The organism is Caballeronia sp. INML2, from assembly GCF_023631365.1.
GTDB lineage: Bacteria > Pseudomonadota > Gammaproteobacteria > Burkholderiales > Burkholderiaceae > Caballeronia > Caballeronia turbans.
Genome location: NZ_JALQDH010000065.1, coordinates 55,968 through 140,445 on the forward strand (window position 1 = coordinate 55,968; position 84,478 = coordinate 140,445).

68 protein-coding genes and 4 pseudogenes (1 of these 72 running past the window's edge) are annotated in these 84,478 nt (G+C 63.9%); 26 read left to right on the forward strand and 46 right to left on the reverse strand.

Translation table 11 applies throughout. The annotated features are described in order from the left end of the window. Nucleotides 1-577, reverse strand: partial view of a CGNR zinc finger domain-containing protein gene (locus NCT32_RS23025; protein ID WP_061117204.1) — the 5' portion only. 68 nt of this gene lie to the left of the window's left edge; only the first 577 of its 645 coding nucleotides appear in the window; its start codon is at nt 575-577; its stop codon lies off the left edge, out of view. A gap of 141 nt (nt 578-718) precedes the next feature. On the opposite strand from NCT32_RS23025, the gene NCT32_RS23030 reads away from it, so the two are divergent. From NCT32_RS23030 to NCT32_RS23045, 4 genes are all read left to right on the forward strand, one after another. Further along, a complete protein-coding gene (locus NCT32_RS23030; RefSeq protein WP_061117205.1) occupies nt 719-1,573 on the forward strand; it encodes an alpha/beta fold hydrolase in 855 nt (284 codons plus the stop codon). Between the two features lie 43 nt (nt 1,574-1,616). Further along, nucleotides 1,617-2,588 carry a zinc-binding alcohol dehydrogenase family protein gene (locus tag NCT32_RS23035; RefSeq protein WP_061117206.1) on the forward strand — a complete coding sequence of 324 codons (972 nt, stop codon included), beginning with the start codon at nt 1,617-1,619 and terminating at the stop codon, nt 2,586-2,588. Beyond that, nucleotides 2,585-2,743 (forward strand): SDR family oxidoreductase, encoded by a 159-nt coding sequence (locus NCT32_RS23040; protein ID WP_250477700.1) that lies wholly within the window; start codon nt 2,585-2,587, stop codon nt 2,741-2,743. Before NCT32_RS23035 ends, NCT32_RS23040 begins: the two co-directional genes overlap by 4 nt. A gap of 112 nt (nt 2,744-2,855) precedes the next feature. After that, complete coding sequence (locus tag NCT32_RS23045) at nt 2,856-3,314, forward strand: MEKHLA domain-containing protein (protein ID WP_061117207.1); 459 nt, start codon at nt 2,856-2,858, stop codon at nt 3,312-3,314. Nucleotides 3,315-3,333: 19 nt separating this feature from the next. Here the strand turns inward: NCT32_RS23045 and NCT32_RS23050 are convergent, their stop codons facing one another. Continuing rightward, nucleotides 3,334-4,194 carry an NmrA family NAD(P)-binding protein gene (locus NCT32_RS23050; RefSeq protein ID WP_061117208.1) on the reverse strand — a complete coding sequence of 287 codons (861 nt, stop codon included), beginning with the start codon at nt 4,192-4,194 and terminating at the stop codon, nt 3,334-3,336. A 477-nt stretch (nt 4,195-4,671) separates the two neighbouring features. On the opposite strand from NCT32_RS23050, the pseudogene NCT32_RS37645 reads away from it, so the two are divergent. Continuing rightward, nucleotides 4,672-4,752, forward strand: a pseudogene (locus tag NCT32_RS37645) (hypothetical protein); the annotation flags it as partial. Nucleotides 4,753-4,981: 229 nt separating this feature from the next. Here the strand turns inward: NCT32_RS37645 and NCT32_RS23060 are convergent. Together NCT32_RS23060 and NCT32_RS23065 are read right to left on the reverse strand one after the other, a co-directional pair. Then, nucleotides 4,982-5,338 (reverse strand): annotated as a pseudogene (locus NCT32_RS23060) (sigma-70 family RNA polymerase sigma factor); the annotation flags it as partial. Between the two features lie 51 nt (nt 5,339-5,389). Continuing rightward, nucleotides 5,390-6,121 (reverse strand): GntR family transcriptional regulator, encoded by a 732-nt coding sequence (locus NCT32_RS23065; protein ID WP_061117210.1) that lies wholly within the window; start codon nt 6,119-6,121, stop codon nt 5,390-5,392. Nucleotides 6,122-6,255: 134 nt separating this feature from the next. Here NCT32_RS23065 and NCT32_RS23070 point away from each other — a divergent pair, with 134 nt between their 5' ends. From NCT32_RS23070 to NCT32_RS23085, 4 genes are all read left to right on the forward strand, one after another. Beyond that, nucleotides 6,256-7,626, forward strand: coding sequence for an adenylosuccinate lyase family protein (locus NCT32_RS23070; protein ID WP_250490562.1), 1,371 nt, complete (start codon nt 6,256-6,258; stop codon nt 7,624-7,626). Nucleotides 7,627-7,653: 27 nt separating this feature from the next. Continuing rightward, entirely contained in the window at nt 7,654-9,066 is a 1,413-nt protein-coding gene (locus tag NCT32_RS23075) for a cation:dicarboxylate symporter family transporter (protein ID WP_250477702.1), read from the forward strand. 113 nt (nt 9,067-9,179) lie between these two features. Further along, nucleotides 9,180-11,921, forward strand: coding sequence for an MGH1-like glycoside hydrolase domain-containing protein (locus tag NCT32_RS23080; protein ID WP_061117212.1), 2,742 nt, complete (start codon nt 9,180-9,182; stop codon nt 11,919-11,921). Nucleotides 11,922-12,037: 116 nt separating this feature from the next. Then, nucleotides 12,038-12,484 (forward strand): universal stress protein, encoded by a 447-nt coding sequence (locus NCT32_RS23085; protein ID WP_061117213.1) that lies wholly within the window; start codon nt 12,038-12,040, stop codon nt 12,482-12,484. Between the two features lie 15 nt (nt 12,485-12,499). Here NCT32_RS23085 and NCT32_RS23090 read toward each other — a convergent pair whose 3' ends face one another. The 3 genes from NCT32_RS23090 to NCT32_RS23100 form a co-directional block, all read right to left on the reverse strand. Then, on the reverse strand, nt 12,500-13,957 hold the full coding sequence (locus tag NCT32_RS23090) for an NAD-dependent succinate-semialdehyde dehydrogenase (protein ID WP_061117284.1): 1,458 nt from the start codon (nt 13,955-13,957) through the stop codon (nt 12,500-12,502). A 139-nt stretch (nt 13,958-14,096) separates the two neighbouring features. Then, complete coding sequence (locus NCT32_RS23095) at nt 14,097-15,758, reverse strand: cation acetate symporter (RefSeq protein ID WP_061117214.1); 1,662 nt, start codon at nt 15,756-15,758, stop codon at nt 14,097-14,099. Beyond that, a complete protein-coding gene (locus tag NCT32_RS23100; protein WP_061117215.1) occupies nt 15,755-16,060 on the reverse strand; it encodes a DUF485 domain-containing protein in 306 nt (101 codons plus the stop codon). Before NCT32_RS23100 ends, NCT32_RS23095 begins: the two co-directional genes overlap by 4 nt. Nucleotides 16,061-16,806: 746 nt before the next feature. Between NCT32_RS23100 and NCT32_RS23105 the strand changes: the two genes are divergently transcribed. From NCT32_RS23105 to NCT32_RS23130, 6 genes are read left to right on the forward strand one after another with little or no spacing between them, the layout of a single operon-like run. Next, entirely contained in the window at nt 16,807-18,087 is a 1,281-nt protein-coding gene (locus tag NCT32_RS23105) for an efflux RND transporter periplasmic adaptor subunit (protein WP_061117216.1), read from the forward strand. Nucleotides 18,088-18,131: 44 nt separating this feature from the next. Then, a complete protein-coding gene (locus NCT32_RS23110; protein ID WP_061117217.1) occupies nt 18,132-21,347 on the forward strand; it encodes an efflux RND transporter permease subunit in 3,216 nt (1,071 codons plus the stop codon). A gap of 1 nt (nt 21,348) precedes the next feature. Beyond that, nucleotides 21,349-22,824, forward strand: a complete 1,476-nt coding sequence (locus NCT32_RS23115) for an efflux transporter outer membrane subunit (RefSeq protein WP_061117218.1) — start codon at nt 21,349-21,351, stop codon at nt 22,822-22,824. Further along, nucleotides 22,821-24,116 (forward strand): paraquat-inducible protein A, encoded by a 1,296-nt coding sequence (locus tag NCT32_RS23120; protein WP_061117219.1) that lies wholly within the window; start codon nt 22,821-22,823, stop codon nt 24,114-24,116. The genes NCT32_RS23115 and NCT32_RS23120 overlap by 4 nt, the downstream gene beginning before the upstream one ends. Then, the gene (locus NCT32_RS23125; protein WP_061117220.1) at nt 24,113-25,714 is read left to right on the forward strand and encodes an intermembrane transport protein PqiB; all 1,602 of its coding nucleotides are present in this window, start codon (nt 24,113-24,115) and stop codon (nt 25,712-25,714) included. Before NCT32_RS23120 ends, NCT32_RS23125 begins: the two co-directional genes overlap by 4 nt. Beyond that, nucleotides 25,714-26,295, forward strand: a complete 582-nt coding sequence (locus NCT32_RS23130; protein WP_061117221.1) for a membrane integrity-associated transporter subunit PqiC — start codon at nt 25,714-25,716, stop codon at nt 26,293-26,295. The genes NCT32_RS23125 and NCT32_RS23130 overlap by 1 nt, the downstream gene beginning before the upstream one ends. 9 nt (nt 26,296-26,304) lie before the next feature. Here the strand turns inward: NCT32_RS23130 and NCT32_RS23135 are convergent, their stop codons facing one another. The 9 genes from NCT32_RS23135 to NCT32_RS23175 all read right to left on the reverse strand — a co-directional run bounded on the left by NCT32_RS23135 (nt 26,305) and on the right by NCT32_RS23175 (nt 35,931). After that, nucleotides 26,305-27,321, reverse strand: a complete 1,017-nt coding sequence (locus tag NCT32_RS23135; protein WP_061117222.1) for a hypothetical protein — start codon at nt 27,319-27,321, stop codon at nt 26,305-26,307. Then, nucleotides 27,318-28,100 (reverse strand): enoyl-ACP reductase FabI, encoded by a 783-nt coding sequence (gene fabI, locus NCT32_RS23140; protein ID WP_061117223.1) that lies wholly within the window; start codon nt 28,098-28,100, stop codon nt 27,318-27,320. Before fabI ends, NCT32_RS23135 begins: the two co-directional genes overlap by 4 nt. Further along, the gene (locus NCT32_RS23145; RefSeq protein WP_250477703.1) at nt 28,097-29,287 is read right to left on the reverse strand and encodes an acetate/propionate family kinase; all 1,191 of its coding nucleotides are present in this window, start codon (nt 29,285-29,287) and stop codon (nt 28,097-28,099) included. Before NCT32_RS23145 ends, fabI begins: the two co-directional genes overlap by 4 nt. 3 nt (nt 29,288-29,290) lie before the next feature. After that, on the reverse strand, nt 29,291-30,229 hold the full coding sequence (locus NCT32_RS23150) for a phosphate acetyltransferase (RefSeq protein ID WP_061117225.1): 939 nt from the start codon (nt 30,227-30,229) through the stop codon (nt 29,291-29,293). Between the two features lie 38 nt (nt 30,230-30,267). After that, the gene (locus NCT32_RS23155; protein ID WP_250477704.1) at nt 30,268-32,592 is read right to left on the reverse strand and encodes a DUF3141 domain-containing protein; all 2,325 of its coding nucleotides are present in this window, start codon (nt 32,590-32,592) and stop codon (nt 30,268-30,270) included. A gap of 147 nt (nt 32,593-32,739) precedes the next feature. Further along, nucleotides 32,740-34,434, reverse strand: coding sequence for a SulP family inorganic anion transporter (locus tag NCT32_RS23160; protein ID WP_061117227.1), 1,695 nt, complete (start codon nt 34,432-34,434; stop codon nt 32,740-32,742). Between the two features lie 27 nt (nt 34,435-34,461). Further along, a complete protein-coding gene (ppk2, locus tag NCT32_RS23165) occupies nt 34,462-35,295 on the reverse strand; it encodes a polyphosphate kinase 2 (RefSeq protein WP_061117228.1) in 834 nt (277 codons plus the stop codon). A 101-nt stretch (nt 35,296-35,396) separates the two neighbouring features. Beyond that, nucleotides 35,397-35,654, reverse strand: a complete 258-nt coding sequence (locus tag NCT32_RS23170) for an RNA-binding protein (RefSeq protein WP_061117229.1) — start codon at nt 35,652-35,654, stop codon at nt 35,397-35,399. 64 nt (nt 35,655-35,718) lie between these two features. Continuing rightward, complete coding sequence (locus NCT32_RS23175; RefSeq protein ID WP_250477705.1) at nt 35,719-35,931, reverse strand: DUF2964 family protein; 213 nt, start codon at nt 35,929-35,931, stop codon at nt 35,719-35,721. Between the two features lie 278 nt (nt 35,932-36,209). Between NCT32_RS23175 and NCT32_RS23180 the strand changes: the two genes are divergently transcribed. Further along, nucleotides 36,210-37,136 (forward strand): hypothetical protein, encoded by a 927-nt coding sequence (locus NCT32_RS23180; RefSeq protein ID WP_409219303.1) that lies wholly within the window; start codon nt 36,210-36,212, stop codon nt 37,134-37,136. A 72-nt stretch (nt 37,137-37,208) separates the two neighbouring features. Here NCT32_RS23180 and NCT32_RS23185 read toward each other — a convergent pair whose 3' ends face one another. The 11 genes from NCT32_RS23185 to NCT32_RS23230 form a co-directional block, all read right to left on the reverse strand. After that, nucleotides 37,209-37,721 (reverse strand): hypothetical protein, encoded by a 513-nt coding sequence (locus tag NCT32_RS23185; RefSeq protein ID WP_061117230.1) that lies wholly within the window; start codon nt 37,719-37,721, stop codon nt 37,209-37,211. 35 nt (nt 37,722-37,756) lie between these two features. Further along, a complete protein-coding gene (locus NCT32_RS23190; RefSeq protein ID WP_061117231.1) occupies nt 37,757-38,344 on the reverse strand; it encodes a hypothetical protein in 588 nt (195 codons plus the stop codon). A 37-nt stretch (nt 38,345-38,381) separates the two neighbouring features. Next, nucleotides 38,382-38,807: a glycine zipper family protein gene (locus NCT32_RS23195; protein WP_409219304.1), complete on the reverse strand. Its 426-nt coding sequence runs from the start codon at nt 38,805-38,807 to the stop codon at nt 38,382-38,384. Next, nucleotides 38,710-39,138 carry a DUF2950 family protein gene (locus NCT32_RS37650; RefSeq protein WP_409219302.1) on the reverse strand — a complete coding sequence of 143 codons (429 nt, stop codon included), beginning with the start codon at nt 39,136-39,138 and terminating at the stop codon, nt 38,710-38,712. Before NCT32_RS37650 ends, NCT32_RS23195 begins: the two co-directional genes overlap by 98 nt. A gap of 48 nt (nt 39,139-39,186) precedes the next feature. Continuing rightward, entirely contained in the window at nt 39,187-39,423 is a 237-nt protein-coding gene (locus NCT32_RS23200; protein ID WP_143756298.1) for a hypothetical protein, read from the reverse strand. Between the two features lie 165 nt (nt 39,424-39,588). Beyond that, nucleotides 39,589-40,260, reverse strand: a complete 672-nt coding sequence (locus tag NCT32_RS23205) for a VIT1/CCC1 transporter family protein (RefSeq protein WP_061117233.1) — start codon at nt 40,258-40,260, stop codon at nt 39,589-39,591. A gap of 12 nt (nt 40,261-40,272) precedes the next feature. Further along, nucleotides 40,273-41,268 (reverse strand): 2-hydroxyacid dehydrogenase, encoded by a 996-nt coding sequence (locus tag NCT32_RS23210; RefSeq protein WP_061117287.1) that lies wholly within the window; start codon nt 41,266-41,268, stop codon nt 40,273-40,275. A 41-nt stretch (nt 41,269-41,309) separates the two neighbouring features. Further along, nucleotides 41,310-42,899 carry an aspartate:alanine exchanger family transporter gene (locus NCT32_RS23215; protein WP_061117234.1) on the reverse strand — a complete coding sequence of 530 codons (1,590 nt, stop codon included), beginning with the start codon at nt 42,897-42,899 and terminating at the stop codon, nt 41,310-41,312. A gap of 117 nt (nt 42,900-43,016) precedes the next feature. Beyond that, on the reverse strand, nt 43,017-45,110 hold the full coding sequence (gene glgX, locus NCT32_RS23220; protein ID WP_061117235.1) for a glycogen debranching protein GlgX: 2,094 nt from the start codon (nt 45,108-45,110) through the stop codon (nt 43,017-43,019). Next, on the reverse strand, nt 45,097-47,595 hold the full coding sequence (locus tag NCT32_RS23225; RefSeq protein WP_061117236.1) for a glycogen/starch/alpha-glucan phosphorylase: 2,499 nt from the start codon (nt 47,593-47,595) through the stop codon (nt 45,097-45,099). Before NCT32_RS23225 ends, glgX begins: the two co-directional genes overlap by 14 nt. A 141-nt stretch (nt 47,596-47,736) precedes the next feature. Continuing rightward, the gene (locus tag NCT32_RS23230; RefSeq protein WP_061117237.1) at nt 47,737-50,409 is read right to left on the reverse strand and encodes a LuxR C-terminal-related transcriptional regulator; all 2,673 of its coding nucleotides are present in this window, start codon (nt 50,407-50,409) and stop codon (nt 47,737-47,739) included. Nucleotides 50,410-50,547: 138 nt separating this feature from the next. On the opposite strand from NCT32_RS23230, the gene NCT32_RS23235 reads away from it, so the two are divergent. The 4 genes and pseudogenes from NCT32_RS23235 to NCT32_RS23250 all read left to right on the forward strand — a co-directional run bounded on the left by NCT32_RS23235 (nt 50,548) and on the right by NCT32_RS23250 (nt 53,392). Then, nucleotides 50,548-51,309: a universal stress protein gene (locus NCT32_RS23235; protein ID WP_061117238.1), complete on the forward strand. Its 762-nt coding sequence runs from the start codon at nt 50,548-50,550 to the stop codon at nt 51,307-51,309. Between the two features lie 30 nt (nt 51,310-51,339). Next, nucleotides 51,340-51,928: pseudogene (locus NCT32_RS23240) on the forward strand (zinc-binding dehydrogenase). Nucleotides 51,929-51,937: 9 nt separating this feature from the next. Then, complete coding sequence (locus tag NCT32_RS23245) at nt 51,938-52,786, forward strand: TauD/TfdA family dioxygenase (RefSeq protein ID WP_061117239.1); 849 nt, start codon at nt 51,938-51,940, stop codon at nt 52,784-52,786. Between the two features lie 42 nt (nt 52,787-52,828). Next, a complete protein-coding gene (locus NCT32_RS23250) occupies nt 52,829-53,392 on the forward strand; it encodes an alpha/beta hydrolase (RefSeq protein WP_061117240.1) in 564 nt (187 codons plus the stop codon). Here the strand turns inward: NCT32_RS23250 and NCT32_RS23255 are convergent. Next, the gene (locus tag NCT32_RS23255; protein WP_061117241.1) at nt 53,373-54,617 is read right to left on the reverse strand and encodes a Zn-dependent hydrolase; all 1,245 of its coding nucleotides are present in this window, start codon (nt 54,615-54,617) and stop codon (nt 53,373-53,375) included. The two genes, NCT32_RS23250 and NCT32_RS23255, sit on opposite strands and share 20 nt — an antisense overlap. Before the next feature lie 50 nt (nt 54,618-54,667). Beyond that, nucleotides 54,668-55,615, reverse strand: coding sequence for a GlxA family transcriptional regulator (locus NCT32_RS23260; protein ID WP_061117242.1), 948 nt, complete (start codon nt 55,613-55,615; stop codon nt 54,668-54,670). Between the two features lie 115 nt (nt 55,616-55,730). Here NCT32_RS23260 and NCT32_RS23265 point away from each other — a divergent pair, with 115 nt between their 5' ends. Then, a complete protein-coding gene (locus tag NCT32_RS23265; RefSeq protein ID WP_061117243.1) occupies nt 55,731-56,522 on the forward strand; it encodes an SDR family oxidoreductase in 792 nt (263 codons plus the stop codon). On the opposite strand, the gene NCT32_RS23270 is transcribed toward NCT32_RS23265, so the two are convergent. From NCT32_RS23270 to garD, 14 genes are all read right to left on the reverse strand, one after another. Further along, the gene (locus NCT32_RS23270; RefSeq protein ID WP_143756299.1) at nt 56,510-56,725 is read right to left on the reverse strand and encodes a hypothetical protein; all 216 of its coding nucleotides are present in this window, start codon (nt 56,723-56,725) and stop codon (nt 56,510-56,512) included. The genes NCT32_RS23265 and NCT32_RS23270 overlap by 13 nt on opposite strands. A gap of 45 nt (nt 56,726-56,770) precedes the next feature. Then, nucleotides 56,771-60,073, reverse strand: coding sequence for a hybrid sensor histidine kinase/response regulator (locus NCT32_RS23275; RefSeq protein ID WP_061117245.1), 3,303 nt, complete (start codon nt 60,071-60,073; stop codon nt 56,771-56,773). Beyond that, nucleotides 60,073-60,738, reverse strand: a complete 666-nt coding sequence (locus NCT32_RS23280; RefSeq protein WP_061117246.1) for a response regulator transcription factor — start codon at nt 60,736-60,738, stop codon at nt 60,073-60,075. Before NCT32_RS23280 ends, NCT32_RS23275 begins: the two co-directional genes overlap by 1 nt. Before the next feature lie 221 nt (nt 60,739-60,959). Continuing rightward, a complete protein-coding gene (locus tag NCT32_RS23285) occupies nt 60,960-61,385 on the reverse strand; it encodes a hypothetical protein (protein ID WP_143756300.1) in 426 nt (141 codons plus the stop codon). A gap of 430 nt (nt 61,386-61,815) precedes the next feature. After that, nucleotides 61,816-62,136: a hypothetical protein gene (locus tag NCT32_RS23290; RefSeq protein WP_061117248.1), complete on the reverse strand. Its 321-nt coding sequence runs from the start codon at nt 62,134-62,136 to the stop codon at nt 61,816-61,818. Beyond that, the gene (locus NCT32_RS23295; RefSeq protein WP_061117249.1) at nt 62,133-63,899 is read right to left on the reverse strand and encodes a methyltransferase domain-containing protein; all 1,767 of its coding nucleotides are present in this window, start codon (nt 63,897-63,899) and stop codon (nt 62,133-62,135) included. The genes NCT32_RS23290 and NCT32_RS23295 overlap by 4 nt, the downstream gene beginning before the upstream one ends. Before the next feature lie 7 nt (nt 63,900-63,906). Next, the gene (locus tag NCT32_RS23300) at nt 63,907-65,703 is read right to left on the reverse strand and encodes a peptide transporter (protein WP_311768194.1); all 1,797 of its coding nucleotides are present in this window, start codon (nt 65,701-65,703) and stop codon (nt 63,907-63,909) included. A 139-nt stretch (nt 65,704-65,842) separates the two neighbouring features. After that, entirely contained in the window at nt 65,843-67,564 is a 1,722-nt protein-coding gene (locus tag NCT32_RS23305) for a ShlB/FhaC/HecB family hemolysin secretion/activation protein (protein WP_250490563.1), read from the reverse strand. A gap of 254 nt (nt 67,565-67,818) precedes the next feature. Then, entirely contained in the window at nt 67,819-69,693 is a 1,875-nt protein-coding gene (locus tag NCT32_RS23310; protein ID WP_250490564.1) for a peptide transporter, read from the reverse strand. A gap of 287 nt (nt 69,694-69,980) precedes the next feature. Continuing rightward, on the reverse strand, nt 69,981-71,246 hold the full coding sequence (locus NCT32_RS23315) for a hypothetical protein (protein ID WP_250490565.1): 1,266 nt from the start codon (nt 71,244-71,246) through the stop codon (nt 69,981-69,983). Next, a complete protein-coding gene (locus tag NCT32_RS23320) occupies nt 71,243-72,307 on the reverse strand; it encodes a filamentous hemagglutinin N-terminal domain-containing protein (protein ID WP_086961682.1) in 1,065 nt (354 codons plus the stop codon). The genes NCT32_RS23315 and NCT32_RS23320 overlap by 4 nt, the downstream gene beginning before the upstream one ends. 249 nt (nt 72,308-72,556) lie before the next feature. Next, on the reverse strand, nt 72,557-73,240 hold the full coding sequence (locus NCT32_RS23325) for a response regulator transcription factor (protein WP_061121917.1): 684 nt from the start codon (nt 73,238-73,240) through the stop codon (nt 72,557-72,559). A gap of 109 nt (nt 73,241-73,349) precedes the next feature. Next, nucleotides 73,350-74,027, reverse strand: a complete 678-nt coding sequence (locus NCT32_RS23330) for a response regulator transcription factor (protein ID WP_061121916.1) — start codon at nt 74,025-74,027, stop codon at nt 73,350-73,352. A 436-nt stretch (nt 74,028-74,463) separates the two neighbouring features. Next, a complete protein-coding gene (garD, locus tag NCT32_RS23335; RefSeq protein WP_061121915.1) occupies nt 74,464-76,056 on the reverse strand; it encodes a galactarate dehydratase in 1,593 nt (530 codons plus the stop codon). 205 nt (nt 76,057-76,261) lie between these two features. On the opposite strand from garD, the gene kdgD reads away from it, so the two are divergent. Both kdgD and NCT32_RS23345 read left to right on the forward strand, forming a co-directional pair. Next, the gene (kdgD, locus tag NCT32_RS23340) at nt 76,262-77,179 is read left to right on the forward strand and encodes a 5-dehydro-4-deoxyglucarate dehydratase (protein WP_061121914.1); all 918 of its coding nucleotides are present in this window, start codon (nt 76,262-76,264) and stop codon (nt 77,177-77,179) included. A 102-nt stretch (nt 77,180-77,281) separates the two neighbouring features. Next, nucleotides 77,282-78,634, forward strand: coding sequence for an MFS transporter (locus NCT32_RS23345; protein WP_061121913.1), 1,353 nt, complete (start codon nt 77,282-77,284; stop codon nt 78,632-78,634). Nucleotides 78,635-78,679: 45 nt separating this feature from the next. Here NCT32_RS23345 and NCT32_RS23350 read toward each other — a convergent pair whose 3' ends face one another. The 3 genes from NCT32_RS23350 to NCT32_RS23360 all read right to left on the reverse strand — a co-directional run bounded on the left by NCT32_RS23350 (nt 78,680) and on the right by NCT32_RS23360 (nt 81,424). Then, a complete protein-coding gene (locus NCT32_RS23350; RefSeq protein ID WP_061121921.1) occupies nt 78,680-79,012 on the reverse strand; it encodes a DUF2322 family protein in 333 nt (110 codons plus the stop codon). A gap of 81 nt (nt 79,013-79,093) precedes the next feature. Beyond that, nucleotides 79,094-79,540 (reverse strand): SRPBCC family protein, encoded by a 447-nt coding sequence (locus tag NCT32_RS23355; RefSeq protein ID WP_061121912.1) that lies wholly within the window; start codon nt 79,538-79,540, stop codon nt 79,094-79,096. Between the two features lie 258 nt (nt 79,541-79,798). Further along, nucleotides 79,799-81,424 carry an NAD-dependent malic enzyme gene (locus NCT32_RS23360; RefSeq protein WP_061121920.1) on the reverse strand — a complete coding sequence of 542 codons (1,626 nt, stop codon included), beginning with the start codon at nt 81,422-81,424 and terminating at the stop codon, nt 79,799-79,801. A gap of 590 nt (nt 81,425-82,014) precedes the next feature. Between NCT32_RS23360 and NCT32_RS23365 the strand changes: the two genes are divergently transcribed. From NCT32_RS23365 to NCT32_RS23375, 3 genes and pseudogenes are all read left to right on the forward strand, one after another. Beyond that, the gene (locus NCT32_RS23365) at nt 82,015-82,860 is read left to right on the forward strand and encodes a glycine betaine ABC transporter substrate-binding protein (protein WP_061121919.1); all 846 of its coding nucleotides are present in this window, start codon (nt 82,015-82,017) and stop codon (nt 82,858-82,860) included. A gap of 134 nt (nt 82,861-82,994) precedes the next feature. Beyond that, nucleotides 82,995-84,344: an MFS transporter gene (locus NCT32_RS23370; RefSeq protein WP_250490566.1), complete on the forward strand. Its 1,350-nt coding sequence runs from the start codon at nt 82,995-82,997 to the stop codon at nt 84,342-84,344. Between the two features lie 36 nt (nt 84,345-84,380). Continuing rightward, nucleotides 84,381-84,478 (forward strand): annotated as a pseudogene (locus NCT32_RS23375) (peptidase M19); the annotation flags it as partial.

Genomic DNA, 84,478 nt, shown 5'->3' on the forward strand with positions numbered 1-84,478 from the left:
GATTCCCGCAGATGGCCATGCTGCACCAGCGCCGCGCATGCCCGCGCGTGTGATCCGCGAAAAGCAGCGTGCATTTCGGGCCTTCGCACGCCTTCACGTAAGTAAAGTCCTCTTCGCAGACGAGTTTCGCAAGCGCTTCGACCACCGGCATCAACAGCGATTCGGCGTTCGGCCAACGTCGCTGCATGCTGAACGCGAGACCGCTTGCAGCATTCGCATCGGCGACGATCACCGCATGTTGCTCGTCGCGCTGCAACACGCTGTTTAGCGGCTCGAGTTCGGCCAGATCCTTCGCCGATAACGGCCGCCCTTTCCTCTTTCGCACGAACGCACGAAACCATTCGCGCAGTCCGCGCGCCTTTGCTGCGACCTCGTCCAGCTCGGCAGGCGCGATTTGCGAACGCATTTGCGCCAGCACGTCGGCGGGCACCAGTTCCGCCTGTTCAAGCCATGACAGCAAGCCTTCGCCATCGCCGATCCAGTCGACGGGCTCATCGACCGGCGTCGCGATCGAGTTGAGGAAATGGAGGCCGGGCGCGTCGGCCACAAAAATCGCCGGGATGGGGCGGTAGTCCATTTTGCAATTCAGACGTGTTTCTAGGATGCCCCCATCGTAACCACTAAAAATACTCTTGACAAGTTACGGCGTTCATCCGTAACCTTCTTCACAGGCTTTTAACGGTTACACAACTTTTCCTGACCCTGCGGAGAAACGCTCATGTCCACCATTGCGCATCGTCATATCGACGTCGACGGTTTCAACGTGTTCTATCGCGAAGCCGGTCCGGCAGACGGCCCCAAACTGCTCTTGCTGCATGGCTTTCCCAGTTCGAGCCACATGTTTCGCGATCTCATTCCGCTGCTCTCCGAGCGCTTTCATATCGTTGCGCCCGATCTTCCGGGTTTCGGCCTGTCCGATATGCCGAGCCGCGACGCGTTCTCGTACACGTTCGATAACATCGCGAACGTGATCGATCGCTTTACCGAAGTGATCGGCTTCGATCGCTATGCGGTATATGTCTTCGATTACGGCGCGCCGACCGGCTTTCGTCTTGCGCTCAGGCATCCAGAGCGCATCACGGGGATCGTTTCGCAAAATGGCAACGCCTATGAAGAAGGATTGAGCGACGGCTGGAATCCGATTCGCGCGTACTGGCAAGCGCCCACGCAAGCGAACCGCGATGCGCTGCGCGCGCTGCTCACGAAGGAGACGACGAAGTGGCAATACACGCACGGCGTGCCCGACCTCTCCACGATTTCACCGGATGGCTACGCGCTCGACGACTACTACATGAGCCGCCCTGGCGCGCATGAAGTACAACTCGATCTCTTCGGCGACTACCGCAACAACGTCGCGCTATACCCCGCGTTTCAGGCCTATTTCCGCGAGCATCAGCCGAAGTTGCTGGCGGTGTGGGGCAAGAACGATCCGTTTTTCCTGCCGCCGGGCGCGGAAGCATTCAGGCGCGATATCCCGCATGCGGACGTGCGCTTCTTCGATACAGGCCACTTCGCACTCGAAACGCACGCGGCGCAGATCGCGGCAGCCATCACCGAATTCCTCGCTCACTAAAACGCGGACCTTCACCGCGCTCATCCGTTACAGGAGAAAGATCATGCGTGCAATCGTGCTCGACAAGTTCGGCGGAATCGACAGCCTCGTGTATGCCGAGATTCCGGATCCGGAACCGCTGGACGGACATGTCGTCATCGAGATCAAGGCATTCGGCATCAATCACGCCGAGATGCACATGCGGCGCGGCGAATGGGCCGAAGCTGCGAGAGTGAGCGGCATCGAATGCGTGGGCATCGTGAAGTCGTGTCCGGGCGGCGAGTTTCCCGTCGGCGCGAAAGTGGCCGCGTTGATGGGCGGCCTCGGGCGCACGATCAACGGAAGTTATGCGCAATTCACGCGCGCCCCGGTTTCGAACGTGGCGCTGATCGAATCCGATCTGCCTTGGGCCGAACTGGCCGCCATTCCCGAAACCTATGCGACGGCGTGGACGTGTCTCTTTCGCAATCTCGAGATCGAGGCAGGGCAAACCGTGCTTATCCGCGGCGCCACATCATCGTTCGGGCAGGCCGCAGTGAATCTCGCGGTGAATGCGGGCGCGAAGGTCATCGCGACGACGCGCAATCGCGATCGCATCGCGAAGCTCGAAGCGTTGGGCGTGTCGCGTGTCGAACTCGAAGGGCCTGCGTTGAGCAAGCGCATTACGGAAGCGAAAGAAATCGATGCGGTGCTCGATCTCGTCGGCAACAGCACGATCCTCGACTCGCTCGCGATGCTGCGTCGCGGCGGACGCGCGTGTCTCGCGGGCTGGCTCGGCGGCCTTGCGCCGATTGCGGATTTCAATCCGCTGCTGCAGATGTCGAGCGGTGTGCATCTGACTTTCTTCGGCAGCTTCGTGTTCGGCACGCCCGGCTTTCCGCTGTCCGATGTACCGCTGCAAGCCATCGCCGCAGACGTTGCCGCGGGACGTTTCAACGCGAAGCCGTCACGCGTCTTTTCGTTCGACGAGATTCACGAAGCGCATCGCGTGATGGAAGCGAATGAAGCCAACGGCAAGATGGTCGTCGTTCATTGAAAACAATCGCGCGTTTTCCAGTCGAAACGGGTATCGCGCATTACGGCACGCCGGAAGAGATCGCGGAGTTGATGGCGTTCCTCGTGTCGCACGCCGCAAAATGGATGACGGGCAGCACGCTGAGAATGGACGGCGGCGAAGTCAAGTCGATATGAGCGGCGATCGGCCAACCCAGAGTCCATGAACCCCGTGCGAACCTCGAACGTGCGCAAACGCGAGCGAACGAGTAAGGTGCTATTTTTCCGCTCATTCGAGGCACTCCGCACGATGCAGCCAACCGATCCCGACTTCGTCACGCTCCTTTGCGAAAGCTATGCGCGCCTCTTGCGCAAGCCGCTCGTTCCCGATAAAGACCTGACGCCCGCCGAAGCCGCGCGCTGGCTTTACGAGGACGCACCGTTCGGCATCCTCGCGCACGACACCCGGCCCGATCCGGTCTTCGTCTACGGCAACTTGCGCGCGCAACGCCTGTTCGGCTATACCTGGAACGAGTTGACTGCGTTGCCGTCGCGCCTGTCGGCCGAGGCGCCCGAGCGCAGCGAACGTCAGGCGTTTCTGGAACAGGTAACGCGCGATGGCTATGTCGACGGCTATCGCGGCGTTCGCGTCACGAAATCCGGCAAACGCTTCTGGATCGAACGCGCGACCGTGTGGCAATTGTTCGATCGGGACGGCGTGTATCGCGGACAAGCGGCGCTGATTCCGCATGTCAGCGACATCGGCTGAAGCATGACACGCGTTTCAATCAACGCGCGACAAGCTTGCGAATCACGTCGACGAGTTGCGTCTTGCCCTTGACGATCGCTTCCCGGTGACCTTCGAAGTCGATCCAGCCTTGATTGAAACCGTCGAGCATTTGAATGCGCGGCATCGGGTACTTCATGCCCTGGCCCACGAACAGTGCTTCCCACGTTTCGCGCGGGACCGCCTGTGCGCGCACCGGCTTGCCGAGCACTTGCGCGAATGCGGCGGCAATGTCATCCGGACTCGTGCGCCGCGGCCCTTCCAGTTCGACGATCCGCACGCCCGCCCATTGCTCCTGCATGAGCTTCGCCGCGAGTTCGCCGATATCGTCGGTGGCGATCATCGGAATCGCGCGATCGAGCGGTTGCAGAAATGAATGCACGATGCCTTCGTTACGCGCCGAGTCGATATCCCACCCGCAATTCTCCATGAACCAGCCCGGACGCAAAAACGTGACGGGTATCGGCTGCTTGCTGAGCGCCTCTTCGAGCAGCGTGCGCTGCGTCAGCAGATTGGTCTGCGTGGCCTGCGCGCCAATCGTCGACAGACATACGATCTTGCGCGGCTTCGCACGCGCCACAGCCGCGACGATCGTATCGATGACTTCCCGTGCTTCCGGAAAGCCAGGCGCGGGATCGAATTCCGGCGGCGGGAGAATGAACGCGGCTTCGGCGCCTTCGAAGGCTTGCGCGAGCGCATCGGCGTCGGTCATGGTGGCGAGGGCAAGCTCGCAACCGCGCGCCGACCAGACCGCGCCCTTCTTCTCATCGCGTACGACAGCGCGAACGGGCTTGCCCGCTTCCAGCAGCGCGTGTGCGAGCGCCCCGCCGACTTGTCCTGTGATTCCGGTGATGACGTACATGGTCCGATTCCTTTGTGCAATTCATATGGATAAGATGGATTGCATGTTAGCGGGCGGACTTCCCGCGAAAAATGACTTGCAGGTTATCGGATCGATGCCTCGGCGTTATGGATCGTGCCGCGGTCCGCTCGCGGGCAAGCGTGAACAGGTTGATCCTCTGCCCGGCACATGAAACGGGTATTGCCACTCAGCGAAACATTTCCTTAAAGTCTGCCTATCCACCAGGATCCGCTGGCCGGCTCCAGCAACGGAGACGACACCATGAAAACGGAAAGCGCCGCCGATATCGTCGCGCCCACCTCCGTCGCGGCGCTCGCCACCACGCTCGATTACGATGCCGCGCCGAACGAAGGCGACGCGCTTGCGCCCTTGTGGCACTGGATTTTCTTCAGGCCGATCGTGAGGCAATCGCTCATCGCCGAGGACGGGCATCCAAGGAAAGGCAGCTTCCTGCCGGAACTCGGCCTGCCGCGCCGCATGTGGGCCGGCGGGCGTTTGCGCTTTCCCGCGCCGGTGATCGTCGGTGAACGCATCACGCGCGAATCGAGCATCTTCGATGTCAGCGAAAAGCAAGGCCGCACGGGCAAGCTCGGTTTCGTGACGGTCGGCCATCGCATTTGCTGTGGCGATGTCACCGCGATCGAAGAAGAGCACGACATCGTGTATCGCGAGCCGGCCGCGCCCGGCGCGCCTGCACCGGCCCCGACCGCCGCGCCCCGCGACGCGCGATGGCAGCGCGACATCGTGCCCGACGAAGCGCTGCTGCTGCGCTATTCGGCGCTGACCTTCAACGCGCATCGCATTCACTACGACAAGCCGATAGTACGCTCGCGACGATTCGATCGCACTGCGCGCCGCCGAAGTCGAACACGTCGCGTTCGGCGAGATCGAATGCCTGCGCCAGCGCTTCACGCAACATGCTGCGCGCGCGAAAATGCCGGCTGCGCACCGTCGCCTCGGGAATGTTCAGCCACTGCGCGGTCTCCTCGACGCTCATCTCCTCGATCGAACGCAACACGAACACGATGCGAAATAGCTCCGGCAATTCGTCGAGCTTGCGTTCGAGCAGCGCCCGAACTTGGGAACGCGCGAGTGCGTCATCGGGCGCGGGGTCATCGTGCGTAGTCGTCGCTTCGACCTGTTCCGCTTGGATGTCACGTCGGAAACCCGCGTTCCCGGCTTCCGGACGATGCGTTCAGCCTTGCGAGCGCTTGAGCCGCATCGACACGGAAAAGCGCTCCGCCGGGTGCACCGTCACCGACACTTCGAACGTCGCGCCGCTCGCATCGAGATAGCGGCGCACGATTTCGAGGGCAGCCGTTCCCGCCTCCACGCGCAGGCGCCGCGCCATTTCCGCCGGCACGTTGATGGCGCGCACGTCCTGCTGAATCTCGTCGATGCAGCGCCCATAGCGCGCTTCGATCAGCGAGCTGATGAGCGTGTCCGGATTCTGCTTCGCGGCTTCGGCCACATCCTCGTATGCCGGATCGATATACACGTCCGTCCATCCGAGGGGCGAGCTGTCCTTGTCGCCGTCGATACGCAAGCTCGACACCCGCAGCCACGGCGTGCCCTGCGCGCAGCGCAAAGTCTTTGCGAGCCGTGCCGATGCCTCGATGTGCTGCGTCGATTGCACGAGACGCAAGTGCTCCGAGCCGAACTGCACCAGATCGTCGACGGACGCGAGTGACGGGCGGAAGTCATTGCGCGGCTGCATCGACTCGACACGCGTGCCCGCATTCTTGCGCCGCGACACGAGGCCCAGTTGCTGCAGCTCGTGCAACGCGGCGCGCACCGTATGCCGGCTCGTCTGATAGTGGTCGCGAAGTTCCAGCTCGGTCGGCAGATAGGAGCCCACGGGAAAGCGGCCCGACGTGATTCCTTCGGTCAGCTCGCGCGCGATATCGGCGAAATGCGGTCTGTTCATGCTGTGATGGCGATGTTTTCGGGTGGTCAGGGTAAATCATAGCTTGATCGATATGTTCGAACATATTAATCTGCAATATGTCCGGACATATTACATGTCCTGCCCCGTTTATTTCGTTTGAACATGAGGTCACGATGACAATTTCCGTTTCTCCCCTCGCCAGCACCGTGTTCGATTCCGTGCTGTTTCGCGACGCCTTCGGCACCGCGAAGATGCGTGCGCTGTTCTCGGATCACGCGCTGGTGCAGCGTTATATCGACGTCGAAGTGGCGCTCGCAAAGGCCGAGGCGCGCACGGGCGTGATCCCGGCGGAGGCCGCCGAAGTGATTGCGCGCGAATCGACGATCGAGCGCATCGACTTCGATCACATGCGCGAGGAGACGGACATCGTCGGCTATCCGATCCTGCCGCTCGTGCATCAGATGGTCGCCATGTGCGGCGACGCCGGACGTTATGTTCATTGGGGCGCGACGACGCAGGACATCATGGATACCGCTGTCGCGCTGCAAGTGCGCGATGCGCTCGAATCCATCGAGGGCGACATTCGCGAATTGCGCGCGATTCTCGCGGACCTCGCGAAGAAGTATCGCGATACGCCGATGGCCGGCCGCACGCATTTGCAGCAGGCGCTGCCCGTCACGTTCGGCTACAAGGTCGCGATCTGGCTCGCAATGTTCGATCGACATCAGGAACGCGTCGCGCAGATGCGTCAGCGCGTGGCCGTCGTCCAATTCGCGGGCGCGGCGGGCACGCTGGCATCGCTCCCAGACAACGGCTTCGCGGTGCAGAAGGCGCTCGCCGATGAGCTGAAGCTCGGCGTGCCCGCGACGACCTGGCATGTCGCGCGCGATGGATTCGCCGAGGCCGTCAACCTGCTCGCGCTCGTCACCGGATCGCTCGGCAAGATCGCGATGGACATCATGATCATGGCGTCGACGGAATTCGGGGAAGTGTACGAGCCCTTCGTCAAGGGACGCGGCGCGAGCAGCACCATGCCGCAAAAGCGTAATCCGATTTCGAGCGAACTCATGCTTGCCGCGGCGAAAGCGGTGCGACAACACGCAGGGCTCATGGTCGACGCGATGATCCAGGACTTCGAGCGCGCCACCGGGCCGTGGCATGCGGAATGGATCGCGATTCCCGAGAGCTTCATTCTCACGTCGGGCGCGTTGCATCAGGCGAAGTTCGCGCTAGGCGGCCTGATCGTCGATGAAGCGCGCATGAAGCATAACCTCGGCATCAGCCGCGGCCTGATCGTGGCGGAAGCGGTGATGATGGGCATGGCGCCTTACACGGGACGCCAGCAGGCGCACGACATCGTGTACGACGCATGCCGCACGGTGAACGAACGAGGCGGCACGCTCGCGGAAGCGCTCGCTGCATTGCCCGAGGTGACGAAGCACTTCGACCGCGCCGCGATCGATCGCATGACCGATCCCGCGAACTATCTCGGTCTCGCGCCGCAAATGGTGGATCGGGCCATTGCGCTGTCGAGAGACATCTGATTACCGAAGGTCATGGAGGAGCATGCGATGCAAAACGAACACGCCTCACACGACGACACGACCGTCGCACCGCCGAAGAAGCTGCCGTGGTATCGCAAGCTCGGCATGCAAGTGCTTTTATCGCTCGTGATCGGCATTGCGGTCGGTCTCGTCTTTCCGAAGTTCGGCGCGCAACTGAAGGTGCTCGGCGATATCTTTCTCGCGCTCATCAAGGCCGGCGTCGCGCCGCTCGTGTTTCTCACGATCGTGCACGGCATCGCTTCGGCGGGCGATGTGAAGAGCGCGGGGCGCGTCGGCTGGAGATCGATCGTCTACTTCGAAGTCGTGTCGACTATCGCGCTCGCGGTCGGCCTGCTCGCGGGCAATCTGCTGCAAACGGGCAAGGCGATGACATCCGTCACGGTCGGCGCCGTGCCTGTGACAGCCGCCAAGGCCGCGCCACAAGGCTTCACCGAGTTCGTGATGCATGTCGTGCCGGACAACTTCATCGGCGCGTTCGCGAAAGGCGAGCTGCTGCAAGTGGTCGTGCTCGCCGTGATGGTCGGTATCGGCATTCTCGCCATTCCCGAGCGCCGCCGCATGCGCATCAACGAAGGGCTGGATCTCGTTTCCGAAGTGCTGTTCTCATTCATCAACCTCGTGATGAAGCTCGCGCCGCTCGGCACGTTCGGCGCCGTCGCGTACTCGGTGGGCAGCAACGGCACGGCCGTGCTGGTCGCGCTCGCACAACTCGTTCTGAGCTTCTATGCGGTGGTGGTGCTGTTCATCGTCGTGGTCATGGGCATCATCGCCAGGCTCGCGGGCTTTAGCCTCTGGCGCTTCCTGCGCTATATCAAGGACGAGATCTTCATCGTGCTCGGCACGGCTTCTTCGGAAAGCGCATTGCCGCGTCTTCTGATCAAGCTCGAACGGCTCGGCTGCGCGAAGCAGACCGTCGGGCTCGTGCTGCCGACTGGCTATGCGTTCAATCTCGACGGCACGTCGATCTTCATGTCGATGGGTGTGATGTTCATCGCGCATGCATATGGCGTGCCGATCACGCTCGAGCATCAGATCGGCATTCTGTTGCTGATGCTGCTGACGTCTAAGGGCGCGGCCACGGTCTCGGGCGGATCGTTCGTGGTGTTCGCCGCGACCGTCACGTCGACGGGCATCCTTCCCGTCGAAGGTCTCGCGCTGATCTTCGGCGTATACCGCTTCATGTCGATGGCGATCGCGACATGCAACACCATCGGCAACAGCCTTGCGACGGTCGTGATCGCGAAATGGTCACGCACGTTCGATGCCGCCATCAGCGAACGGCATCTCTATCCCGAGCGTTATCCGGAGATCGCGGAAGCGGACCAGCGGCTCGCGGACGGCAACCTTCTTCCGGAAGACATGAACGACGCGAATCCCCATCCGGACGGAATCTCGCTGAGAAGCGCGGGAACGCGATAAACCCGGCACGTCGTAATTTTCGCAGCGCGGCAATGCCGCGCTTTTTTCACTTCGCTTATCATCGGAGAACCGCGCATCGAACCCATTGGATGGCTATCCGGACCGGAGATCGCATGCCACCGCTACGCGCAATCCATCTCTTGCAAACCAAAGAAGGCGCTCGCCTGCATGGCGCCGAACTCGGCCAGTGGCGACGCTGGGGACCGTATCTGAGCGAGCGTCAATGGGGCACCGTTCGCGAGGATTACAGCGAATACGGAACCGCCTGGGATTACTTTCCGCACGATCATGCGCGCAGCCGGATGTATCGCTGGGGCGAGGACGGCATCGCCGGATTCGGCAACGACCCGCTTGACTGGTGTGCGTCGCTCGCATTGTGGAACGGGCGTGACCCGATCATCAAGGAACGGCTCTTCGGCCTCACGAACGAGCAAGGCAATCATGGCGAGGATGTGAAGGAGCTGTACTTTTATCTCGACGGCACGCCGACGCATTCGTACATGAAGATGCTGTACAAGTATCCGCACGACGCCTATCCGTATCAGCAGCTCATCGACGAGAACAGGCGGCGCGGCCCGGCGCTTCCCGAATACGAAGTGCTCGATACCGGTGTGTTCGATGGCGATCGTTACTTCGATGTCTGCGTCGAGTATGCGAAGCACACGCCCGATGACATCGTGATGCGCGTAACCATCGAGAATCGCGCGAACGAGGCCGCGACGCTGCATGTGCTGCCGCAGTTCTGGGCGCGCAACCGATGGTCGTGGTCGAGCAAGTGGGGCAAGCCTTCGCTGACGTTCGAGCAGCACGCGCGGGAAGGGGCGCGCGTCGTCGCGCACAATCCTTCGTATGGCGCGATGCTGGTTACGGCCTCGGCAGAAGCGCCCATCGAATGGCTCTTTTGCGAAAACGAAACGAACGTTCGTCGCATCTTCGGCATCGAAGGCGCGGGATCATTCAAGGACGGCTTCAACGACTATATCGTCGAAGGCGACGAGCACGCGATCCGGCGCGACCGCGGCACGCGCAGCGCCGCGCATGCGTGTCTGCAACTCGGTCCGCATGAGCGCTCGGCGATGTATCTGCGCTGGCGCCCGGCATCGGTTTCGAACGATCCGCCGCTCGACCTGGCGCAGCTTTTCGCGCGCCGCGAAGCGGAAGCCGACGAGTTCTACGCGACGCTGCAACACGACATCGACGATGCCGACGCGCGTCTCGTGCAGCGCCAGGCGCTCGCCGGCATGTTATGGACGAAGCAGTATTACCAGTTCGACGTCACGCGCTGGCATGACGGCGATCCGGGCCAGCCCACGCCGCCCAGAGAACGTCGGCATGGCCGCAATGCGGACTGGCGGCACATGTGCAACGGCGACGTCGTATCCATGCCCGACAAATGGGAGTACCCATGGTACGCGTCGTGGGATCTCGCGTTTCATGCGGTCGCGTTCGCGACGATCGATCCGGACTTCGCGAAGAAGCAATTAGCGCTGCTCGTGAAAGAGCGCTACATGCATCCGAACGGGCAATTGCCCGCGTACGAATGGGCCTTCGGCGATGCGAATCCGCCCGTTCACGCATGGGCGACATGGCGCGTGTTCGAGCTCGATCGCGAGATGACCGGCATCGGCGATCACGCGTTTCTCGAAGTGATGTTTCACAAGCTGCTGCTCAACTTCGCGTGGTGGGTCAACCGCAAGGACGCCGACGACCGCAACATTTTTCAGGGCGGTTTTCTCGGGCTCGACAACATCGGCATCTTCGACCGCTCGCAGCCGCTGCCGACGGGCGGACGCATCGATCAGGCAGACGGCACCGCATGGATGGCCTCGTATGCGCTCGACCTCATGCAGATCGGCCTCGAGCTCGCGATGACCAACGAGTCGTATGTCGAGATCGCGGTGAAATTCTTCGAGCACTTCCTGTATATCGCGGAAGCAGTGAGTTGCGGCGAAGTCTGCAACACGGGCCTGTGGGACGGCAGCGACGAATTCTTCTATGACGTGCTGCATCTGCCAAATGGCACGCGCGTGCCGATGCGCATTCGATCCATCGTCGGGCTGATACCGCTTTTCGCGGTGCATGTGCTCGAAGAGCGCGTGTACGGCGATCTGCCGGGACTGCGCGAAAGGCTTGCGTGGTTTCTCGATCATCGGCCGAATCTCGCGAAACTCGTGTCGCGCTGGACCGAGCCCGGCAAGGGCAACACCACCCTGCTTTCGTTATTGCGCGGACATCGCATGAAAGCGCTTTTGCGGCGCACGCTCGATCCAGGCGAATTTCTTTCCGACTATGGCGTGCGCGCATTGTCGCGCGTGCATTGCGACAAGCCTTATGTCTTCGATCACGATGGCGTGAACGTCTGCATCCGGTACGTGCCCGCGGAGTCGGATTCGCGCGTGTTCGGCGGCAATTCGAACTGGCGCGGACCGATCTGGATGCCGGTCAACTATCTACTGATCGAATCGCTCTACGAGTTTCATCGCTACTATGGGGATGAATTTCGCGTCGAGCATCCGACGGGATCGGGCAAGATGCATTCGCTGAATGAAATCGCCGACGATCTGTCGCGGCGCGTCAGCACGCTCTTCCTGAAAGATGCCGATGGCAAGCGGCCCGTGATGGCTGCATATCCGATGCTGCAAGCCGATCCGCGCTCGCAGGATCTCATTCTCTTTCACGAGTACTTTCACGGCGACAGCGGACGCGGCGTCGGCGCTTCGCATCAGACGGGTTGGAGCGGGCTCGTCGCGCTGCTGCTGCAACCGCGTCTGATGAAGCTGTCGCACGTGGGGCCCGAAGCGCCCGTCATGACCGTGCGCCTGCATGAAGAGGCTGCGGCGGCGATGGGCCGCTAGCATTCATCGCGTGCGCTGAAGGGAGCCTGGGCGGATGTGATTTTCGTGCAGGCTGCCCGGGCGCTCGCCTATACTGGAATTTCCCTCATGTCCCCAGAGAACCGGAGGACGTCATCATGTTCAACCATCTGCTGGTTCCCACGGACGGTTCCGCGCTATCGGAAGCGGCGGTGCGCATGGCGGTTGCGCTCGCCAAAGAGAACAACGCGCGCATTACCGGTCTTTATATGGTGCGGCCGCTTCATACGACCGTGTACAGCGCCGAGATGGCCGGAGCGAATCAGGATGAGCTTCAGGTCGCCGATCAGGCGCGCGCCCGGCTCTACCTCGATAATCTCAGGAGCATCGCGGTGCAGGCGGGCGTGGAGTGCGACACGGAAACGCCTACGGGAACGCACCCGTATGAGGCGATCCTCGATACGGCGAAGACGCGGCACTGCGATCTCATCGTCATGGCCTCACACGGTCACGGCGGCATTCGCGGGCTATTGCTCGGAAGCGAAACGCAAAAGGTGCTGACGCATAGTCATTTGCCGATTCTGGTGGTGAGGCCGCCGGAGTGATGGCGGGTCGAAGCCCTACCGCTCCAGATTTCCGAAACAGACGTACTTCGCCTCCAGATACTCCTCGACGCCCGAGGACGCCCCCTCGCGTCCCATCCCGGACTCCTTGATGCCGCCGAACGGCGCGACTTCGTTGAAGACGAGGCTGTCGTTTACGCCGACGACACCGCATTCGAGCGCTTCCATCACGCGAAACGCGCGGCTGATATCCGCCGTGTAGAAGTAAGCCGCGAGCCCGGTGCGCGTGTCGTTCGCGAACGTGATGACGTCGTCCTCGTCCCTGAACGGGAGCACGCTCGCGATCGGCCCGAGGACTTCGTCGCCGCACACGCTCATCGACGGATCGACGCCCGTCAGCACCGTCGGCCTGAAGAAATTCGATCCGGGCGCGACACGCGAACCGCCCGCCGCGACCGTCGCGCCGAGCCTGACCGCTTCATCGACGAGACTTTCGATGCGCGTCACCGCCGCGTCGTCGATGAGCGGGCCGATCTGCGCGCCTTCGTCCAGCCCGTCGCTCACCTTGAGCAACGCGACCTTCGACACGAGCTTCGCGACGAAGGTCTCGCACACGTCTTCATGCACGAAGAAGCGATTCGCGCACATCGCCGCCTGGCCCGAGTGACGGAAACGCGCATCGAGCGCGCCTTTAACGGCAAGGTCTATGTCCGCATCGTCGAACACGATGAAAGGACAGTTCGCGCCCAGTTCGAGCGACATCTTCTTCACGGTGGACGCGCACAGGCTCATCAGCCGCTTGCCTTCGTCGATGGAACCGGTGAACGACACTTTGCGCACATCCGGGCTCGCGAGCAGCGTGCTTCTGATCGGCTCGCCCTCGCCCGTGAGCACGGACAGCACGCCGCGCGGCAAGCCTGCGTTCTCGCCGAGCGCGCACAGCGCGAGCGCCGAGTACGGCGTCTGCGGATCCGGATGATGAATGACCGTGCAGCCCGCCGCGAGCGCGGCGCCGACGCGTCGCGCGACCATCGACGAGGGAAACGTCCATGACGTGATCGCGCCACATACGCCGACCGGCTGATGCAGCACGCGGATGCGCTGATTGCGGCGCGGCGCGGGAATGTTGTCGCCGTAGATGCGGCGCGCTTCCTCGGCGAACCAGTCCAGATAATTCGCGGCCTGCGTGATTTCGGAGCGCGCTTCGTGCAGCGGCTTGCCTTGCTCGCTGCACAGAATGATGGCGAGATCGTCGCGATGATGCTCGACGAGGCGTGCCCACTCCCTCAGCACCGACGCGCGCTCGCGGCTGCTCCAGTTGCGCCAGTCCTGCAACGCCGCACTTGCGCACTCGATGGCATCGGTCACTTGCTCCGCCGTGACTTGCGGCACGGAGCCGATGATCTCGCCCGTGGAAGGATTCGTGACAGGCACGCGCGGCAGCGAAGTGTTGTCGACCCAGGCGCCGCCGATATAAGCCGACTGCTCGAAAAGACTGGGGCACTGCAATTGCATGGCTCGCTCCAATGCGTAAGGCGCTTCCTGCACGGTTCCATCGAGCTTAACGCATTTTTTACTCGCCATTCGCGACGCGCGCGGCATCTCCGGTATACGAATGCGGCGGCGCATCGGACAACGCGCCGCCGCTGGGCGATCAGTGGCTCGCGCCCTCGACCGCGCCGATGCCCGTTTCGGAACGCACCGTCTGCGCTTCGAAGCCGGCCTTGTCGATGCGCGCACGCGCGGATTGGTCGGTCACCGAGAAGAGCCAGATGCCGATGAAGCCGATCGCCATCGAGAACAGCGCGGGCGATGCATACGGGAACGGCGCGCTCGCGTAGTGGAATACATCGACCCACACGGCTTTGGAGAGCACGGTCATCACGACCGCCGAGAGCAGGCCGAGGAAGCCGCCCACGGCCGCGCCGCGTGTCGTGCAGCCGCGCCACAGCACCGACATGAAGAGCACCGGGAAGTTGGCCGACGCCGCCACCGCGAACGCGAGCGACACCATGAACGCGATGTTCTGCTTCTCGAACACGATGCCGAGCACCACTGCGACGATGCCGAGCACGATCGTCGTCATGCGCGACACACGCAGTTCGCTCGCGCTCGACGCCTTGCCCTTCTTGAACACGGTCGCATAGAGATCATGCGAAACCGCCGATGCGCCCGCAAGCGTGAGACCCGCGACGACCGCGAGAATCGTTGCGAACGCAACCGCCGAGATGAAGCCGAGGAACACGTTGCCACCGACCGCGCTCGCCAGATGCACCGCCGCCATGTTCGTGCCGCCGAGCAGCTTGCCGCCCGCATCCTTGAAGATCGGGTTGGTGCTCACCAGCACGATCGCGCCGAAGCCGATGATGAACGTGAGGATGTAAAAGTAGCCGATCCACGTGGTCGCCCAGAACACGGACTTGCGCGCTTCCTTTGCGTTGGGCACGGTGAAGAAGCGCATCAGGATGTGCGGCAGGCCGGCCGTGCCGAACATCAGCGCAATGCCGAAGGAGATCGCCGAGATCGGGTCCTTGATGAAGTTGCCCGGCCCCATGATCGACGCCTTCTTCTCGTGCACATCGACGGCCTTCGCAAAGAGCGCTTCCGGACTGAAGTGGAATTGCCACAGCACCATGAACGCCATGAACGAAGCCCCCGCGAGCAGCAGGCATGCCTTGATGATCTGCACCCACGTCGTCGCGGTCATGCCGCCGAAGAGCACGTACACCATCATCAGCGCGCCGACGATCACCACCGCGATCCAGTATTCGAGGCCGAACAGCAACTTGATGAGTTGCCCCGCGCCGACCATCTGCGCAATCAGATAGAACGCCACGACGACGAGCGTGCCCGACGCCGCGAACGCGCGAATCGGCGTCTGCTTGAAGCGGTATGCGGCGACATCGGCGAAGGTGAAGCGGCCGAGATTGCGCAGACGCTCCGCCATCAGGAACGTGATGATCGGCCAGCCGACGAGAAAGCCGATCGAATAGATGAGGCCGTCATAGCCATTGCTGTAGACCGCCGCCGAGATGCCGAGAAACGACGCCGCCGACATGAAATCGCCCGCGATCGCGAGCCCGTTCTGAAAGCCGGTGATGCCGCCGCCCGCGGTGTAGAACTCGGCCGCCGAGCGTGTCTTTTTCGCGGCCCATTTGGTGATGAAGAGCGTCGCGATCACGAACGCGATGAACATGGAGATCGCGGTCCAGTTGGTCGCCTGCTTCACCGCCTGACCGAGGTCGCCGCCCGCGGCGAAGGCGCCGGCGGAGGCCGCGAAGAGCGCGCCTGCTGCGAAGATACGTTGCGGCTTCATGCGGCCTCCCGCTTGATCTGGTCCGTGAGTTCGTCATATGTGCTGTTGGCGTGGTGCACGTAGAGGCCCGTGATCACGACCGTGAAGACGATCACGAACAGGCCGATCGGCATGCCCCAGGTCATCACGCCCGCGCCCATCTTCGCGGCGAGCAGATCCTTGTTGAACGCGATGAGCAACACGTAGCCGTAGTAGACGACCAGCACGAGCGCCGTCAGCGTCCATCCGAGCTTCGAGCGTTTTCGCACCAGTTCGCGGTAAGCGGCGCTCGACTTGATTTTTTCTACGACCTTGAGATCCATTTCCGTCTCCTGCATGAAAGTCTCTTCTCTGCGTGCGACAACGCCCGCGTTCGGCGCGGCGCGCGAACGATCAGCGATGCGTATGAGTAAGGAAATCCCCGGGGCGGGGACGTCAACCGATGCTCTCGCGCATACATTTCAGGCGAGTTCTGTTTTCGATGCGCTGGAGACTAAGGTAAAAGCGCGCGCTTACCCGTTTCTTACGCGAGGCACTTTCTTTTGACGGGGTTTACGCGAAGCATGGCGCCTGCTGCCGTAACGCGCAACAGACGATCGAGCGTTCGCTCCCACAGCGTCAGCGCACAATCGGTGCCGACGTTTCACATTGCGCCATACCCTTTCCGAAAGCGTGCGAGACAATCCTCGCCCTGCCAGTTGTTCAGTAATTGCTGCACATTCCGATCCACAGCGTTCAGTGGAAATGGCATTAAACGCTATGGCGTTTTCATCCGTATTCAGCTATTAGTAGACTCGTCACGCACGTCACGCTACGCCGTGGCGAATCATGAGCATCTCTGGCTATAACTCGACCGTCAAAACCGGAGGCAGCTACGACACATCACAAGCATCAGGCTCGCGCTCGCTGACGTCGCCCAAGAGTCCTGTCCCGCGCGATTTCATCGCATGGCGAACGCATGCCTTCCGGGCACGCATTCGCTGAAACGCACACCGCGAGCATGTCGTGGCGAGGCGCCTGCCGGCGCGCTCGCTCATCAACGATCGGCCATCCCAAGAGGGAGGCGCCTATGGCGTTCGTGTCGGAACAGATGCTGGACTGCTGCTCGTTCGCTCAACCCTCGCGCCGGGTGCGCGCGCTGCGTCTCGTCGCGGCCGCCGCGCTCGCATCGCTCTCGCTCGTGGCGTGCAGGAAGCCGCCGCCCGAAGCGCCGAAGCCCGCCGTCGATGTCACCGTCGTGACCGTCGCCGCGCAAACGACGCCCGTCGATTTCGAATTCACCGCGCAGACGCAGAGCTCGCGTGAAGTCGAAATACGCGCGCGCGTCGACGGCTTCCTGGAAAAGCGCGTGTACACCGAAGGCGCGCTCGTTCAGGCGGGCCAGGTGATGTTCATCATGGACAAGCGCCCCTTCGAAGCCGCGCTGCAGACCGCCAAGGGCTCGCTCGCGCAGCAGCAGGCGCGGCTGCTCGTCACGCAGCAGAATCTCTCGCGCGTGAAGCCGCTCGCCGCGATGAACGCGTTGAGCAAGAAGGATCTGGATGACGCCGTCGGCAACGAGAAGAGCGCCGAGGCCGCCGTCATCGCCGCGAAAGGCGAAGTGCAGACCGCTGAGCTCAACCTGAGCTACACGACGATCCGCTCGCCGCTCAAGGGCCTCTCCAGCTTCGCGCGCGTGCAGGAAGGCAGCTACGTGACGCCGACGCAATCGGGCCTGCTCACCTACGTCTATCAGCTCGACCCGATGTGGGTGAATTTCAGCATCTCGGAGAACGAGTTGCTGACTTATCGCGAGCAGATCAAGAAAGGCCAGTTGCGCTTTCCGTCCGACAACAAGTTCGATGTCACCGTCATCCAGGCCGACGGCTCGGTCTATCCGCAGACCGGCCGCATCGACTTCACGAATCCGGCCTTCAGCACGGAGACGGGCACGTTTCTCGTGCGCGCGGTATTCGCGAATCCGCAAGGCACGCTGCGGCCCGGCCAGTTCGTGAAGGCGCGTGTCACGGGCGCGCTGCGGCCCAACGCCATTCTCGTGCCGCAACGCGCCGTGCTGCAGGGCGCGAAGAGCCACTTCGTGTGGGTGCTCGACGAGCAGTCGAAGCCGCATCAGCGTGTCATCGAAGTCGGCGAATGGCATGGCGACGACTGGTTCATCACGAGCGGCCTGAAGGCGGGCGAGCGCGTGATCGTCGATGGCGCGATCCGGGTCGGAGCGGATTCGCAGGTTCGCGTCGTCGCGGCACCCCCGGCACCCGCAGCGCCCGCCGCGGGCGGCGCGGCGGCGTCGGGCGCTCAGGAGGCGTCGCTCGGGCAGACGAAGAACGCAAGCGGCGGGACGGAAAAGTGATTTGATCTGACCACTATCGAAAGCACGTCGCGCGGAAGAGGCCAATGAACATTTCACATTTCTGCATTGACCGTCCCATTTTCGCGTCGGTCATTTCGATCGTCATCACGCTGGGCGGCGCGCTGACCATGCTCGCGCTGCCCACGGCGCAGTATCCCGACATCACGCCGCCGCAGATCACGATCTCCGCGACCTATCCGGGCGCGAGCGCGGACGTGGTCGCCAACAACGTCGCCGCGCCGATCGAGCAGCAGGTCAACGGCGCGGACAACATGATCTACATGAGCTCGTCGAGTTCGTCGACGGGCAACCTGACCATCAACGCGTACTTCCAGATCGGCACGAACCCGGAGCTCGCGCAGGTCGACGTGCAGAACCGCGTGAACCTCGCTTTGCCGCAACTGCCGCAGTCAGTGACGGCGCAGGGCGTGCAGGTGCAGAAGAAGTCGCAGGCGTTCATGATGGTCATCGCGATCTATTCGCCCGACGAACGCTACGACGCGACGTATATCGCCAACTACGCGAACGTGTATGTCCTCGACGCGCTCAAGCGGATTCCCGGCGCGAATCAGTCGAGCATCTTCGGCACGCCCGATTACGCGATGCGCATCTGGCTCAAGCCCGACCGCATGGCGCAACTCGGCATCACCGCCGCCGACGTCCAGCGCGCCGTCGCCAACCAGAACCAGCAGTTCGCCGTGGGCCGCCTCGGGCAATCGCCGACGGGCGCGCCTGTCGAGCAGTCCTTCGCGGTGACGACGACCGGGCGGCTCACCGAGCCCGCCGAGTTCGAGAACATCATCATTCGCGCGCAATCGGGCGGCGCCGCGATCGTGCGTCTGAAGGACGTGGGCCGCGCCGAGCTCGGGCAGAAAGACTATTCGATCCGCAGCCGCTTCCAGGGCAAATCGGCGACGGTGCTGGCCGTCTATCAGCAGCCGGGCGCGAACGCGCTCGACGTGTCGAAGCAGGTGCGCGCGTCGCTCGCCGAGATGAAGAAGACGTTCCCGCAGGGCATCGACTACGAAATCGCGATGGACACGACGGAGTTCACGCGCGCCTCCATCTCCGACGTGGTGCATACGTTCTTCGAAGCGGTCGTGCTGGTCGTCATCGTCGTGTTCGTGTTCCTGCAAAGCCTGCGTGCCACATTGATTCCGGTGCTCGCGGTGCCGGTGTCGATCGTCGGCACGTTCATGGGCATGGAGGCCCTCGGCTTTTCCATCAACATGCTGACGCTGTTCGGCATGGTGCTTGCAATCGGCATCGTCGTGGACGATGCGATCGTCGTGATCGAGAACGTCGAGCGCAACATGACGGTGCACAAGCTCGATCCGAAGACCGCCGCCAAGAAGGCGATGGACGAAGTGGCCGGGCCGGTCGTGGCCATCGTGCTCGTGCTCTGCGCGGTGTTCGTGCCGGTGGCGTTCCTGAGCGGCATCACGGGGCAGATGTACAAGCAGTTCGCCATCACGATCGCGATCTCGGTGGTGATCTCGGGTCTCGTCGCGCTGACCTTGTCGCCCGCGCTCGCCTCGTTGCTGCTCAAGCCCGGGCATCACGAGAAAAAAGGCTTTTTCCGCTGGTTCGATGCCCAGTTCATGCGCATGACGCACGGCTACACGAGCGTCGTGCGGCTCGTCATCAAGCGCTTCGCGATCGCGCTGCTGCTCTTCGCCGGCATGATCGCGCTCGCCGTCGTCATGATGCGCGACATACCGACCGCGTTCCTGCCGCCCGAGGATCAGGGTTATCTGCTCGGCGCGGTGATCATGCCCGATGCCGCATCGCTCGACCGCACCGGCGCGGTATCGGACCGCGTCACCGAATACTTCATGAAGCAGCCGGCGGTCGGCAGCATCACGACCGTCGATGGCTTCAGCATTCTCGATAGCCAGAACAAGAACAACTCGTCGACGTTCTTCGTCGGCTTCAAGAGTTTCGAGGAGCGCTACAAGTCGGACAATATCCGCACGCAGAATGCGCGCGCGGTGCTCGTCGACGCGTACAGGCATCTGTCGCAGATCAAGGAGGGCATCGTCGTGCCGTTGAATCCGCCGTCGATTCCGGGCCTGGGCACGACGGGCGGCACCGAGATGTGGATTCAGAGCAAGGGCGACGCGACCATCGGGCAGTTCGCGGCCCTCGTCGACGATTTCGTCGCCAAGGCCAAGGCGCGCCCGGAGCTGACGGGAGTCACCTCGACCTTCAACGCGTCGTCGCAACAGATGCTCGCCAATGTCGATCGCGACAAGGCCGAAACGCTCGGCGTGCCCGTCGAGGATGTCTACAGCGCCATGCAGACGATGTTCGGCTCGCTCTACGTGTCGCAGTTCAACCGGTCGAGCCGGCTCTGGCAGGTCATTCTGCAAGCGGAGCCGCAATACCGCCTGAAGCCGGACGACCTCACGCAGATCTTCGTGAAGAGCAAGAGCGGCGAGATGGTGCCGCTCAAGTCCATGGTCACGACGCGCTATGTGACGGGGCCCGATCTCATCACGCGTTTCAACAACTTTCCGGCGGTGAAGATCACGGCGAACGCCGCGCCCGGTTACGCGTCCGGACAGGTCATGCAGGCGCTGGAAGATATCGCGCGGGACCTGCCGTCGGACTACGGCATCGGGTGGAGCGGCGAGGCGTACGAGGCGAAGCAGTCGGGCAGTTCGTCGGCGCTCGTCTTCGTGTTCGGCCTGATCATGGTCTTCCTGATTCTCGCCGCGCAGTACGAGAAGTGGAGTCTGCCGTTCGGCGTGCTGATGGCGGTGCCGTTCGCGATCTTCGGCGCGCTGCTCGCCATTCTTCTGCGCGGCCTCAACAACGACGTGTACTTCCAGATCGGCCTGACGATGCTCGTCGCGCTCGCCGCGAAGAACGCGATTCTCATCTTCGAGTTCGCCGTGCTGAACCGCGAAGCGGGCGCGTCCGTGTACGACGCGGCGATGACCGCCGCCGAAGAGCGCCTGCGCCCGATCGTGATGACCTCGCTCGCGTTCATTCTCGGCTGCGTGCCGCTCGCCATCGCGACGGGCGCGTCCGCGAACAGCCGGCATTCCATCGGCACGGGCGTGATCGGCGGGATGCTCGGCGCGACGGTCATCGCGGTGTTCTTCATTCCGATGTTCTTCTGGGGACTGGAAACGATGTCCTCGCGCTCCAAGAAAAAGAAAGGCGACGAAGCGCCCGCCGCCGATGCGAAGCCGCATAACGCACCGGGAAGCGGCTCGAATGCTTCGCCGTCCGCTCCGAACAAGGGAGACTGACATGCGGCGCACTCTCGTCAGCCTCGCCGCGGCACTATCGCTCAGCGGCTGCCTGCTCGGCCCGAACTACTCGCGCCAGCCGGTCGATACCCCGGCGACGTACCGCTTCGCCACGGCCGAAGTCGCCGACACCGCGAACACCGAATGGTGGAAGCAGTTCCAGGACCCGGTGCTCGATGAGCTGATCTCGACGGCCCTCGCGAACAACAAGGACGTGAAGATTGCGGCGGCGCGCGTCGAACAGTTCATGGGCCAGTTCGTCACGACGCGCGCCGCGCTGTTCCCGCAGGTCTCGGCAGGCGCGGCGGCCGCGCGGCAGCGCACGTCGGCGGCGGGGCCGCAGCCGCTCAACGGCTTCGGGCCGGTCTACAACAGCTTCGAGGTATCGGTGTCGGCGGCGTGGGAACTCGATATTTTCGGCCGCAACCGGCGGCTCACCGAGGCGGCGCGCGCGAATCTGCTGTCGAGCGAGGAAGGCCGGCGCGCGACAATTCTGTCGCTGGTGGCTTCGGTGGCGTCGGCGTATCTGAATCTGCGCAGCTTCGACAAGCAGCTCGAAATCGCCAAGGCGACGACGCAAAGCCGGGCCGAATCGGTGCATGTGTTCACGTTGCGCTTCGAAGGCGGCGAAGTCTCGCAGATGGAGCTCGCGCAGAGCCAGTCCGAATACGAAGCATCGCTGGCGACGATTCCGCAGCTCGAAACGCAGATCGCTCAGCAGGAAGACGCGCTCTCGGTGCTGCTGGGCGCGAATCCCGGGCCGATCATGCGCGGCCGCGCGCTCGGCGAACTCTCGACGCCCGTCATCCCGGCGGGCCTGCCCTCCGATCTGCTGGAGCGGCGCCCCGACCTGCTTCAGGCGGAACAGGATCTGGCCGCGGCCAACGCGCTCATCGGCGCGGCGCGCGCGCTCTACTTCCCGCAGATTTCGCTGACGGGGTTGCTCGGCACCGCGAGCGGCCAGTTCTCGTCGCTCTTCACGGGGCCGGCGCGCGTGTGGTCGTTCGCGGGTCAGATCACGCAGCCGATCTTCACGGCGGGCAATATCTCGGGCCAGGTGCAGTCCGCCGAAGCGCAGCAACAGGCGGCGCTGCTCACGTATCAGAAGTCGATCCAGGTCGCGTTCCAGGAAGTCGACGATGCGCTCATCGCGTCGCAGAAGCTGCACGAGCAACTCGAAGTGCAGGGCCGGCAGGTCGTCGCGCTCTCCACTTACTCGCGGCTCGCGCGGGCGCGCTACGAAGGCGGCTACACGAGTTATATCGAAGTGCTCGACGCCGAGCGCAGCCTCTTCAACGCCCAGCTTTCGCAGACCCAGACGCAGGCCGCCGCGCTCGTGTCGTTCGTCACGCTCTACAAGGTGATGGGCGGCGGCTGGGTCGTCGCGGCCGACAAGATGACGACGCAGCAACAATCGGCGACGCCATCCGGCGATTCCGCCAAACCGGGCCAGCCCGCTTCGCAGACGGTGCAATGAACACGGTCACATCCGAAGATCGCGACCAACACGACGCGCGCCCGCTGATCGCGTGCCACGAATGCGATCTGATCCAGCGCGAAGGCAGCGTGCCGCCCGGCGGCGCCCTGCGCTGCTGCCGCTGCCGCGCCGTGCTCTATCGCCGTCGCGGACGCGGCTTCGACCGCGCGCTCGCCTTTGCGCTCGCCGCCTCCGTGCTGTGGCTGATCTCGAATGCGTTTCCGATCGTCGGCCTCGCGGTGAACGGCGATCTCGTCGAAACGACGCTGATCGGCGCGGTGCGCGTGCTCTATCGCGACGGCATGTGGCCGCTCGCCGGCCTCATCTTCGTCACGACGATCCTGATGCCCGCGCTGCAGGCGCTCGGCACGGTGTGGCTCGTGCTGCCGCTGTATCTGAACCGCAGACCCTGGCACGCCGACGCCGTGTTCCGTCTGCTGCGCGTCGCGCGCAACTGGGGCATGACCGAAGTGCTGATGCTCGGTCTCCTGGTCGCGGTCGTGAAGCTCGCGCATATCGCGTCGGTGGTCACCGGGCCGGCGCTGTGGTCGCTCGCCGCGCTGATGCTGCTGCTCGTCGCGGCGACGTCCGCGTTCGACGAGCGCGCGATGTGGATGCGCATCGAAGGCGCACCGCCCGGCATGCCCGCCGACACGCCGCTTCACGGGCGCACGGCGGCGGCGAGCGGCATCTGCGTCTGTCACGAATGCGGGCTCTCCACGCGCGGCACGCTGCGTCATGACCATCTGTGCTGCCCGCGCTGCGGCGCCCATCTGCATCTGCGCAAGCCCGCGAGCCTGTCGCGCACGTGGGCGTATCTCATCTCCGCGGCGGTTCTCTACGTGCCCGCGAACCTGCTGCCGGTCATGAACACGAGCTCGCTCTTCGGCGCGCAGAAGGACACGATCATGAGCGGCGTCGTGTACCTGTGGCATTCGGGATCGTGGCCGCTCGCGATCATCGTGTTCATTGCGAGCATCGCCGTGCCGATGCTCAAGATTCTCGCGATCGGCTATCTCGCCGCCACCGCGAATCTGCGCATGACGCAGCGCAACGTGCAGCGCGCGCGCATCTACCGCATCGTCGAGCTGGTGGGCCGCTGGTCGATGCTCGATATCTACGTGATCGCCGTGCTCGTCGCGCTCGTGCAGTTCAGCGCGATGGCGACGATCGAGGCCGGTCCGGCGGCGATCGCGTTCGGCGCGGTCGTCGTGCTGACGATGTTCGCGGCGATGTCGTTCGATCCGCGCCTCATTTGGGACAGCGCGCCGCCACGGGAAGAAAGGCGATGAACACACCCGGCGATATCCCCGATGCGGAAGTTGCGCCGAAGAAGCGCTGGCGCATTCCGTGGGTCTGGGTCGTTCCGGCGGTCGCGGTGGTGATCGGCATCTGGCTCGCCGCGAAAACCGTGCTCGAACAGGGACCGACCGTCACGATCAGCTTCAAGACGGGCGAAGGCATCGAAGCCGGCAAGACGAAGATCAAGTTCAAGGACGTGGACATCGGCCTCGTGAAGTCGGTCGCGCTGTCGAAGGATTACAAGCGCGTGGTCGCCACGGCCGAGCTGACGCGCGACGCGACCAACATGCTCGTCGAGGACACGCGCTTCTGGGTCGTGCGGCCGCGCGTGGCGGGCGGCTCGGTGTCGGGCATCAGCACGTTGCTCTCGGGCGCCTATATCGGCATGGATATCGGGCGCGCGAAGCAGGACCGGCGCGATTACACCGGCCTCGAAACGCCGCCGGTCTTCGCGAGCGACGTGCCCGGCCGGCAGTTCGTGCTGAAGGCGACGGATCTCGGCTCGGTCGATGTCGGCACGCCGATCTATTTCCGCCGCCTGCAGGTCGGCCAGGTGACGTCCTTCGAGCTCGACAAGGACGGCAGCGGCGTCACGCTGCACATATTCGTCAACGCGCCCTACGACCGCTACGTCAACGCGGATTCGCGCTTCTGGCAGGCGGGCGGCATCGACCTCACGCTCGGCACCGACGGGCTCAAGGTCAACACGCAATCGCTCGTCTCGATCCTCGTGGGCGGGCTCGCGTTCGAGACGCCCGCCGTGTCGCTCAGCTGGGCCGAGGCGCCGCCCAACACGACCTTCAATCTGTATCCGACACGGGCCGAGGCGCTGCGCGTGCAGGAGCGCATCGTCGATAACTATGTGTTCGACTTCTCGGGCTCGGTGCGCGGGCTCGCCGTGGGCGCGCCGGTGGAATTCCGCGGCATCCAGGTCGGCGAGGTGGCGGCCATCAACACGCGCTTCGACCCGGTCACGAAGCGCATCAGCATTCCGGTCGAGATCAGGCTGTATCCGGAGCGCTTCACGTCGCGATTCGCCACGGGGCCGACGGGCGGCAGGGTGGCGACAGACCGGCGCGCGCTCGCGGACGTGCTCGTCTCGCGCGGCCTGCGCGGGCAGTTGCGCACGGGCAGCCTGCTCACCGGCCAGTTGTACGTCTCGCTCGATTTCTTCCCGGGCGCGAAGAAGGCGAGCATCGACTGGAACCGCAGTCCGCCCGAATTGCCGACGACGCCGAGCGGCCTCGAATCGATGCAGGATTCCATCAACCGCATCATGACGCGCATCGACAAGCTGCCGATCGAGGAACTGACCGCGAGCGCGCGGCAGACGCTCAACAGCACGACCGCGCTGATGCAGGGCCTCAACACGCAAGTCGTGCCGCAAGCCGCGACCACGCTCGCCGCCGCCCGCGCCGCGCTCGATGCGGCGCATTCCACGCTCATGCCGGATTCGGGCCTGCAGCAGGACACGGCCGAAGCGGTCCGGGAACTGACGCGCACGGCGGCCTCGTTCCGCAGTCTCGCGGACTATCTGCAGCAGCATCCGGAAGCGTTGCTGCGCGGCAAGCCGGAGGACAAGAAGTGATGCGGTCCACTCTGCTCTCTCTCTTACTCGCCGTTCTGCTCGCCGGGTGCGGTTCGCCACCCGCGAGCTTCTACCGGCTGAGCACCGATCCCTCGCTCGCCGCGACGGCCGCGCGCACGAACTCGCGGCCGGTGATCGTCGGGCCGGTGACGGTGCCCGATCTCGTCGACCGGCCGCAGATCGTCACGCGCAACACGAACAACGAAGTCGCGCTCAACGAATACGCGCGCTGGGGCGAGCCGCTCAACAGCAGCATCGCGAGCGCCATCGCAGGCGATCTCACGTTGCTGCTCGGGTCCGATCGCGTCGCGCCCGCCTCGCGCTCGCTCGCGGACCCGCAAGCATGGCGCGTGCGCGTCGATATCCAGCAGTTCGAATCCGTTCCCGGCGATACCGTCGCGATCGACGCGCACTGGTCCGTGCGCCGCTTCGGCGACGAAAACGGGCTGTCCGGCCGCTCGCTCGTGCGCGAGCCCGTCGCCGGCGCAGACTGGAATGCGCTCGTGGCCGCGCACAGCCGCGCGCTCGGGAGCGTGAGCCGCGACATCGCCAACGCGATCGCGCGCAGCGCCTCGCCCTGAGCGACGCGGTTACAGGACCCAGTGTTCCGCGCCATCGAGCGCGGTGCCGGCGGGCGGCATGTCGCGCCGCGCGATCCGCACGAACTCGACCGCGCGCGTCTGCTGCGGCTGCATCGGCATGCGCGCGAGCTGGATGGTGACTTCCGCGCCGCATTCGTCGCTGCCCTCTTCCACGAGCAGGTTCATCTGATTGATGCACAGCGTGCGCGGCGTGACGCTGATGAGCGCCGCGGGCTCCGCGAGCAGATCGACGAGCGTGCGAAGCTGCACGTCGACGGCTTGCGCCCGCGAGCCGAGCGCGGCGAGCGCCGCTTCGTTCTCCGCGACGTCGCGTTGCAGGCGCGCCATGTCGCCCGATGTCCCGACAGACGAGACGAGACCGCCCATGCCCGTGCCGCGCCGGCCGAGCATCTGCATTCGCGCGCTGAGCAGTGCGCGCTCTTCGTTGAGCGCCTCGCGCCTCGCTTCCTGCGCGGTGAAACGCGCCATCGCCTCGAGCGTCAGTTGCTCGACCATGCGCAGCACGATGTCGCGCCTGAGCGCGTCGTCGGTTTCCGCGCAGATGCGCATGCGCTTGTCCTCGAAGCCGATCGTCGTGCGCGCGACGTCCGCGCGCATCACGCCGCCTTCGAGCGCGGAGCCGAGCACGCGCCGCTCGATCATCCGGCTGCTCAGCACGGCATGGACGTGGTCCGCGGTGAAATGCTCGTCGAACCAGCCGCGCACTTCGTTCGATTGCCCGATGACGCTCACGATATCCTCGGGCGTCGCGAACATCGCGCGCAAATGCGGATCGCCCGCCCAAGCGCCGGGTGTCGCATCGCGCGGCGGCGGCAGCGCGCAGACGAGCTCGCGCGCGAACCCGAGCGTCTTGCCGATGACGGGCGCAAGCCGCGCTTCGAAGCGACTCGCGAGCCTCACCTGCGGCGCAATCGCGACGATGCGCTCGAGCGCCTGCCGCACGTCCTCGCGCGACGCCTGAGGCTCACTCGCCCTGCGATTGAAGAGCCGGTCGAAGAGTTTCATCCCATGATGTGCACGCCGCCGTCCACATAGAGCGTTTCGCCCGACAGCCGCCGCGCATAAGGCGTCGCGAGGAACGCGCATGTGAAGCCGACGTCCATGATGTCGACCAGTTCGCCGAGCGGCGCGCGTTCTTCGGCTTCGGTCAGCAACAGGTCGAAGTCCTTGAGCCCCGACGCCGCGCGCGTCTTGAGCGGGCCCGGAGAGATCGCATGCACGCGAATGCCCTGCGGACCGAGCTCGTAAGCGAGATAGCGCGCGCACGCTTCGAGCGCGGCCTTCACCGGGCCCATCACGTTGTAGTTGGGGACGACCTTGTTTGCGCCGTGATAGCTCATCGTGAACATCGCGCCGCCGTTTTTCATGAGCGGGGCCGCGAGCCGCGCCATGCGCACGAACGAATGGCAGGAGATGTCCATCGCCTTCGCGAAGCCTTGCGCCGAACAGTTCAACAGGCCGCCTTGCAGATCGCCCTTCGGCGCCCACGCGATCGAATGCACGAGGATATCGAGCCTCGCCCACTCGCTCGCGATGCGCGCGAACACCGCGTCGGTCTCCTCCTCGCTCGATGCGTCGAGCGGCATGAAGATCGGCGCTTCGAGATCTTTCGCGATCGGCTCGACATACGGGCGCGCCTTTTCGTCCGCATAGGTGATGGCGAGATCGGCGCCCAGTTCGCGGAACGCCTTCGCGCAGCCATACGCGATCGAATGCTCGTTGGCGATGCCGGTGACGAGCGCCTTCGCGCCCTTCAACACGGGATGTGGCACGTTCAGCGTCATGCGCGCGCTCCTTCGATCAACGCGAGCGCATGACGCGCGATCATCAGTTCCTCGTTGGTCGGAATCGCCCAGGCGCTCACCTTGCTCGACGCGGTGCTGATGCGCGGGCCGCCGCTCTCGTTGGCTTTGGCATCGAGCTCGATGCCCCACCATGCCGCCTGCTCGCACACGCGCTGACGTATCTCTTTCGAATGCTCGCCGATGCCCGCCGTGAACACGACGGCATCGAGCCCTTGCAGCGCGGCGCTCATCGAGCCGAGCTCGCGGCCGATGCGATACACGTAAAGGTCGATGGCGAAGCGCGCGCGTTCGTCGCTGCTCGCGAGGAGCGCGCGCATGTCCCCCGAGATGCCCGATACCCCGAGCAGGCCCGAGCGGCGATACAACAGGTCTTCGATCTCGCGCGCGTTCATGCCGAGCTCGTCGAGGAGATAAAGGATCACGCCGGGATCGAGATTGCCGCAGCGTGTGCCCATCATGAGGCCATCGACGGCGGTGAAGCCCATCGTGCTCGCGACGCTCCTGCCCGCGTGTATCGCGCACAGGCTCGCGCCGTTGCCCAGATGCGCGACGACCGTGCGCCCGCGCGCCGCATCGGGCGCGATATCGGGCAGCGTACTCGCGATGTATTCGTACGAGAGGCCATGAAAGCCATAACGCCGCACGCCGTTCTTCGTGATCGATTCGGGCAGCGCGAACGCCTGCGCGAGCGGCGCCTGATCCGCATGAAAGGCCGTGTCGAAGCAGGCGACTTGCGGCAGGCCCGGATTGCGCTCGGCGATGATGCGGATCGGCTTGAGATTGTGCGGCTGATGCAGCGGCGCGAGCGGCGTGAGCTTGTCGAGCTCGTCGAGCACGTGCGCGTTCGTCAGCACGGGCTTCGTGAAATGCGCGCCGCCATGCACGACGCGATGCCCCACGCCGATCAGACGATGCCCCACGCCATGACCGCGCAGAAAAGCGCCCAGATATGCGATCGCATCGGCATGTTCGAGCCTTGCGCCCTCACCCCACGCATTTTCGCCGGTCTTCTCGCCTTGCGCATCGAACGCGACGAAATGCGGCGAGCTGAAGAGACCTTCCACTTGTCCGCGCGTGACGAGTTCGAGCGCTTTGCCTTCGACATCGAACGCGCTGAACTTGATGCTCGACGAACCCGCGTTGAGAACCATGATGACGTCGGCCATGGCTTACCCCGCCACTTGCGCTGCTTCGCGGCGCTTCGACGCCACGAGCGACGCGATCGCGCACGACGCAAGCCGCGATTGCAGCGAATCGGCACGGCTCGTCAGGATGATCGGCACGCGCGCGCCGAGCACGATGCCCGCCGCATCCGCGCCCGCGAGAAACGACAGGCTCTTCGCGAGCATGTTGCCCGCTTCGAGATCCGGCACGATCAGCACGTTCGCGCGCCCCGCGACGGGCGAATCGATCTTCTTCGTCCTCGCGGCTTCGGGATCGATCGCGTTGTCGAGCGCGAGCGGGCCATCGACGAGCGCACCGGTGATCTGATGGCGATCGACCATCTTGCAGAGCGCTGCTGCCTCCAGCGTCGACGGCACTTTCGGGTTCACCGTTTCCATCGCGGAGAGGATCGCGACCCTGACCTCGTCCATCGGCAGCGCGTGGCAGAGATCGATTGCGTTCTGCACGATATCGACCTTGTCGGCGAGCGTCGGCGCGATGTTGATCGCGGCGTCGCTGATGATGAGCACGTTCTCGTGGCCCGGCACATCCATGATGAAGCAGTGCGACAGGCGCCGTTGCGTGCGCAAGCCGCGCTCGCGTTTCACGACGGCGGCCATGAGCTCGTCGGTGTGCAGGCTGCCTTTCATGAGCGCCTCGGCTTTCGCTTCGCGCACGAGTTCCACCGCCTTTTCCGCGGACGCATGACTGTGCGGCGCATCGACGACAGGAAAGCCCGCGATGTTCAGCCCGCATTCCTCCGCGACCTCGCGAATGCGCTCGCGCGGCCCGACGAGAATCGGCGCGATCAGGCCCATCTCATGCGCCTTGACCGCGCTTTCGAGCGATGTCCGGTCGCACGGATGCGCGACCGCCACCGCGAGCGGCGGCAGTGCCCTGCAAATCTCGATGAGCCGTTCATACTTCTCGTGCGTATGATTCATACCGCCTCCCGTTGAACGTGAGATGCGCCGCCGATGCCTCAGTGCGCGGGCGCTGAACGTCTTGCCGCGCGCGCGGCCTTGACGGGCAGCGCCGCGCGAATGCGCGCGAGCATGTCGTGCTGCGCGGCCGTCGGCTCGAAGCCTTGCATGCGGCTGTCCGCGTGCAGCTTGTCGAAGAGCGTGATGAGCTTCTTGCGGTCGTCGTTGTCGTCGAGGAGATCGGGCAAGGTCGCGAGCGCCTGCTCCGGCTCGTAGCGCACGATGATTTCCTGCTCGCCGCGGATGCGCCGCCATTGGTCGGGCGGCATCTGCGGCAGATATTCCGCGTAGTCGGCCGCGAGCGCCTGCCGCAAGACCATGCGCGTGAGCGGCAGCGGCTCGTCGTGCCGCATCAGCAGGCACGCGACGCGCGCGACGGCCTCCGCATACCCACCGTGCCCGATCGATGCAAGCGCGTCCTGAACGAAAGGCAGATCGCGCGGATCGGCTACAGGCTCCGGCGCCTCCTGCCGTTGCGCCTGATGCGCGGAGAAGAGGTTGCCGTAGACGGAGAAGAACATTGCTTCCGTCGTGGCATCGCGCATCGCACGATAAAAGTCGAGGCTCGCGCTGATCATGTCGGAGCCGCAATGCTCCGCACGCCGCAGCACACTGGTTCCGGTGTCGGGCTTGCGCGCGGCCCTGACCGCATCCGCCGCGGGGCCGAGCCATGCGAGCCACGGGTTGTAATCCGAGAACATCCAGCGTTGCGCGCGCAATGGATGAAACGCGCGCAGCATGCTCGCGGTGGTGTCGTTGGCCATCGCCTGCACGAAGGGCTGCGCGAAAAGTTCATAGGCGCGCTGATTGAAATCCGATACCTGCTTCACCGCTTCGAACGGCCGCTCGTCGACGCGCTCGAAACGATTGAAGCGTTCCTTCACCTCTTCCAGACGGCGCTCGCGAAAGCTCACGTCGTACTCGGTCTTGCCGCCCTCGCCCTTTCGTTCGGCGATCTCCATGCCGTACAGCCCCGGCGGAAACGATTCGATCGCCTCCAGCACCGATGCGATCTGCGTGTACTCCTTCTTCGCGACCTTGCCGCTCACGAAGATGCCGAGGTGGCCGATGTTCTCATGCATCAATCCGACGATCACCTGGCCGCGCGCCTTGATCTCGTCCGTGCTGCCGTAGATGTCCGCGACCCAGTTGAACGCCTGCTGCGGCGGCGTGATGTTGTCGCCCATCGACGCGAAGAGGATGATCGGCGACTTGATCGCCCGCAGATCGAAGGACGCGCCCGACACGCCGCGCACTTCACCCGACCATAACTTGTTGCCGACGAAAAGATTGCGCGTGATCCATTCGATCTCTTCGCGGTTCATCAGGTAATAGCCGCCCCACCAGCGTTCGAAGTCGAGAAAGCGCGGCGGTTCGGTGTCGATGTTGTCGAACAGCTTGTAGTACTTGTCCCAGAAACTGTTCGCGGGATTGAGGTTCTCGAAATTCTCGACGAGATACGCGCCGTCGAACTTGCCGTTGCCGAGGTCCGCCGTCAATGACGCGAGCCAGGTGCCGCCCAGCATGCCGCCGGAATAGCGCATGGGGTTGTCGCCCTCGCCTTCGCTCCATGCGCCGCTCCAGTACGACATCGGCGCGCCGTTGATGACGAGCGGGCCGGTATCGTCGGGCTGCGAGCTCGCAAGCATCATCGCGGCCCAGCCGCCCTGGCAGTTGCCGACGATCGCGGGCTTCGCGCTGTCGGGATGCAGCTCCCGCACGTGCCTGACGAACTGCTGTTCGGCCGCGCATACATCGAGCAGCGTCTGACCGGGTTGCGGGTCGCGGAAGAACGTGACGAAGTACACCGGATGACCCGCGCGCAACGCGACACCCACTTGCGAATCGTCCTTGAAACCGCCGATGCCGGGACCGTGCCCTGCACGCGGATCGATGATGAGATAAGGCCGTTTCAACGGATCGATGCTCACGCCCTCGGGCGGCACGATGCGCAGGAGCGCGTAGTTCACGGGCCGCGCGAAGGTCCGGCCATCGAGCAGCATTTCATGCGCGAAGTGCAGCACCGGTTCGAGACCGCGCTTCGTCTGCTCGATGAAATTGTTGCCGCGCTGACGCAGCGTGTCCCAGAAGAGAATCGAACGCTGCACGAGATCGAGCGCATAGGTGTAGCCGTTCAACTGGCCCGCTGCGTTCGCGCCCGCATCGCTGAAACGATCCGCGTCGCCGTTGCCGAAAAGACGCGTGCCCGCATCGCGCGTGCGCTCGCTGAATTGCTGCTGCGCCAGTTCCGCGCGCTTCTCGAACACGCGCGCGACTTTTTCCGCGATTTCCTGGCTTCGCGCCAGTTGACCTGCATACGGCATGACGTGACCTCCGCGAAGAGAACGTGCAAGGGATGAGGCTCAAAGCAGATGTATCGGCCGGCGAGATGAACGCATGGACCGATGAATTGAATACCATCATTAAAATATATGCGCAATGTGCGACAGGGAAGTGGCAAATAAGGCAACTCAGGTTCGCGCGGCGGTATCGCCGTCGGGCGAAACAATCTGCCGGTACTTCGTCACAACATGTTCGAGGTTGTAGAACATGCGCGATTCGCCGAGCGCTTCGCCGAGCGGCGAGCGCCGCACCGCCGCGAGCACGCCCGGATTCAGGCCCGCGAGCCAGAGCGTGGTGCCGTTCGCGGCGAGGCGGGCTTCCGCTTCGCTCATCATCTTGAGCGCGGTGTATTCGATATCGAAGACGCGGCTCAGGTCCAGCACGACGACCTTCGCGCCGGACTCGCGCACGAGCGGCCGGATCTTTTCGGCGACACGTTGCGCATTGGCGAAAAATATCCGTCCCTCGGGACGCAGCAGCAACAGGCCGGGAAACGATTCGTCATCGGGATGTCTCGACGAATCGCGGCGAAACACGTTCGTGCCCGGTATCCGCCTGAGCGCATAGACCGGCGGATCGGACACCTGATGCGCGAGCGCAAAAAGCGACACGACGATCGCGACGACGATGCCCTCCAGCGTGCCCAGCAGCACGACGCCCGCGCATGCCGTCAGCGCCCAGACGAACTCGGTGCGGCGGATCTTCAGAATTGCGTCGAATTCGGCGGGGCTGAAAAGCCCGATGGAATAGAACACCACGACGGCGGCGAGTGTCGCGTGCGGCATCAGCGCCATCAGCGGCGCGAACAGCAGCATCACGGCGAGCGCGACGAGCGCCGTCATGAGGCTCGCGAGTTGCGTGCGCGCGCCCGCTTGCCGGTTCACGGCCGTCTGGCTCGTTCCGCCGCCCGCAACCATCGCGCCGAACAATGCGCCGCCCGCGTTCGCAAGACCGGTCGCGAGCAGTTCGCGGTTCGCGTCGGGCACCGGCTCGTCGTTGCGCGCGAAGGCGCGGGCCGCCGCAATGCTTTCGGTGAAGCTCATCAATGCGATGCCCAGCGCGTCCGGCCACAGCTTCAAGGCAAGCGACAAATCCGGCTGCGTCCACGAGGGCAATCCCGCCGGCACCGCGCCGACCGTTTCGACGCCGTGCGCGCGCAGATCGAAGGCGGCGACTGCAATGATCGCCGCCGCGACGACCAGCAACGGCGCCGGCGCGCGCGGCGTGAAGCGTTCGAGCAGCACGAGCGCGACGAGCGTGAGCATCGCGAGCGCGAGCGTGCTCGCCGAAAGATGCGGTAACCCCGCGACGAACGCGCCGACATTGTGGAAGAACGACCCTTTCGGATAGTGGATGCCGAACAGTTTCGGCAACTGATCCATGACAATGACGATCGCCACGCCCGCCTTGAAGCCCACGAGCACCGGCTCGGAAATGAAGTTGGCGACGAAGCCGAGGCGCAGGCACGCTGCCGCGACGAGCATCACGCCGACGAGCATCGTCAGCGTGGCATTGGCGATGGCGAGCGCGTGCGTGTCGTCGTTGCCGATCGTCGTACTCAATGCATTCGCGGCGAGAATCGCGAGCGTGGTCGTCGTGCTCACGGAGAGCGCGCGCGACGATCCCGTGAAGGCGTAGACGATCATCGGCACGCATGCCGTGTAAAGGCCGGCCTGAACGGGCAGGCCGGCGATCGTCGCGTAGGCGAGCGCCTTCGGAATCACGACGGCCGCCGCCGTCAGACCCGCGATCGCATCGGCGCGCGCCCACTGTTTCTCATAATGAAACAGCCATTCGGGAGCGATGGGCGCGCGCGGCGGCATGACGAAACCCGTGCGCCGGTGTCGCGCTCAGAAGCGCTCGGGCACGTAGCGCAGCGGCCGGTCGCTCTCGCGATAGCCCTCCGGCTTCTGGCGCTTGGGCAGCTTCACCTTTTCCCTCGGCACGGCCGTGTAGGGAATGTTCGTCAACAGATGGCTGATGAGATTCAGGCGCGCGCGGCGCTTGTCGTCGGAACGTACGACGTACCACGGTGCGAGATCGGTGTCGGTTGCTTCGAACATGTCGTCGCGGGCGCGCGAATAGTCGTACCAGCGGCTGTACGAGCGCAGGTCCATCGGCGAGAGCTTCCAGATCTTGCGCTCGTCGTGGATGCGCTCTTCGAGGCGCCGCGTCTGTTCTTCCTGGCCGACTTCGAGCCAGTATTTGAGCAGGATGATGCCCGAATCGATGATCGCGCGCTCCACGAGCGGCACGCCTTTCAGGAACGTTTTCGCCTGCTCCTCGGTGCAGAAGCCCATCACGCGTTCGACGCCCGCGCGGTTGTACCAGCTCCGGTCGAAAAGCATGATTTCGCCCGCCGCCGGCAGATGCGGCAGATAACGCTGCACGTACATCTGCGTCTTCTCGCGCTCGGTGGGCGCGGGCAGCGCGACCACGCGGAAGATGCGCGGGCTCACGCGCTCGGTGATCGCCTTGATCGTGCCGCCCTTGCCCGCGCCGTCGCGCCCTTCGAATACGACGCAGACCTTCGCCCCCGTGTGGACGGCCCATTCCTGGAGCTTCACGAGCTCGACATGCAGACGCGCAAGCTCCTTCTCATACTGCTTTCGGCTCAGGCGCTCATGCACAGCCGCGCCTTCGCGCACGCCCCTCGATTCGCCGACAGCCTTCTCTTCTTTCATCGCTGTCTCCCCATGTGGTTCGATGCAACCCGTGCGGCCGCCCCGCGGCCGCCGTCGAGACGATGCGCGCGGCACCGGGTCGCGGCCTCGTCATGACGCCATCAGGTTTCGTTGCGCTCGGGCACAACCTGCACCATGAGCGTGCGATTTTTCCAGAACATGTTGTGAATGCGCGGCTGAAACGTGCGCAGCACGTGCGGCTCGACGTTATCGAAGCTCACGACGGCGGCCGGATGCTCTCCGGTGCCGGGCACGCGCTGAATCGAATCGTACGGAGGAAAGCCGTAATTGCAGAGGAACTGCCGGATTTCATCGTCGGTCGTGGACTCGTCTACATTGCCTATCCAGAGATCACCCATTGCGAAATTCTCCGTTGAGTTTCGTGTTGTTTCTGCTTCTATAGCCTAGTACACGAACGGCCGATCAGGTCGATTCATCGCGCTTTCCCGATCTTCGTTGCGCGAGCGGATTCAACGCGACGACAAAGGTCACGATGCCGATGCCGAGCGCCCACATGCCGTAGCGGAATTCCGGCTTCACGTCATACAGCAGACCATGAATCGTGAAGTAGAGGCCGCCGAGCCAGATGAAAACGCCGATCGAGGCAACCACCATGCGCGGCTCGTTCAATCTCATCGTTCTCTCCTGATGTTGCGCGGAATAGATCCAGTTTAGGAAATCCTGGGTCGCCGTGTGAACGCTCTCGTATGCGTCGGGCTTGGCGCGCGCCGCCCGGTAGGCTACATTTCCTGCGTGTGACCGTGGGATCGTTCAAGGGCTCCGCGCATGCGATGTGCATCGGCACATCGGCGGAGCAGCCGTTTGCAACGTACGACCAATCAGCCGTTCAACGTTCGAGCGCTGCGCACATGCGAAAGCCGATCCTTTCTTCGATCCGGTTGCGCATCTTTTCGATGCTCGTCCCGATCGCCCTCGCACCCGTCCTCGCGCACGCGCAGGCCGCGCCGGACCGCGCCGTCGTCGGGGCGAACGTCAAGAGCTACGCGAACGCCGTGCTCGCGATCATGTCGTACACCGCGGTGCCGGATGTCACGACGAGTTCGCTTTCCATCAACAGCGGCACCACCGGCAATCCGGGCTTCGGCCAGACGCAGCTCGGCGGCGGCTTTACCCTGAGCCGCTCGTTTCCGCTTTACCTCGAAGGGACTGTGGCGTACAGCCGGTACGACCCGACCTTCATCGCGACCGAAGGCAATCAGCAACGTCCGGTGCCGGCGAAATGGAACACCGCGAGCACGACCATCGGCATCGGCTGGGATTTCCCGATCACCGACGAGTTGCGCCTGCGGCCGATCCTGAACGGCATGATCGGCCGTGTGGCGAGCGATCTGCGCGTCGCTCAGACCGTGTTCAACCGTGTCGCCAACTCCAACCTCCAGTTCCTCGAAGACGGCGCGCTCAATGCGTACGGTCTCGGCGGCTCGCTGATGCTCGATCTGGAGCACTACCGCGAACACTACGAGATCGATCTCGAACTCCGCGCAACCGATATCTATTTACGCAGCTTCGGCAGTTCGTCGGAAGCCGTTCAGGGATCGGCGACGGCCCAGCAATTCAGCCTGTGGGCGCGCTGGCGTGCCCCCACAGGCCTTGCCGCGCTCGACCGCCCGGTGCGCTATGTGCTCGAAACCGCGTACTCGCATTACTTCGGCGACAGCGCCGGCGTACTCGGCTTCAACGACCTGACATCGCTCGGTGTCGGATTGGAGCTCGACAGCAGCCGGTATCCGGTCGTCATCACGCGCACACGCGCGATGGTGCGCTACGTGTTCGGCCACAACGTGCACGGCGTGTCGTTCGGCTTCGCCGTCAGCTTCTAGATTTGCGCGCATGCCTTCATCGTTCCCGCGTCCTGAGAAAGTGCGCGGGTTCACGCCCATGTCAGGCGCCGTTCACAGCACGTTGCGCTGGCTGGGATCGTATTTCGGGTCCGGCTGCTTCTGCGTTTGCCTGAGCACGCCCTGAGCGTCGAAATAGAAGTGAAAGAGCATATGGTCGATGTTGTTCTCTATATACCGATACGACCACACCTCACGATCCATCCGCTTGAAATAGGCCGTCTCGAACGGACGGCCGAATGCGACCAGCACGTCGTTGCGCGTCCATTTGTTGATCTCGGCCCGATAGAACTCGTTTTCCTGAAGCACTTGCCGCACACTGACCGTGTTACCCGACGCGTCGAGATCGACGGCCGTGGTCGTCGATCCCATAGGCTGCGTGGGCCACATGAGACGCTTGCCGCCATTGGGCAGGTCGTAGGTTTCCTTCGGTGGCCCGAGCTTCGCGATGATCGCCTGCTGATCCATGCCGGGTTGCACGCGCTGCTCGGGCTGCGCGCAACCGGCGAGCGCGAGCGCGACGGCGCACGCGCCATGCGTCATCGCGAATGCGAAGCGTCTTTTCATGGTCTCCCCCGCGTTGCCGTGATGCTCGTTTACGCTTATTTCTTCGTGGCAGGCTCGACGGAGATCGCGAGCGCTTCCGTATAGACCGCTTTCACCTGATCGCCCTTTTTCACGCGCTTCAGGCGGTCCGGGTCCTGCACGCGCAGGTCCACGATTTCGCCGCGCGGCCCGCGCAACGTGACGATCTTCGCATGACGATCGACGCCGATCACATCCGCGATGACCGTCACTTCCCGGCCGAGTGCGCCGCCGGGCTTCGCACCGCGCGGCGCACGCTCGGCCGTGTCGTTCTCCGAGCGTGACGCCTGCGTTTTCTTCTCGATGAGACTCAGCGTCAACGATTCCCGATACCGCGCCGTGACGACATCGCCGAGCGCGAGCTGGTCGAAGTTGCGCGCCTCGTTGGTCACTTCCAGCTCGATCACCTTGCCCGCCTGCGTTTTCAACGTGACGGTGCGCGTCGCCGGATCGATGCCGACGATCGTCGCCGTGACCTTAGCGACGCCCTGCACCGTGGCGCCGTTCGCATCGCGCGTGACGCTCACGTCGTTTTCGGGCTCGGCGGACAATGCGCTTGCGGATATCGCAAGGCACGACAAGACAACGAGACTTACACGTTTCATGATCGTGCTCCCTGTTTATATCCGCGCCGCAACGAAGTTACTGGATCGAGTAGCCGCGTCCCTGCATGCAGGCTGCCCACGCGCGGTAGTACGTGGACATCGCGCCCTGGCTCTGCGCCTGCGTGTTGGCTTCCTGCGCGCGCTTGTTCTGCCGCGCGCGCATTCCGCCCGCCATCGTGCCGGTGGCCGCGCCGATCGCCGCGCCCTTGCCCGCATCGCCCGCAATCGCGCCGATCACCGCGCCACCCGCCGCGCCGCGCGCCGCGCCGCCCACGCGCTCACCGCCGCCCACGGCCGGCCCGCCCTGCGGAGGCGGCGCCGCGGAAGCAGTCGCCGGGTCGATGCCCGTGTTGCTTTTTGCCCAGCTATAGCACGCGCCGTCGTCGCTTTGCTGTTGCTGCGCACTCTGACCTTTGGACGGGTAAGCGATCGGTTTGCTCTGTGCGACGGCATCGAGCGCCATCACGGCGATCACGATGGCGCAGCCCGCACGCAATCTCTTTGCATTCATGGTGACTCCTTCCCTGAGTTCGATAATTCAAGCCATTCAAAATTTCGGCGCTTCCGCGAAATCCGCGCCCCGGTCTTCCTTCGAGGCTTCTGCAAGCGGGCCAGGACCGCCGCGATCCAAATTCCGTGCGCTTGCGCGGACGCACCGCAATCTTTTGATACACGACGCCGTTGCTATTCACAACGAATGTCGTCGCGCCGTGCTGCGAGGGATACGCGGTCATCGCGAAGCCCGCCAGCATGCGCCCGTCGATGATATAGCCGGAGGCGCCGTCCTGGCGCATACTTTTCGCTATTTCGTGAGGATTCGAAAGTAATATCCTTGATAAGCGTCAACCGGGTTTCGATCCTTGAAATGATTCGACGATCCGGCCGATATCGGCGCTCATCTTTTTCATGACTTTCGCGCAATTGGGAAGCGCATTCAAGGCATCCGGCCACGCTTCGTTCACAGGCTGATTCGTCGCGATGGCGCGCGAGTAAAACGCGACAAGAGGCACGCGGCGATATCCGGCTACACGGACCTCTCCAGACTCAGCAATCGGAGGCGTGGGAAAACCTGTGACCAAATCAGCGTCTTCGTATTCTGTGTTGCCGTTTGTCGCTCGATGCCCGCTGACGTTTCATCCCCGCGGAAAAGGGCTCCCTCTGCAAGATATGCGAACCTTTCAGCGATTTCAAGAATGGCAACGTAGGTGTTTATTCGCTCGTTCGGCGAACGCCCCCGGTTTTGGTTATCCGCCTAAGGCGATGATCGCCATCGTCAGGAGCACGCCCAGCGCCATCATCGAAAGCCCCGCTTTCCAGCCCTTCCAGCCCGCATAGCGGCCCAGTGCAAAGCCGCAGAAGAACAACATCACGAGCGTCAGCACGCGCGAGATCAGCAACGCCGTCGGCACATGTTCGAAGATGACAAACGGCGCCGCGACGGGAAACGTCGACAGCACGATGATGATGAAGATGCCCAGCGCCGCGAGAAAGTCGTCGCGTACGAAATGCGCGCGCTCGGGCAGGCTGCCGCTTTCGGCGATGCGCCTGCGAATGGTCTCGAGATCGGCGTCGGTCACGAACGGATCGAGCGCCGTGGACACGCGCTCGCGCAATGCGCGCACGCCCGCCGCCGCGTCGCGCTCGCGTTGTATGGAGAGCGCGAGCGCATGCCTGCGCGCGCGGTCCGTGATCGTGCGCACGAGATACATGACGGCGTCCGCGAGACCCCACGCGAGATTGCAGCCCATGGCCGTGTAGAGCATCTTTCGCCCCGCGTCCTCGCCGCCCGTCGCCGCCGATACCGTGCCCACGAACGTCAGCGCCATGAAGAGGCCGAAGCACAGTTCCGACACGCGATCGACCGTGTCGAGCACGGGCTCGCGCGCGCGTTCCTTCGGCGGATTTCCGGGAGTCATCGGCGCGCGCCGCTATTTGGCCTTCACCTCGTTTTCCAGCGGCTGGTTCTTCTCGAAGGCCGTGATGCTTTGCAGCGTGGTCTCGCAGATCGTCGTCAATGCTTCACGGGTCAGATACGCCTGATGCCCCGTCACGATGACATTCGGAAACGAGACGAGCCGCTGGAAAATGTCGTCGGTGATGATTTCGCTCGACAGATCGCGGAAGAAAAGATCTGCCTCCTGTTCGTAGACATCGATCGCGAGACCGCCTAGCTGCCCGGTCTTCAACGCCTCGATGACGGCCTCCGTATCGATCAGCGCGCCCCGGCTCGTGTTGACGAGCAACGCACCGGGCTTCGCGCGCTTGAGCGACTCTGCATTGATGATGTGATGCGTCTGCGGCGTCAGCGGACAAAACAGCGCGACGATGTCCGCCCGCTCGCCGATCTCTCCGGGCGTCGCATAGTGCAGGCCGAGCGCCTCGAATGCCTTCGACGGATAAGGATCGTAGCCAATCACGTTGCAGCCGAAGCCCTGCATGATCTTCGCGAAGACGCAGCCGATCTTGCCCGTGCCGACCACGGCGACCGTCTTGCCGCACAGATCGAAGCCGATGAGCCCGTCGAGCGAAAAGTTCGAATCGCGCGTGCGGTTGTATGCGCGATGCACCTTGCGATTGATCGCGAGCAGAAGCGCAACCGCGTGCTCCGCCACCGAGTTCGGCGAATAGTTGACGACGCGCACGACCTTGATGCCGAGCTTCGCGGCGGCCGCGAGATCGACATTGTTGAAGCCCGTGCAGCGCAGTGCGACGAGACGCGTGCCGCCCTTGTGCAATGCTTCGAGCACTTCGGCATCGGCCTTGTCATTGACAAAGATGCAGACGGCGCCGTAGCCCGCCGCGAGCTCGACCGTATCCATATTGAGCGACATCTCGTGATACCTGAGCTTGTGCTTCTCGACCTTGTTCGCTTCGTCGAGATACTCGCGCTCGTAGGGCGTCGAGCTGAAGATCGCCACTTCCATGATGTTCTCCTCCGAGATTTTGACGGCATGGTGACGCAAGGCTAACCCGCGGCAAGCGATATGGCGATCTGCACGAAAAGCACTTTGACGATGGTCATCGACGGGAAGATCATCGCGTACATGATGTCGGGCTGATCGGTCGGCGCGACGCGATTGGCGAATGCGAGGATCGCCGGATTGCCGGTCGCGCCGCAGATCACGCCGACCGACGTATCGAAGGGAAGCCTGAAGATCCACAGGCAGCAGACTGCCGTCACACTCACGAGAACCAGCAGCGTGATCACGCCGTAAAGCAGCAGAAGCGGCCCGGCCGTGGCCACGGTCGCGACGAACTTGGGCCCGCAGGAAATGCCCACTTGCGCGAGGAAGATCGTGAGGCCGAGGTTGCGCAGCACGAGATTCGCCGACAACGGCATCACCCAGACGAACGGCCCGTTGCGCCGCGCCTTGCCGAGACACAGCGCGACCAGCAGCAACGCGGCGAGCCCCAGGCTGAACGCGCCGAGGCCGGGAACCGGCAGCGGAATCGCACCGACGAGCAAGCCCAGGGCCGCGCCGATGCCGAGGCAGATGAAGCTCAGATCGGCTGTGCCCTTGATCGAATCGCCGAAGAACGTGCGCATCGTCGCCTGATGCGCGCGATTGACGAGCAGGCCGACGCGGTCGCCCGCTTCGAGGATCAGATCGGGTGTCGAGAGCATGTCGGCGTCGCCGCGGCGCACGTGCGCGATCGCGCAGTTGACGCCATCGGGAAAGCGAATATCGCCGAGCGCCATGCCGACGACCGCCGGATTCGACGCGAACACCCGCATGTAGTCGAGGTCTTCGCGATGACTCGTCATCCGTCCCGGCTGCAACTCGCCGCACAGCGTGGCGGCTTCGTCGAGCAGGCGGCGGTCGGTGGCCGTGGCGAGGAGCACATCGTCGGCGCGCAGCGTGAAATCGGCCGTGGGCAACTGATTGTGATGCGCGCGCCGCACCGCGGCGATCGCCACGCCGGAAGGCAGACGACGAGTAAGCTCCGCCAGCTTCAGACCGACGAAGTTCGCGTTTCTCAGCGCGATCTCCGCCGATTCGATCAACTTCGCCGGCGGCTTCTGAATCTTTACTTTCAGCGCCACGCTGAGCAGATAGATGAACAGGATCGGACCGGCAACGCCGAACGGATACGTGATGCTGTAGGCCACGGCTGCATCGTTGCTTTTCATCGATGCGATCGCGACCTGCAGGCTCGCCGTGCTGGTTCCGCTGCCGGCGAACATGCCGAGCGCATCGGCGAGCTTGATGCCGAAGTGTATGAAGGCGCAGGAAACGAGGCCCGAGACGACCACGCCGATGCACGCCGCCGCGTTCGCCTTCGCGCCCTCGCGGCTTGTCAGCCCGTGAAAGAACTGCGCGCCATACTGAATGCCGATGCCGTAGAGAAACAGCAGCAGCCCGAGCGTGCCGAGCAACGCCGGGGGCGCGGACTTCGGCGCGAATGCACCGATCGCGAGCCCGACGAACAGAACCGCGCCGGAACCGAGCGCCACGCCTTTGATGTTGATCTCGCCGATCAGATAACCCAGCGCAATCGTCAGGAAGAGCGCGAACAGCGACTGATTCTCGAGGAAGGTCCTGACTGCATCCATGCCGCCTCCTGTGGGTAGACAAAGCAACTCAGCAGTACACGAATATTAAAGGCGCTTTGCGCGGCGCAGTCCAGCATCACCGCGTAATCGACGCACGATCAACATGCAACCGATGCATCAATCCGATTCGAGCACGACGACGCTGCGTGCGCCGGCCCGGCACGCGCCGCGTTCGATCGCCGCCGTTTCGACATCCGGAACAATGTCCCTGGGCGATTCGGCCGACGTATCCACGATACGCCGCCAGCTCCGGTTGTCGAGGACGGGCAGCGCGACATCACGCGGCTCGTCGTGCATGTTGAAGACGATGTGCAGCATCGGCTCGCCCGCCGCCTGTCCAGCGAGTGTGAACGCCACGAGGCGCGCGCCCGGGTCATGCCACGCGGGCGCGTCGAGCCGTTCGCCGTGCCATGCGACATCGGGCTGCGTTTGCCCGTTCGCGGGTTGTCCTGTCAGAAAGCGCCGGCGGCGCAGGCTCGCGTGACGCTTGCGCAGCGCGATCATCTCGCGCACGAAGCGCAGCATGGCGCGGGCGTTGTCGGAGAGCTCCCAGTCGATCCACGAGAGCGCGTTGTCCTGACAGAAGGCGTTGTTGTTGCCGCGCTGGCTGCGCAGGATTTCGTCGCCGGCGAGCAGCATCGGCACGCCCTGGCTCAGAAGCAGGATCGCCATGAAGTTGCGCGCCTGTCGAAGCCGCAGGCCGATGATCGCCGGGTCGTCGGTCGCGCCTTCCGCGCCGCAGTTCCACGACAGATTGTCGTTGCTGCCGTCGCGGTTGTCCTCGCCGTTCGCCTCGTTGTGCTTGGCCTCGTAGCTCACGAGGTCGTTCAGCGTGAAGCCGTCGTGACAGGTCACGAAGTTGATGCTGTTCGCAGGCAGCCGGCCATCGCTCTGATAGAGGTCCGCGCTGCCCGCGATGCACGTGCACACCTCGCCGACGATGCCCGGATCGCCACGCACGAAACGCCGGATCACATCGCGGTAGCGCCCGTTCCATTCGGTCCACGCCATGCCGGGAAACGAGCCGACGTGATAGAGGCCGCCCGCATCCCAAGCCTCGGCGATCAGGGGCACGCGCGCCAGCACCGGCGAAGCTTCCATCGCCCACGGTAAAGGCGGCGTGCCCAACAACTCGCCGTTCTCGCCGCGCACGAACACGCTCGCGAGATCGAAGCGGAAACCGTCGACGTCCAGTTCGCGAACCCAGTATTCGAGGCAGCGCAAGATGAAGGCCGATACCAGCGGATGATTGCAGTTGAGCGTGTTGCCGCATCCGGTGTAGTCGCGGTAATGTCGCCCGTCGTTCGCATCTATCTGATAGAAGGTCTCGTTGGCGAAGACCTTGAAATGAATCACCGGTCCGTTCTTGCCCGCCTCCGACGTGTGATTGAACACGACGTCGAGCAACACGCGGATGCCCGCCGCGTGAAGTGCGTCGACGAACGCGCGGAACTCCTGCGGCGCGCACGCGGGCTCCACGCAATAGCGCGGATGCGGGCTGTAAAAGCTGTGCGTGCTGTAGCCCCAGTAGTTGCGCAGGCCACGCGCCGCGGCGGAAGCGGGAATGTCCTGTTCGTCGAAGGCCATCACCGGCAGCAGTTCGACGTGCGTGACGCCGAGCGCCTTCAAATAAGGAATTTTCTCGATGAGACCCGCGAACGTGCCGGGATGACGCACGCCGCTCGACGGATGCCGGGTAAACCCGCCGACGTGCAGCTCGTAGATGATCGCCTCGTCGAGCGTGCGAACCTCGACGTCGTCGTCAGGGCGGCCGAGCGGCTCCGTGACGATGCCCCGAAGGGACGCGTGCCCCGCCGCATGCGCGTCGGCGGCATGCTGACGATCATAGAAGCGGTCGCTCACGCCGCGCGCCTGCGGATCGATCAGTTCCTTGCGGCTCGCGGCCTCGTCGCTCATCTGCGGCACGCCGAGGGGACCGTATGCGCGCCACGTATAACAACTGCGCAACGGAAGATCCTCGACGAACACATGCCAGAAGAGATACGTGCGGTTCGCGTCGCCCGACAGCGCGATGACCTGAAACGGCTCGGCACTTTCTTCCGATGCGTACAGCAGCAGCTCGACGCGCGTAGCGCGCCGGCAGAACGCGCAGAAGTTGACGCCGCCCGGCATGACCGTCGCGCCGATGGGAAAGCGCGAGCCGGGCTGCGTGCGATAGATCCTTTGCGCGTGCGCTTCAGGACTGAGCAAGATCGATCCTCACCGGATGCGTCGTCCAGATGCGCTCGCAATATTCGCGGATCGCGCGGTCCGACGAGAACTTGCCCGAGCGTGCCGAATTCATGATCGACATGCGCGTCCATTGCCGCGCATCGCGCCATGCTTCGCTCACGCGGTCCTGACACGCGACGTAATCGGCGAAATCGGCGAGCACGAGGAAGGGATCGTGTTGCAGCAGGCTATCGACGAGCGGGCGGAACATCTCCTTGTCCCCGCGCGAGAAGCGGCCTTGCGCGATCTCATCGAGCGCATCGCGCAAGTCATCGTTGCCCTGCGCGTAGTCCGCAGGCCGATACCCCGCGCGCTTCAGCTCGTCCACTTGCTGCGCGCTGAGGCCGAAGAGGAAAAAATTCTCCGCGCCCGCTTCCTCGCGAATCTCCACGTTCGCGCCATCCAGCGTGCCGATCGTCAATGCGCCGTTGATCATGAATTTCATGTTGCCCGTGCCGGACGCCTCCTTGCCCGCCGTCGAAATTTGCTCGGACAGGTCCGCGGCGGGATAGATCCAGTGCCCGTTCTTCACGTTGAAGTCGGGATAAAACACCACTTTCATCCGGCCTTTGAGGCTTGCATCGTTGTTCACGACTTCCGCAATGCCGTTGATCAGGCGGATGATGAGCTTCGCCATCGCATAACCCGGCGCGGCCTTTCCGCCGAAGATGAAGCAGCGCGGCGCCGTATCGAGATCGGGATTGCGGCACAGGCGCCGATAGAGACTGATGATGTAGAGCGCGTTCAGATGCTGACGCTTGTATTCGTGGATGCGCTTCACCTGGATGTCGAAGAGCGCGCCCGGATCGACGTCGATGCCGGTCGTATTCCTGATGCGCGCCGCGAGCGCAGTCTTGTTGTCGCGCCGGATCGCGCGCCATGCGTCCTGGAAGGCGGTGTCGTCGGCGTGGGCCGCCAGCGCGTCGAGTCGTGCGAGATCGGTGCGCCAGCCGTCGCCGATCGTCTTATCGAGAAGGCGCGCGAGCCCCGGATTGCTCAGCATCAGAAAGCGGCGCGGCGTGACGCCGTTCGTCACGTTAAGGAAGTGCTCCGGGAACATCTCGGCGAAATCGCGCAGCACGGTCTGCTTCAACAGGTCCGAATGCAGCGCCGCCACGCCGTTGACCGCATGACTGCCGACGGTCGCGAGATTCGCCATGCGCACTTTCCTGTCGCCGGTTTCGTCGATGAGCGACATGCGCTTCACGCGCTCTTCGTCGCCGGGATACTGGCGGCGCACGTCATCGAGGAAGCGGCGATTGATTTCGTAGATGATTTCGAGCGGGCGCGGCAACAGGCTCTGAAAGAGCGGCAGGCCCCATGTTTCGAGCGCCTCGGGCAAGAGCGTGTGATTCGTATAGGCGAAGGTGCGCCGCGTGATGTCCCACGCCGCATCCCATGAAAGCAGACGCTCGTCGATGAGCAGGCGCATCAGCTCCGCCACTGCGACCGAAGGATGCGTATCGTTGAGCTGCGCCGCGAAAAGGTCCGCGAACTGGTCGATCGACGTGCCCTTCGCGTCCATCATGCGCAGCATGTCCTGAAGCGAGCAGGAAACGAAGAAATACTGCTGCGCGAGACGCAGTCGCTTGCCGGCCTCGGGTTCATCGTTCGGATAGAGCACTTTCGAGAGCGTCTCCGAGACGACCTTTTCCTCGACGGCCTCGTAGTATTCGCCCGCGTTGAAGTCCTGAAAATCGAAAGACTCGACCGCCTCGCTTTTCCAAAGGCGCAGGATGTTGCACGTATCGACGCGATAACCCTGCATCGGCATGTCGCATGCGACGCCTTTCACCTGGCGCCGCGCAATCCAGCGCACGCGCAGCCTGCCATCCGCATCCGTTTCGCTTTGCGTGTGTCCGCCGAAAGACACGTATTGGCTGATATCGGGGCGGACGATTTCCCACGGGTTGCCCTTTTGCAGCCACTTGTCGGTGGTTTCCACCTGCCAGCCGTCGCGGATCTCCTGATCGAAGATGCCGAACTCGTACCGTATGCCGTAACCCATAGCCGGGATTTCCAGCGTCGCGAGCGAATCCAGATAGCACGCGGCGAGGCGCCCGAGGCCGCCGTTGCCGAGCCCCGGCTCTTCTTCGATGGCAAGCAGCTCGTCCAGATCGTGACCGAGCGCGTGCATCGCTTCGCGCGCTTCGGCTTCCATGTCGAGATTGAGCAGGTTATTGCCGAGCTGCGGGCCGATCAGGAATTCGGCCGACAGATAGCAGGCGACCTTGACGTCCTTCGCCGCATAGACCTTCGTCGACGCGGCCCAGCGCGCGAGCATGCGATCCCGCACGCTGTACGCGAGCGCCATGTACCAGTCCTGCTGTGTCGCGATGTCGGGATAACGCGCCTGACGGCAGATGAGATTCCTCATGACGTCGTGCTGGAACGCATAGCCGGGCACGTCGCTCGCGGCGGCTTTCGCGTTCGCGACTGCATCGGTTGCGGAAACATCGCTCATGGCCGTCCCCCGTTCGGTTCATCACACTGAGCAAGGATATGTTAGGCGGCGGGGATTACAAGCGGCACGCGCGTTGCATCCACGCGTGCCGACAGCTTCATTGTTTCGATTCGCGCAATCGGTACACCGGGCCGTGGAGCGCTATTGCACGCCTTCGAGCAAGCCGAGCGCCATGGCGCGGCGCACCGCGTGCTTGCGCGAACTCGCGTCGAGCTTGCCGAAGAGATTCTTCAGATGCCACTTGACGGTGCCTTCGCCGACCGCCGCCGCGAGCGCAATTTCCTTGTTGCTCAGGTTGCGCGCGAGGAGTTCGAGAATCTCGCGCTCCTTCGGCGTGAGGATCACGCTCGGCAACGCGCGCGGGCCGCCCTCGCCGGAACGCGGCGGCACGCGCACGACATGCGGCGGCACGACGGGCCGCTCGCCCGGATTCACGTCGCCGGCTTCGCTCAGGCGCCGCGCCCAGTCCGCGAGCGCCGGATGCGCGTCGATCAGCACGCGCCCGAGGTGATACGTGCGCGCGAGGTTCAACGCTTCGAGAAACGGCGCGTGCCCTTCGCCGTTCGCCCGTTCCTGCGCGAACGCGCGCAAGGCCATCAGTTCGATGCGCTGGCGGCCGAGCTTCATCGTCGCGGCGAGCTGTTCCGCGTGCGCGAGCGGTTCGATGGCGGCCTGCCAGTCCTCCCGCGCGAGCGCCGCGCCGCCGTGCGCGGTCGACTGGAGCATGTGCATCGAGCGGCACCAGATCGGCCCGCGCGTCGCGCCGTGTTCATCGACGATCGCATCGATGCGCTCGACGAGCGCGTCGCAGGTCTGTGCGCGGTAACGGCCCGCGTGCGCCCGCACCTGCTCGGCAAGGCTCGTCGCGCAAAGACGCGGCAGGTTGCGCGCGACGCCCATCGCGTAAAGCATTTCGAGCAGATCGAGCGCGCGATGCTCGTCGCCGCGCACGGCCGCGATGCGCGCCGCCGTGCGGTAGGCGAGCATGACCGTTTCGGGCATCGCAGCGTGCTCGAGCACGTCGAGGCGATTGGCGAGCAGCGCGCCGGCCTCGTCGATGCGATCGTCCTCGTAGGCGATCGAAGCGCACGTCGCCGCGAACATGCACGTCAGCGGATGACGCCGCCCGAGATCGTCTTCGGCGCTCGCGAGCGCGGGCAGCAGCACGCTTTCGGCGAGCTTCACCTGTCCTTCCTGCAGCCACGTCAGGCCGACCATGTGATCGCCCCAGCGCACGACATAGCCGAGCCCCTTGCCGGTCTGCGCGCGCGTCACCGCCTGCTGGAGCCTGCGCGCCTGCGCGGGCTCGCCGAGCAGCATCGCGCGGGCGGCGAGGCGGTTCGCGTGCGCCTGCGCGAGCCATGAATCCTTCGGAGGCGGCGTCTGCGCCCACGGCTCGAAGAGCGCCAGGAAGCGGTCGGGATCGTCGGCGTACCATGCGGCCGCGCTCAGGATCAGCGCGCATTCGTAGCGCAGGGCGTCGTCGGCGCCCTGCGACGCCAGCACGCGCTCGACCTGACGCTGCGCCTCCTGATGACGTTCGCCCAGCGCGAGCGCCCAAGCGACGGCAAGGCACAGGCGCGGGCGTTTTTCCAGTTCGTCTTCCGGCAGGCGCTCCAGCCAGTCGAGCACGGTGCCGAGCTGGCCTTGCTTCACGGCATCGTGCAGCGACCGTTCCGCGAGTTCGTATGCGTGCTCGCGCTCGCCCGCCGCGTGCGCGTGACGCGCCGCCTGTTCGAGCATGCCGCGCGCGCCGAGCCAGCGCGCCGCACGCCGATGCAGCGCCGCGCGTTCATCGTCCGGAAGTGCGGTGAGCCGCGCCTGCAGCACGTCGCGCGCGAGCGGATGCATGCGGCACCAGTCGCTTGCTTCCGCCGAGACGAAGACGGGCGTGTCGCGCACGAGGCGCGCGAGACGCTGCGGCGCGTCCGCGGCGCCGGTCAGGCCGGCGCACAAATCGGGATGCAGCACGTCCACCACGCTGATGTCGACGAGAAAGCGCTCGTCGTCGGATGAAAGCTCGCTGAGCAGCGCCGCGACGAGCGGCTCGCGCAGGCCGCGCGGCCCCGCCGCGAGATTGTCGAGCGCCGCGCGCGGGTCCTGGGCGCGCGCCATCGCGGTGAGCGCGAGTTGCAGGCCGAGCGGCCAGCCATCGGTGATTTCGAAAAGGCGCGCGGAAGCATCGGCGTCCACGCGCCCGCCGAAGCGCTGCGTGACGAGCGCGATGGTGTCATCAACGCGAAAACGCAGCGCCTCCGGGCCGATGAGCTCCGCCTGCCCGTACGCGAGCAATTCCGCCGCCGGCTTGTCGAGCCCCTGACGCCCCGCCGCCACGATGCGCAGATTCTGCGGCGCGTTGTGCATCACGTAGTCGAGCATGTGTGCGCCCGAGGCGGGCAGCCGGTCGGCTTCATCGACGATCAGCACGACATCGAGCGATAACTGCGCGAGTTCGGCGAGCCACGCGGTGGCGAGTTCGAACGCGCCGGGCGCGCCCGGACTTTCGGCGATGAACCGCCCGAAGCCCGGACGCGCGCAGCCCGTGCGGATGGCGTGGACGAGCGCGCGCAGAAAACGCTCGGCGTCGTCGCGCTCGTCGGCGAGCAGCCACGCGACGGCCGCGCCGCGCGCCAGAAACTCGCGCCGCCACTGCGCGAGCAACGAGGTCTTGCCGTATCCCGCGCCCGCCTGCACCAGCACGATCTGGCTGCGGGCGCTTTCCGCGTTCAGGCGCGCACGCGCGAGCAGGCCCGACGGCGCGCGCGGCGCCATCGTCTTCAATACGAGTTCCGTGGAGGGGGAGTCGGTGGTCATCGGTCGATTTTTGTAATGCGCCTAGCATGGTTCGGATGGCGCACACGCGTCAAGCCCCCTCCCGCCGCGAGAGGGGCGCGCACGCGATGCGCGCACTACGATGCCCTCATCCGTGAAACTGCAAGCCGAAGGACCACCATGTACCGACATCTGCTCGTGCCCATCGAACGCAGCGACGCGTGCGTCGAGGCGATCGGCCATGCGGCCGAGCTCGCGCGATCGCTCGGCGCGCGCATAACGTTCTTGTGCCCGCAGGCGGGCGCGAGCGACGATGCAGCGCAGCATAGGCAGGCCGCGTCGCTATTGGCCCGCGCCGAAGCCGCGGCGCGCGCACAGGGCGTGCCCGCGTCGGTGCTGACATCGCATGGCAGGGCGGCGTTCGAAGGCATCGGCGGGCAGGCGGCGCGCGAGTACGACCTCGTGTGCATCGCGCACGGCGGGTCCGTGCCGCCCGTGCCGGGCGTCGCCGTGCTCGTGTGCCCGCGCGACGCCCGCCCGATGGTCGAAAAGGCGGTCGGCGCATTGCTCGCCGTGCATCGTGCGCGTTCGGATGCCTACGACGATGCGCTGCGCATGGCGCGCCCCGATGCCCGCACGATCGAGCGTCTTCGCGAAGCACATGGCGAAGAACACGCGCTGACGATGGCGTTGCGCGAGCGGACATCGTCGCTCGATGCCGAACTCGACGAACTCGCGCGCCTCGCCGGGCGCGAAGCGGCCCTGCTCGCGCGCATCGCGGAATCGGTCACGCACGACGGGACCGCCGGCGACGACACATTGCATGCGTGCGCGCGCTTCGCGTGGGAACGCATGGGACGCATCGAAGGCGTCGTGCTGCCGGCCGCGCGCCGTTATTTGCGCGACGAAGACTGGAGCGCGCTTGCCGGCGCCCCGCGCTGAACGTAACGAACGACACCGCAGACGAACAGAATGGCCCGTGCGATCCGCTTTCACGAAACCGGCGGCCCTGAAGTCCTGCGCTGGGAAGCGGTCGGCGTCGGCCAGCCCGCACCGTTCGAGGTGCGTCCGCGTCATGAAGCCGTCGGACTCAACTTCGCGGACACCTGCTTCCGCTCGAGCCTCCATCCGCTGCCGCTGCCCTCGGGCATGGGCGTGGAGGCCGCGCGAACGTCGCGCATCTGAAGGAAGGCGATCGCGTGACCTACACTGGATTCATCGACGCGAAGACGTCGCCGCGCGCGTGCGCGAACTGACCGACGGCAAAGGCGTGAACGCCGTTTTCGACAGCGTCGGCAAGACGGCCTTCGACGCATCGCTCGATTCGCTCGATTCGCTCACGCGGCAAGGTCTGATGATGTGGGTCGGCACGGCATCGGGGCCGGTTGCGCCCTTCGATCCGCAGCTGCTCGTGAAAAAAGGCCCGCTATATCTGACGCGTCCGGCGCTCGCCGATTACATCGCCGATCCGGCCGAGAAGAACGCGCTCGCCGATGCGCAGGACGCGCACCGCGATGTCGAAGCGCGCAAGACCACGGGTTCGTCCGTGTTCGTCGTCTGAGGAGACAACATGCATATCGAGCAGCTCACTTGCGCAATCGGCGCGGAACTGACCGGCGTCAATCTCGCCGATGCCATTCACGACGACGCGCTCTTCGCCGGAATCCGCCGCGCGCTGCTCGCGCATCGCGTGCTCTTTCTGCGCGATCAGGAGATCACGCGCGCCGAGCATGTCGCGTTCGCGCGGCGCTTCGGCGAGCTGGAGGATCATCCGGTCGCGGGCAGCGATCCCGAGCATCCGGGACTCGTGCGCATCTACAAGTCGCCCGATCAGCCGAACGACCGCTACGAGAACGCGTGGCACACGGACGCGACATGGCGCGTCGCGCCGCCTTTCGGCTGCGTGCTGCGCTGCGTGGAATGCCCGCCGGTCGGCGGCGACACGATCTGGGCGAACATGGTGCTCGCATATGAGAATCTGCCCGCGCATGTGAAGGAGCAGATCGCGGATCTGCGCGCGCGGCACAGCATCGAGGCGAGCTTCGGCGCGGCCATGCCGATCGGAAAGCGTCTCGCGCTCAAGGCGCAGTTTCCCGATGCCGAGCATCCCGTCGTGCGCACGCATCCGGAAACCGGCGAGAAGGTGCTGTTCGTGAACGCGTTCACGACGCATTTCACCAACTATCACACGCCCGCGCGCGTGCGCTTCGGGCAGGACGCGAATCCCGGCGCGGGGCAGTTGCTCGCCTATCTGCTGAGCCAGGCCTGCATACCGGAATATCAGGTGCGCTGGCGCTGGTCGAAGAACAGCATCGCGATCTGGGACAACCGCAGCACGCAGCACTACGCGGTGATGGACTATCCGCCATGTCATCGCAAGATGGAACGTGCGGGGATCATCGGCGACGTGCCTTTCTGACACTTCCGGCTGACATTCACTGACCGACAAGGAAATCACCGCATGAACGCATCACCGGACGCGCCGACGATCCTCATGGTTCCCGGCCTGCGCGATCACGTCGAAGACCACTGGCAGACGCATTTCGCCAAGGCCCATCCGAACGTGCGCACCGTGCCGCCGCTGCAACGCGACAAGCTCGATCGCAGCGCGCGCGTCGCCGCGCTGGAGGCCGAGCTGTCGCACATCACCGGGCCGGTCGTGCTCGTCGCGCACAGCGCCGGCGTGATGATCACCGTGCACTGGGCGCGGCAGCACCGGCGCGAGATTCACGGTGCGCTCCTCGTCACGCCGCCCGATTTCGATGCGCCACTGCCCGCAGGCTACCCGACGCCCGATGAGCTTCGCCTGAACGGATGGCTTCCCACTCCGCGCGAGCGCCTGCCGTTTGCGTGTGTCGTCGCGGCAAGCCGGAACGATCCGCTTGCGCGCTTCGAGCGCGTGGCCGGCATGGCAGATGACTGGGGCGCGCGGCTCGTCGATCTCGGCGAGGTCGGCCACATGAATCCGGCGTCGGGATTCGGCGTATGGCGCGAGGCGGAGCGGTTCATCGCGGAGATCGGCTGACGAGGTCGCGCAGCATGTCCGCCGCCGCCCGCGCCGCCACTTCGCAACCCAGCACGATATGCGCCTCGGCCGTATCTTCGATGAAGTCGTGACTGACGCCGCCGATGCTCGGCACGAACAGCATGCACGCCGGCACGTGATGCGCGATGACCTGCGCATCGTGCGACGCGCCGCTCGGCATGCGCTCCCACTGACCCGGCGCGAGCGCTTCGGCCGCGTTCGCGAGATGCGCCTGCAACGCGGCATCCATCGTCACGGGCTCTTCGGGCGGCTCGCTGTCCGTCATGGCGACGCTCGCACGGCCTTCGGCGTTGAAGTCGCAAATCAGTGAGGCGAGCGCGGCTTCCATCGCGCGCAGACGTGCGGCGCTGGCGTCGCGGAATTGCAGGTAAAGGTCCGCCGCGCCCGGCACCACGCTGAACGAGCCCGGATCGAGCTCGATGCGCCCGACCGTCCACACGGTATCGGCATCGGCGAGCTGGCGGAACGCTTCGTCCATGCGCGCGATGAACGCGACGAGCGCCGCGCCCGCGTCGCGGCGAATCGACATCGGCGTGGTGCCGGCGTGATTGCGCTGACCCGTGAAATGCAGCTTCAATTCGCGAATGCCCACGATGGTCGTCACCACGCCGATCGACTTCCCGTGTGCTTCCAGCCGTCCGCCCTGCTCGATGTGCGGCTCCAGATACGCTTTGTGCCGTGTCTTGTCGATGCGCACGCGCGCGGCTTCGGCGAGTCCGGCCTGCTTCAGCGCATCGCCGAGCAGCACGCCTTCGCGATTGCGCGCGCCGCGCACGGCGTCATCGACATTTTCGCCGACGAAGCTGCGGCTGCCGAGAAAGCCCGAGAACGTGCCTTCTTCGTCGATCCACGATGCGACGTCGACCGCGAAATGACGCGTCTGCCCGCATTCGGCGAGCGCGCGTGCGATCTCCAGGCCGTAGACGACGCCGAGCGCGCCGTCGAGCCAGCCGCCCGTCGGCTGCGTGTCGGTGTGCGAGCCGATCAGGAGCGCCGGCCCCGCGTTGCGCGAGCGGCCGAACACGGTGCCGACGCCGTCGATGGACGCGCTCAGGCCCGCGTCGTTCATGCGGCCGGCGAGCCAGCGGCGCGCGGCCATGTCGACCGGCGACAGCGACAGGCGCACGACGCCCGGGCCGGTCGCGCCGAACGTGCGCAGATGCTTGAGGTCGCTCAGCAGGCGGTCGGGGTTTATGTTCGACACAGCTTGTCCTTGACGTTGACGTTGACGTTGAGTACGTGAAAAGCCGAGTATCAGACCGACGCCCGCGCCTCGCGCCGCACTTCCTGCGGCGGCACGCCGAAGCCGCGCATGAACGCCTCGCGCATATGCCGCCGGTCCCGGAAACCCGTTTCCTGCGCAATCGTTTCGAGCGAATGACGGCTCTTTTCGATCATCAGGCGCGCCGCTTCCAGCCGCAAACCCTCGATGGCCTTCGCCGGCGATTGCCCCGTCTCCAGCGTGAACACGCGGCTGAACTGGCGCGGGCTCAGATGCGCCTCGCCCGCGAGCTCCTCGACCGTCAACGGCCGGTTCAGGTTCTTGCGCGCATAGTTCAGCGCGTTCTGGATGCGGTCCGACTTCGGCGCGAGATCCAGCATTTCCGAATGCTGCGACTGGCCGCCCGCGCGCCGCTGATGCATTACGAGCTTGTGCGCGACAGAGCGCGCGATCTCCGCGCCGAGATCCTTTTCCACCATCGCGAGCGCGAGATCGAGGCCGGCCGTCATGCCCGCCGACGTCCAGATCGGCCCATCGACGATGAAGATGCGGTCTTCCTCCACGCGCACATCTGGGAAACGCTGCTGCATCTCCCGCGCGTAGGCCCAGTGCGTAGTCGCGCGGCGGTTTGCGAGCAAGCCCGCTTCGGCCAGCACGAAACCGCCCGTGCAGATGCCCGCGATGCGCCGCGCGCGCTTGCCGGCGCGGCGCAGAAACGTCACGACGTCGGCGGGTGCCGGCGTCATGAGCGGCTCGTTGACGCCCGCCGCGATCCACGTGTCCACTGCGGTACGCGGGGTGATCGGCCGCGTGTTCACCTTCATGCCGAGCGACGAGCGCACTTCGCCGCCCGCCGTCGAATGATTTTCGATGCTGTAGAACGCTTCGCCCGCGGTGATGTTCGCGTACTCGAACACCGATTGCGACGCGAGCGCCATCACCTGAAAGCCTTCGCTCAACAAATAGCCGACGCGATGCATGTCCGTTTATCCGCCTCGATGTCCTGAATCCGTACCTTATACGTCATTTGCGCCACCGTCAAACCGGCCCACAATTCACTCACGCAACCCCACCTTTTCCTGACGGAGTGAAATCATGACGCAACATCTCGGCACGGCGCTCGTCACGGGCGCGTCTTCCGGCATCGGCGCAGTCTATGCGGAACGTCTCGCGCGGCGCGGCTACGACCTCGTTCTCGTCGCCCGCAACCGCGACCGCCTCGCGACGCTCGCCGCGCGGATCACGAACGACACGCGCCGCAGCGTCGAGATTCTCGATGCCGACCTGAACGACCGCAATGCGCTCGCCGCCGTCGAAGCGAAACTGAAGGAAGACGCGAGCATTACGCTGCTCGTGAACAACGCCGGCGTCGGCACGCATACGCCCTTGCTCGACAGCGACGTCGACGCGATGACGCGCATGATCGACCTGAACGTGACCGCGCTCACGCGCCTCACTTACGCGGCGGTGCCCGGCTTCGTCGGGCGCGGCAACGGCGCGGTCATCAATATCGCGTCGATCGTCGGCATCGCGCCGGAAATTCTCAACGGCGTGTACGGCGGCACCAAGGCCTTCGTGCTCGCGTTCAGCCAGTCGTTGCATCGGGAACTGGCGGACAAGGGCGTGCGCATTCAGGCCGTGCTGCCGGGCGCCACGGCCACCGACTTCTGGGAAACGGGCGGCCTGCCGCTCGAAAACCTCGACAAGGCGATCGTCATGTCGGCGGGCGATCTGGTCGATGCGGCGCTCGTCGGCTTCGATCGCGGCGAGCTCGTGACGATTCCGTCGCTGCACGACGGCGCGAAGTGGGACGCGTATGAAGCCGCGCGGCAGGCGATGGCGCCCGAGCTTTCCACGGACACGCCGGCTGCGCGTTACGCGGCGTGAGGCGTGAATCCGCGCGCGGCGCGGGCGTGCACATGACGCGCGGCATCGCCACCGGTCTTTACGCCGGCGAACCGTGTCGCCGACGCGCCGCTCGCGAGATCGAACGGGTTCAATGCGGTGCCGCGCAGTGAAGGCGGCGCCCATGCAGCGGCCACGTTCGCAGGCGAGCGACGCGCGCGCACCGATCCGGGCGGTCGGTCCATGAAACGGGAGGAGGAACGCGCATACGGTATCTGCCCAGTCTCCCGCTACTTCTGATGCACATGCAGCGCGGCATGCAGAGTGGCGCGAAGCTCGATCAGATCGAGGCGAAGCTGCGCAGTGTAGGTATCGACGTCTTCCGCCCAGCTTTCCGATTCCCGCAGCAACGCGCGCAGTTCCTGGCACTCGTCGACCATCATCGACGGACCGAGCACCGTCAGGCCGCCCGCGAGCTTGTGCGCCCAGGCGCGCAGCTTGCGCGCGTCCTCGCGCTTGCAGATGTCGTCGAGCGCGACGATGTCTTCCTCGATCTGCGCGAGGAAGTCGGACACATACGCCGCCGGGATCTGCGGGAAGCGCGAAGGAAGATCATCGTCTTCCTGGCGATCGCTTCCGCCAGGCGCGTCCGTATCCGCCGCTGCATTCGATTCGACCGGGCCGACCGTTTGCAACACGCCCGCCAGCACGGCGAGCGGAACGGGCTTCGTCAGATAGTCGGTGAAGCCGCGCGCGCGCCCTCGTTCGACATCCTGCGCGCTCGGGCTCGCGCTGATCGCGTAGATACGCATGGCCGGATCGAGCGCACGGGCCGCGGCGAGCAGTTCCGCGCCGGACATCTTCGGCATGTCCATGTCGGTCAGCACGATATCCACGCGATGCTTGCGCAGCAGTTCGAGCGCCTCTTCGCCGTCGTGCGCCTCGAGCACGGATGCCCCGAGCGTGAGAAGCTGATCGCGCAGGAGGCCGCGATTCAGACGGTTGTCTTCCGCGATCACGACGACCGGCCCGGTCTTGCGCGCATTCGGCGAAGGCAGCGCCGCGCCGGTAGCCGGGCGTGCGGACGCGCGCTGCCGCCCCTCGATGGCCGCGACCGCATCCCTGAAACCCTTGAGGCTGAAGATGCTGACTTCGAGCACGCCGTCGGCCCAATGCACGGGCACGAGCGGGCCGTTCTGCGTCATGCGGATGACGCGCGCCTCGTCTTTCCACACCGCCTGAATCTCCTGCTCGCTGAACTCGTCGGTGACAATCAGATACTCGCAGCCCTTGGCGAGCGCCGCGTCAGGATGCGTCATGTACGTGACGGACGCGCGATCCGGATCGTAGAGATTCTCGAACCATTCGCGATATTCGCTCGCGCGGCAGAGAATGGCCGCCTTGCCTTCGAGCAGTGCGGCGTCGCCGCTTCCCGGCGATTCGTCGGCGAGAAGCGGCAGCGACACCTGGATGCGCGTGCCGACGCCTTCGGTGCTGTCGAGCGAAATCTTCCCTTTCATCAACTCGCAAAGCCGCACGCAGATCGAGAGACCGAGCCCCGTTCCGCGCGCCTGCGTGAGGCGATGCGCGTCGCCCTGCATGAACGGCTGAAAGAGCTTCTCGCGCTGCGATTCCGGGATGCCGATGCCCGAGTCCGCGACGCTCAGTTCCAGCGCGCCGCTCACCCATCGGGCGCGCACGACGACTTTTCCGGAATACGTGAACTTGAGCGCGTTGCCGAGCAGGTTGTTCAGAATCTGCGAGACGCGAATCGGATCGAAGAAGAGCTTTCCGGGACACGCGCGGTCGATCACGACGAACAGCCGCAAGCCCTGCCGGTTCGCGAGCGGCGCATGCGCGACCATCACGCGCACGACGAGCTCGCGTATCGAGCCCCATTCCTCCGAGAGCCGCATTTCGCCGATATCCATCTTCGAGAAGTCGAGGACATCGTTCACGACATGCAGCAGCGCGCTCGCCGACGCCTGCATCGCCTGCACGCGCGCTTCCTGCTCCGCGGCGAGCGGCCCCAGCGCGACCAGTTCCAGATTCCCGACGAGCGACGACAGCGGCGTGCGGATCTCGTGGCTCATCGCGGCGAAGAAGCTGAGCTTGGCTTTCGCGGCGGCGTCGCTGGTTTCCTTCGCGCTGCGCAACAGGCGCTCGACTTCGTGTTGCTCGGAGATGTCGGCGATCGCGCAGAACAGCACGCTGGTCTTGTTGACGACGGCCGACGCGTACGACACCTTGAGATGCAGCGCGTCGCCGCCCGATTTATGCAGCGTGTACTGGATTTGCTGGATCATCGCCTCGCGCCCCTCTTGCGCCGGCGCGATGCCTGCCGCCACGAAAGCCTCGCTGAGGCCGGCGGGCAGCCGCATCGGGGAGGCATCGGTCAGGTCGAACAGCGAACGCGCCACCTGATTGGCCGCGATGAGGCTGAAATCGTCTTTCAATGCGATGCACAAGCCCACGGGCGTCGCATGGGCCAGCAGATGGTTCAGTATTTCGCCTTCGACCGCGCGGCAGGCCTGCTCGTACGAGCGGGTAAGGAAACGAAAATTCCAGTAGCGGTACATCGCGAGCAACATGGCGGTGAGCGCCCCCGTGACGATGAGCAGGATCGTCAGTTGCACGCGCTTCGCGGCCAGCTCGGTCGCGAGCGGAAGCGCGACGACGATATGTCCGATGCCCAGCGCAAGCATGTCGAGTCTCGCGCCCCAACCTCTGCCGAGCCACTGATACACGCCGGCTTGCGCTTTCGCGAGCCGCCCGTTGACGTAGCGCAGGTACTCCGTATCGTCGCCGGCGAGCACGCGATTCTCGTTATCGAAGATGGCGATCTGTGATTCCAGCAGATCCGACGTCGACTCGCGCAGCACGTGGTCGAGCGTGACCCGTGTGAAGACGAGCGCATAAGGCGTCTCGTCGCGCGCCACCACCATGAACATGATGACAGTCGGCTTTGGGAAGCCGAGCGACGCCGGGGCGACGAACCACATGACGCGCCGCATGCGGGCGGCGTCGAACGGCGCGATGCCGCGCGTGTTCATGTAGATCTTTGCGAAGGTTGCGAGCGCGGCGAGTCTCTCGGGCGGCGCGACCTTGTCGTCGGTATCGGCGAAAAATCCAAAGCCAGACGAGGCGGTGCCGTCGAAGTCCGAGAACTGCAATATCGGCTTCGTGCTTTCCTCGGGGATCATCTGATGCGCTGCCTGGCACGCGGCGGCGAGCGCCTGGTCTTCCCGGCCGGACGGATAGGCCTTGCATCGAGGGTTGTCGGGCGCCTGGAGCACGCCGCTCGTCGGCTCGGTCGCGCCGACATCCAGCATCAGGGCGCCCAGCGTAAGCATGTTGTACCGGCTGAATATGTTGACGTTCGCGCCGCGCATTGCCGCCTGCGCGATTTCCTCTTCGTTCTTCAGCGACGACGTCAACATGAAGAACCCGGTGACGCCCGCTCCGCAGACTGCGGTGAAAATCAGCAGGCCCACCGCGACTGCGAAGATGCGCCGCTCCCGTCTGAGGTTGCTTTCGAGCATCCGCAGCATATGCAGAGGAGAATTCTGCGATGCGGCGAAAAAGCGCTCCATCAGGCCAGTCCCATCCTCGCGGCATACCTGACGAGGTCTACGTGATTCTCCACATGCAGCTTGCGCATGGCGGAACGCTTCTGGGTGGCGACCGTCGGCACCGAACGGTTCAGCGTCCGTGCGATTTCAGTCACGGAAAGCCCCTGCGCGAACAGCCGCACGACTTCCAGCTCGCGCGGCGAAAGCGGCTGCTCGCGCGCGAGGTCCTTCGTCGTCGAGCCTTCGCGCGCGAGACGGAGCTGGATCTTCGGTGAGAAGATCGTCTCTTTCGTGGCGAGCGCGCGCAGGCTGATCCGCGCAAGCTCGCTCGGCGGCTCTTCCTTGCTGACGATAGCCGCGACGCCGAGCTTGCACAACTCATGGAACATGCCGCCGCTTGCCATCATCGTGAGGACGACGAGCGGGACATCGGGATGCGAGCGGCGCAGCATGCTCACGAGCCGCAAGCCGTCGAGTTCGACTTCCTCGTCGCCCTGCATGACGAGATCGGTGATGACGAGATCGGCCGGCTCTTTATCGAGCACGCGGATCAACTCCGCGCCCGAGTTCACCGTAGCCGTGATGACGAAGCCGGGAAGCTTCGAGAACTGGTCGGAGACGGCCATGAGAACGATGGGATGGTCATCCGCCAGCACGACGCGAACCGTGCCCGTGTGCGCACTCATGGACACACCGCTCGCGGCGTCTTCGATAATTGATTCAGAAGTCGAAACAGACGCGCTGCTCGACGCGATCGATGCAACAGACGAACGGAACAGTGCATTGACGCGCCCCCCGACCCGGCTGGAATAGAATGAGTATGTCTTAGGATACCGGGATTCGAATTCAAAGACTAGCGCTGAGCCTCGCATGTGCGCGAGCCCGCCGGACTCCAGAGCCGCATGGTTCATTTCCGGCCTTCACAGTAAACGTTGCAGGTGAAACAGCCAAGGCGCAGGCGCTTGGCACTAGAGCGGCACAGGCTGCAATTCGGCTTTGCGCCTTTCCATGGCTCGCCGCACGCATCGGATGCATCGTCCGCTTGCTGCGTGGTTCGGGCGAAATGATGCAGCGGCATCGACATGACACGGGAACTCGCGCGCTTTCTGGTTTCACTGCCTCCGGCGACGAGCATGCAGGTGATCACGAGCATCGATCCGATAACGATGGCCGCGATCAGCACCAATATCATCCACTCCGACGTTTTCAGGCAGAGCGCGGCGACGATGACGAACGACATGCCGACGAACATCGAAATCAAGAGCGCCGATGCGAATCCCGCTGCTTCACTACACTTCCGGAAGGCGTGGCTGATCGAATCTAAAACGAGCATAAGGGCACCTGGCTAGCAATGCGGCGTGCAAAGGATGACGCGACCGTCTCCCGATCAGCGATGCATTGCGCGTCGAAGCGCAGCCGCCACCGGCATCGCGCACACGAGGCCTTGCGTCAACGCCTTGGTCTGGATCGCATCACTGTAGTCAAACGCGACAGGACCATGTATCGAACAATGTCGATAACGTGCGGCACCGCGAGGCACACACCGTTTCGATCGTCGAAACCGTCCCGCTTTAAAAAAAAAACCGCCTGGATAAGGCGGCAATCTGGGCCGAAGCAAGGTCGGATGTCCTGACGGGGCGGCGCGCGAAAGGTTCGACACGCGACGCGCCTTTCCCGAGCTTTACCGCTTGCCTTCATTTTCAAACGTCGAGGACGCAGCAGCTATAGATGGAATTCGATTCGCGACGAACGCCATCGCGCGCTCAGTTAAACCGCATGCCGAGCCACAAGTGCGTCATCACGCCGAGCGCGAGCCCCATCAGACGGCCGACGAACATGGCGTCGAGGGCGGGCTCGCGATCATGGAAAGAGCGGCGCGGGTTCCTGCGCCCCGCCGTCAGCGCGGGCCGCGCGAATACGATGCACGTTGCCCCCGCTATGCCGATCAACGCGCGCTGCGGGGCCGTACACGCGCTGCACGCACGGTGAACGAAGTCGGCAAGCCAAAGCAGCACGCCCGTTGCAAGCATGAAGTTGCAGACGAAGCTCGCGAAAACGCGGCCGACAGAAACGCGTTCCTTCATGCGGCCTCGCGCGATGCGTTCTCGTCCAGCAGACACCGCAAGTGTCCGCCGATGCGCGCGACGACTTCCGACCAGTCGCAACCGAAGCGGCGGCGGAACAGGCGCATCGTCGGATACCAGGGGCTGTCTTCACGCGTGTAGTGCCAGCGCCAGTCGCCATAGGACGGCAACATCAGCCACACCGGTTTGCCCATCGCGCCCGCGACGTGCGCAACCGACGTATCGACGGTCAGCACGAGATCGAGTGCCGCGATCACGCTCGCCGTTTCCGCCATCGTGTTGAGATGCGCGCCCACGTCGTGGAAGTTCCCGCGCTGCTCCGCGTACTCAGCGGCCTCGTCGGCGCCCGCGCCCTTCTGCAGGCTGAAGAATTCGATGCCGTCTACCTTGAAGAGATCGTTCAGCACGGCAAGCGACGGGAGCGAGCGGCTGGCGTCGTTCTCGTGCGTCGGGTTGCCCTTGAATACGATGCCGACCTTCAGCTTCCCGGGCGCGACCTCGGGCAGCTTCGATGCAACGGCTTCCGGCGCACGCAGATAAGGCACGGTCGGCGGCAGCGCATCGAGTTCGAGCGGCAGTTGCGCGGGAATCGCGTGCGGGAACACCCAGTAATCGATTCCTGACAGGTTCGCCGCGTCCCGCACGTCTACGACATCGCCGGCATCGAGCGACGCTTCGTAAAGCTCGACGAGCGGCGCCTGACACACGACGACCACGCGCTTCGCGCCGCAACGCTCGCGCATGATCTTCGCGAAGCGCAGAAAGAAGATCTCGTCGCCGAGGCCGAACTCGCTCCAGATGGCGATGGACTTGCCGCTCAACGATTCGCCCTTCCACTCCGGCACGTCGCGCGGAGGCTGCGTGGTGGTGCGGCGTTTCCATCCCAGCGGGCCCATCAGCGCTTCTCGGAGAGCGAAGCCTTCGTGCAGCTTGCCTCGCGCGATGAGGTGCAATGCTTCGTAAAGACGCGGCAAATGTTCGCCGGGCAGGCGCTCCACGCACTGCTTCCATATCGCGTCGGCATGCTCGGGCGCATCCCAGCGCAGCAGCGCCAACATCGCCTGATGGTAGATGTCGAAGCGGTACGGATACTGGCGCACCGCTGCCTGCGCCGCGGCGATGGCATCGCGGGCGTTGCGCGCGTGCCCGATCGCGTGCTTCAGCGCTTGCGGCGTGGCCACTGCGCGCTTGCGCAGCACGATTTCGATGACGCATTCGGCATGACTGTCGGCGGTCTGGTCGGCGTCGCGTCTGGCGGCATCGAAGTGGTCGCGCACGAGCGCGATACGTTCGCAATCCGCCACGGGCGACATCGCCTGCACCATGTCGAGCACGTTCACCGATCGCGGCAGCATCTTCTCGGCCTTGTGGATCGTGAAGCTCGCCTTGTGCGCGCTGTTGAAGCGGTTCGGCCAGACGCCCTTGCCGTAGAGATCTTCGTCCGGCACGGTCACGATGACATGGCCGCCCGGCTTCACGAGTTCGAGCCAGCGCGCGAGCGCCTTGTGAGGATTCTGCTGCCCGGCCAGCACGTGACTGGCATGCAGGAAATCGAACGCCGCTTCGTCGGCTCCGCTCATCGACGACAGATCGCCCTTCGTGGCGGACCATGACGTCACGTTGCGCAAACGCGGAAAGACGTGTGCATGCGATGCGAGGGAATCATCGGCGCTGCAGATGTCGATGCCGTCGCCCACGAAATAGTGCTGGATGAATGCCGGTTCGCGCGAACGGCGCAGACTTGCCTTGCTGGTTTCTTTCATGTTTACCTCACTTCGCTTCGGTTACCGCAACGCGTGCCTGGGCACCATGCAGATTTTTCAACAGCGCCTGAATGCGCTCGCCGAGAATCTCGGGACGTCCCTTGAAAATCAGCTTCTCGATGGCTTTTTTGCCTGCGAGCGTCCGCGCGAGATCGCGCCGCTCGCTTTCGTTTTCGATGAGGCGCAGCGCCGCCGCCTTGTAGTCTTGCGTCGTGCCGGCGATGGTCCATTCCGGAAAGCCGAGACGGCGGAACATGCCTTCGTCGATGTGCTCGTGCACTTCGCGCCCCGTCTTGCATACGCCGACGAGCCCCGCCCACACCGTGTCCACGATGCCGTTCGTGTTGCCGAACGGGAACGGGTTCAGGAACATGTCGCAACCCGCGATCACCTTCATGTAGCTCGCGTAGTCCTGATGCTTGTGCACCACGGCCTTGTCGCCCATCAGGCGGTGCACGAGGTTGCGCACCTGCGGGAACGTGAGGCCCGTCGCCTGACCGACGAGAAAGTGAAACTCGACAGGCACCGGCGCTTCATTGGCGATCTCCGCGCACGTTTGCAGGAAGCCGGGATTGAGCTTGATGGTCGTGCCCGCGACAGCGATCTTCACGGGGTCGGCCTTGAGGCGCTTGCGCTTGGGCAGATCGAGTTCGAGCATCGCCGCAGGCGGACGATACGGCATGCCGTCCGAAGGCAGCTTGAGCAGCTTCTCGCTGAAGCACGCTTCGTCGCCTACGTAGTCTTCTTCGACGACCACGTAGTCCATCGCATGACCGTGCGTCGTCGCGGGATGACCGAGCGCCATCATCTGCAGGGGCGCGACGCGCAGGCACGCCAGCGCCATCGTGGTCGGGAACATGCCGACGCTCGGCATGTACATCGCCTGAGCCTGACGCGCTTCGCTCACTTCGCGCACCTGGCGCACGTGCTCCCACAGATTGGCGCCCGCGAGCGGAATGAATTCGTCGAATACTTCGCGGCCTGTTTCGTCGACGCGGCCTTCATAGCCCATGCCGACGAGATGAAACTTGTCGCGCATCGCCACCATCGTCTGCGAGTGCGTGCGATAGATCGAATGATTCTTCGAGAACCATTCGAGCACGACGAGCAGCACGGGCTTGTCGTCCCTGGCGGCCGGTTGCGCAGCGCGTTCGACATCGTGAATGCCGAGGTTCGCGAGCTTGCTGCGAATCAGCGTATTGATGGGCTTCTTGATGTCGTGCTTGCCCGGCAGGTCCGCATAGCTGCAATGCATGTACATGTCGTGCAGCACGCCGAACGGGAGCATGTCGATGCTCTCGATCTGGTCGAGCTTGCCGGGCAGCCAGCGCAGCAGCATTTCGCGCTTCTGATGCGCGGCGGGCGTGCCGAGAAAGCGCGAGGACATGATGGTCGTCGCGAGACTCGCCGTGGCGATCTTGTCGTGATTCCAGAGAACGTCCCAGTCGAGCCGCACTTCGGACTCGGGCGTGTAGAACAACTGGAACTTGCGCATGTCGCCGGCGCGCAGTTGCACGGAGTGCCGCGCTTCTTCGTCGAGACCGAGCGTGCGGAGAATGTGATCGGCGTTGCGGAACGGACTCGCCGCGAAGAGGCCCGCGAGCCAGCGCTGAAACACCTGCGCCTGACGGATGCCGACGTCGGACAGCTGAAAGTCCGGATCGCTCATCAGCGCCGTGATGGCCGACGTGATCCGCGTGAGCAGGTGGTCATCCATGATGATCGCCGCTTCCGAGGACTGCGCCCAGCTATCTACGTTCATGAGAAGGCCGTAGTTCTCGTCGATTCTCGCGAGCAACTTCAACAGCTCACGGCCAGCGGCTTCCTTTTCGCGGCGATAGCGAGGTACTCGAACTTGTTGATGCTGAATTGCATGATTCCGTTCCGGTTGTTACTGCACATGAGGTTCGCCCGCTGGCCTCGCGCCAGAGCGGACCGCGCGATCAGTGGTTCCAGGTGACCGAGAGCCAGTACTGCGTCGGCTTCTTGCCGGGCTCCACCCATGAGGTCTCGGAGAAGCGATACGGTCGCGATACGGACGCGGACACCGTCGCGCCGAAGGGCGTCAGCCAGTCGACGCTCACGCCGTAGCCGGCGAGCACGCGGTTGTTGGTCACGCCGTCCACGCCGGGATACGTGGTCTCCCATCCATCCCACGGCGAGTGATTCACGCGCCCATACGCGAAGTCGCTGAAGACGCCCAGCTGAATCTGATGGCCGGTTGCAACGGGGATGCGTTGATAGAGGCCGACGCTCGCGACGACACCTTCATCGGCGGAACCTTCGTCGGCGCGGTAGGCGCGTACGGCGTCGGGACCGGCAAGGCCGAGTTTCTCGCTCGCGTCCAGATTGCGGCTCGCGAGCTGACCGGTGACGCGGCCCGAAACAAAGGTGTTGCCGCTCTTCGAAAGCGCGAAGGTGCCGAAGTCCGTGGTGGTCAGTTTTGCGTAGTTGCCCGCGCGCTGCGTGATCGGGTCCGAGGGATCGTCGTTGCGTTGATGCCCGAACGTCAGCGCGATCTGCCCCGCCGCGAGATTGGTGCGCAGGGCGCGGGCGCGTTCGCCGTTATCCGCGGTCAGCGAGAGCTGCACCGAATCGAGCTTGCTGTGTGACGTTGCGCCGAAATCCTTGAAGTCCGTCGAGGTCTGACTGTGCAGCAGCGATGCGCCGCCCCACACGTTGGCGTCGAGGCCGCGCGCGAACGGATACTGCACGCCGGCCTGCCCCGTCGTCGCCACGCCCTTGACCGGCGTTCCCGCGTTGATGAAATATTGCTGACGCGTGACGCCGCCGGTCATGCGCAGGCCGTCATCGAAGATCGGCGCGCTACCCGTCAGGGCGCCCGTCCACATTTTCTTGTCCGTGCTGGTGATCGTGAACGCATAGGCGTCGCCGGCGCCGAACAGATTGTTCGCCGATGCCGTCACGCCCATCCGGTACGTCCCCGTCGATTCGACACCCTTGTTGTCGAGGATCAGATCGACCTGGGCGGGCTTGCCGTTCTGCGCGATGTTGAACACGACATCGACTTCGCCGGTGCTCGCGCCCCGCGAGAAACGCGGCGCGCCGTCGATCGCGACGCCGGGAACGTCCTGCAGCAGTTGCGTCGCACGCTCGAGCCGCGATGTGCGCAACAGGCACGCGCCCTCCACGCCGTCACTGCCGCATAGCGCATGCGTGATGAGCCGTTGCAGCCGCGCATCCGCGACGCGCGATTTGTTGTTGACGACGATGTGGCGGATACGCCCCGGAAACACCGTGAATTGCGCCTGGGCGCCCTTCTGTGCTGCGCGCCAGTCGGCATCCGTCATCAGCACCAGAGCGAGCGGAAAGCCGCTCTGACGCAATGACGCGGTGAGCACGTCCGACCAGCGATCGACTTCCTTCAACGTGCCCGGCGCATCGCCGAGCTTCCTGATATCCGCGGCGACCAGTTGCTTCACCAGCAGCGCATCGGCACCTTGCGCCGGCACCACCTTCACGCTCACGCCGCTTTCGCTCGCCGCCGTGTCTGCCTTGACGGGCATCGCCTTCTGAACCACCGCTTCTGCATCGGTGACTTCCGATGCCATCACGCGCTCCGCACCCGCCATGCCAGCCAGCACCACCGATCCGACACACACCAGGCGGCGGGCCGCTTCCGCAATCTCGTTCATCTTCAACATCACACGTATCCTTGCATTGAACCAAAACGCCTGAACGTCGCGTCTGGTTCATCAACCTTTGTCCGCGTATCGTTCTCAGAACAAAGGTTAAGGATTGAGGTGCTTTGATCGAATAGAACAAGTTCTAAAGTACCGTCCAGCAGGGCTGAAACGCTGCATTTCGATGCTGCTTTCACCCGCAGGCACGCTTCGAATGCAAAGAACCCGGCGCGATGGCCGGGTTCCTGATTCCTCGATGCGACTGACGCGTTCGTTTATGCGAGCGCTTCGGCACGCTCGGCTTGTTTGACGTTGCCGCTTCGCAGTTGCGCTTGCCAGAGCGCCTGCATGCGCTCGCCGAGAATCTCCGGCCGGCCCTTGAAAATGAGCTTTTCGATAGCCTGCGGTCCCGCGAGCTTCGCGGCCAGTTCATTGCGCTCGTCGGCGTTCCCGATCAGGCGCAACGCCGCAGCCTTGTACTCTTCGGTGGTCCTGGCGACCATCCATTCGGGAAAGCCCAGGCGGCGGAACATGCCTTCGTCGATGTGTTCGTGCACTTCGCGCCCCGTCTTGCACACACCGACGAGCCCCGCCCACACCGTGTCCACGATGCCGTTCGTGTTACCGAACGGGAACGGATTGAGGAACATGTCGCAGCCGGAGATCACCTTCATGTAGCTGCCGTAGTTCTGGTGCTTGTGAACCGTCGCCTTGTCGCCCATCAGGCGGCGCACGAGATTGCGCACCTGCGGATAAATGAGGCCGTTGGCCTGCCCCATGAGAAAGTGGAAATGCACCGGCACTTTCGACTCCCGCGCGATCTCCGCGCACGTGTTCAGGAAGCCGGGGTTCTGCTTGATGGTCGTGCCGGCCACGGCGATCTTCACGACGCCGTCCGGAGCCTGCTTCGGCGGCAATTCGAGTTCGAGCAGCGCCGCAGGCGCACGATACGGCATGCCGTCCGAGGGCAGCTTCAGCAGTTTTTCGCTGAAGCACGCTTCGTCACCGACGTAATCTTCCTCGACGACGACATAGTCCATTGCATGACCGTGCGTCGTGGCCGGATGACCGAGGGCCATCATCTGCAGCGGTGCGACGCGCAAACATGCCAGCACCATCGTGATCGGGAACATGCCGACGCTCGGCATGTACATCATCTGGGCATTGCGCTCTTCGCTCGTCTGGCGAACATGCTTGGCGACCTCCCAGAGGTTTGCGCCTTGCAGCGGGATGAACTCGTGGAACACTTCCTTGCCCGCATCATCGACACGGCCTTCATAGCCCATGCCGACGAGATGGAACTTGTCGCGCATCGCCACCATCGTCTGCGAATGCGTGCGATAGATCGAGTGATTCTTCGAGAACCATTCGAGCACGACGAGCAGCACGGGTTTTTCGCCCTGTTCGACCGCTTGCGCACGGCGTTCGACATCGTGGATGCCGAGGCTCGCGAGCTTGCGGCGAACCAGCGTATTGATGGGCTTCTTGATGTCGTGCTTGCCCGGCAGGTCGGCATAGCTGCAGTGCATGTACATGTCGTGGAAAACGCCCATCGGCAGCACGTCGACGCTTTCGACTTCGGCAAGACGCTCGGGCAGCCAGCTCAGCAGCATCTCACGCTTGGCGTGTGCGGAAGGCGTCGCGAGAAAGCGCGAGGACATGATCGTCGTGGCCATGCTGGCCGTCATCACCTTGTCGTGCTTCCAGAGCAGGTCCCAGTCGAGGCGAACTTCCGACTCCGGCAGATAAAAAAGCTGGAACTTGCGAAACTCATTGTTGCGCAGTTCGAGGGAATTGCGCGATTCCTCGTTCGCGCTGAGCGAACGGAGGATGTGGTCCGCGTTGCGGAACGAGCTGGCGGCGAACAGCGCGGCGAGCCATCGCTGAAACAGCATCAGTTTGCCGATGCCGTGGTCTGAAATAGTGAATTTCGGATCGGACGCCAGTGCCGTGATCGCGGAAGTGAGGCGCGTGAGCAGGTGGTCGTCCATGATGTCGCGCGCTTCGGCGGATTGCGCCCACGTGTCGACGTCCATGAGAACACCGTAATTCTGGTCGATCTTGTTGAGCAGTTCGAGAAGCATGCGACTCGCCTTCTCGTATTCGCGGCGATAACAGAGGTGTTCAAACTTTGCGATGCTGAATTTCATCTTTCGGTTCCTGGTCGTTTGTTCCGATGCGCCTCTGGCCGCTGTTTCGCTCGTGCCTCGCGACTGCCTGGCGCTGACAAGGAGAAGATTAAGGTTTCGACCGGACCTCACGAATAGAAGAAGTTCTAATTTCGCGGCGCGAATGTCGCGAGCGGGCACAAAAAAGCCCGGCGCAAAGGCCGGGCTCGATACTGCGTAAAACGGGCGATGCATCGTTTCTCATGCAAGGAAACGCTGCCCCGCCCCGATTCACACGACGAGCGTGCTACTGCTCGTCGTGCGCATCATCAGGCGCGTCCGCCCGCTTCGGCCACGGTGGAATGACCATGAACCGCCATGCCCGGCTTGAGCCAGCCATGCGACTTGACGACATACGGCTTGCCGTCCTTCACGCCGCTCTCCGTGTAGAAGTATTCGCGCGTGTTCATGTTCACCGACAGGTCCGCCTTGGTCTGCTTCTTGTCGTCTTCGAACGCGTAGTGCTTCACGCCGTCCGCGCCGTCACGATATTGCATGTGACGCGACAGTAGGCCCGCGCGGGTCAGCAGATCGACATCCGCCGTCTCGGTGGTCAGGTCGATCGAGACTTGCTCGACGGTTGCATCCGTCCAGAAAGCCGCGTCGCCCAGTTCCATCGTCAGCGGTTGCGCTTCGTCCAGATACATGTGCATCGCGCTTTCGTAGATCAGGTACGACAGACCCCCTGCCAGACCGACACCGCCGACAATGGCCGCCGCCGTGCCGCCCGCCGAACTGCCCGAGCCGCCGTGAGCATCGGTGTTGCCACCGTTGTCCGTGCCACCGCCGTTAGCGCCGCCGTTATCCCCACCATTCGTGCCGCCGTTGTTGCCACCGTTCGCGCCACCGTTGGTGCCACTGTCGGTGCCGCCGTTTTGGTTCTGGCCGCCGCTACCCGTATGCCTGATATCGCCGTTGTCGATCACGTTCACCGTACCGTTGCCGTCGGTGTTGTACGTGCCGTTGTCGTCGATCACGCCCTGGCCGTTGGTCGAATTGCCCGAGATGTTCGTCGTGCCGTTGTCCGAGGTGTTGATCGTGCCATCGTTGATCACGCCCGTGCCGTTGGTCGAGTTACCCGAGATATTCGTCGTGCCGTTGTCGGTCGTATTGATCGACGCGTTCGGCTCGATCCACGTGCCGTTGCCACTGGTCGAGTTACCGTCGATGTTGGTCGAACCGTTGCCGCTCGTGTTGATCGAGCCGTTGATGTCCGTGCCGTCACCGTTGGTCGAATTGCCCGAGATATTCGTCGTGCCATTGTCGGTCGTGTTGATCGAACCGTCGTCGATCACGCCCGTGCCGTTGGTCGAGTTACCCGAGATATTCGTCGTGCCGTTGTCGGTCGTGTTGATCGACGCGTTCGGCTCGATCACCGTGCCGTTGCCATTGGTCGAATTACCGTCGATGTTGGTCGAACCGTTACCGCTCGTGTTGATCGAGCCGTTGATGTCCGTGCCGTCACCGTTGGTCGAATTGCCCGAGATGTTCGTCGTGCCATTGTCGGTCGTGTTGATCGAACCGTCGTCGATCACGCCCGTGCCATTGGTCGAGTTACCCGAGATATTCGTCGTGCCGTTGTTCGTCGAGTTCCCGCTGATGTCAACAGCACCGAGCCGTCTTCGGCCTTGATCGTGCCGCTGTTTTCCACCAGCGCGTTGGCCGTCGCATTGGTCAGCGTCAACTGGATGCCTTGGCCGTTGGGCAGCGCCACCGTCGCGCTATCGCCCGCGGCGAGTACCACTTGGCCGCCTTGCGCGGTCGTGATCGAGCCGCTGTTGCGCACCTGATCACCCATCAGCGTGACAAAGCCCTGCGCCTGAATCGTGCCGTCGTTGACGACGCTCGCGTTCGTGCCCGTCGAGCTCAGTTGCAGCGGGCCGCCCGCCATGAACTGATTTGCATCGATCGACTTGGTCGTCGCCAGCAACGAACCCACGTTGACGATCGCGCCCTTGCCGAACAGCACGCCATTCGCGTTCTGGATCAGCACCTGACCGTTGGCGAGCAGCGAGCCCTGAATGTTCGATGCACCGCCGCCCGTCACGCGATTGAGCGCCTGCGACTGCGCGTTCGGCTGATTGAACTGCACCGTGTTGCCGCTGCCGATATTGAACGAGTTCCAGTCGATCACGGTACGCTGCGTACCCTGATTGATGGTCATCGTATTCGAACCCTGCGAGATCGACGCCTGACCGGCCGTGACCTGGCCGCCCGTCGGCAACGCTTGCGCGAAGCTCACGCCGGGCTGCGTCGCCAGAATCGCGACGGCGAACGCGGTCATCGCGGATACGACGCCGAGCGCGCCTTCATCCGAAGCGGCGCCGGAAGCCGCGCCTTCGCCCGGCGTCTTGCCCTGGCTGACCACGTCTTCCGCGACCGCCACCAACATACCAAGTCGCTTGCTGAAGACGCGACGAAACCGATTCTTGTTCATAAGAAAGACAAAGATTAATGAGAGATGAGACGTCCCGCGTTGATGATTCAACGGCGGTCCAATACGCTTCAGATGGATGAGCCACGGAAAGGACTGAGCGATCTGGCAACCCGGATTCGACGCCGCCTTCGAAGTCTGCTGGCAAGCCTCGACTGTCATCGACGCGGCTCAGCTGGCTCACTGCGCAAGCCGGGACGCCTTTACCGAATCCTCGAAACGAATGGTAGAAAGCCGCGCCTTCGGCCCATATAGAAGAAGTTCGAATCTCCGGGGCACACCGGGCGCCGGCAGCGTGGATCCACCGTGCAAGGCGCGGCGCGGGCGATGAAGCGCCGGACGATCCTGAAAATCAGGAAACTTCCTAAAGAAGAAAACGGCCCGCTCACGGCGGGCCGGCAGACACGCGCATCAGAAACAGTGCATTTCGCGCGCGGCGCGCGAGCGGTCCAGCGATAAGCCGCGATCCGCCACGAAGCGATGCAGATCCGCCTCGCGCGAGAACCCGAGCCGTTTGTATGCGTGCAGGCGTCGCGCGCTGACCGTGCTCTTGCCGAGACTGAAGAGCCGCGCCGTCTCCACGACGCTCATGCCGCACAGCATCAGACCGACCAGTTCCATCTGCCATTTCGTCAGGGACGCGAAGCGCTGCAAGTCCACCTGGGCGTTGAATCGAGTGAGGGCGAACATGGCCGCCGGCGAGCGATAGCGCTTTCCCGTCGCCACTTCGCGCACCGCATCCAGCACTACGTGCATATCTTCGCGCTTGCTCACGATGCCGGCGACGTCTCGCTGAACCAGGCTGCCGACGAGAAACGGATCGTCGAACTCGCTGTACACGAGAACCGGCACTCGGGGATAGCGTGCGGAGACTGCAGAGAGAAAGCGCCAGCCGTCGAGCGTGCCGCCGGTTGGCATCGAATAGTCAGTGACGATGACATCGCAACGGACACACTCGAGGCGCGCCATCAACTCAGCAGGGTTACTGAAGGCGCCCGCCACGTGAAAGCCGGCGCTTTCCAGAGCGGCGCGCAGTCCGCGCACGACGATCGGATGATCGTCGACGATCGCGACGCTGATACGTTTTTCGAACATTTCGAAACCTCACGGGAACGGTTCATCTGCCGTCCCTTTGACGGCTCGACCGGCGGGTGAGTCTCCACGAGGATCCATCGGCACCCGCTCCCGCATGGATCCACTCACGTCAGGCGGGCAGGAGCTCGCGTTCGGGCGTCGAACGATCGAGCCACAAGCGGTGGTCGATCGCAAAGCGAAACATCTCGAACTCGCCCGAGAAGCCGAGCCGCCTGCATGCTTCGGTGCGTTGCGTGCTGATCGTATTGATGCGCCGGTGCAGCAGACGGGCCGTCTCGCAGACGCTCAGGCCGCACAGCATCAGTCCCGTCACTTCCATCTGACGGCGGGTAAGCGCCATGAATCGCTTGTATTCCGGCATCGCGCCGAAGCGCTCCAGCGAAGCGTGCGCGATGGGCGACAGATAGCGCTCGCCTTGCGCGAGGCCGCGCGCCGCGGCCAGCACTTCATGCATTTCGTCGCGCTTGCTCACGATGCCCGCGACGCCCCGCTTCACGAGACTGCCCACGAGGAACGGGTCGTCGAACTCCGTATAGACGAGCACACGCAGGTCCGGAAACTCGCTCGAGACGGAGGCCAGAAAGCGCCATCCGTCGAGCGCCCGGTCGGCCGGCATCGAATAATCCGTGACGACGACATCGCACGGCTCGTGGCTCAACGATTGCAGCAATTGCGCCGGACTCGTGTACGCGCCCACTACATCGAAGCCCGAGGCCTCGAAGGTCTTACGAAGGCCGTAAAGTACGAGCGGATGATCGTCGACGATGGCGATTCTTGTCTTTTCCATCTCAAACAACTCCTGACAGGCCGAATGAGGCCTCCTGATCAAATGGCTCTCGCAGGTCTCGACCGTCGGTCCGATTGTTCAGCGAGCGTCGCAGGAACGCCGGGAGCGCGCTGCGATGTCGTCACAGCGATACGATGAGAAGCAGTTGCCCTTCGACGCGCTCCTGCGCATCGATCGTGTAGTGACTTGCATTGAACGATAAAGGCGCGACCACTCCGGTCATATAGAACGATGTTGAAATCTTGGGCGCGATCGCTCACGCGGCCGGACGTCGCGGCAGAGGAGGTAGCAAGGTCGCGCCCTGGAATGGTTGCCGGCGCCTGTCCCGAGAATCCAGGCGGCTCAAAAGAAAACACCCCGAAGGTGGATCGGCGTCCAAACCTTCGGGGTGCGGCTCGTGAAGCAGGAAATGTTGTCCGCGACAAGCGCGGTCGGATCAGGTCACCGGGGCGGGATTGAACAGCACGAGCGCGTTATGAAGTCTGAGCGCCTCGGCCTTCGTCTGCTTCTTGCCGCTCGCGACATCGAGCATCAGCCGGAACAGCTCCCAGCCCACATCGGCGATGGTCGCTTCGCCCGTCGCGATGGTGCCCGCGTTCACGTCCATCAGATCGTGCCAGCGGCGTGCGAGATCCGAGCGCGTTGCGACCTTGAGCACCGGCACTTCGGCCAGGCTGTACGGCGTGCCGCGCCCCGTCGTGAAGACGTGCAGGTTGATGCCCGCCGCGAGTTGCAGCGTGCCGCAAATGAAATCGCTCGCGGGCGTCGATGCGTAAATCAAGCCCTTCTGCTTCACCTTCTCGCCCGGCGACAGCACGCCGGAGATGGCGGAGCTGCCCGACTTGACGATGGACCCCATCGCCTTCTCGACGATGTTCGAGAGGCCGCCCTTCTTGTTGCCCGGCGTCGTGTTCGCACTGCGGTCCGCGCCGCCGCGCTTCAGATAATCGTCGTACCACTGCATCTCACGGATGATCGCCTGCGCCACGTCGCCGTTTGCCGCACGCGCCGTGAGCTGCGCGACGCCATCGCGAACTTCCGTGACTTCCGAGAACATTACGGTCGCGCCCGCGCGCACGAGCAGATCGGTCGCGAAGCCGACCGCCGGATTCGCCGTCAGACCGGAGAACGCATCGCTGCCGCCGCATTGCACGCCGACGACGAGATCCGCCGCCGGACACGTCTCGCGACGGCGATTGTTCAGCCGCTTCAGATGCGTGTCGGCCATGCGCATGATCGAATCGATCATCGACCCGAAGCCGACGTGCGATTCGTCCTGCAGCACGACGGTTCCGCCGTTGTCGTCGTGGAGGTTGTCGCCGATATCCGCGACATCTTCCGTTTGCGCGGATGCAGCCGCGATCGGAATCGTGCCCGGCGGCATCAGGCGCTCGGGCTGCAGCTTCTCGCAACCGAGGCTCACCATCATCACTTCGCCGCCGAAGTTCGGATTCAGCGCGATGTTGCGCACGGTGCGGATCGGCACCATCGCGTCGGGGGCGTCGATCGCCACACCGCAGCCGTAGGTGTGGCCGAGGCTCACGACGTCATCGACATTCGGGTATTGCGGCAGCAATTCGGCCTTGATGCGCGTGACCGCGTGCTGCACCACGTCCGCGACGCATTGCACGGTCGTCGTGATCGCGAGGATATTGCGCGTGCCGACCGAGCCGTCCGCGTTGCGATAGCCCTCGAACGTGAAGCCCTCGAGCGGCGACTCGTCAGGCGCCTTGATCGTCGCGATGGGCAGATCGTGCAGCTCGGGCGACGCCGGCATGCGCGTGACGTGCTCGTTCACCCAGCTTCCCTTCGGCAGCGCTTTGGTCGCATAGCCGATCACCACGTTGTAGCGGATCACCGCGTCGCCTTCCGCGAGATCCTTCAGCGCGACCTTGTGGCCCTGCGGCACGCGCTCGCGCAGCACGAGGCCATCGGAAAACGTGGCGCCTTCGCCGAGACCGCCGTCGTTGACGACGATCGCGACGTTGTCATCCGGATGGACGCGAATATAGAGAGGGGCTTGATTCATTCTGACGAATCCTTGAGCGAACGACACCCGCGCGGCTGCGGTTGGAGTTATGTCATCCTACAACATAGACGATCAAAGCGGGTTAGTATTTACCCGTATCCGTTGATTACATTGGCTTTAACCCGTTGTCTGACGTCGCGGTGTGTTGTACGATGACCTATAAGCTCGGCACCCGCCGGTCGCTGACCAACCAGACACGCACATCATGACGACACCGCAAGAACTGAAGCAAATCGTTTCCGAAGGTCTGCTCTCCTTCCCCGTGACGGATTTCGACCAGCAAGGCAACTTCCGCGCAGATACCTACGCAGAGCGCCTCGAATGGCTGGCTCCCTACGGTGCTTCAGCGCTGTTCGTCGCGGGCGGCACGGGCGAGTTCTTCTCGCTCACGCAACCCGAATATTCGCAGATCGTGAAGACGGCCACCGAAGTGTGCCGCGGCAAGGTGCCGATCCTCGCCGGCGCGGGCGGCCCGACGCGCACGGCCATCGCGTTTGCGCAAGAAGCCGAGAAGCAAGGCGCGCAAGGCGTTCTGCTGATGCCGCACTATCTGACCGAAGCGTCGCAGGAAGGCATCCGCGCGCACGCCGAGGAAGTGTGCAAGGCCGTGCCGAACATGGGCGTGATCATCTACAACCGCGCGAACTCGAAGCTCAATGCCGACATGCTGGAGCAACTGGCGGATAGCTGCCCGAATCTGATCGGCTTCAAGGACGGCGTCGGCGAAATCGAAAACATGGTGACGATCCGCCGCCGTCTCGGCGACCGCTTCTCGTACTTGGGCGGCCTGCCGACGGCCGAAGTCTACGCAGCCGCGTATAAGGCGCTGGGCGTGCCGGTGTACTCGTCGGCGGTATTCAACTTCATCCCGAAGACGGCGATGCAGTTCTATCGCGCGATCGCGGCAGACGATCAGGCAACCGTCGGCAAGCTGATCGACGAATTCTTCCTGCCGTACCTGAAGATCCGCAACCGCAAAGCGGGCTATGCGGTGTCGATCGTCAAGGCGGGCGCGAAGCTCGTCGGCCACGACGCGGGTCCGGTGCGCGCGCCGCTGACCGATCTGACGGAAGACGAGCTGGAGCAGCTCGACGTGCTGATCAAGAAGCTCGGCGCGCAGTAAGCGGTACGGAAGGAGACAGCGAAGCGCGGAAGTAGCTTCGCACATGAGGGCCGCCCGTGCGGCCCTTCGTGCATCAGCACGATCGAATCAAAGGGGAAGTCCATGTCGATGAGCCGCACCGCGAATCCCGCGGACGTCATGAAGCGCACCCGCGTGCGCTATCTCATTCTGTTGCTGGTCTTCGTCATCACGACGTTCAACTATGCGGACCGCGCGACGCTCTCGGTGACCGGCTCGGCGATGCGCGCCGAATTCGGTTTCGATGCGATCCGCATGGGTTACATCTTCTCGGCTTTCAGCTGGGCGTATGTGCTCTCGCAGATGCCCGCGGGCTGGCTGCTCGATCGCTTCGGCGCGCGGCGCGTGTATGCGGCGAGCATCTTCCTGTGGTCGCTCTTCACGTTGCTGCAAAGCGCCATCGGCCTGCTCGGCAGCGCGGCGACCGCCGTGACGGCGCTTTTCGTGCTGCGTTTCGCAATGGGCGCGGCGGAAGCGCCCGCGTTCCCGGCCAATGCGAAGGTCGTCGCGAGCTGGTTCCCGACGACGGAGCGCGGCACGGCATCGGCGATCTTCAACTCCGCGCAGTATTTCGCGGCTGTCATCTTCACGCCGCTGATGGCGTGGCTCACGCACGCGTTCGGCTGGCATCAGGTCTATATCGTGATGGGCATCGCGGGCCTGTTGCTCGCGCTCACGTGGCTCTCGGTGATGAAGAACCCGGCGGACCATCCGCGCGTGAACCGGCAGGAGCTGGAATATATCGAGCAAGGTGGCGGTATCGTCCGCGGTCATCAGCGCGCGGGCGGCGCATCGCGGGAAGCGACGAACAGCGTGGGCTGGCCCGTCGTCAGACAGTTGCTCACGAACCGCATGCTGCTCGGCGTGTATCTCGCGCAGTACTGCATCAACGTGCTCACGTACTTCTTCCTGACGTGGTTCCCGATCTATCTCGTGCAGGCGCGCCACATGACGATCCTGCAGGCGGGCTTCGTCGCCTCGCTGCCGGCCATTTGCGGCTTCACGGGCGGCGTGCTGGGCGGCGTCATCTCCGATGGCCTGATCCGGCGCGGGTGCTCGCTCACGCTGGCACGCAAGGCGCCGATCGTCGGCGGCATGCTGCTGTCGTCGTGCATCATCGGCTGCAATTACGTCGATACGGACTGGGTCGTGGTCGCGTTGATGTCGCTCGCGTTCTTCGGCAAGGGCATCGGTGCCTTGGGCTGGGCGGTGGTCGCGGATACGTCGCCGAAGGAAGCCATCGGGCTTTCGGGCTCGATCTTCAACATGTTCGGCAACGTCGCGGGCATCGTGACGCCGATCGTGATCGGCTATCTCGTCGCGCAGTCGGGCTCGTTCAACGGCGCACTGGCGTTCGTCGGGATCAATGCGCTGATCACGGTGTTCAGTTATCTCGTGATCGTGAAGGACATCAAGCGCGTCGAGTTGCGCGTCTGAGCGGACTGACGGCCCGTTCCGTCGATGGCGGAACGGGCACGACGCTTACTTCGCCTGAATCACGTCGATACGCAGCGCTTCGCCGCCATCGACGACCGCGAGCAGGCGATCGACATTCGGATGCGCGCCCGGACGATTGCGCGCATCGGCGGTATGTTCGGCGAACACGGCAAGACCGTGCTCCGCGGCCTTCGCGTCGAGCGTGCCGAACGCCTGCTTCAGATAGTGGTAGACCGCGAGCGAGCCTTGCTTGCCCGGCTTGTTCTCGATGTTCGCGACCAGATCACCTTTGCCGTCGACGAGATCGATGCGCTCGATGCCATCGATGGCGGGCATCTGGGCCAGGTTGTCCTTGAATACGCTGCTCGGCTGGATCACGGAAAGCACTCCACGTTATGAGTTGATGAGGCGGGGCGCAGTATCTTAGCCGATCAGCGCAAGGCCTGATCGCGCGCTTCTTCAGTCGGGGATCTCGGGCTCCACCAGCCTCGCCAGTTGAACCAGCGACTCCTGCCAGCCGAGGTAGCACATCTCCACGGGAATGACTTCGGGCACGCCCTCCTGCACGATGCTGAGCTCGGTCCCGCACGACACCTGGCGCAACGAGACGGTAACCTGCATTTCGCCCGGCAGGTTCGGGTCGTCGAAGCGGTCCGTGTAGCGGATCTTTTCGAAGGGCACGAGTTCGAGGTACTCGCCGCCGAACGAATGACCGTTGCCCGTGCCGAAGTTGCGGAACGACATCTTGTGGGTGCCGCCCGGGCGCGCATCCATGTGGTGGACCTGACAGGTAAAGCCGTAAGGCGGCAGCCACCTTGCTATTGCATCGGGTTCGAGGAACGCACGGTAGAGGCGTTCGGGCGTCGTGCGCAAGACACGGTGAAGACGGATGGTTCCGGTAGTCATGTTGGGCTCTCTTTCACTCGGGTAACGGGACACATCTCTACGACGATGCATCGCAGCGTGAATCGACACGGCCGAGCATCGGGGAATACCCTGGGCGCTCGTTCGTTCTGCGGAATGATACTTGCTCGCGGATGGCGCTCCCGAGGTGCGCGATCCGCAGACGGTTGACTGCGCGACAAGGCGCATGCGATCGTCGATCCTTCCTGATCGAGAGGTGCTGGCTTGTCGAGCAACTGGAACAGCGCGAGCGAGACCGCGCTAGAGCGGCCGATAAGCCGGCGCGTACGCGGCCGACTTGATATGCGCGACGAGATCGGCCGGCCGTTCGACACGCGCGAGACCATGATCGAAGATGTACTCCGCCACCGACGCCGCGACATGCATCGACGCCTCGAAGATGCGGCTTTGCGGCGGGTAGATCAGACCCTTGTCGAGGCTCTCGTCGCTGACCTGCTCGGCCACGGCCTTCGCCGCGACGATGAACATGTCCTCCGTCACGCGCGTCGCTTCCGTGGCGAACACCGCCATGCCCATCGCGGGAAAGATATAGACGTTGTTGCCTTGCCCCGGCACGAAGCTCTGGCCTTCGATCTGCACCGGTGCGAACGGGCTTCCGCTCGCGAAGATCGCCCGGCCATTGGACCACCGGTACGCTTCTTCCGCAGTGCACTCGGAACGCGACGTCGGATTGGAATACGGGAAGATGATCGGCCGCTCGTTGATTTCGCTCATTGCTTCGATCACCGCCTGACTGAAGAGCTTGGGCACCGTGCTCACGCCGATGATGCCCGTCGGCTTCAGCGCCCGTACCGCATCGACGAAGGTGTCGACCGGCTCGTGATCGATCGCGAAGACCTTCTGAAAGTCGGCCAGGTCGGTGCGTGAGCGCACCATCAGTCCATTGATGTCGAAGAGACTGCTGCGCCTGCGAGCCGAGTCGAGATCGAGGCCCTCCAGCACCATGGCCTCGCTGATCAGTTCGGCAATGCCCGTGGCCGCCGATCCTCCGCCGAGAAACAGGAAGCGCTGGTCGGTCAGCTTCTGCTTCGAGATGCGCAGCGCGCCGTAAATGCCCGCGAGCGCCACGGCGGCAGTGCCCTGAATATCGTCGTTATAGGTGCACACCTTGTCCTTGAAGCGCGCGAGCAGGGGCACCGCGTTGAAGTTGGCGAAATCCTCCCACTGAATGCAGCACTTCGGATAGAGCTCCTGCACCGCGTTCACGAATTCGTCGACGAATGCGTTGTAGTCATCGCCGCGCACGCGTTCGTGCCGCAGACCGAGATAGAGCGGATCGTCCAGCAACGAGGCGTTGTTCGTGCCGACGTCCAGCGTGACGGGCAGGCAAACCGCCGGCGGCACGCCTGCGCAGGCGGTGTACAGCGCGAGCTTGCCGATCGGAATGCCCATGCCGCCCACACCGAGATCGCCCAGTCCGAGAATGCGCTCGCCGTCCGTCACGACGATGAACCGCACATCCTGTTCCGGCCAGTTGCGCAGCAGCTCCTTCACGCGGCCGCGCGCGTCGATCGGGACATAGAGGCCACGCGTGGCCCTGAACACATGATCGAACTTCTGGCACGCTTCGCCGACTGTAGGCGTGTACACGATCGGCATGAAAGCCGCCGGGTCGGACATGAGCAGCGCATAGAAGAGCGTCTCGTTGCGTGCCTGAAGGTCGGACAGGAACAGATATCGTTGCAGGTCATTGTCGAGTTGCGACAGTTGCGCATGCGTGCGCGCGATCTGAATCTCCAGCGAAGTCACACCGGGCGGCAGCAATCCTTCCAGGCGATATTTTCTGCGCGCCTCCTGCGAGAAAGCGGAACCCTGATTGAGCCGGGGATTGTGCAGAATATCGTAGCCATAGGCCTGCGTGGACATGATCGTTCCTTCTTGACGTGAGCTGGAAATTTCATGAAGACGTCGCGCGAGATGCATCGCTAAGGATAGTCGCTCGGGCCGATACCGCAACACGATCCAGGATCAGGCGGCGTATACATGATCCGTCGGAGGAAACGGCGTGACCCGGAGCCGTCGATGATGTTTCCGTCCGCACGGATGGCCGAAGCGTTCGATCCGGCCGTGAGCGGCATCATCGGCGTGCTGTTTCTGCTTTTCCCGGCATGATCTGCCGACTCCGCCACGACGCTTTCATTTCGGTTGCGCATCGAGATATCTCATAGCAAGGGTGTCGACCCGCTTTTCTACACGTAAACCCTTTCTGAAACGTCCCGTGCAAAGCGCGCGCTGCATGCATGAGCGAATTGATGCGCTCAGGAAGTCAAAGAACATTGACGGCGCGTCAATGCGCCCGAATACTGCCGACTGCAGGGCGTCGCCCGCAGCGATGCAGATTCGCCTGGCAGACGATTGTGCTCATAGATCAGGAGACTTCAACGTACCCGGTCTTCATTAAACCAACCCGATACAAGGAACGTCGAATGAAGAATGCCTTGTCCGTACGCTTCGTCATGAAGACTGCCGCTGCAGTCTCCGCAATCACGTTCGCGATGTGCGCGAATGCCGCCGATCCGCTCAAGATCACGCTGACCAACTGGGCCGATACGCAGGCGGTCGTCTACACCGCGAAGTACGTTCTCGAAACGAAGCTGCAACAGCCCGTTACGCTGGTGAACGCGGATATCGGCATCCAGTTCCAGGGGCTCGCGAGAGGAGACGTGGATCTGATGCTCGGCGCCTGGCTGCCGGTCACGCACGCCGCCTACTACGCCCGCTACAAGAACGACATGGAAGATCTGGGCGCCATCTATTCCGGCGCGAAGATCGGTTGGGCGGTTCCCGACTATGTGCCCGAAAGCGAGGTGGCCTCCATTGCCGATCTCAACAAGCCCGATGTCAAAGCGAAGCTGAATAGCACGATTCAGGGCATCGAGCCGGGTGCTGGCGAGATGGTCGCCTCGGAGAAAGCGCTCAAGGAATACAACCTCGCCGGATATAACCTGGTCAGGGCGAGCGAGGCCGGCATGCTGACGGCGGTATCGCGTGCCTATCCGTCGAAGAACTGGATCGTCGCGACAGTCTGGAGCCCGCACTGGCTATGGCAGAAGTACAAGATGCGATATCTGAAGGATCCAAAAGCCGTGCTGGGCGGCGACGAGCAGATTCACGGTTTCGGCTCGAAGCAATTCGCGCAGAAGTTTCCTCGGGCCAACGTCTTCGTCCGGCACTTCAAGCTGACCCTGGCGGACGTCGAGGCGATCGAACTCGAAGGTAATGCCACGAACGACTGGAACGTGGCGGCGAAGAAGTTCGTCGATGCTCATCCGGAGAAAGTTCAGGCATGGCTTCAGCAATAGGCGTCCGGGCGCGCCGACGGTGGCGCGGCTGACCGATTACCTAGGTAATCGACACGTATGGACCTAAGTAATTTGTGCGCTTACGCTCCTTTACAACTCGGACAGAAACCGACATGTGAAAGGGGTAAAGCGCCATGCCGAATCAAGCAACCCAAGAGGTGGACACGAGGACGCTCAGACGCGTCATCGCCGCGGCGTCCATAGGCAACTTCGTCGAATGGTTCGATTTCGCCGCATACGGATTCCTCGCAACCATTCTCACCCGCGAGTTCTTTCCGAGCGGCGACCCGACGGTCGGGCTTTTGAAGACGTTCGCGGTGTTCGCGGTTGCTTTTGCGTTTCGACCGCTCGGTGGCCTCTTCTTCGGCGTCGTCGGGGATCGGATCGGTCGCAAGCGAACCCTCGCTTTCACCATCCTGTTGATGGCGGGCGCCACGACGTTGATCGGGCTGTTGCCGACGTATGCGACCATCGGCTATTGGGCGCCCCTTCTTCTCACGATCATCCGCTGCGTGCAAGGGTTCTCCGCCGGCGGCGAGTATGCAGGCGCCTGCGCCTATGTGATGGAACATGCGCCGCGCCGCCGCCGCGCGTTCTTCGGCAGCTTCGTTCCGGTTTCGACTTTCTCGTCGTTCGCGTGCGCGGCGGTGGTCGCCTATCTCCTCGAGTCGTCGCTGTCGCCCGCAGCGATGGTCGACTGGGGCTGGCGCGTTCCGTTTTTGATCGCGGCGCCAGTCGGTCTCATCGGCGTCTATCTGCGCGTGAACCTGCATGAGACGCCGGCATTCAAGGCGCTCGAAGGGAAGAAGGAAGTCGCGCACGCGCCCTTGATGGAAACCCTCCATTCGCAGTCCGGAAACATCCTGAGACTCGGCGCGTTCGTCTCGGTGACGGCGCTGTCCTTCTATACGTTCACGACGTATTTCGCGACGTATGTGCAGGTCGCCGGGCATCTGTCTCGCGGAACCTCGCTGCTCGCGACCGTGCTCGCACTCTTCTTCGCCGCAGCCCTGTGCCCTCTGGCGGGCCTTTTCTCCGACCTGGTGGGACGCCGCACGACGATCGCGAGCACCTGCATCTTCATCATCGTCTCGGTCTATCCCGCGTTCGCGCTCGGCGGATCGGGCGACTTGTCCCGCTCATTGTTTGGCGTTGCGCTACTCGCCGTGGGCGCCGTGCTTTCGGGCGTGGTCACTGCCCCGCTTCTGTCGGAAGTTTTCGCCACGAAGACCCGATACACCGCATCGGCCATCACGTACAACCTTGCGTACACGATCTTCGGCGGCACCGCGCCGCTCGTCGCGACGTGGCTGATCTCCGCGACGGGAACGAATCTGTCGCCGGCGTATTACCTGATCGCCGTGTCGATCTTCGCGATGATCGGCGGCCTCTCGTTGCGCGAAACATCCAAGACCGCGCTCGAGGAAGCAGGCCATGCAAGGGGAAGCGCGAGCGAGCGCCCGGCTGTGGAACGCACGGCTTGATTTCGACTTTCACGCAAAACTGAACGGACATCGGCAATGAGTAGCCTTCACGATTCGAGCATCATCATCGACGGACTGAACATCTCGAAGTTCGAGCGCTCCGTGTTCGAGGACATGAGAAAGGGCGGCGTGAC

What these genes read in the sequence shown, in the direction of transcription:
- NCT32_RS23030 (WP_061117205.1), top strand. Translation starts at nt 719, where the DNA reads ATGTCCACCATTGCGCATCGTCATATCGACGTCGACGGTTTCAACGTG.
- NCT32_RS23035 (WP_061117206.1), top strand. Translation starts at nt 1,617, where the DNA reads ATGCGTGCAATCGTGCTCGACAAGTTCGGCGGAATCGACAGCCTCGTG.
- NCT32_RS23045 (WP_061117207.1), top strand. Translation starts at nt 2,856, where the DNA reads ATGCAGCCAACCGATCCCGACTTCGTCACGCTCCTTTGCGAAAGCTAT.
- NCT32_RS23050 (WP_061117208.1), bottom strand. Translation starts at nt 4,194, where the DNA reads ATGTACGTCATCACCGGAATCACAGGACAAGTCGGCGGGGCGCTCGCA.
- NCT32_RS23065 (WP_061117210.1), bottom strand. Translation starts at nt 6,121, where the DNA reads ATGAACAGACCGCATTTCGCCGATATCGCGCGCGAGCTGACCGAAGGA.
- NCT32_RS23070 (WP_250490562.1), top strand. Translation starts at nt 6,256, where the DNA reads ATGACAATTTCCGTTTCTCCCCTCGCCAGCACCGTGTTCGATTCCGTG.
- NCT32_RS23075 (WP_250477702.1), top strand. Translation starts at nt 7,654, where the DNA reads ATGCAAAACGAACACGCCTCACACGACGACACGACCGTCGCACCGCCG.
- NCT32_RS23080 (WP_061117212.1), top strand. Translation starts at nt 9,180, where the DNA reads ATGCCACCGCTACGCGCAATCCATCTCTTGCAAACCAAAGAAGGCGCT.
- NCT32_RS23085 (WP_061117213.1), top strand. Translation starts at nt 12,038, where the DNA reads ATGTTCAACCATCTGCTGGTTCCCACGGACGGTTCCGCGCTATCGGAA.
- NCT32_RS23090 (WP_061117284.1), bottom strand. Translation starts at nt 13,957, where the DNA reads ATGCAATTGCAGTGCCCCAGTCTTTTCGAGCAGTCGGCTTATATCGGC.
- NCT32_RS23095 (WP_061117214.1), bottom strand. Translation starts at nt 15,758, where the DNA reads ATGAAGCCGCAACGTATCTTCGCAGCAGGCGCGCTCTTCGCGGCCTCC.
- NCT32_RS23100 (WP_061117215.1), bottom strand. Translation starts at nt 16,060, where the DNA reads ATGGATCTCAAGGTCGTAGAAAAAATCAAGTCGAGCGCCGCTTACCGC.
- NCT32_RS23105 (WP_061117216.1), top strand. Translation starts at nt 16,807, where the DNA reads ATGGCGTTCGTGTCGGAACAGATGCTGGACTGCTGCTCGTTCGCTCAA.
- NCT32_RS23110 (WP_061117217.1), top strand. Translation starts at nt 18,132, where the DNA reads ATGAACATTTCACATTTCTGCATTGACCGTCCCATTTTCGCGTCGGTC.
- NCT32_RS23115 (WP_061117218.1), top strand. Translation starts at nt 21,349, where the DNA reads ATGCGGCGCACTCTCGTCAGCCTCGCCGCGGCACTATCGCTCAGCGGC.
- NCT32_RS23120 (WP_061117219.1), top strand. Translation starts at nt 22,821, where the DNA reads ATGAACACGGTCACATCCGAAGATCGCGACCAACACGACGCGCGCCCG.
- NCT32_RS23125 (WP_061117220.1), top strand. Translation starts at nt 24,113, where the DNA reads ATGAACACACCCGGCGATATCCCCGATGCGGAAGTTGCGCCGAAGAAG.
- NCT32_RS23130 (WP_061117221.1), top strand. Translation starts at nt 25,714, where the DNA reads ATGCGGTCCACTCTGCTCTCTCTCTTACTCGCCGTTCTGCTCGCCGGG.
- NCT32_RS23135 (WP_061117222.1), bottom strand. Translation starts at nt 27,321, where the DNA reads ATGAAACTCTTCGACCGGCTCTTCAATCGCAGGGCGAGTGAGCCTCAG.
- fabI (WP_061117223.1), bottom strand. Translation starts at nt 28,100, where the DNA reads ATGACGCTGAACGTGCCACATCCCGTGTTGAAGGGCGCGAAGGCGCTC.
- NCT32_RS23145 (WP_250477703.1), bottom strand. Translation starts at nt 29,287, where the DNA reads ATGGCCGACGTCATCATGGTTCTCAACGCGGGTTCGTCGAGCATCAAG.
- NCT32_RS23150 (WP_061117225.1), bottom strand. Translation starts at nt 30,229, where the DNA reads ATGAATCATACGCACGAGAAGTATGAACGGCTCATCGAGATTTGCAGG.
- NCT32_RS23155 (WP_250477704.1), bottom strand. Translation starts at nt 32,592, where the DNA reads ATGCCGTATGCAGGTCAACTGGCGCGAAGCCAGGAAATCGCGGAAAAA.
- NCT32_RS23160 (WP_061117227.1), bottom strand. Translation starts at nt 34,434, where the DNA reads ATGCCGCCGCGCGCGCCCATCGCTCCCGAATGGCTGTTTCATTATGAG.
- ppk2 (WP_061117228.1), bottom strand. Translation starts at nt 35,295, where the DNA reads ATGAAAGAAGAGAAGGCTGTCGGCGAATCGAGGGGCGTGCGCGAAGGC.
- NCT32_RS23170 (WP_061117229.1), bottom strand. Translation starts at nt 35,654, where the DNA reads ATGGGTGATCTCTGGATAGGCAATGTAGACGAGTCCACGACCGACGAT.
- NCT32_RS23175 (WP_250477705.1), bottom strand. Translation starts at nt 35,931, where the DNA reads ATGAGATTGAACGAGCCGCGCATGGTGGTTGCCTCGATCGGCGTTTTC.
- NCT32_RS23180 (WP_409219303.1), top strand. Translation starts at nt 36,210, where the DNA reads ATGCTCGTCCCGATCGCCCTCGCACCCGTCCTCGCGCACGCGCAGGCC.
- NCT32_RS23185 (WP_061117230.1), bottom strand. Translation starts at nt 37,721, where the DNA reads ATGAAAAGACGCTTCGCATTCGCGATGACGCATGGCGCGTGCGCCGTC.
- NCT32_RS23190 (WP_061117231.1), bottom strand. Translation starts at nt 38,344, where the DNA reads ATGAAACGTGTAAGTCTCGTTGTCTTGTCGTGCCTTGCGATATCCGCA.
- NCT32_RS23195 (WP_409219304.1), bottom strand. Translation starts at nt 38,807, where the DNA reads ATGGCGCTCGATGCCGTCGCACAGAGCAAACCGATCGCTTACCCGTCC.
- NCT32_RS37650 (WP_409219302.1), bottom strand. Translation starts at nt 39,138, where the DNA reads ATGCGCCAGGACGGCGCCTCCGGCTATATCATCGACGGGCGCATGCTG.
- NCT32_RS23205 (WP_061117233.1), bottom strand. Translation starts at nt 40,260, where the DNA reads ATGACTCCCGGAAATCCGCCGAAGGAACGCGCGCGCGAGCCCGTGCTC.
- NCT32_RS23210 (WP_061117287.1), bottom strand. Translation starts at nt 41,268, where the DNA reads ATGGAAGTGGCGATCTTCAGCTCGACGCCCTACGAGCGCGAGTATCTC.
- NCT32_RS23215 (WP_061117234.1), bottom strand. Translation starts at nt 42,899, where the DNA reads ATGGATGCAGTCAGGACCTTCCTCGAGAATCAGTCGCTGTTCGCGCTC.
- NCT32_RS23225 (WP_061117236.1), bottom strand. Translation starts at nt 47,595, where the DNA reads ATGAGCGATGTTTCCGCAACCGATGCAGTCGCGAACGCGAAAGCCGCC.
- NCT32_RS23230 (WP_061117237.1), bottom strand. Translation starts at nt 50,409, where the DNA reads ATGACCACCGACTCCCCCTCCACGGAACTCGTATTGAAGACGATGGCG.
- NCT32_RS23235 (WP_061117238.1), top strand. Translation starts at nt 50,548, where the DNA reads ATGTACCGACATCTGCTCGTGCCCATCGAACGCAGCGACGCGTGCGTC.
- NCT32_RS23245 (WP_061117239.1), top strand. Translation starts at nt 51,938, where the DNA reads ATGCATATCGAGCAGCTCACTTGCGCAATCGGCGCGGAACTGACCGGC.
- NCT32_RS23250 (WP_061117240.1), top strand. Translation starts at nt 52,829, where the DNA reads ATGAACGCATCACCGGACGCGCCGACGATCCTCATGGTTCCCGGCCTG.
- NCT32_RS23260 (WP_061117242.1), bottom strand. Translation starts at nt 55,615, where the DNA reads ATGCATCGCGTCGGCTATTTGTTGAGCGAAGGCTTTCAGGTGATGGCG.
- NCT32_RS23265 (WP_061117243.1), top strand. Translation starts at nt 55,731, where the DNA reads ATGACGCAACATCTCGGCACGGCGCTCGTCACGGGCGCGTCTTCCGGC.
- NCT32_RS23270 (WP_143756299.1), bottom strand. Translation starts at nt 56,725, where the DNA reads ATGGACCGACCGCCCGGATCGGTGCGCGCGCGTCGCTCGCCTGCGAAC.
- NCT32_RS23275 (WP_061117245.1), bottom strand. Translation starts at nt 60,073, where the DNA reads ATGGAGCGCTTTTTCGCCGCATCGCAGAATTCTCCTCTGCATATGCTG.
- NCT32_RS23280 (WP_061117246.1), bottom strand. Translation starts at nt 60,738, where the DNA reads ATGAGTGCGCACACGGGCACGGTTCGCGTCGTGCTGGCGGATGACCAT.
- NCT32_RS23285 (WP_143756300.1), bottom strand. Translation starts at nt 61,385, where the DNA reads ATGCTCGTTTTAGATTCGATCAGCCACGCCTTCCGGAAGTGTAGTGAA.
- NCT32_RS23290 (WP_061117248.1), bottom strand. Translation starts at nt 62,136, where the DNA reads ATGAAGGAACGCGTTTCTGTCGGCCGCGTTTTCGCGAGCTTCGTCTGC.
- NCT32_RS23295 (WP_061117249.1), bottom strand. Translation starts at nt 63,899, where the DNA reads ATGAAAGAAACCAGCAAGGCAAGTCTGCGCCGTTCGCGCGAACCGGCA.
- NCT32_RS23305 (WP_250490563.1), bottom strand. Translation starts at nt 67,564, where the DNA reads ATGTTGAAGATGAACGAGATTGCGGAAGCGGCCCGCCGCCTGGTGTGT.
- NCT32_RS23310 (WP_250490564.1), bottom strand. Translation starts at nt 69,693, where the DNA reads ATGAAATTCAGCATCGCAAAGTTTGAACACCTCTGTTATCGCCGCGAA.
- NCT32_RS23320 (WP_086961682.1), bottom strand. Translation starts at nt 72,307, where the DNA reads ATGACAGTCGAGGCTTGCCAGCAGACTTCGAAGGCGGCGTCGAATCCG.
- NCT32_RS23325 (WP_061121917.1), bottom strand. Translation starts at nt 73,240, where the DNA reads ATGTTCGAAAAACGTATCAGCGTCGCGATCGTCGACGATCATCCGATC.
- NCT32_RS23330 (WP_061121916.1), bottom strand. Translation starts at nt 74,027, where the DNA reads ATGGAAAAGACAAGAATCGCCATCGTCGACGATCATCCGCTCGTACTT.
- garD (WP_061121915.1), bottom strand. Translation starts at nt 76,056, where the DNA reads ATGAATCAAGCCCCTCTCTATATTCGCGTCCATCCGGATGACAACGTC.
- kdgD (WP_061121914.1), top strand. Translation starts at nt 76,262, where the DNA reads ATGACGACACCGCAAGAACTGAAGCAAATCGTTTCCGAAGGTCTGCTC.
- NCT32_RS23345 (WP_061121913.1), top strand. Translation starts at nt 77,282, where the DNA reads ATGTCGATGAGCCGCACCGCGAATCCCGCGGACGTCATGAAGCGCACC.
- NCT32_RS23355 (WP_061121912.1), bottom strand. Translation starts at nt 79,540, where the DNA reads ATGACTACCGGAACCATCCGTCTTCACCGTGTCTTGCGCACGACGCCC.
- NCT32_RS23360 (WP_061121920.1), bottom strand. Translation starts at nt 81,424, where the DNA reads ATGTCCACGCAGGCCTATGGCTACGATATTCTGCACAATCCCCGGCTC.
- NCT32_RS23365 (WP_061121919.1), top strand. Translation starts at nt 82,015, where the DNA reads ATGAAGACTGCCGCTGCAGTCTCCGCAATCACGTTCGCGATGTGCGCG.
- NCT32_RS23370 (WP_250490566.1), top strand. Translation starts at nt 82,995, where the DNA reads ATGCCGAATCAAGCAACCCAAGAGGTGGACACGAGGACGCTCAGACGC.